The sequence below is a fragment of the Pseudorhizobium tarimense genome, assembly GCF_022968135.1.
Classification (GTDB): Bacteria; Pseudomonadota; Alphaproteobacteria; order Rhizobiales; family Rhizobiaceae; genus Neorhizobium; species Neorhizobium tarimense.
Genome location: NZ_JALJRA010000004.1, coordinates 183,001 through 288,426, shown reverse-complemented (window position 1 = coordinate 288,426; position 105,426 = coordinate 183,001). Strand labels below are relative to the sequence as shown.

97 protein-coding genes and 2 pseudogenes (1 of these 99 only partly in view) are annotated in these 105,426 nt (G+C 61.3%); 61 read left to right on the top strand and 38 right to left on the bottom strand.

All coding sequences use genetic code 11. The annotated features are described in order from the left end of the window. The first annotated feature begins 331 nt into the window (after window positions 1-331). From MUU54_RS06800 to arsH, 5 genes are read left to right on the top strand one after another with little or no spacing between them, the layout of a single operon-like run. Window positions 332-691 carry an ArsR/SmtB family transcription factor gene (locus MUU54_RS06800; RefSeq protein ID WP_247243264.1) on the top strand — a complete coding sequence of 120 codons (360 nt, stop codon included), beginning with the start codon at window positions 332-334 and terminating at the stop codon, window positions 689-691. 10 nt (window positions 692-701) lie between these two features. Beyond that, entirely contained in the window at window positions 702-1,223 is a 522-nt protein-coding gene (locus MUU54_RS06795; protein WP_247243263.1) for an arsenate reductase ArsC, read from the top strand. Window positions 1,224-1,226: 3 nt separating this feature from the next. Next, complete coding sequence (gene arsB, locus MUU54_RS06790) at window positions 1,227-2,285, top strand: ACR3 family arsenite efflux transporter (protein ID WP_247243262.1); 1,059 nt, start codon at window positions 1,227-1,229, stop codon at window positions 2,283-2,285. Between the two features lie 3 nt (window positions 2,286-2,288). Then, window positions 2,289-2,714, top strand: a complete 426-nt coding sequence (arsC, locus tag MUU54_RS06785; RefSeq protein ID WP_247243261.1) for an arsenate reductase (glutaredoxin) — start codon at window positions 2,289-2,291, stop codon at window positions 2,712-2,714. Further along, window positions 2,689-3,426 (top strand): arsenical resistance protein ArsH, encoded by a 738-nt coding sequence (gene arsH / locus MUU54_RS06780; RefSeq protein ID WP_247243260.1) that lies wholly within the window; start codon window positions 2,689-2,691, stop codon window positions 3,424-3,426. The genes arsC and arsH overlap by 26 nt, the downstream gene beginning before the upstream one ends. Before the next feature lie 4 nt (window positions 3,427-3,430). Here the strand turns inward: arsH and arsK are convergent, their stop codons facing one another. After that, window positions 3,431-4,648 (bottom strand): arsenite efflux MFS transporter ArsK, encoded by a 1,218-nt coding sequence (gene arsK, locus MUU54_RS06775; protein ID WP_281433236.1) that lies wholly within the window; start codon window positions 4,646-4,648, stop codon window positions 3,431-3,433. Between the two features lie 11 nt (window positions 4,649-4,659). Then, window positions 4,660-4,998: an ArsR/SmtB family transcription factor gene (locus MUU54_RS06770; protein WP_247243258.1), complete on the bottom strand. Its 339-nt coding sequence runs from the start codon at window positions 4,996-4,998 to the stop codon at window positions 4,660-4,662. Between the two features lie 42 nt (window positions 4,999-5,040). On the opposite strand from MUU54_RS06770, the gene MUU54_RS06765 reads away from it, so the two are divergent. Together MUU54_RS06765 and tnpC are read left to right on the top strand one after the other, a co-directional pair. Beyond that, entirely contained in the window at window positions 5,041-5,556 is a 516-nt protein-coding gene (locus MUU54_RS06765; protein ID WP_247243257.1) for a DUF6428 family protein, read from the top strand. A gap of 439 nt (window positions 5,557-5,995) precedes the next feature. Continuing rightward, window positions 5,996-6,870 (top strand): annotated as a pseudogene (tnpC, locus tag MUU54_RS06760) (IS66 family transposase); the annotation flags it as partial. On the opposite strand, the gene MUU54_RS06755 reads toward tnpC, so the two are convergent. Beyond that, entirely contained in the window at window positions 6,851-7,084 is a 234-nt protein-coding gene (locus MUU54_RS06755) for a DUF6429 family protein (protein WP_247243256.1), read from the bottom strand. The pseudogene tnpC and the gene MUU54_RS06755 overlap by 20 nt on opposite strands. A gap of 223 nt (window positions 7,085-7,307) precedes the next feature. On the opposite strand from MUU54_RS06755, the gene MUU54_RS06750 reads away from it, so the two are divergent. Beyond that, on the top strand, window positions 7,308-7,457 hold the full coding sequence (locus tag MUU54_RS06750; RefSeq protein WP_247243283.1) for a hypothetical protein: 150 nt from the start codon (window positions 7,308-7,310) through the stop codon (window positions 7,455-7,457). 217 nt (window positions 7,458-7,674) lie between these two features. Here MUU54_RS06750 and MUU54_RS06745 read toward each other — a convergent pair whose 3' ends face one another. The 4 genes from MUU54_RS06745 to MUU54_RS06730 all read right to left on the bottom strand — a co-directional run bounded on the left by MUU54_RS06745 (window position 7,675) and on the right by MUU54_RS06730 (window position 9,728). After that, window positions 7,675-8,178, bottom strand: coding sequence for a DUF6692 family protein (locus MUU54_RS06745; RefSeq protein ID WP_247243255.1), 504 nt, complete (start codon window positions 8,176-8,178; stop codon window positions 7,675-7,677). Continuing rightward, a complete protein-coding gene (locus MUU54_RS06740; protein WP_247243281.1) occupies window positions 8,178-8,627 on the bottom strand; it encodes a DUF305 domain-containing protein in 450 nt (149 codons plus the stop codon). The genes MUU54_RS06745 and MUU54_RS06740 overlap by 1 nt, the downstream gene beginning before the upstream one ends. Before the next feature lie 23 nt (window positions 8,628-8,650). Continuing rightward, on the bottom strand, window positions 8,651-9,190 hold the full coding sequence (locus MUU54_RS06735) for a c-type cytochrome (RefSeq protein ID WP_247243254.1): 540 nt from the start codon (window positions 9,188-9,190) through the stop codon (window positions 8,651-8,653). A gap of 205 nt (window positions 9,191-9,395) precedes the next feature. Then, a complete protein-coding gene (locus MUU54_RS06730) occupies window positions 9,396-9,728 on the bottom strand; it encodes a four-helix bundle copper-binding protein (protein ID WP_247243253.1) in 333 nt (110 codons plus the stop codon). Here MUU54_RS06730 and MUU54_RS25185 point away from each other — a divergent pair. From MUU54_RS25185 to MUU54_RS06685, 8 genes are all read left to right on the top strand, one after another. Further along, entirely contained in the window at window positions 9,727-10,014 is a 288-nt protein-coding gene (locus tag MUU54_RS25185; RefSeq protein ID WP_435532477.1) for a hypothetical protein, read from the top strand. The two genes, MUU54_RS06730 and MUU54_RS25185, sit on opposite strands and share 2 nt — an antisense overlap. Before the next feature lie 751 nt (window positions 10,015-10,765). Continuing rightward, a complete protein-coding gene (locus MUU54_RS06715) occupies window positions 10,766-11,152 on the top strand; it encodes a hypothetical protein (RefSeq protein ID WP_247243250.1) in 387 nt (128 codons plus the stop codon). An 87-nt stretch (window positions 11,153-11,239) separates the two neighbouring features. After that, the gene (locus MUU54_RS06710) at window positions 11,240-11,461 is read left to right on the top strand and encodes a hypothetical protein (protein ID WP_247243249.1); all 222 of its coding nucleotides are present in this window, start codon (window positions 11,240-11,242) and stop codon (window positions 11,459-11,461) included. Continuing rightward, window positions 11,461-12,921, top strand: a complete 1,461-nt coding sequence (locus tag MUU54_RS06705) for a TolC family protein (RefSeq protein ID WP_247243280.1) — start codon at window positions 11,461-11,463, stop codon at window positions 12,919-12,921. The genes MUU54_RS06710 and MUU54_RS06705 overlap by 1 nt, the downstream gene beginning before the upstream one ends. A gap of 12 nt (window positions 12,922-12,933) precedes the next feature. Then, window positions 12,934-14,292 carry a multicopper oxidase family protein gene (locus MUU54_RS06700; RefSeq protein ID WP_247243248.1) on the top strand — a complete coding sequence of 453 codons (1,359 nt, stop codon included), beginning with the start codon at window positions 12,934-12,936 and terminating at the stop codon, window positions 14,290-14,292. A gap of 29 nt (window positions 14,293-14,321) precedes the next feature. After that, on the top strand, window positions 14,322-14,798 hold the full coding sequence (locus tag MUU54_RS06695; RefSeq protein WP_247243247.1) for a cupredoxin domain-containing protein: 477 nt from the start codon (window positions 14,322-14,324) through the stop codon (window positions 14,796-14,798). Between the two features lie 20 nt (window positions 14,799-14,818). After that, complete coding sequence (locus MUU54_RS06690; protein WP_247243246.1) at window positions 14,819-15,103, top strand: copper-binding protein; 285 nt, start codon at window positions 14,819-14,821, stop codon at window positions 15,101-15,103. Between the two features lie 50 nt (window positions 15,104-15,153). Further along, entirely contained in the window at window positions 15,154-15,603 is a 450-nt protein-coding gene (locus tag MUU54_RS06685; RefSeq protein WP_247243245.1) for a DUF411 domain-containing protein, read from the top strand. Between the two features lie 59 nt (window positions 15,604-15,662). On the opposite strand, the gene MUU54_RS06680 is transcribed toward MUU54_RS06685, so the two are convergent. Continuing rightward, window positions 15,663-16,046, bottom strand: coding sequence for a MerR family transcriptional regulator (locus tag MUU54_RS06680; protein ID WP_247243244.1), 384 nt, complete (start codon window positions 16,044-16,046; stop codon window positions 15,663-15,665). 73 nt (window positions 16,047-16,119) lie between these two features. Here MUU54_RS06680 and MUU54_RS06675 point away from each other — a divergent pair, with 73 nt between their 5' ends. The 4 genes and pseudogenes from MUU54_RS06675 to MUU54_RS06660 form a co-directional block, all read left to right on the top strand. Next, window positions 16,120-16,908, top strand: a complete 789-nt coding sequence (locus tag MUU54_RS06675; RefSeq protein ID WP_247243243.1) for a glutaredoxin family protein — start codon at window positions 16,120-16,122, stop codon at window positions 16,906-16,908. Window positions 16,909-17,467: 559 nt separating this feature from the next. Next, window positions 17,468-17,779: a hypothetical protein gene (locus tag MUU54_RS06670; RefSeq protein WP_247243242.1), complete on the top strand. Its 312-nt coding sequence runs from the start codon at window positions 17,468-17,470 to the stop codon at window positions 17,777-17,779. Next, window positions 17,776-18,084 (top strand): hypothetical protein, encoded by a 309-nt coding sequence (locus tag MUU54_RS06665; protein WP_247243241.1) that lies wholly within the window; start codon window positions 17,776-17,778, stop codon window positions 18,082-18,084. The genes MUU54_RS06670 and MUU54_RS06665 overlap by 4 nt, the downstream gene beginning before the upstream one ends. A 485-nt stretch (window positions 18,085-18,569) precedes the next feature. Further along, window positions 18,570-18,908 (top strand): annotated as a pseudogene (locus tag MUU54_RS06660) (hypothetical protein); the annotation flags it as partial. Between the two features lie 36 nt (window positions 18,909-18,944). On the opposite strand, the gene MUU54_RS06655 reads toward MUU54_RS06660, so the two are convergent. The 6 genes from MUU54_RS06655 to MUU54_RS06630 all read right to left on the bottom strand — a co-directional run bounded on the left by MUU54_RS06655 (window position 18,945) and on the right by MUU54_RS06630 (window position 25,768). After that, window positions 18,945-19,619: an FCD domain-containing protein gene (locus tag MUU54_RS06655; protein ID WP_247243279.1), complete on the bottom strand. Its 675-nt coding sequence runs from the start codon at window positions 19,617-19,619 to the stop codon at window positions 18,945-18,947. 282 nt (window positions 19,620-19,901) lie between these two features. Continuing rightward, window positions 19,902-20,996, bottom strand: coding sequence for an isocitrate/isopropylmalate dehydrogenase family protein (locus tag MUU54_RS06650; protein ID WP_247243240.1), 1,095 nt, complete (start codon window positions 20,994-20,996; stop codon window positions 19,902-19,904). 5 nt (window positions 20,997-21,001) lie between these two features. Then, on the bottom strand, window positions 21,002-22,402 hold the full coding sequence (locus MUU54_RS06645; RefSeq protein WP_247243239.1) for an MmgE/PrpD family protein: 1,401 nt from the start codon (window positions 22,400-22,402) through the stop codon (window positions 21,002-21,004). A 17-nt stretch (window positions 22,403-22,419) separates the two neighbouring features. Further along, window positions 22,420-23,211, bottom strand: coding sequence for an SDR family NAD(P)-dependent oxidoreductase (locus MUU54_RS06640; RefSeq protein WP_247243238.1), 792 nt, complete (start codon window positions 23,209-23,211; stop codon window positions 22,420-22,422). Then, a complete protein-coding gene (locus MUU54_RS06635) occupies window positions 23,195-24,319 on the bottom strand; it encodes an AbrB family protein (protein WP_247243237.1) in 1,125 nt (374 codons plus the stop codon). The genes MUU54_RS06640 and MUU54_RS06635 overlap by 17 nt, the downstream gene beginning before the upstream one ends. A 24-nt stretch (window positions 24,320-24,343) precedes the next feature. Further along, window positions 24,344-25,768, bottom strand: a complete 1,425-nt coding sequence (locus MUU54_RS06630; protein WP_247243236.1) for an MmgE/PrpD family protein — start codon at window positions 25,766-25,768, stop codon at window positions 24,344-24,346. Window positions 25,769-26,137: 369 nt separating this feature from the next. Here MUU54_RS06630 and MUU54_RS06625 point away from each other — a divergent pair, with 369 nt between their 5' ends. From MUU54_RS06625 to MUU54_RS06615, 3 genes are all read left to right on the top strand, one after another. Beyond that, on the top strand, window positions 26,138-27,139 hold the full coding sequence (locus tag MUU54_RS06625; protein WP_247243235.1) for a Bug family tripartite tricarboxylate transporter substrate binding protein: 1,002 nt from the start codon (window positions 26,138-26,140) through the stop codon (window positions 27,137-27,139). 68 nt (window positions 27,140-27,207) lie between these two features. Further along, the gene (locus MUU54_RS06620; protein ID WP_247243234.1) at window positions 27,208-27,675 is read left to right on the top strand and encodes a tripartite tricarboxylate transporter TctB family protein; all 468 of its coding nucleotides are present in this window, start codon (window positions 27,208-27,210) and stop codon (window positions 27,673-27,675) included. Between the two features lie 10 nt (window positions 27,676-27,685). Continuing rightward, window positions 27,686-29,203, top strand: coding sequence for a tripartite tricarboxylate transporter permease (locus tag MUU54_RS06615; protein WP_247243233.1), 1,518 nt, complete (start codon window positions 27,686-27,688; stop codon window positions 29,201-29,203). Between the two features lie 86 nt (window positions 29,204-29,289). Here the strand turns inward: MUU54_RS06615 and MUU54_RS06610 are convergent, their stop codons facing one another. Both MUU54_RS06610 and MUU54_RS06605 read right to left on the bottom strand, forming a co-directional pair. Continuing rightward, window positions 29,290-30,876: a rhodanese-like domain-containing protein gene (locus tag MUU54_RS06610; RefSeq protein WP_247243232.1), complete on the bottom strand. Its 1,587-nt coding sequence runs from the start codon at window positions 30,874-30,876 to the stop codon at window positions 29,290-29,292. After that, complete coding sequence (locus tag MUU54_RS06605; protein WP_247243231.1) at window positions 30,873-31,817, bottom strand: alpha/beta fold hydrolase; 945 nt, start codon at window positions 31,815-31,817, stop codon at window positions 30,873-30,875. Before MUU54_RS06605 ends, MUU54_RS06610 begins: the two co-directional genes overlap by 4 nt. Window positions 31,818-31,904: 87 nt before the next feature. On the opposite strand from MUU54_RS06605, the gene MUU54_RS06600 reads away from it, so the two are divergent. From MUU54_RS06600 to MUU54_RS06545, 12 genes are all read left to right on the top strand, one after another. Continuing rightward, window positions 31,905-33,020 carry a mandelate racemase/muconate lactonizing enzyme family protein gene (locus MUU54_RS06600; protein WP_247243230.1) on the top strand — a complete coding sequence of 372 codons (1,116 nt, stop codon included), beginning with the start codon at window positions 31,905-31,907 and terminating at the stop codon, window positions 33,018-33,020. A 152-nt stretch (window positions 33,021-33,172) separates the two neighbouring features. Then, a complete protein-coding gene (locus MUU54_RS06595; protein ID WP_247243229.1) occupies window positions 33,173-34,126 on the top strand; it encodes a tripartite tricarboxylate transporter substrate binding protein in 954 nt (317 codons plus the stop codon). Window positions 34,127-34,224: 98 nt separating this feature from the next. Continuing rightward, entirely contained in the window at window positions 34,225-34,716 is a 492-nt protein-coding gene (locus tag MUU54_RS06590; protein ID WP_247243228.1) for a tripartite tricarboxylate transporter TctB family protein, read from the top strand. A gap of 20 nt (window positions 34,717-34,736) precedes the next feature. After that, window positions 34,737-36,251 carry a tripartite tricarboxylate transporter permease gene (locus MUU54_RS06585; protein ID WP_247243227.1) on the top strand — a complete coding sequence of 505 codons (1,515 nt, stop codon included), beginning with the start codon at window positions 34,737-34,739 and terminating at the stop codon, window positions 36,249-36,251. Window positions 36,252-36,253: 2 nt separating this feature from the next. Next, window positions 36,254-37,627 carry an MmgE/PrpD family protein gene (locus tag MUU54_RS06580; RefSeq protein ID WP_247243226.1) on the top strand — a complete coding sequence of 458 codons (1,374 nt, stop codon included), beginning with the start codon at window positions 36,254-36,256 and terminating at the stop codon, window positions 37,625-37,627. Beyond that, entirely contained in the window at window positions 37,624-38,379 is a 756-nt protein-coding gene (locus MUU54_RS06575) for an SDR family oxidoreductase (RefSeq protein WP_247243225.1), read from the top strand. Before MUU54_RS06580 ends, MUU54_RS06575 begins: the two co-directional genes overlap by 4 nt. Further along, on the top strand, window positions 38,376-39,431 hold the full coding sequence (locus tag MUU54_RS06570) for an AbrB family protein (protein WP_247243224.1): 1,056 nt from the start codon (window positions 38,376-38,378) through the stop codon (window positions 39,429-39,431). The genes MUU54_RS06575 and MUU54_RS06570 overlap by 4 nt, the downstream gene beginning before the upstream one ends. Before the next feature lie 23 nt (window positions 39,432-39,454). Beyond that, window positions 39,455-40,633, top strand: coding sequence for an acyl-CoA dehydrogenase family protein (locus MUU54_RS06565; RefSeq protein WP_247243223.1), 1,179 nt, complete (start codon window positions 39,455-39,457; stop codon window positions 40,631-40,633). Between the two features lie 12 nt (window positions 40,634-40,645). Continuing rightward, window positions 40,646-41,767, top strand: a complete 1,122-nt coding sequence (locus MUU54_RS06560) for a CaiB/BaiF CoA transferase family protein (protein WP_247243222.1) — start codon at window positions 40,646-40,648, stop codon at window positions 41,765-41,767. Window positions 41,768-41,809: 42 nt separating this feature from the next. Beyond that, entirely contained in the window at window positions 41,810-43,279 is a 1,470-nt protein-coding gene (locus MUU54_RS06555) for an MmgE/PrpD family protein (protein ID WP_247243221.1), read from the top strand. Between the two features lie 25 nt (window positions 43,280-43,304). Then, the gene (locus MUU54_RS06550; RefSeq protein ID WP_247243220.1) at window positions 43,305-44,162 is read left to right on the top strand and encodes an HTD2 family dehydratase; all 858 of its coding nucleotides are present in this window, start codon (window positions 43,305-43,307) and stop codon (window positions 44,160-44,162) included. Next, window positions 44,155-45,009, top strand: coding sequence for an HpcH/HpaI aldolase/citrate lyase family protein (locus MUU54_RS06545; RefSeq protein WP_247243219.1), 855 nt, complete (start codon window positions 44,155-44,157; stop codon window positions 45,007-45,009). Before MUU54_RS06550 ends, MUU54_RS06545 begins: the two co-directional genes overlap by 8 nt. A 23-nt stretch (window positions 45,010-45,032) precedes the next feature. Here MUU54_RS06545 and MUU54_RS06540 read toward each other — a convergent pair whose 3' ends face one another. Then, entirely contained in the window at window positions 45,033-46,196 is a 1,164-nt protein-coding gene (locus MUU54_RS06540) for a mandelate racemase/muconate lactonizing enzyme family protein (protein WP_247243218.1), read from the bottom strand. 207 nt (window positions 46,197-46,403) lie between these two features. Here MUU54_RS06540 and MUU54_RS06535 point away from each other — a divergent pair, with 207 nt between their 5' ends. Further along, window positions 46,404-47,348 carry a LysR substrate-binding domain-containing protein gene (locus tag MUU54_RS06535; protein ID WP_247243217.1) on the top strand — a complete coding sequence of 315 codons (945 nt, stop codon included), beginning with the start codon at window positions 46,404-46,406 and terminating at the stop codon, window positions 47,346-47,348. On the opposite strand, the gene MUU54_RS06530 is transcribed toward MUU54_RS06535, so the two are convergent. Continuing rightward, window positions 47,314-48,213 carry a LysR family transcriptional regulator gene (locus MUU54_RS06530; RefSeq protein ID WP_247243216.1) on the bottom strand — a complete coding sequence of 300 codons (900 nt, stop codon included), beginning with the start codon at window positions 48,211-48,213 and terminating at the stop codon, window positions 47,314-47,316. The genes MUU54_RS06535 and MUU54_RS06530 overlap by 35 nt on opposite strands. A gap of 247 nt (window positions 48,214-48,460) precedes the next feature. Here MUU54_RS06530 and MUU54_RS06525 point away from each other — a divergent pair, with 247 nt between their 5' ends. The 4 genes from MUU54_RS06525 (at window position 48,461) to MUU54_RS06510 (ending at window position 53,722) form a co-directional block, all read left to right on the top strand. Next, window positions 48,461-49,423, top strand: a complete 963-nt coding sequence (locus tag MUU54_RS06525) for a Bug family tripartite tricarboxylate transporter substrate binding protein (protein ID WP_247243215.1) — start codon at window positions 48,461-48,463, stop codon at window positions 49,421-49,423. Window positions 49,424-49,436: 13 nt separating this feature from the next. Beyond that, window positions 49,437-51,458, top strand: a complete 2,022-nt coding sequence (locus tag MUU54_RS06520; RefSeq protein ID WP_247243214.1) for a tripartite tricarboxylate transporter permease — start codon at window positions 49,437-49,439, stop codon at window positions 51,456-51,458. Between the two features lie 61 nt (window positions 51,459-51,519). Continuing rightward, window positions 51,520-52,590, top strand: a complete 1,071-nt coding sequence (locus tag MUU54_RS06515; RefSeq protein ID WP_247243213.1) for a tartrate dehydrogenase — start codon at window positions 51,520-51,522, stop codon at window positions 52,588-52,590. Window positions 52,591-52,648: 58 nt separating this feature from the next. Next, window positions 52,649-53,722 (top strand): tartrate dehydrogenase, encoded by a 1,074-nt coding sequence (locus MUU54_RS06510; RefSeq protein WP_247243212.1) that lies wholly within the window; start codon window positions 52,649-52,651, stop codon window positions 53,720-53,722. A 149-nt stretch (window positions 53,723-53,871) separates the two neighbouring features. On the opposite strand, the gene MUU54_RS06505 is transcribed toward MUU54_RS06510, so the two are convergent. From MUU54_RS06505 to MUU54_RS06495, 3 genes are all read right to left on the bottom strand, one after another. Next, window positions 53,872-54,270 (bottom strand): helix-turn-helix domain-containing protein, encoded by a 399-nt coding sequence (locus MUU54_RS06505; RefSeq protein WP_247243211.1) that lies wholly within the window; start codon window positions 54,268-54,270, stop codon window positions 53,872-53,874. 270 nt (window positions 54,271-54,540) lie between these two features. Further along, window positions 54,541-55,158, bottom strand: a complete 618-nt coding sequence (locus tag MUU54_RS06500; RefSeq protein ID WP_247243210.1) for a BA14K family protein — start codon at window positions 55,156-55,158, stop codon at window positions 54,541-54,543. A gap of 108 nt (window positions 55,159-55,266) precedes the next feature. Next, complete coding sequence (locus tag MUU54_RS06495) at window positions 55,267-55,485, bottom strand: CrpP-related protein (protein WP_312038803.1); 219 nt, start codon at window positions 55,483-55,485, stop codon at window positions 55,267-55,269. 162 nt (window positions 55,486-55,647) lie between these two features. Here MUU54_RS06495 and MUU54_RS06490 point away from each other — a divergent pair, with 162 nt between their 5' ends. Next, window positions 55,648-56,154, top strand: coding sequence for a metallophosphoesterase family protein (locus MUU54_RS06490; protein ID WP_247243208.1), 507 nt, complete (start codon window positions 55,648-55,650; stop codon window positions 56,152-56,154). Here the strand turns inward: MUU54_RS06490 and MUU54_RS06485 are convergent. The 5 genes from MUU54_RS06485 to ytfQ form a co-directional block, all read right to left on the bottom strand. Then, a complete protein-coding gene (locus MUU54_RS06485; protein ID WP_247243207.1) occupies window positions 56,151-56,909 on the bottom strand; it encodes a FadR/GntR family transcriptional regulator in 759 nt (252 codons plus the stop codon). The genes MUU54_RS06490 and MUU54_RS06485 overlap by 4 nt on opposite strands. After that, window positions 56,910-57,893, bottom strand: a complete 984-nt coding sequence (yjfF, locus tag MUU54_RS06480) for a galactofuranose ABC transporter, permease protein YjfF (protein WP_247243278.1) — start codon at window positions 57,891-57,893, stop codon at window positions 56,910-56,912. It abuts the gene before it with no gap. Continuing rightward, a complete protein-coding gene (locus tag MUU54_RS06475; protein ID WP_247243206.1) occupies window positions 57,893-58,927 on the bottom strand; it encodes an ABC transporter permease in 1,035 nt (344 codons plus the stop codon). Before MUU54_RS06475 ends, yjfF begins: the two co-directional genes overlap by 1 nt. Then, entirely contained in the window at window positions 58,924-60,447 is a 1,524-nt protein-coding gene (locus MUU54_RS06470) for a sugar ABC transporter ATP-binding protein (RefSeq protein WP_247243205.1), read from the bottom strand. The genes MUU54_RS06475 and MUU54_RS06470 overlap by 4 nt, the downstream gene beginning before the upstream one ends. Before the next feature lie 100 nt (window positions 60,448-60,547). Continuing rightward, window positions 60,548-61,507 carry a galactofuranose ABC transporter, galactofuranose-binding protein YtfQ gene (gene ytfQ / locus MUU54_RS06465; protein WP_247243204.1) on the bottom strand — a complete coding sequence of 320 codons (960 nt, stop codon included), beginning with the start codon at window positions 61,505-61,507 and terminating at the stop codon, window positions 60,548-60,550. A gap of 314 nt (window positions 61,508-61,821) precedes the next feature. Here ytfQ and araD1 point away from each other — a divergent pair, with 314 nt between their 5' ends. From araD1 to MUU54_RS06415, 10 genes are all read left to right on the top strand, one after another. Continuing rightward, window positions 61,822-62,811 (top strand): AraD1 family protein, encoded by a 990-nt coding sequence (araD1, locus tag MUU54_RS06460; protein WP_247243203.1) that lies wholly within the window; start codon window positions 61,822-61,824, stop codon window positions 62,809-62,811. A gap of 7 nt (window positions 62,812-62,818) precedes the next feature. Then, window positions 62,819-63,742, top strand: coding sequence for a Gfo/Idh/MocA family protein (locus MUU54_RS06455; RefSeq protein WP_247243202.1), 924 nt, complete (start codon window positions 62,819-62,821; stop codon window positions 63,740-63,742). Window positions 63,743-63,800: 58 nt separating this feature from the next. After that, window positions 63,801-65,627, top strand: a complete 1,827-nt coding sequence (locus MUU54_RS06450; protein WP_247243277.1) for an IlvD/Edd family dehydratase — start codon at window positions 63,801-63,803, stop codon at window positions 65,625-65,627. An 82-nt stretch (window positions 65,628-65,709) separates the two neighbouring features. Beyond that, entirely contained in the window at window positions 65,710-66,774 is a 1,065-nt protein-coding gene (gene chvE, locus MUU54_RS06445) for a multiple monosaccharide ABC transporter substrate-binding protein (RefSeq protein ID WP_247243201.1), read from the top strand. A 57-nt stretch (window positions 66,775-66,831) separates the two neighbouring features. Then, the gene (gene mmsA / locus MUU54_RS06440) at window positions 66,832-68,394 is read left to right on the top strand and encodes a multiple monosaccharide ABC transporter ATP-binding protein (protein ID WP_247243200.1); all 1,563 of its coding nucleotides are present in this window, start codon (window positions 66,832-66,834) and stop codon (window positions 68,392-68,394) included. After that, on the top strand, window positions 68,391-69,581 hold the full coding sequence (gene mmsB / locus MUU54_RS06435; protein ID WP_247243199.1) for a multiple monosaccharide ABC transporter permease: 1,191 nt from the start codon (window positions 68,391-68,393) through the stop codon (window positions 69,579-69,581). Before mmsA ends, mmsB begins: the two co-directional genes overlap by 4 nt. Before the next feature lie 130 nt (window positions 69,582-69,711). Next, window positions 69,712-70,533 (top strand): DUF1206 domain-containing protein, encoded by an 822-nt coding sequence (locus MUU54_RS06430; protein WP_247243198.1) that lies wholly within the window; start codon window positions 69,712-69,714, stop codon window positions 70,531-70,533. A 26-nt stretch (window positions 70,534-70,559) separates the two neighbouring features. Next, a complete protein-coding gene (locus MUU54_RS06425; protein ID WP_247243197.1) occupies window positions 70,560-71,267 on the top strand; it encodes a phosphatase PAP2 family protein in 708 nt (235 codons plus the stop codon). Window positions 71,268-71,377: 110 nt separating this feature from the next. Continuing rightward, a complete protein-coding gene (locus MUU54_RS06420; protein WP_247243196.1) occupies window positions 71,378-71,959 on the top strand; it encodes a J domain-containing protein in 582 nt (193 codons plus the stop codon). Between the two features lie 65 nt (window positions 71,960-72,024). Next, complete coding sequence (locus MUU54_RS06415; RefSeq protein WP_247243195.1) at window positions 72,025-72,519, top strand: cupin domain-containing protein; 495 nt, start codon at window positions 72,025-72,027, stop codon at window positions 72,517-72,519. A 6-nt stretch (window positions 72,520-72,525) separates the two neighbouring features. Here the strand turns inward: MUU54_RS06415 and glgB are convergent, their stop codons facing one another. The 4 genes from glgB to MUU54_RS06395 all read right to left on the bottom strand — a co-directional run bounded on the left by glgB (window position 72,526) and on the right by MUU54_RS06395 (window position 81,581). Further along, the gene (gene glgB, locus MUU54_RS06410) at window positions 72,526-74,733 is read right to left on the bottom strand and encodes a 1,4-alpha-glucan branching protein GlgB (RefSeq protein ID WP_247243194.1); all 2,208 of its coding nucleotides are present in this window, start codon (window positions 74,731-74,733) and stop codon (window positions 72,526-72,528) included. After that, window positions 74,730-78,023 carry a maltose alpha-D-glucosyltransferase gene (gene treS, locus MUU54_RS06405; RefSeq protein WP_247243193.1) on the bottom strand — a complete coding sequence of 1,098 codons (3,294 nt, stop codon included), beginning with the start codon at window positions 78,021-78,023 and terminating at the stop codon, window positions 74,730-74,732. The genes glgB and treS overlap by 4 nt, the downstream gene beginning before the upstream one ends. Before the next feature lie 10 nt (window positions 78,024-78,033). Next, window positions 78,034-81,276, bottom strand: coding sequence for a maltotransferase domain-containing protein (locus MUU54_RS06400; RefSeq protein WP_247243192.1), 3,243 nt, complete (start codon window positions 81,274-81,276; stop codon window positions 78,034-78,036). Between the two features lie 83 nt (window positions 81,277-81,359). Then, window positions 81,360-81,581, bottom strand: a complete 222-nt coding sequence (locus MUU54_RS06395; RefSeq protein WP_247243191.1) for a DUF982 domain-containing protein — start codon at window positions 81,579-81,581, stop codon at window positions 81,360-81,362. 294 nt (window positions 81,582-81,875) lie between these two features. Between MUU54_RS06395 and MUU54_RS06390 the strand changes: the two genes are divergently transcribed. After that, the gene (locus tag MUU54_RS06390) at window positions 81,876-84,773 is read left to right on the top strand and encodes a hybrid sensor histidine kinase/response regulator (RefSeq protein ID WP_247243190.1); all 2,898 of its coding nucleotides are present in this window, start codon (window positions 81,876-81,878) and stop codon (window positions 84,771-84,773) included. Here the strand turns inward: MUU54_RS06390 and MUU54_RS06385 are convergent. After that, window positions 84,770-85,261: an MgtC/SapB family protein gene (locus MUU54_RS06385; RefSeq protein WP_247243189.1), complete on the bottom strand. Its 492-nt coding sequence runs from the start codon at window positions 85,259-85,261 to the stop codon at window positions 84,770-84,772. The two genes, MUU54_RS06390 and MUU54_RS06385, sit on opposite strands and share 4 nt — an antisense overlap. A gap of 102 nt (window positions 85,262-85,363) precedes the next feature. After that, window positions 85,364-86,620: an AGE family epimerase/isomerase gene (locus MUU54_RS06380; protein WP_247243188.1), complete on the bottom strand. Its 1,257-nt coding sequence runs from the start codon at window positions 86,618-86,620 to the stop codon at window positions 85,364-85,366. Window positions 86,621-86,772: 152 nt separating this feature from the next. Between MUU54_RS06380 and metH the strand changes: the two genes are divergently transcribed. Further along, window positions 86,773-90,546: a methionine synthase gene (metH, locus tag MUU54_RS06375; RefSeq protein WP_247243276.1), complete on the top strand. Its 3,774-nt coding sequence runs from the start codon at window positions 86,773-86,775 to the stop codon at window positions 90,544-90,546. Window positions 90,547-90,558: 12 nt separating this feature from the next. Here the strand turns inward: metH and MUU54_RS06370 are convergent, their stop codons facing one another. The 5 genes from MUU54_RS06370 to MUU54_RS06350 form a co-directional block, all read right to left on the bottom strand. Further along, window positions 90,559-91,614 (bottom strand): ABC transporter ATP-binding protein, encoded by a 1,056-nt coding sequence (locus tag MUU54_RS06370; protein WP_247243187.1) that lies wholly within the window; start codon window positions 91,612-91,614, stop codon window positions 90,559-90,561. A gap of 11 nt (window positions 91,615-91,625) precedes the next feature. Beyond that, the gene (locus MUU54_RS06365; RefSeq protein ID WP_247243186.1) at window positions 91,626-92,417 is read right to left on the bottom strand and encodes an ABC transporter permease; all 792 of its coding nucleotides are present in this window, start codon (window positions 92,415-92,417) and stop codon (window positions 91,626-91,628) included. Then, window positions 92,414-93,289: an ABC transporter permease gene (locus MUU54_RS06360; protein WP_247243185.1), complete on the bottom strand. Its 876-nt coding sequence runs from the start codon at window positions 93,287-93,289 to the stop codon at window positions 92,414-92,416. The genes MUU54_RS06365 and MUU54_RS06360 overlap by 4 nt, the downstream gene beginning before the upstream one ends. 112 nt (window positions 93,290-93,401) lie before the next feature. Continuing rightward, window positions 93,402-94,508 (bottom strand): ABC transporter substrate-binding protein, encoded by a 1,107-nt coding sequence (locus MUU54_RS06355; protein WP_247243184.1) that lies wholly within the window; start codon window positions 94,506-94,508, stop codon window positions 93,402-93,404. A gap of 129 nt (window positions 94,509-94,637) precedes the next feature. Further along, on the bottom strand, window positions 94,638-95,525 hold the full coding sequence (locus tag MUU54_RS06350; RefSeq protein ID WP_247243183.1) for a MurR/RpiR family transcriptional regulator: 888 nt from the start codon (window positions 95,523-95,525) through the stop codon (window positions 94,638-94,640). Between the two features lie 164 nt (window positions 95,526-95,689). Here MUU54_RS06350 and MUU54_RS06345 point away from each other — a divergent pair, with 164 nt between their 5' ends. From MUU54_RS06345 to MUU54_RS06310, 8 genes are all read left to right on the top strand, one after another. Beyond that, window positions 95,690-96,484, top strand: coding sequence for an N-formylglutamate amidohydrolase (locus tag MUU54_RS06345; protein ID WP_376742063.1), 795 nt, complete (start codon window positions 95,690-95,692; stop codon window positions 96,482-96,484). Window positions 96,485-96,551: 67 nt separating this feature from the next. Further along, window positions 96,552-97,061 (top strand): TRAP transporter small permease subunit, encoded by a 510-nt coding sequence (locus MUU54_RS06340; RefSeq protein WP_247243182.1) that lies wholly within the window; start codon window positions 96,552-96,554, stop codon window positions 97,059-97,061. Further along, window positions 97,058-98,383 carry a TRAP transporter large permease gene (locus tag MUU54_RS06335; RefSeq protein WP_247243181.1) on the top strand — a complete coding sequence of 442 codons (1,326 nt, stop codon included), beginning with the start codon at window positions 97,058-97,060 and terminating at the stop codon, window positions 98,381-98,383. The genes MUU54_RS06340 and MUU54_RS06335 overlap by 4 nt, the downstream gene beginning before the upstream one ends. 102 nt (window positions 98,384-98,485) lie before the next feature. Beyond that, on the top strand, window positions 98,486-99,532 hold the full coding sequence (locus tag MUU54_RS06330) for a TRAP transporter substrate-binding protein (protein ID WP_247243180.1): 1,047 nt from the start codon (window positions 98,486-98,488) through the stop codon (window positions 99,530-99,532). Between the two features lie 68 nt (window positions 99,533-99,600). Next, window positions 99,601-100,971: a glutamine synthetase family protein gene (locus MUU54_RS06325; RefSeq protein ID WP_247243179.1), complete on the top strand. Its 1,371-nt coding sequence runs from the start codon at window positions 99,601-99,603 to the stop codon at window positions 100,969-100,971. Window positions 100,972-101,011: 40 nt separating this feature from the next. After that, a complete protein-coding gene (locus tag MUU54_RS06320; protein ID WP_247243178.1) occupies window positions 101,012-102,397 on the top strand; it encodes an aldehyde dehydrogenase family protein in 1,386 nt (461 codons plus the stop codon). Beyond that, entirely contained in the window at window positions 102,394-103,539 is a 1,146-nt protein-coding gene (locus MUU54_RS06315; protein WP_247243177.1) for an iron-containing alcohol dehydrogenase, read from the top strand. The genes MUU54_RS06320 and MUU54_RS06315 overlap by 4 nt, the downstream gene beginning before the upstream one ends. A 198-nt stretch (window positions 103,540-103,737) precedes the next feature. Beyond that, window positions 103,738-104,454, top strand: a complete 717-nt coding sequence (locus MUU54_RS06310) for an AAA family ATPase (protein ID WP_247243176.1) — start codon at window positions 103,738-103,740, stop codon at window positions 104,452-104,454. Window positions 104,455-104,655: 201 nt separating this feature from the next. On the opposite strand, the gene MUU54_RS06305 is transcribed toward MUU54_RS06310, so the two are convergent. Continuing rightward, on the bottom strand, window positions 104,656-105,426 hold the 3' portion of the coding sequence (locus MUU54_RS06305) for a L,D-transpeptidase family protein (RefSeq protein ID WP_376742062.1). It continues 600 nt past the right edge of the window; only the last 771 of its 1,371 coding nucleotides appear in the window; the start codon falls outside the window, past its right edge — the gene reads right to left on this strand; the stop codon is at window positions 104,656-104,658.

Sequence of the window (105,426 nt, the reverse complement as noted above, 5' to 3'; positions counted from 1 at the left end):
GTCGCCCGAGCGATAGCCGCAACACCCGATTACGTGCAGTCACGGCATCGCCGAAAGAAGGTTGAGATGCTCTTTGCCCATCTCAAGCGCATTCTTCGGATGGCGCTGCTGAACGAGCTCGGCTCGGGACTTAGGTAGGTTGTTCGGTCAAATGGTCGCGGTGCCTGGGCGGTCGGAGCCGCAATGGTTCTTTCGGCGGCGAAGCTTGCTGCCATCGCACGGTCTCCGACGGCCCGGAGTTACGCACCTCGCCGGCTAAGGTCGATACTGACGCGATGGCGGTGGCGGAGAAGGCTGTTGACCAACTCAAAAAATCCACTATTCTGGATATATGGATGATAAATCAACTATCGCGGCGCTTGCCGCCCTGGCCCAACCAACGCGCCTGCAGACCTTTCGCCTGCTAGTGGCGCATGAACCCGATGGTATTCCCGCCGGCGAACTGGCGCGCCTGATCGGGGTGCCGCAGAACACCATGTCGGCGCATCTCTCAACGCTCTCGCAGGCTGGCCTGGTGACCGGCGAGCGCCATAGCCGCTCGATCATCTACCGCGCAGATCTCGATCGCTTCCGCGCGGTCGCGCTTTACCTGCTCAAGGATTGCTGCGGCGGCAATGCCAGCCTCTGCCAGCCGCTGATCGACGATCTCGCCTGCTGCAGTCCAACACTCCAAACGACCCGCCCCAACTGAGAGACCGGCCATGTCCGACAAGATCTACAACGTCCTCTTCCTCTGCACCGGCAATTCCGCCCGCTCGATCATTGCCGAAGCGATCCTCAACCGGCTCGGCCAAGGAAAGTTCAAGGCCTATTCGGCAGGGTCCCAGCCGAAGGGCGAAGTTCACCCCTACACGCTGCAACTCTTGAAGGGCATGAACTACGACACCAGCTTCGCCCGCTCGAAGAACTGGGACGAGTTCGCTGTACCCGGCGCACCGCAGCTCGATTTCGTCTTCACCGTCTGTGATAACGCCGCCGCCGAAGCCTGTCCGGTCTGGCCCGGCCAGCCGATGACCGCCCATTGGGGCATTCCGGATCCAGCCGCTGTCGAAGGCACGGATTCCGAGAAGCACTTCGCCTTCGCCGATGCCTATCGCATGCTCAATCACCGCATTTCGATCTTCGTCAGTCTGCCGATGACGAGCCTCGACAAACTCTCGCTGCAGAAGCGTCTGCAGGAGATCGGCGCGACCAACGACGCTGCCAATCCCGAGGTTGCCTGACCGATGTCGACATTCGAACGTTACCTGACCCTCTGGGTCGCGCTGGCCATTGCCGCCGGCATAACCCTCGGCTCAGCCTTGCCCGGCCTCTTCCAGGTGATCGGCTCGGCCGAGATCGCCAAGGTCAACCTGCCGGTCGCCGTCTTGATCTGGCTGATGATCATTCCGATGCTGATGAAGATCGATTTCGCCGCCATCCGCGAGGTTGGAACCCATTGGCGGGGCATGAGCGTCACCCTCTTCGCCAACTGGGCCGTGAAGCCTTTCTCCATGGCTGTCCTCGGCTGGATTTTCATCGGCTGGCTGTTTGCGCCCCTGCTGCCGGCTGATCAGATCGACAGCTATATCGCCGGCCTCATCCTGTTGGGTGCTGCGCCCTGCACGGCGATGGTGTTTGTCTGGTCCAACCTCACGCGGGGCGATGCGCCCTTCACCCTCACCCAAGTGGCGCTCAATGACGCCGTCATGGTGTTGGCTTTCGCGCCGATCGTCGCCATCCTGCTCGGCGTTTCCTCGATCATCGTGCCCTGGGATACGCTGCTGATCTCCGTTGCACTCTTCATAGTCGTACCGGTCATCGTCGCCCAGATCCTGCGCCGGGTGCTTGGCAATGGGGACGGTCGCGCGCTTCAGCGCTTCCAGGACAATATTCAGCCGCTCTCGATCGGCGCGCTGCTCTTGACCGTCGTCCTACTCTTTGCCTTCCAGGGCAACCAGATCCTCGCCCAGCCGATCGTGATCGCGATCCTCGCCGTGCCGATCTTCCTCCAGACCGTATTCATCTTTGGCTTCGCCTATCTGGCAAACCGTATGACCGGCGAAGCCCATTGCATTGCAGGCCCCTCCGCCCTGATTGGTGCCTCCAACTTCTTCGAGCTGGCCGTCGCGACTGCCATCAGCCTCTTCGGTTTCAACTCGGGTGCAGCACTCGCCACCGTCGTCGGCGTCCTGATCGAGGTACCGGTGATGCTGGTGCTGGTCGCGATCGTCAACCGCAGCAAGGGCTGGTACGAGGCCGGACAGGCCGTAACCGCCAGATGCACAAAGGAAGCGAAGGCCTGAACCATGACCGTCACCATCTACCACAACCCGGCCTGCGGGACCTCGCGCAATACGCTTGAAATCATCCGTCATGCCGGCATCGAGCCCAACGTCATCGAATATCTTAAGACCCCGCCGAGCAAGCCGGAACTGGCAAAGATGATCGCCGATGCCGGCCTCACCGTCCGCCAGGCGATCCGCGAAAAGGGCACACCCTACGAGGAACTCGGCCTAGTAGATCCCGCCCTTTCGGACGACCAGTTGCTCGATGCCATGGTCGCGACCCCCATCCTGATCAACCGTCCTCTCGTCGTCACCGAATTGGGCACCCGCCTCTGCCGTCCATCCGAAGTGGTCCTCGACATCCTGCCTGCTGACGCCTTCACTTACGCTTTCGTCAAGGAAGACGGCGAAGCCGTGCTCGATGCGGAGGGCAAGCGCATTGTCTGATCACACGAACGATTTGCCCGCCGCTGATCTCGATCACCTGCGCTTGCCGGACCTGGAGGCGCTGCGGCGCCCCTTCTCCACCCACAAGCCGCGGATCCTGATCCTTTATGGCTCGGTCCGGCAGGTCTCTTACAGCCGCCTGCTCGCGCTGGAAGCTAAGCGCCTGCTCGAGCATTTCGGCGCCGAGGTGAAGGTCTTTGATCCCTCCGGCCTGCCGCTGCCCGACGATGCGCCGGTCAGCCATCCGAGGGTTCAGGAACTGCGGGAACTTTCGGCTTGGTCCGAAGGCCAGGTCTGGGTGAGCCCGGAGCGTCACGGCACGCTAACCGGCATCATGAAGGCACAGATCGACTGGATCCCCTTGTCTGTCGGTGCTGTCCGACCGACCCAGGGCAAGACACTCGCCGTCATGCAGGTCTCCGGCGGCTCGCAATCGTTCAACGCGGTCAACGCCATGCGCCTGCTCGGCCGCTGGATGCGGATGATCACCATCCCCAACCAGTCGTCGGTGGCCAAGGCCTATCAGGAATTCGATTCCGACGGCCGCATGAAGCCTTCGTCCTATTACGAGCGCGTCGTCGATGTCTGCGAGGAACTGGTCAAGTTCACGTGGCTCACGCGCGACATCTCGGACTACCTCACCGATCGCTATAGCGAGCGAAGAGAAGCAGCCGCCAAGTTGGAAAAACGGGTTTCGCTCAAGTCGATCTGATGGATCATGCCGTTACAGTGGCGGGTTGCCGGCATGAAACCGCCACTGCGACGAATCCCGCGATGCTGATGGCGCCAAGAACAGCATTTGCGGCGAGCGACATGCTGAGGCCAATGTTCTCCATGGCCGCCGCAAATACGAAGGGCGCACCCGCGCCCACGGCCAAACGAGCGGCTGCCATCTTTCCGGTAATCGCACCATAGCCATCAGATCCGAACAAATAGAGCGGCAGGCTGCCCTGTGCGATGCTGTTGATGCCGGAACCCAATCCCAGACAAATCGCGAATGCGACAGCCCCCGGCGGCCAATCACCCGTGATCAGCAGGATCAGGATGCCGACGACGATCAGGATTGCTGATAAGACGGCAAGCGCCGGCGGCGACAGGCTCTTCCCGAAGACCATGTTGATCAGACGGCTCAGTACCTGTGCGGGACCGAAGAGGGCGCCGATTACAACGGCGGCCGTACCCAACCCGATCGATCCCAGCATGGGCACCATATGTGCAAGAATAGCAGCAAGCGTAAACCCGAGAAGCGCGAACGCGCATGATACGATCACCATGGCCCTGCGTCGAGTATGAGGTAGGATCGCTCCGATGACCGTCTCGCGCGTCCCCAAAGTGTGGTCGGCGGCCTTCTTTCCGACGCTCCGTATCCAGAAGTGCAGCGGCATGCAGAGAATGAGATGCAAAGCCGCAAAGACGAGAAAGATTTCGCGCCACGAGAGGACGTCGAGCAGTGTGGTCGAGATTGGCCAGAAAATCGTCGAAGCGAAGCCGCCGATCAGCGTCAGATAGGTGATGCTCTGTGAAGCGGATTTTGGATCATGTTCCACTAGGGCTGCAAAGGCGGCCTGGTACTGAACCATTCCGGACGACACTTCGAGCAAAATGATAGCAATGGCAAAGATCGCAACCGAGGGCGACCAGGCGCAGAGAGCAAGAGTCAGCGCCGCAAGTGCCGAGCCGACCGACATGATAGTCGCCGCCCCGATCCGGTCCATCTGCTGGCCGATATAGGTGGCCGACAGCCCTCCAATGAAGAGTGACAAGGAGAACACCCCGAATACCTGTGCGAGTGACAGGCCAAGGTCTCCGGCAATACTGGGTGCGAGGATGCTGAAGGAGTAGTAGAGCGTGCCGTAGCCGATGATCTGGGTCAGCCCGAGCGCGGAAACGATTCCCGCGGAGACTCTGCGATTATGCACCGATCGTTTCCTCATAGGCGGCGGCATCAACCGGGGCACAGCAACCCTCCACGCTCCTCCACATTTTTACGGATGATTGGATGACCGGCACAGCAGTCCTCCATCAGGAATTTCACGAGATCGGCCAAGGCCTCATAGCTGGCGCTGTAAATAATCGATCGGGATTCGCGCCGCTGGGAGATCAGGCGTGAGCGCTCTAGTTCCTTGAGATGGAACGAGACGTTCGTCGCCGACACCCCCATCCGTTCTGCGATCACGCCAGCGGCCAAACCTTCCGGGCCCGCGACAACCAGTGCTCGGACGATAGCAAGCCGCCTTTCCTGGGAAAGCGCGGCAAATGAAGAAAGGGCTTGACGTTCATCCATGTTTCAACAATCCTTGAATAATTGAATTGAGGGATATAACACATGGACGCTAACGACAAGAGCACTTCTTCAGACATCAGCCTTGGGCATCTTCTCGATGCACTCGCGGTCAATCCAGACGCACCCCTTATCTTCACTTATGACGGAAATGCCGTTCGGTCCGGCTACCACGTCACCGAAGTCAAAGCGGGACAGTTTTCGGCGCTCGACTGCGGCGCCAATTCCGAGGCCTGGTCGGAGATCTTCGTGCAACTATGGGACATCGACGAGGACGACAAGACCCATATGCCGGCAGGCAAGTTCTCCGCGATCATCCGTAAGGTTTCCGATCACGTCCGGCTCGAGCCGTCGGCCAAGCTCACCTTTGAGGTCAGCGATGGCGCAAGGCCAATGGCGCATTATTGCGCGTCCGCGCCTCGGTTCACCTCCGGCATGTTCGAAGTCGAACTCGCCGCTCGACCGGCAAGCTGCAAGCCGCGTGACCGCTGGCTTGCTGACGAGCAGGCAAAATCATCTTGCTGCGGTCCTTCAGCCACTGGCGTGAAGTGCTGCGCGTAGGCGAGCGGGGGGTTATGCTAAGCTTGCGACGCGGTTTTCCGGAAATACTCGGCTTCAGGGAACCGTTCGGGATAGTCTCCTCCTCGGAACATCGATGATCCAGTCGCGGGCTTTGAACCACCATCATCTGATGTAAGGTGGGGAGCCTGTTTGCCAATAGCCGACGGGACCAATGCTGGCTCCGGCATGGTCGCGGTGACCAAGGTCCGCAGCGCCGTCTCCGTTCCCGATCGGCGCGAGCTGCCGCCGGAAGGCTACCCACGCTTACGCCGAACTCGCCATTATCGCATCTATTCGGTTTGCGGATGATGTAAGGCCGACTCGAATAACCAAATGGAGAGCGCAAACCTGCGCCATCGCATTCGGCCGCAAATGACCGGTTTTGGCCGGCTTCCCGCGAGCTGGGCAGGAACGTCCAAATCAGAATCACCAATGGGGGCGGCTTTTTGGCGACGACACCACCATTCCCATCCAGGCCAAAGACAAATGCGCGACCGGGCGAATATGGACCTACGTGCGCGATGACCGGTCCTACGGCGAAGCAGCAGCGCCGGCGGCCATATACTATGCGTCGAGCGACCACCGCGGCGAGCATCCGCAGAAGCACTTGGCCAGATACGGCGGCATTCTGCAGAGTGATTGCTACAATGGCTTCGAGCCGCTCAGTGTCGCCGAAAAGAAAGCGGTACCGATCACCTTCGCCGTTTGCCATGCGCATGCGCGGCGCAAATTCTTTGAACTGGCCGATATCCAGAAAAATGTCCGCGACCGCAAACGCAAGGGCAAGCCAATCTCGCCGATCGCCCTGGAGGCCGTCCAGCGCTACGACGCGCTGTTTGAGATCGAGCGCGAGATCAATGGATTGAGCGCCAAAGAACGACGGGCCGCGCGGCAGGAAAAGAGCAAGCCGCTGTTCGCTGACATGCACGAGTGGCTGAAACGGGAGCGCGCAACGCTCAGCAAATCGTCCGAGGTGACCGAGCCGATCGATTACATGATGAAGCGATGGGATGGTTTTGCCCGTTTCCTTGAAGATGGCCGGATTTGTCTAACGAACAATGCGGCCGAACGCGCTCTGAGAGGAACTGCACTCGGGCGTCGAAACTGGACCTTCGCCGGCTCCCAGCGTGGGGCCGATCGTGCCGCCATCATGCTCTCCGTCATCACGACTTGCCGCCTCAACGACGTCGACCCAAAGGCGTGGCTCGCCGATGTGTTCGCCCGCATCGCCGATCTTCCCGTCTCCCGCCTGCACGAGCTACTGCCTTGGCAATGGAAGGCCACAAAGGGACGGCTATTGCGGCGGCCGCGTAAACAGCTCCCGAAACAATGCTTCCGAACGCGCCAAGCCTTCATCGGTCAGGATCAATGACTTCGACTTGTTGACCGGGTCGCCGATCAAGCCCTTCTTGTGAAGCCGATCCGTCGTTGCCCAGTCGAAACTCTTCCAGGCCCAACGCTCGTTATGCAGCGTCAACCATAGCAGCGCCAAAACGGCATCGTCGATCTTGTCCTCATCGATCTCCATGAACCGACGTTACCACGCGCGGCGCTCAAAATCCCGCGGCCCTACTCGGATGGGTACGAAAAAAGTGGGACAGCGGCTTTGCTAAGCCATTGATATCTATAGCTTGGGCTATTCGTCCCACTCGGGGTTAAGTTACTGAACCCTCTTCGGATTCGGCAGGCCCTCCAGGCCCACCAAAGATTTAAGTTATTGTTTTCAATGAGTTGATTAGGCCACCTTGGTGATGTGCACGCTAAATGACACCTCCGAAGAAATGGTTGCCGCAAATGCGGCTGGTGTCCCTGTCGCGGCGGGTGTCCTCTACCCCGTGTTCGGCCTGCTGCTCTCGCCGATCATCGCAGCGGCGGCAATGGCACTGCCTCGGTCAGGGTGATCGCCAACTGCCTGAGGTTGAGGAGCGTCAAGATAAGACAGCACGCTTCCATCGAGGGCTGCCTCCCGGACCGTGATCCTGGTGTTCTTAAGTCGTCGAGACGCTGCATCAGCATGGTGTGCGACATGAAAGCGAGGGCGGGAACAAGAGGAAACCTCTGCTCCGGCCTTCAGCCGTCGATGGGCAACTTCCTGGCCTTAATCGGCCCTGCGTCGAGTTAGCCTGCGCATTGGAAGTAACCTTTGTACCCAACGCGGAGGGTGTCGTCGACTGTGAACGACATTGCGGCGTCCACTTTCCCTTCGGGGTCCCCACCAGGGACGGAGAGACTAACGACGACGGGGCCGGACCCGAAGACGAGGTTGCCGTCCCCACCCGATGGCCGCAGTTCCACGAGATGTCCATTCACCTTCACAACAGCCGTTGTCGCTGAATTATCCGGTGTCCCATTGAGGGCGAAGACAGGCTTCCCGGCGCTCGTGTACCTGAACGTGCACTTGGTAGGCTGGCCGAGCACCTTTGCCATCTCTGCGTCCACCATGGTCGCCGGATCGAGCGTCGGAATATCAGCGCCAGCTATGGCCTCCTCTCCCGGTACGACCCGCGCAACTTCTTCGGCGCGTGGGGGATCGATGATGTCGTCGGCTGCTTCCTGTTCGCCACATCCCGAAAGGAGACTGGCCGAGGTAAGGAGCAGCAGTGAAAGGAGGGAGTTCTTCATCAGTCGCGCTCCTCCAGGTCCTCGATCAGATACTTCATCTCTGCGATCTCCCGCTCCTGGGCCTCGATGATCTCGTCGGCCAGCTTTCGAACGCGAGGATCGGAAATCTGAGCGCGTTCGCTTGTCATGATGGCGATAGAGTGATGAGGTATCATCGCGCTCATGTATTCGCTGTCGTCGACGGTTGCCTGGCTACGGACGAGCCACAGCGACAAGGCGAAGACCGCGACGGACCCGCCAAAGATGGCCATGTTGAGCATCTTCTTCTTGTACATGCCGAGCATGAAGGCGAGCATGATGACCGCCATTGTCGATCCCATGACCAGGGCCATCCAGGCACGCGTCTCGCTCCAGAAGACGTGTTCCAGTGCATAGGTGTTCAGATACATCACGCCGTACATCACGACGGTCGACGTCGCGATCATGGCAGCGAAGCGCCAGTAAGACATTCCCATCACGCCTCCTCCTGCAGTTACCGTTGGACGGCAGGCGCGTTCGCGCTGGTCCCGGTCCCTGACGTCGATTGCTCATACTCCTGCGGCGTCATCGCTGGCAGCCGCTTTACGAAGGCGACGATGTTCCAGATGTCTTCGTCGCTATGGCTGGGGCCGAAGGCTGGCATGCCGGTCATCTTCGCTCCGTGCTTGACCAGCCAGAACACCTCCGACGGCTGCCACTCTGCGGCGGCCTCCGTTAGATGGGGTGGCAGCGGCCGCATGCCTTCAGCCCAGGACGCACGCTCCCAGCCAGGGGCCGAATGGCAGTGCTGGCACATTTCCTTGTAGGGAGCTGCACCCGCAGCAGCCATCTCTGGAGTTAGTTCTTCAGGTGCGGAAACACTTGCGCCGCCGCCTTCTACAGACTGATGGAAGGTGGTATCGAAGACCCATCTCGTAAACGAGCCATGTTCCTCGGTGGCTGCGATATTGTAGCCACCGAGATAGACGTAGGCGACGGTGCCAAGGAACAGCGCCACGAGTGTCGCTCCTATTCCGCCGAGGAATGCCAACATTCCTGTTTTCTTGTTCTTTTGCATGTCTTCCACCCTTTGGTCCGCGTTGAGCCAAGACCTCTCTGGAGAAAAGATTGCCGAACCGGTGCGCCGGAGATGAGGACAGCCAATGCTGTGACGGAGCCTTGGGCCTCCACATCTTCAGCAAGTCCAGCGAGAGTGTACGGAACGAGGGCGCTCCTTCCGCACACGTGGTCCAAAGGCGCTACCGCGCCATACGCTCGCAACTATCGGCACACTTGCGGCAGGCGTCGACGCAAGGCTGCATGTCGCCGATGCGCTCGCAGTCATCGGCACATTGGCGGCATATCTCCGCACATTCGCGGCAGATGTGTTTGTGGTGTTCGGTGCCGATCAGCATGAAATGTGCCGAGGTGCGGCAAACTTCGGCGCAGGCCATCATCAGCCTGAAGTACTTCGGCTCCGTGTGCTCGCCACCCATTTCCAGGCAGTGGCTCATGGCCATCGACAGGCATTCGCTGTAGCAGCCGAGACAGTCGTCGATGCACTGCTTCATGTCGGGAGAGATATGGTGCATGATGTTACTCCTTCACTTCCTTGTCGACCCACTCAGTCAGTCGCTCGACTTCTTTCGTCTGATCGTCGATGACCTTCTGCGCGGTGGTCTTGGCCTCTTCATTTTCGCCGTGCTCCAACTCGACCTTCGCCATGTCGATTGCACCGAGATGATGCGCGATCAGGCCGCAGATGAAGGAGACGTCGGCATGTCCTTCATCATTCCCTGCATCATCTGCTGGTTCATCGACATCATGGCCTCCATAGAGGCTCTCTGGCAGTCGGTGACGTCAGCCATAGGGCCCTGACCTGTGGCTGCACCTTGTCCGCCCGTCGGCATCTTCCCGCCCATAGGCATGCCTGACATGGAGATGTCGCCTGTGCATTTCTGAGGGAATGTCTGTGCAGCGGCGGTGTTAACGAACGCTAGCATGGCGGCAGAGGCCGCGAGCGCGGCTGCTGCGCCTTTGACGTACGTGTACATGTTGAACTCCTGTTGCGATGAGATTTGGAACTCAAACAACAGAAGGTCTTGGAGGAGGATCAATGCTAGCCAGAAGCAGAAGGGGCCGCTCGGCGCTGACTGGCACGTGCAGCACGCCGACTGACACCGCAGGCGGGGCGGAGACTAGCGCCTCAGGAAGGATCGGACAGCAGTGCATCTGGGCACAACACGTTCTGGCACCTTGCGCATCCAGACCATCACGCTGGCTGTCCAATGCCTGGTGATTCGCCTGTACCTCCGGGCAATGGTGGCTCGGTGCAGCGAAGGCAGGAGCCGTAGCGAGTAGGCCGATGATAAGCAGCCCCGCTGCCATCACCGATAATCCTGCCTTCAAAAAGTCCGATAGGGACATCCTTCGGTCTCCGCGCTCGTTGGCTGGAAACACCGGAGCAAAAGAGAAGTTCCAGCCGCAATAGCCTACGCGGTCGTCCCTGCGGCAAACCTTCCCATGAGCTAGATGTTCTAGTGCCACACAAAGGACGAGATGTCCGTGCTGTAGAGGCTGGTCGATTGACAACCGTTAAGCCGACGGCGATTCTTCGGGCATGAGTGGGATGTTGAGAATCACATCGGTGGTAATGATGCTGATCTTCAGGCTGGCGGTCGTGCTGTCGCTGGCTGGCTACAGCATGTCGGCTGCCAATGCAGCTATGCATCCCGCTATGCCTGACTCCGCTTCCTTCGTTGAAAATAGTCATTCGGCTCATGGCGCTCATGCCCACTCCAAAATGACCGTCGAAGCGCATCATTCCGATCATGCCACTGCAACCGATGTCGACACTGGGAACAACGGCTGCTGCCAAGACTACTGCGGCGTGTTCGCAATCGATGCTCCCATGCCGAAACTCGTCCACCCGGTGGCCGCGTCCATCAAGGGCTTCATGAACGATCTCCGAGCGTTCGGCGAGTCTCCGGCTCTTCACCGTCCACCTAACATCTGAGAACCGACACCCGTCTCGCGGGTCTTGTTGTGCCTGAGCGTCGGCGAGCGCCTGGCACTATCGTGACTGTATTCTCGGATATTCCCTATGAAACTGATGTTTCTGTTGGTGGGGATTACGCTCATTGTGAGCGGATGCACCTCCACCCTGCCTGAAGTTGTGGCCTCCAATGGCCATCCTGACTCTGTGCTCGACGTCCGGCCGGTTCGCTATCAGAGCCCGATAGGAGCATACACGCATCGCACTCCCGTCGATCCGAAACCCTGGCGTGGTCTCAACGACGCGCAAGCCCCAAAAGGGGGAGCATGATGCTCGGCAGGAAGATCAAAGTTCTCTCTGTGCTGGCATTGCCGCTCATAGCGGCGGGCTGCGTCTCTACGGACTATGCCGCCAAGGATGCCGGATTCCTGAACGTTTCCCTTAGGGCTGGAACGGCGACAGGCAAACAGACGGTATGGGTGCAGAACCAGCAGCACGCCCAGGTGGTCCGTGACCGCGTCAAGACGCTGATGGCGAGGAATACGGTTGACGCCGAGACTGCTGTGCAAGTGGCACTGCTGAACAACAAGGGCCTTCAGGCGGCCTATGCCGATCTCGGTGACAGTGCAGCAGATGCCTGGCAGACGCAGCTTTCGGTTCTGCCGAAGTTTTCGGTTGGCGTCTCCGGTATCGGCACATCCGGGCTTGAAGCCTACAGGGTGCTGGAAGGTGCCATCGCGGCGAACATCCTGTCGGTGGTGACCTATGACAGGAACATGAAGATCGCCACGACACGGTTCCGGCAGGCACAGCTCAATGCGGCGCTCGCAACCATCTCGCTTGCCGCCGATACCCGCCGGGCCTGGATCAACGCGGTCGCGGCATGGGAGAATGTCGCCTACCTCAACCGTGCGCGCGCTGCGGCGGAGGCTGCATCCGATCTAACCCAGAAACTGGGTGAAGCGGGGTCGATGCCCAAGGGAGAGCAGGCCCGCGAACATGTGTTCTATGCCGAACTGACCGGGGAAACCGCGAAGGCAAGATTGGCTGCTCGGCTGGCGAAGGAAGAGCTGATCCGGCTGATGGGGCTTTCGGGCTCGGATATCGAGTTCCAGATACCGAACCAGCTCCCGTCATTGCCTGGGGCCCTGATCAAACGCGACAACATCGAGGCCGAAGCGATCCACAAGCGCATCGATCTCCAGATCGCCCGGCTGGAGCTTCAGGCGACGGCGCAGTCCTACAAGCTGGAGGACGCAACCCGGATCGTCACCGACATCGAACTGGTGAGCATGGTGGAGAAGGAGCGCGAACGGGAAGATCATGGCATCGTCTCCGAAGTGTCGCGGACGGCTTCGCTTGAGTTCACAATCCCGATCTTCGACTCCGGTCAGGCACGCCTTCGAAAAGGTGAGCTTGCCTATATGCGGGCGGCGAACCTTCTGGCCGAAAAAGCGGTCATCGTCCGCTCGGAGGCGAGGTCCGCCTACCAGGCGTACCGTTCGAACTACGACATCGCGCGCCATTACCGGAACAACGTTCTGCCCTTGCGCAAGGCGGTCGAGGAGCAGTCGCTGCTCACCTACAACGGCATGCTCACAAGCACATTCGAGCTGATCTCGGACAGCCGGGACAGCATCAATTCAGCCCTCCTCGCAGTCAACGCAAAGAGAGACTTCTGGCTTGCCGAAGCGAACCTCGCCCCAGCCATCTACGGCGGCAGCGCACGTGCGGCTACCGGCGAGGCCGAAGTCGCCTCAGCGGAAGCGGCCGAGAGCGGCGGGCACTAAAAGGATACGATCATGTTCAGCAGAAGACAGTTGCTGGGAGCAGGTGCGGCAGGTGCCGCATTGGTTTCCTCGCAGGCATGGGGCCAGACTTCTAACACGGGCCTGCCGGAGGCGGCGCTGATGGATACGGCCGCCACCCAGACGCCGCTCAAGCCCACCACCGGTCCCGACTACAATCCGGTGGTCACCCTGAACGGATGGACCCTGCCGTTCCGGATGAACAATGGCGTCAAGGAGTTCCACCTGGTGGCCGAACCGGTGGAACGGGAGATGGCGGAAGGCATGACGGCCTATCTCTGGGGGTACAACGGACAATCGCCGGGGCCGACGATTGAAGCTGTCGAGGGTGACCGGGTGCGCATCTTTGTGACAAACAAGCTTGCGGAGCACACGACGATCCATTGGCATGGGATGATCCTGCCCTCGGGCATGGACGGTGTCGGCGGTCTTTCGCAGCCTCACATCCCCGTCGGCAAGACCTTCGTCTACGAGTTCGACCTCGTAAAGTCCGGCACCTTCATGTACCACCCGCATTCGGACGAAATGGTCCAGATGGCGATGGGCATGATGGGCTTCTTCGTCGTCCATCCCAAGGACCCGACCTTCATGCCGGTCGACCGCGACTTCGTCTTCCTCCTGAACGCGTTCGACATCGAGCCGGGCTCCTATGTCCCCCGCATCATGGAAATGACGGACTTCAACCTCTGGGCCTGGAACAGCCGGGTGTTTCCGGGCATCGATCCGCTGGTGGTCTCGAAGAACGACAGGGTTCGGGTCCGGGTCGGCAATCTGACGATGACCAACCATCCCGTCCACATGCACGGCTACGACTTCGAGGTCACCTGCACCGATGGAGGCTGGGTACGTCCGGAAGCGCGCTGGCCGGAGGTCAGCATCGACATCCCGGTGGGCGCGATGCGCGCCTACGAGTTCGACGCCAAGTACGTCGGTGACTGGGCGATCCATTGCCACAAGTCACACCACACCATGAATGCCATGGGACATGACATCCCGACCTTTATTGGCGTCGACAAGAAGCAGGTGGCCAGCAAAATCCGCCGCTTCCAGCCGGAATACATGCCCATGGGGACCGCCGGGATGGCGGACATGGGGGAGATGTCCATGGAGATACCCGAAAATACGGTGCCCATGATGACCGGGTGGGGCCCGCATGGCCCCATCGAGATGGGCGGCATGTTCTCGGTCGTAAAGGTCCGGGAGGGAATCTCCGCTGGCGATTACAGCGATCCCGGCTGGTACGAAAACCCGCCCGGCACCCAGGCATGGGAATGGACTGGAAGCCTACCGGATGCACCCAAGGCTGCCGACGCGAAGACAACGATCACCCCGAGCCATTCGGAACACCACTGATCGAAACTCACCTAAGGAAGGATAAGCCTATGAAAACTGCATTGACCGGCCTGCTTCTGGCAACGCTCGTAACTCCCGCCATCGCCGCCGGAAACCACGCCGGAGGTCATGGCGAGATGGCGGTGGGCGAGCCGGGCCAGAAGTCCAAGGTCACCCAGACAATCCGTGTCAGTATGAAGGAGACCGATGACGGCGGGATGATCTTCACGCCCGATAACTTCAAGGTCCGCAAGGGCCAGACGATCCGGTTCGCCGTGAAGAACGATGGCGAAGTAGACCACGAGTTCGTTCTCGACCAGGAGGACAAGGTCATGGAGCACAAGGCTCTCATGGAGAAGTTCCCAGAGATGGAACATGACGACCCGAATGCTATCCGGCTCGCACCCGGCGAATCCGGCGAGATCGTCTGGAAGTTCACGAATGACGGCATCTTCAAGGTCGCCTGCCTCGTGCCCGGCCACTACGACGCCGGAATGCACGGCGACGTCACCGTCGCCAAGAAGTAAGCAACGAAAGGAGCACCACCATGAAAGCCATACTTAACGTCGCGCTTGCCGCCACCTTGACCTTGGGTGCTGCCATCGGGGCCTTCGCCCAGGAGTTCACCAAGGGCACGGTCAAGAAGGTGGACGCCAAGGCGAAGAAGGTGACCCTGATCCACGAAGAGCTGAAGAACCTCGACATGCCCGCGATGACCATGGTCTTCTACGTTCAGGACGAGGCAATGCTGGAGAAGATGAAGCAGGGTTCGAGCGTCGAATTCGTTGCCGACCGCGTCAACGGCAAGCTGACTGTCACGCAGGTGAAGTGAACTCATGGCCGCCCCGGTGAGGGGCGGCCATGATCCCAAAGGAGTTCGACATGAAACGCAGAACATTCATATGCCTGGTCGTATCGGCAGCAGCCGCTCCGGGCATGGTCCTAGCGGCAGCACCAAAGATGACGGTTCACAAGGACCCCAACTGCGGGTGCTGCGCAGCATGGGCTTCGGCCTTCACCAAGGCCGGATACGAGGTTAGTACCTTGAATGAAGCCGACATGGACGCCGTGAAGAAAGGTCTCGAAGTCCCTTCTGATCTGTGGGGCTGCCATACGGCAGAGATCGAAGGCTACTACCTTGAAGGACATGTCCCGCTGGAAGCTGCGGAGAAGCTTCTTCGCGAGCGTCCGCCCCTTGCGGGTCTAGCCGTCGCTGGCATGCCATCTGGCTCACTCGGCATGGGGGATGACCCAGGGGCTACATATGATGTGATGGCGGTGCCACGCGATGGCGCGAAGCCGTATGTCTACCTCGCGGTCAGGCCCAGCTAGCGCTTTAGGTTCTGTGAGGGCACAGCTCGATCCTGAACTGAACGATGGCTGGTGTCAAACTACAGCCCGAATGACGCCAGGATCGGGCAAGGCCCCTTCTTGCCCGAGGCGCATTCGCCGATCAGCCGTTCCAGCGCTGCACGCGCCCTGTTCAGCTCAGCAATCCGTTCATCCAGGGAGGCGAGACGTCTCTTGGCAGCCGCGCGTGCACGCTCCCTGTCATCCCCCGCATCCAGATCGAGAAGCTCCTTGATCTCCTCCAGCGCGAACCCCGCCGACTGCGCCTGCTTGATGAACAGGAGCCGCCGGACATCTTCGCTTCCATAGCGTCTTCCGCCTTCCAGGCGCTTCGGCGTCTTCAGAAGGCCCTTGCGCTGGTAAAACCGGATGGTTTCTACCCCGACGTTCCCTGCGGCCGCGAATTTTCCGATTGTCATATCCATGGGCTTGACTCCGTACCATGGTACGGAACCTATGGTCTTGCCAACGGTTTCACAAGACAAAGGAGATGTGAAAATGTTGGAGAGAACCGACCCATCGCTGCTGGAGAAGAAGGCCATCCTGTACCGGATGGTCATGGCCCAACATACCTGTCCTTATGGACTGAAGGCCAAGGACCTGCTCCGCCGCTCTGGTTATGAGGTCGAGGACCACCACCTGACCACCCGCGAGGAAACGGATGCCTTCAAGGCGGAACATGGCGTCTCGACCACGCCCCAGGTGTTTGTCGGCGGCAACCGGATTGGGGGCTACGATGACCTACGCAGGTTCCTCGGCAAGCCTGTATCTGATCCCAAGGCGACCACCTATCGGCCTGTCATCGTTCTGTTTACCCTGACGGCCCTGATGGCTGTGGCCGCGAGCTACTCGGTCGTGGGCGACCCCTTCACGCTGCGTGCAGCGGAATGGTTCATCGCCTTCTCCATGGTCGTCCTGGCAATGCTGAAGCTCCAGAACGTCGAGAGCTTCGCCACCATGTTCCTGAACTACGACCTCCTGGCGAAGCGCTGGGTACCCTACAGCTACATCTATCCCTACGCGGAAGGGCTGGCGGGAGTCCTGATGGTGGCGGGGGTGGCGACCTGGCTGTCGGTCCCAATTGCGCTCTTCATCGGCACCATTGGAGCCGTCTCGGTCTTCAAGGCTGTCTACATCGACCGACGGGAGCTCAAATGCGCCTGCGTCGGCGGATCGAGCAACGTACCCCTGGGCTTCATCTCACTGACCGAAAACCTGATGATGATCGCCATGGCGATCTGGATGGCGCTCGCTTCTACGGGGCTCGCGCCTGGTCATGCGATGTAACGGCGGCGCAAGAGCCTTTCAATAGGGTGTCTGATGCTGAAAAGCCTCAGACGCCTTGGCTTATGGCCATGCTGGCCGGCCCTAAGCCTCAAGAGCGTCCAAGAATCTCAAGATGGCCAGCATTGCTGCAGAAAATGCGGCTGGTTCCTGCCCAGTAGCCGTGCAGCGCCGGATTGCGTCGAACCTACCGATAGGTACCCCTGTTCCATAAAGCAGGAGTCGGGAAATGAGATTCAGCTCGAACCATGACCACGAACACGCCCATGGTCATCCTCATTCCCTTGGCAGCACACCCTCTCATTTTGGGGGCAAGATACCGTCAGGTGCCCGTCGGGCAAGTATAGTTTCGGGAAGGTCGGCGACGTTTCTTGCAGTGATTGTATGATCTGCATCATGCACTTGCCTTAAAGCCGAGGGCACCGAATTGATGAGTAGAGCCTATGTATTCTTCTCTGCGGTTGCGGGTTCGAGTCCTTCAGCAGTCAACTTCCTGTTGACGACCTCAGAACAGGCGTCACCAACCTAGAACATATTCCTAGATTGGTGAGGGGCTCTTTGGATGGCTGCTTTTAAGGGCGTGATCTATGTCATCGGTAGTTTTGAAGATTTGAAGTACGTGAAGATTGAATTGTCCCGCCAGATTACCAACAAGGGCAGGTTGAACCAGCTACAGACTGGCAATCATTCAATCTGCATGCATGGGCCGAGTATCATGGGACCCGTGGCTGTATCAGGAGTGCGAGAGAAACATTCACAAAGCGCTGTCCGAGTTCAAGTTCCGCGAAGAATGCACAGCCTTCATCCTGAGCAAGCGATGAGCTTAGTCGCTGGTTTGGTTGATGAATATGACTCGATAAGGATTGCAGCTTGATCGCCGACAGCGCGCCTTGGAAAGATGAACTGCTGAAGGACGCGGATCTGATCGAGCGGTGGGCTGCGAAGGCGCGTCCAAGCGAACGCGGCTCCATCCTTATCGAGAGAAAGGTGTTCGTCTCGGCTTTCGCGATGCGGAAACTCATCGAGTGCGAGAAGGTCTCAAGTGATGTTGAGGGGCGCAGTCTACACCGAAAGGTTCGACTTGCTGCTCGGTCAGAAGCTGGACTGGTGGAAGCGCCACACGTTCTGAGAAGCGCTCGAAGTGGAGGCTCCCTCGACCTGCTCATTAAACGTCGGTGATCTGCTCGACATTATTGTCCACAGTAAGGTCTTCTCTGAGAGCGTCTACGCTGAGGGCGACCTTCGGGTCAGCGGCTTCTTTGTCACGTCAGATCGCAAGGACAAACACCTGTGGCTTGTTCCGCTGACCGCCTACACTGACTTGATGCGGCGCATCGGCAACGACTAACCCCGAGTTCAGGATCGTCTTTGACGGTGAGGGCAAGCACTTCTCCTGGCGAGGGTATGGGAGCCGCCTGTTCATATCGCCAAAAAGATGAGAATCAACTCCGCGCCGAAGGAGGGCGCTGAATTAGAATAAGATTCATTCAAAGCGGGGGTATCCTAGCGGGTATCCGAGTTGACCAGGGGTAGAAATATCAACGATTTCAATGGTTTCCCCTGGAGCCACCAAAGATTTAGATCATTGATTTTCAACAGTTTGATTGGGCCGTCATGGCGACGTGCACGCTGAACAACTCTTCCGGAGAAGCCGTCAGGCACTTTACTCAGATCGGCTATCCGAAGCGGGCAAGAGCCATCTGTCGGAAGGATGGGTGACAGCTAAGACAACGCACTCGCAGAAACGATCAGCTGCCTCTACGAAGCCGAGGTCAGCCATCCAATTAGCCGTAGCGTACGCCGAAGCGGTTGAGTTCGCTACTCTGGAATGGGCTGACTGGTTCAATAACCGACGAATTCTGCAGCCCATCGGCAACATACTGCCAGCCGAAGCCGAGCAGCAGTATTACGCCATGCTGGACGCGTCAGCCAGGCAGCAAAACTTAAACGAGGTGACCTCGCGGTCGGCTTACCCCGCCTCATGCTTCGTTACCGCTGGGTAGGTTGTGTCACGTTGGCGGGGAAGCAAGCGGTAGCGCCTACGATCGTGGCTCCGCCGCTCCGAGCGTGGAGCGGAATCGAATTTTCGAGCGCTCGACGTGACGGAAAAATGCCTCCTGCGCGCGTTCGCGGTTACCCGAGGCGAGCGCATCAACCATCTCGCGGTGCTCGCGGTTCGAAACAGAGAGACCCCCCGCCTGGACGAGGCCGCGTGCACGCGCCAGGTGCAACTTGTTGACGAACCCCTTATATTCCTTGACTAACGTTTTGTTGCCGGTCGAGGTGACGAGATAGTCGTGGAACGCCAGGTTGACGGGATAGTAGTCGTCGAAGTTCTTGTTCGCTGCGATCTCGTCCATCTGGTCGAGGAAAGCATTGAGCTTGGCCAGCATCTGATCGTTGACAAGATCTGCAAGCAGGCGTCCGGCAAGGCCGAAGATCGCCGCGCGGACGTCGTAGATTTCCAGCGCCTCCGTTGGCGAAACCGAGCGTACGAAGACGCCGCGGTTGCGGATGCTTTCGACGAGGCCCTTGGCCTGGAGGCTCCGCGTTGCCTCCCGCAACGGCCCGCGACTGGTGCCGAAGCGGGTCGAAAGCTGGATTTCGTTCAGCCGTTCTCCCGGCTTCAACTCGCCCGTCAGGATCAGATGCTCTAACTCGCGCTCGATTACGCCCGTCAGCGACGAGGTTCTCAGCACCGTCAGATCGTTCATTTCCACTTTCGGTTCCCGAGGATACATGTCGCGTTCCATTGCACCGGTTGCCATTGTAGGCAATAAACAATCACGAGGTAAGCCGCAACTGCTTTCGGCGTCCGCGGTTGTGGCATCGAGAAGGGTGCGTCTCGGCCTGCGCCGCCTCGCCGGCGTATGTCGCTCCGGGTGGGGGGGGCGTGAAAGCGAGAGCCAGTCCTTCCTGCTGGCTTCGCCCGAGACAATGGAAGGACGGGCTCGATCGCCTCATGCCCGAGCCCATTGCTGTCAGTTGCCGCTATCTTATGCCGGCATGTGGGCAGCCTCCATGCCGCGCAGTATTCCGTTCACCATGTCGGCCTGCGTGCCCGTGCCGCGAATGTCGGGCGTGCGCGTGGCCGGGTCGGCGAGTGCCGCGTCGATACCGGCCTTCATCAGGCGCGACATTCCTAGCGCTGCATCAATCTTGTGGTGGTGTCCCATCCAGTCGAACAGCATGCGGGTCGACTCGATCATTGCGAACGGATTGGCGATGCCCTTGCCGGCGATGTCGGGCGCGGAGCCATGCGTCGCTTGCGCCATTGCAATGGAACCCCGTCCGATGCAGAGGCCGGGTGCCATGCCGAGGCCGCCGACGAGACCAGCCGCCTCGTCCGTCAGGATGTCGCCGAACATGTTGGTGGTGACGATGGTGTCGAAGCTCTGCGGGTCGCGCACCAGCCGCATCGCCATCGTGTCGACGATCACCTCGTTCACCTCGACATCGGGAAAGTCCTTGGCTACTTCATAGCAACTGTCGACGAACATGCCGCAGCCGAGCTTGTAGACGGTGTTCTTGTGCACCAGCGTCAGCTTCTTGCGCCGGGAGCGGGCGATCTCGAAGGCGGCCCGCGCTACCTTGGAGGATCCCTCGACGGTTATGACCCGCACCGAGATCGTCACGTCATGCGTCGGGCGGAATTCGCCGGAGCCCATGACCACGTTTCGGTCGGGCTGGAAGCCCTCGTTGTTCTCGCGCACGATCACCATGTCGACGTCGTCGTGCAGGCAGCCGATGCCGGGAAAAGAGCGCGTCGGGCGCACATTGGCGAACAGGTCGAAGCGCTTGCGCAGAATCGGATGCGGGTTGATCGCCTCCGGCACCTTCGGATATTCGCGATGGCCGATGGGGCCCAGGATGAAACCGTCCAGCGCCCCGAGCGTCTCCAGCGTCCCTTCCGGCATGGTGTGGCCGAGCGTGTCCAGCGCCCGCCGACCGATCGGCACATCGACCCATTCGATGGACATGCCGGTGGCGGCCGCCGCGGCCTTGGCGATGCGGACGGAAGCCGGGACAACTTCGTGGCCGATGTCGTCGCCTTCGAGGATGCCGATCCGCAGTGAGGTCTTCTTCGTCATCTGGTTCATTCCGCTGCTGCCGTCGTGGAGGTGGATCCGGGAACACTGGCGCGCGCGATCTCCGCGGCGTCTTTCAGTTCTTCGAGCTTCCACGATGTTTCGAGGAGCGCCTTTGTCACCGCGTCGCCGACGACGAGCGCAGACTGGACCATGAACTTGTGGTCGATCTGCGCGTCGGTGAGCGGCACCTCCTTCGAGCCCAGCGCACGTTCAACATGCTTCGAGACGGTGGAGCCGTCCTCAAAGGTGACAAGGATGTCCACCGAGGCTTCGTGGCAATTTCTGTCAGCGGTTGCCTTCGTGCGGTCACGAAGAGCAATGATCTCCGGATCGTTGACCAGTTCGTCGGTGAAGGCCGTTGGAGCGCCGTCGCCTCTCAGCAGGGCAGCGGCCGCGGCGTGATAGACCGAAAACTTGCCTTCCAGCCCTGTCTTGGGGGTCGTCTTGCCGGTCAATTCCAGCACCAGTGGATGGGTAGTCAGTTCGACGGAACGAATCTGCCGGATCTTCGTCTTACCGAGCTCCTCGCGCAGCTGAATGCAGCCATCGATGGTTGGGTGGATGACGATGCCGCAGGCGAATGGCTTGTAGCTGTTTAGCGCCGATTCCCAGCGACTGCCGAGATTATCGAGGATCTCGCTGTAGTCCTGCTTGTCTGACATGACGTTGGCGAAGCCGCGCGGCGCCTCGATAGCCCGTTCCGAGCTGTCATAATTCGCTTCGGCGAGCAGGGCGGCCAACATGCCGTTCTGCGCGGCGCGACCGGGGTGGAAGCTCTTGGTCATGGTGCCGAACATTTCGCGCAGGCCGGAGGACTGCGTGGCGGCCAGGCCGAATGCCCACCGCATCTGCTGCGCGTTGAGGCCGATCACCTTGCCGACGGCGGCAGCGGCACCAAAGACGCCCGTCGTGCCCGTAATGTGCCAGCCGCGGTCGTAATGGTGCGGATAGACGGCGTTGCCGATGCGGCACTCGACCTCAATCCCGACGATCAGCGCCGTCAGCAGGTCGTAGCCGGAAATCTGGCGCATTTCAGCCAGCGCCAGCAGGGCGGACGCGACAGGACCGGCCGGGTGGATGATCGTCTTGAGATGGGTGTCGTCGTAGTCGAGAACATGCGAGGTGATGCCGTTGAGGAGTGCCGCATGTAGGGCGTCGAGCTTTTCGCTGCGGCCAAGGACGGTGGAGGTCGGCTTGCCGGAGAAGGGTGTGACCGCGGCGAGCGCCCGATCGACCGTCTCGTGGCTCGCGCCACCGACGGCGCAGCCGACCCAGTTGACGAACGTCCTGAGACCTTCGCGGCGAACGTCAGGCGCGACGTCGCTACCCTTGATGGTGACCACCCACTCGGCAAGGATTTCTGTCACCTTGGGTGTGCCAGGGGCGGTTGGCTGGTGCTGACTCATTTCTTTCTCCTTGTAACTTATAGAAGACCGCGGGCTATGCCGCCGTCCACGTTGACTGTCTGTCCGGTGATGTAGCTGGCGCGGGGGCTCGCGAGCCACACCACCATCGTCGCCACCTCTTCGGCGCTCGCGAAGCGGTTGAGCGGAATGTCTTTCGAAAAGTCGCCGAGGATGTCGTCGCGTGTCCGGCCCTGTTCGCCAGCCATCTTGTCGGCGCGTTTGGTCCAGAGCGGCGTCAGCGTACGACCTGGCGCGACGCAGTTGACGCGGATCCCGCGATCGGCGAGTTCGGCGGCGAGCGTCTTGGTCAGGCCGAGTAGCCCGGCCTTGTGCACATTCGAAACGATCTGGTGCTGGTAGGGCATCTTCGAGGCGGCGGCGCCGAGGGTCACGATCGCTGGGTTCTCGCCCTTTGCCAACGCCGGCAGCAGGGCGCGAATGGCGCGCACCGTCGACAGGATGTTGAACGTATAGTTGTTGAGCCAGTCCTCGTCGGTCAGGTCCTCGAAGGAGGAGCGGATGCTGCCGCCGACGGCGGTCACCAGCAGGTCCAGAACACCCCAACGTTCCAGTGCCGCCGCGGCGAGCGTGTCGCCGGCGTCGGGCTGTGTCACGTCGCAGACGAGGGTCGCCGGGCGGGTGGCGCCGGTTGCCGAGATGTCGTCTGCAGCTTCCCCAAGGTTGTCCGCGCTGCGCGAGGCGATCAGCACGTCGGCGCCCTCGGCGCCCATAAGGGCGGCCGTCGCTTTTCCGATGCCGTAGCTGCCGCCGACGATCAGTGCGCGGCGTCCCTCATACCCGAGATCCAATGGAGCCTCCCCTCAATCGAAGATAGAATTTGAAGACGATCAGAACCGTCGATGAGACGACGGCGATCCGCATGACATGAAAGGCCGTCACCACCTCGGCCTCCAGGTGCATCACCTGGGCCGTCACCACCATCTCCGTGACCGCAGCTGGGGCGAGCGACAGGAAGCTCGTCGGGTAAGGAAGGCCGGTCGCCAGCGTCAGCGCGACGGCACCGAGTGCCGCACAGCCGATCATGAATAGCGAGATGACTAGGGCCGAGAAGGTGACACGTGGCAGGGCGGCCAGTAGGTCGCGCTTGAACTGACAGCCGAGCCAGGTGCCGAGCATGATCTGCGCAATACTGATCAGTGGCGACGGGATCTTGACGGAGTAGAGCCCGAGGACGCCGATGATGATTCCCATGAAGATCGGCCCGACGAGCCAGGGGTTGGGCAGTGGCGTCGGCTTCAGAAGCCGCGCCATGAGGTATCCCAGCGCCAGAGACACGATGACGAGGAGCCAGTCTGATCCGATGGCAGCTGCCTCCGGCGCGTTGCCCGGCTGGCCGAAGAGGACGACCAGAAAGGGTACGATCGCCACCACTCCGGAAACGCGCATGGCATGTACCACCGCGACCGATCCTGGTGCGCCGCCATAGTCCTTCGCAACGGTTGCCATGTCGGCGACGCCACCGGCGGCGGTCGCGAAGAAGGCTGTAACATCGTCTACCTTCGCCAGCGGCTTGAACAGAAATGCCGCCACCATCGTGAAGACGACGACGTAGAGCGTGCCGAGCGCCATGGCCGGCAAAAGACCGGTCATGGCGGCGAGCACCGCCGGTGTGAAACGCATGCCGACTGCGACTCCGATTGCGACCTGGCCAAGCTCGCGGCCCATCGGCACGAGAGCCGACCGGAAGCCGAAGATCGATAGCGCCGCCATGGCGAAGAATGGGCCCAGCATGAATGGCAACGGCATGCTGGCAGCCTTCGCCGCGAGGCCCGCCACGGCCGCGATTGCATAAGTGAGAGCGAGCGTCAGCCACCAGTGCGGCTGGCGAAAGCGCCGTACCGCATCCGATGGTTTGCTCAACTTCGCGGGCGGTGCTGATCGAGGCTTGTCATCCATCGCGGTGATCTCGAACGCGTGGTCTCAGTTGCTAACCAGCGCCATCAGCTTGCTGATGTCCGGAAGCTGCTCAAACTGTGCCACCATGCCGACGACATCGCGGGCCTTGCCCAAGTCCCATCTCGCGAATTCGGCGCATTCGAGGAACTTCGCCGCGACCTCATCATAGCTCATCGGATCGGCAGGGCTGCCCTTGCCGAAATCCGCCATGCCGGAAATCGTCCGGCCGTCCTTCAGCCGGATGTCGATATAGGTGGTCATCAGGTGATATCCGGCAGCCTCGGCGCGCTCGTCGACAGCGAAGTCCACCTTCGAAACCATTGCCTTGACGTCGTCACGAAGTACCACCTCGTCGGTGAACTCGTTAAGGCCGGCGCGGCCTTCCAGCAGCAGGATCGCCATGCAGAACTCCATGGAGAACTTTGCCTGCAGCTCGTTTTGCGGCCGGTGATGGATAAGCGCGTTCGGCATGTTGTGGTTCGTTCCCACGCGCACATGCTCGACGTCTGCAGCCTTGATGTTGTTGTCGCGGATGAGGCGCAGCATCTCGGTCATGCCAGGGTGGGTGAGCGAACCCGACGGATGCGGCTTGATTGAAATGCCGGGGCTGTCGAATGTCCAGGGGTTGCCGAGCTTGCCGCTGATGGCGTTCTCGTCGTAGCCGCCTCCTGCGGCCGAGAAGAAGCCGCGCGGAGCTTCCAGGATCGTCGGCGCAGCCGTCCAGCCATAGGAGGCGAATTGCGCCGCGACCACGCCGCTTTCCGACGAGCGCCCAGCATGGAAGGGTTTGGTCATGGTGCCGAAGTTTTCCCGCAGGCCGGCAGACTGGCTGCCGGCAATGGAAAGCGCGCGCAACAACTGCTCGACATTGAGGCCCATCAGGCGGCCGGCCGCAGCGGCGGAAGCGTATGTGCCGCAGGTTGCGGTTGCATGGAAGCCGGTCTGGTAATGCCGCGGATTGATCGCTTCGGCAATCTTGCATTCGACTTCGACGCCGATGTGATAGGCCAGCATGACGTCTGCGCCGCTCGAGCCGAGTGTCTCTCCCATGGCCAACGCTGAGGGCAGGGCGGGTGCCGTCGGGTGGGTCAGGAGGCCGTAGACGCGGTCCTTGGCAACGGCGAGCTGCGTGTCATCATAGTCGTCGGCATGGATCCCGACACCGTTAGCGAAGGCGGCGAAACGTGGCGCGACCTTGCGGTTGGTGCCGATAACGCTCGCCGTGCCATTGGCAGTACCGATGTCGTCCAGGTGACGACGAACATATTCACCTGAAGTCGCGACCGATCCGGACAGGGCGAGGCCAAGACCATCGAGGATCGATTTCTTGCCGTTCTCCACGACGACCGCCGGCAGATCGGTGCTTTTTGCAGCATGAACGAAGCTGGCAACCTCAAAGGTCAAGCCGTTAGCTTCGGATGCGGTGACGGTTCTTGTCGCGATGGTCATTTCCAATTCTCCCAATTTTTCACTTCGGGGACGAAGGCTCTCACCATCAGAAGTGCTTTCACGCCGCATTCTGCGCTCCCTCGCCATCGGGCCAACAAACTCTAACATCTGTTGATTGTCAACAACTTTGGGTCGATGCGTCACTTTGCGACAAGCTTCCGGTCAATCGGCTGCGTCACAGAAGAAAAAACAGTTTGTGCGCCTGACAGAATCCTCCTGCGCGCACCTCTAAACGCTGCACGTTGCATTAATTGTTGACAGTCCACGAAATCGTTCTTAGCCTTGCTATCATGCCTTGGGAGAGGCAGTCGTCCCCCGGAATGGGATGACAGAGGGAGAGCGAGCCGCAAAAGGCCACGGAGGAACCACATGACATCCACATTTTCGCGTCGAACCATTCTCAAGGCGAGTGCGGGGGGCGTTGCCTTTGCTGCGCTCGCATCGCCTTCGATCCTGCGCGCCCAAAACGCCTATCCGGATCGTCCGATCAACGTCGTCGTTCCATTCGACACCGGGGGCTATAACGACCGGTTGGCACGGGCATTTGCTCCGTTCCTTCAACAGCAGCTCGGCCAGCCGTTGACGATCATCAACCGTGGCGGCGCTGGCGCACTGCTCGGTCATACATTCTTCCTGCAGCAGCCGGACGACGGCTACACCATCCTGTGCACCTCCGCGGCGCCCTATTTGCCGCTCAACATCTTGACGCAGGATGCTTCCTTCAAGTTGGAAGACTTCTACATGGTCAATCTGCCGTCACAGGACTACACGCTGATGGCGACGAGCGCGGGTTCCGACATCAAGTCGGTGCAAGACTTCATCTCGCGGCTCAAGGCTGACCCGAGCAGTCTTTCGGTGGGCCTCCAGCCGGCTTCGGCAGACCTCGTAAACTTCCACATCCTGTGCTCGGCCAATGAGATCGAGGTCGATGCCGTTCGTGTCGTCACCTATGATGGTGGCGGTCCTGCGCGCAACGCTGTCGCCGGTGGTGTCGTTGATGTCGGTTTCGTCGGTGGGGAAGGCTTCCTACCGCTGGCCGAGCAGATACGCCCCTTGTTGACCTTCGACACCCGCAAGCGCGACAATTGGGACGGCGCGATCGTCACTGACGTTCTCGGCGCCGATGCCGACTTCGTGGTCGGCTCCCAGCGAGGTTGGGGCCTGCACGGTTCGATGCAGACGTCCAATCCCGAGGTCTTCAAGACGCTCGTGGGCGCGATCGAAGCGGCCTCGAAAGATCCGGCGGCAATTGAGGCGCTGAAGAACCAGCAACTTGCTACCGACTGGTATGGTCCAGAAGAATCGAACCAGATGCTTGCCCGCACCGCCAAGGTGATGGAACAGTATCTCGATCTTCTGAAGGGCAACTAATAGCCTGGCAACGCATGCGGGAGTGTCCGTGAACGCGGACGCTCCCGCAACGACGGAGATTTCTATCCATGAGCACCAAATCAGGACGGAAGGTCGTGTGGGGTCACCTCATCCTTCTGGCCGCCATTGTTGGGGTCGTCGTTGCCTATCTTCTGGATGCGCGTAGCGTGTCGTTGCGCACCAACAACCTCCTGCTCGTACAGCCGGCTGCATTCCTCGCAATTGTCCTTGCGGCCTTCGTGCTTCCGGGGATATTCCCGCGCGCCGATGCAGCCGAGGAGGTTGAAGCGACCGGAGAAACTTGGGGTGACCTGATCCGGGTCTTCATCCTCATCGTGGCGCTTGCGGGACTGGCCTTTTCGCTGGAAGTCATCGGCTTCGACATCGCCACCTTCGCCTTCATGGTTGTGGCGCTGGCGGTCTGCGGCGAGAAACGATGGTGGGTCAATCTTTTGTTCAGTGCGCTCTTCACCGTCTTCCTGATCTACGGATACGGAACGATAACGCCTTTCCCTTTCCCTTTGACAATCCTTTAAGCGAGGCGCCGTGGTCGAACTGACGTCTGTTTCGGGAGCCTTCACGTTACTGTCGTCCGACATGAACGCCTGGCTCTATCTGCTGCCCGGCCTGGCTATCGGCCTGATCTTTGGCGCAATGCCGGGAATATCGATCACGATGGCCATGGCATTTGCCCTGCCGGCGACTCTCTACATGGACTTCCTGCCGGCCATCGTTTTCCTAACGGCAATATACACCGGCGCCGGTTTTGGTGGATCGGTTCCGGCGGTTCTGATGGGAATTCCCGGCACATCCTCGGCGGTGGCAACCACCTTCGACGGCTATCCGATGGCGCGCAAGGGCCAACACAGCGAGGCGCTGGGCGTTGCACTTGCATCTTCCGTTATCGGCTGCCTTGCAAGCTACGTCATACTTTTCGTGCTGATCGTCCCGATCTCCGGGGTGGTTCTGAAGCTGGGACCGCTTGAGATGTTCGCAGTGGCTGTCTGGGGAATGCTGCTGCTCGGCTCGCTTGCCGGCACCCATATGAGCCGTGGCCTTCTGGCCGGCACCTTCGGCGTGTTGCTCGGGACAGTGGGCATGAATACGGCCGGTTTCGTCCGGGGAACGATGGGCATCCCGTGGCTTCTCGACGGCGTTCCGCAGATCCCCGCGATGATGGGCTTGCTGGCGGCCAGCCAACTGATCGGGCTCATCAATACGACCTACTTGATCGCAGACGAAGCCTCCCGAAAAATCAGTTTTAAGAAGATCCTCGGCGGAGTCCAGCACACCTTCCGCTACCCGACGATCATCTTCCGGGGATCGTTGATCGGCGTCATCGTCGGGGCGATTCCGGGCGTCGGGTCGTCGATCTCCAATCTGCTCTCCTATTCGGAAACCAAACGGAACGCCTCCGATGGTGACACATTCGGCCAAGGTAACCCGAAGGGGGTGATCGCGGCCGAGGCGGCGAACTCCTCCTCGGAGGGGGGCGCGATGGCGACGATGCTCGCGCTTGGAATACCTGGCGGGGGTGCCACGGCGATTCTTCTTGCAGCATTTGCCATGCACAACATCGTCGGCGGACCGAGCTTCATCGCCAACAACAAGGACATCGTCTACGCGGTCATCTTCTCCAACTTCGCGCAGGCGATGCTGCTCTTCGTCGTCGGACTGGGCTTCGTCTATGTTGCCGGCTATGTGGTCAGGGTTCCGTTGCGCTTCCTGATCCCCAGCGTTCTCGTCGTTTCGACCTTCGGTGCCTATGCCATCGAGGGGAGCTCCGCAGGCCCGATAACGCTCTGGGTTTTCTCGGTGCTTGGCTGGGCTATGGTGCGCTACGGCTATCCCGTGGCTGCGACAGTCGTCGGCCTGCTGCTTGGCAGCCTGCTGGAGGGCAATCTGCTACGGACGAACCAGATCAGCGGCGGCGACTTCATCGGCTATGGACTCGAACGCCCCTGGGCTCTACTGATCTTTGCTCTGATGCTCGGATCCATTCTGCTGCAGGCGATCTCCAAGCGCCGCAGAGCGAAAGTTGCAGCCTTGTCGGCGGCGCAGTAGGGCTAGTCCTATCAAGCAAGGCGAACAAAAAAAGCGGCTGGCGCAGCACCGGGAGATGGTGTCGCGCCGGCTATCTGGCTTTGCGGTCAGGGGCGTTCCAGTCGGTATTCCATCCGCTCGACGTCATCCAACTGATCGACCAGGCCCGTTTCCCAGGCGAGGTAGCGCCGGGAGGATTCGAGGTTGCCATCATGGCGGTCGTGGACGAAGAAGAGGTGGTCGATGGCCTCCGCGTCGGACGGCGTGTCCGGTGTAGAAACAGTCCGCGCGCCGGCATTGACCAGGGCTTGGTGACCGCCCTCAACCAACCTCAGTTCCTGGATTCCCGCTTCACGGAGCTCCTTGGCCGCCAGTTCGGCAACAAGCCGGTCATCGGTGATCAGCAGGGCTGCCCGGCCGCCGACGGTGCCAGCCACGGATCTGGCCTTGGGCCGCACGAGCCAGATCGCCCCATCGACGTGGCTTTCACGATAGGCAAGCGAGCCGCGCAGATCGATGAAGATCGCTCTGTCCTCGGCGCGAAGCCGCAGCGCGTCTTCGGCCATGATCGACGGCAGGTTGAACGGGTGGTCAGGTCTTGCTGCATCGTTTCTTGACGCTCGCCGGCGGATTCCGTTGTCGATGATCGCGACGTAAGGCCGATAACCCAGTTGCCGCAGCCAAAACGCGGCAAGCCCTGCACGCAGGCCGAGGCTGTCGAGGAGAATGAGCCGCGCGTGCCGCACCGCGACCCACTGGTCTGTCGCCTGCACGAGTTGGCCGGACGGCGCGTGCGCTGCACCGGGGATCGGATCGGTGGCGGCTTCGGCCACCGATCGCACATCGAGCAGATAGGTGGTTGTTTCGTGGTCTGACAGGAAGCTGTCGATCTCGGCAGTGTCAATTGTGTCGATGCAAAAGCGGCTGATCAGCGATTGCGCCGCGGCGCGCGTGCGTTCGGCCTCGGCGGACGAAAGCGCCGGAAAGGCCGCTGCCGTGTTGCCGCGCTCCAGCATTTCTCCGGCCAGTGCCCATCCCTGAGTGCCGTTTTCGAGGGCTAGAACGGGCCCCTGGTGCCCCGCCAGCCTCGCACTGATTGCGCCGATGATACCGCGCGTACGCCCGGCGCAGGTGATGACGATGGTTTCGTCAGGCTCGACCACCGCTGGGAGGCGATGTGCCAGCTCACCGTTCGGCAGACATACCGCACCGGGAACGCGCATCTTGCCGTATTCGTCGGCCGGGCGGGCATCGAAGAAGCGGAAATCTCGACCGTCCGCCTTCCAGGCGGCCAGTCGTTCCGGGGTGAGCATGGACGGATGCCAGATCTGCTCTACCAACTCCCCGAGTGTCTTGGACGGAACATTGACGCCCTTGTAGACGGGGAAGCCTGCTGCCGCCCAGGCCGGCATGCCACCGGCAATGATGCTGATCTCGGTATAGCCGAGCTCAGCTAGCCTTGGAGCAGCCTGTTCCGCCACACCGTCGCCGGCATCGAGGAGCAGCACCGGCACTGTCAGCCGCGGCACGAGGCGGGGTGCGAGGATCTCCAACCGGGAGAAGGGGGATGGAGTGGCGAACAGCGGATGCGCCTCGCCAAATTGGCCAGCCTCCCTGACGTCCAGCAGCGCGATCTCGCGCCCATCGTGCAGGCGCCGCCGCGCTTCGACGACCGGGATGATGCGCGCCGTCATGACGCTTCATTCCAACTCGGCTCGCGCCCTGTGAAGAAGTCCCAGAACAGGGGGTAGACGATGTCCGGGCGATGCTCGGTCGGATAGTGGCCCGTGGGGATACCAAAACCGCGGAGGTCGTCAGCCCATTCGCTCCAGGCCTCGACAGGCTTGAAATGGCGGCCGCAATGGCTGTTGGTGCCCCAGATGACCATGACCGGGCACGCGATCCGGCGCTTGCCGTAGGCGGCCTTGTCCATGGCGAGATCGAGCGTCACCGTTGCGCGGTAGTCCTCGCACACCGCGTGGATCTGCTCGGGGGTCGTGCAGCGGACATACTCGGCCATGGCGTCCGGCGTGAAGATCTCAAGACCGACGTCCTTCTTGTTCAGCTTGTAGCGGATGTAATATTCGAGGTCGGCGCAGATCAGCCTCTCCGGGAAGGGTGCTTTCTGCGCCATGAAGAACCAGTGGTAGCTTTCCAGCCCCCAGCCGAGCGTGACGTTGGTAAGCACGTGATGCGTCGGTACGATATCAAGGGCGGCCAGCCGCTCGACGCGCTCCGGCCGATCCAGCGCCATTCTAAACCCCACCCGCGCGCCGCGGTCATGACCGGCGATCTGGAAGCGGTCGAAGCCAAAATAGTTCATGACTTCAAAATTGTCTTCCCCCATGGCGCGGAACGTGTAGGCGGCATGTTCCTCGCCTCCGGCTGGCTTGGAGCTGTCGCCGTAGCCGCGCAGGTCAGGTGCAATCACTGTAAATGTCTTCGCGAGTGCGGGGGCGATCTTGTGCCAGCTTACATGGGTGAGTGGGTTGCCGTGGATCAGTAGGAGGGGCGGCCCGTTGCCGGCGACGGCGACCCTGATTTCGGCGCCGGATGTCTTGACCATCTCGTGCCTGAACCCGTCCATCAGTCTGGCGCTCTGCGTGAGCGCCGGCATTTCAGCGGCAGTCATCATCGAATCCCTCCGTTTGTTTATTGTCTACAATACTGAAATGGGCTAGACAATGCCTGCATTGCTTCACGGGGAGGGGAGGCGTTTCTCATGATCATTCAGGACATCAGGGCCAGTCTTCACGGTTTCTCGATTGAGATCCCGCTCCTGGAGGGGCGTGTGCAAGGCTATGGCCGCGAGGAGCAGACGCATTTCGTCTTCTGCCAGGTTGAGACGGATGAGGGTATCGTCGGCTACGGGCTCACCGGCCACTTCCTGTCCCGCGCGGTCATTGTGGCCCTGGAACAGCACGTGCTTCCCTGCGTCAAGGGCATGGATGTGCGCGATCTCGAGAAGATCCACCAGCGGGTCTGGCAGAAGCTCAACCCGCGCGCGATGAGCGGTACCATCTCGATGGCGCTCTCCTGTCTCGATATCGCGCTCTGGGACATCATTGGCAAGGCGGAAGGCCGCTCGATCGCCGCAATGCTCGGGGGCGCGCGCGACAAGCTACCCTGCTATGTCACCTTCGGCTTTCCACAATATGACGTGGATCTTCTCGGCGAAGCCGCCAAACTTCATGTTTCCAATGGTTTCCGAGCGCTGAAATCAGTCGTGGCGGTCGACAAGGGCGGCTGGCGGGAGGATGTCCGGCGGGTGAGGGCGATCCGCGAAGCAGTAGGCCATGACATCGACCTCATGATTGATGCGAACTATCTCTTCAACCCCGTCGATGCAAAGTACCTTTGCCGGGAGATCGAAGATTGTCGGATAACCTGGTTCGAGGAGCCCCTGACGCAGAACGATGCAAGGGCCTTGGCTGACCTCCGCCGCTCGACCAAAATACCGTTGGCAGCCGGCCAGATGGAAGGGCACCGATGGCGCATGCGCGAGTTCGTCGAGCATCAGGCGCTCGATATCCTGCAGCCGAACGTCACCTATTGTGGCGGCTATACCGAAGCCCGCAAGATTGCCCATCTCGCCCAGATTTACAATATGCCGATAGCTAACGGCGGCGGATGGCCGCTCTTCAACATGCATCTTCTGGCCGGGATGATGAACGGTTGGATCGTCGAATGGCACCTTGGCATGGTCGCCGTCGGCGAGACGCTTTTCACGGATGCGCCGAAGCCGAAGGACGGCTTCATTGAGATACCGAACCGTTCGGGCCTCGGGCTAACGCTCGACCAGGATGCGTTCCGCGAGACGCGCGTGCCCCTCGATTAGCGAAGGATGGTCAGCTCATTCTTTCTCAGAAATATTGTTGACACTTTACAATGAGGGGGAATAGCTTGGTTGCGACTGGACTACCGGAAGTGCAGCGCGAAATAAAAACGGTCGGACGGGAGGTTCGGCCAGAAACCGGGAGGATTTCACCAATGAACAAACTGCATCTCGTCTCCGCAGTAGCCGCTGTCGTTTGGGCAGGCGGTCTGAACTCGGCTCAGGCTCAGGAATATCCTGTAGACACTGTGACGCTCATCACCCACTCCAGCCCCGGCGGTGGCAGTGACGTCTTTCTCCGAGAACTGTCCCGCTACCTGGCGCCCTATCTCGGCGCGAACGTAATCGTGGAAAATGTCAGTGGCGGCTCAGGCGCAAAGGCGATGGCGCAGCTTGCGCAGGCGCCTGCGGACGGCTCCATGTTCTATGCGACGACGCCGACCTTCATCTACACCTCGCTGCTCTCCGATCCGGAGTACAAATATACCGACCTGGAGCCGCTGGTGAACTTCTTCATTGACCCCGAAGTCATCTACACGTCGGCCAAGAGCGAGTTCAAGACGCTCGAGGACGTCATCCAATATGCCCGCGACGGCCGCGGCCAGTGGGGCGCCGCAAATCCCGCATCGTTGGAGCGCCAAGCACTGGAGCAGTTGAAGGCGGCGTCGGGCGTCAATGCCGCCGTGGTCACGCATGAAGGCGGCGGCGACATGATGATCAACGTCCTGAACGGCACGCTGCAGATTGGCGTAGGCGAGGTGCAGGAAATTCAGTCGCAAATCGAAGCCGGCGAGCTCCGGTTACTGGCCACCTTCAGCGACAAGCGCCTCGATGCGTTCCCGGAAGTACCGACCGTCAAGGAAACGGGCTACGACGTGGTGGTGCGCAAGTTCCGCGGTCTGGCGGGGCCGAAGGGACTGCCGGACGATGTGGTAGCCGCCTGGGAAGCCGCCACTCAGAAGGTGCTGGCGGACCCGAAATACAAGGAAGCCTACGAAGGCGCCAATCTGCGAGCCGAGTTCATTCCGCATGCCGACTATGTCAAGTTCATCGAGACGTTTGGCGCCGAGACGGAAGGCTTCCTGAAAGAGACCGGCGTCATTGAATAGGCCATCGTGATTTCGGATGCGGCGTGGGTCCTTGGAGCGTGCCGCCTCCACTACTCGCCTAGTCCATAATTGCGCCCTGTCTTCCATGTGAGGCTTTCATGCTAACCCGGGACTTCGTCGGCGGTGTCGCGTCAATCGCTATCGGTGCCGTTTATCTGTTCTTTGCCTATCAGTTGCGCAGCAGCGCGCTGGACGACAGCATGGGGCCCGGAGGCCTGCCGCGTCTCTACGGCTGGCTCCTCGTTGGACTCGGTGCGGTGCTAACGATCCAGGCGCTGCTTGCGTCGCGCCTGGCGACAGCCGACGTTTCTTCGGAAGAAAAAGGTGAATGGGACGGGCAGGGGCGTAAAGTTGCCTTCGCTGCCGGCCTGCTCGCGATCGGCCTCGGCTACATCTTCGTGATCGAGACGCTGGGATACCTGCTGTCCGTTGCCGTCCTGCTTCTGGTGACCGCGCTTTATCTGGGCGCCGGCAACAAGGGGCGTGTCGTCGCGGTTGCGGTGTTCGGCGCCATCTTCCTCTGGGTGATGTTCGTCATCGTTCTGGGCGTGCGCATGCCGTCCGGTCTTCTTGCCAGCCTCGGCCTCTGACCGTCCCGGAGTTCTAACCTATGGAAACGCTCACTCATACCGCCGCCTTCCTGCTCGAATGGAACGTAATCCTTGCGGCCCTGATCGGCGTCACCTGGGGCATCATGGGCGGCTCTCTGCCCGGCATCTCGCCATCGATCACGATGGCGCTGCTTCTGCCCTTCACCTATACGCTGGACCCGACGAGCGCGATCGTGCTGCTCGCCTCCACCTATATCGGTGCCGAATACGGTGGTTCCGTCCCGGCGATCCTTATCCGCACTCCCGGCACCAATGCGGCGGCGGCAACCGTCATTGACGGTTACGAGATGAACCGCCAAGGCAAGGCGGGGCTGGCGCTTGGCATTTCGCTTTATTCCGGCGTGATCGGCAGCCTCTTCGGGCTCGCCATGCTGATGACGCTCTCCGGCCCGCTGGCGCAGGTGGCACTCGCCTTCACGCCCATGGCCTATTTCGCGCTTGGCATTCTCGGACTCTCGGTCATCGCAACGCTGTCCGGGGAAAATCTCGTCAAGGGCCTGATCGCCGCAATGCTTGGCCTCATCATCGCCACCATCGGCAGTGATCCCGTGACCGGAGGCACCCGCTTCACCTTTGGATCGGCTGAACTGCTCGGCGGCATCGAGCCCGTGATGATCATGGTAGGCCTTTTTGCGATGAGCGAGCTTCTGGTGCAGGCTTCCCGGCGCGGCAAGGACGACCGCGTGACGTCTCGGCCGCGTATTCAGTTTCCTGACTGGCCGCTCGCCAAGCGGCTCATCCCGGCGCAACTGATCGGCAACGGCATCGGCACCTTCGAAGGGGTCATGCCGGGCGCCGGCGGTACGATCGCCTCCTTCATGTCCTACAATGAGGCTCGTCGCTGGTCGCGCCATCCGGAGGAGTTTGGCAAGGGTTCCCCGGAAGGCATCGCCGCACCCGAGACCGCGAACAACACGGTCGCCGAAACCGCGCTTGTGCCGCTGCTTTCCTTTGGCATTCCGGGCTCAAACTCCACGGCCATCCTGCTCGGCGGGTTCCTGATTCATGGCATCGTGCCCGGGCCGATGCTGTTCCAGAAATCTGGTGAGGTGGTCTACGGTCTCTACGCCGGCCTCTTTACGGCAGCGATCGGCCAGCTTGTCATCGGCATGGCGATGCTTCCCGTCTGCATCTGGCTCGTCAACCGGCCGCGGCCTTATCTCAATGCCTTCATCTTCGCCCTGATCCTCTCCGGCATCTACTCGATCCACAACGAGGCCTTCGATCTCGGCATCATGATTGCAGCCGGGGTGGCCGGGTTCTTCATGCGCATGCTGCGCTTCCCCTTCTTGCCGACCGTGCTCGGCCTAGTGCTCGGTTATCTGGTGGAAAGCAACTTCCGTCGTTCGCTGGTGCTGTCGGGTGACGACTTGATGATCTTCGTCGATGACCGGATCTCGCTCGCCCTGCTGGTCCTCGCCTTCCTCTTCATCGGCGGCTCGATCGCCAAGCGCGGCTACGAGTTGCTGCGCCACCGCCCCTCCTCTACCTTTTCCGAAAATGCCGAAAGCTGATCATGAGCAATGACAACACCAATGCCTCCGTGTCGCAGCGCCTAGCCGCCTGGGGCGCGACGCTCCGGGCGGACGACCTACCGCCGGCGACCCTTTCCAAGAGCCGCGACATCCTGGTCGACATCATCGGCCTCTGCGTTGCCGCGCGGGAGACAGACTATGTTGCGGCCGCCAAAGCAGCCGCAGAACCGGGCGAGCACATCATTGTCGGCCACGCGGACAGGATATCGGCTTCGAGTGCGGCGCTGGTCAATGGTACGGCGGCGCATGGTGAGGATTTTGACGATACGTTCGAGGGGGGACCGGTGCATTCCGGCGTCGTCATCGTTCCGGCGCTGCTTGCCGCCGCTCAGAAGTATCATCTCACCAACGACCGGGTCATGCTCGGCATCGCCGCCGGGACCGAGATACTCTGCCGACTGGCACTGACGCTGCCCAAGGCGGTGCACAAGGCGGGCTTCCACCCGACCGCGGTGCTCGGTACGTTTGCCGCCACGTTCGGCATCGCGGTAGCACGCGGCGCCTCGGAAAAGGTCATCGTCGATGCTCTAGGCATCGCCGGCTCCATGGCTTCCGGCATCATCGAATATCTCGGCGACGGAAGCTGGACGAAGCGCATGCATCCTGGCTGGTCAGCGCAGTCTGCCCTCCGTGCAGTCGCCATGGCGGAGGCGGGTTTCTCCGGCCCACGCCTCGTTTTCGAGGGCACGCACGGTGCCTTCAAGACGTTTGCCCCGTCGATCGAACCAAAGACCGACAGGCTGTTCGATGGCCTCGGAAGAACCTTCGTGATGGATGGCATCACCTTCAAGCCCTATCCATGCGGGACAATGGTGCAGCCGTATATCGACGTAGCCATGAAGCTGCGTGCGAGAGGCGTTCCGCTTGACGGCATCCGGCGCATCGTGTGCAAGACGGCGGAGGGGATCGTGCATCGCCTCTGGGAGCCCATCGAGCTGAAGCGTCGTCCGCCGACGGCCTATGCCGCAAAGTTCTCGACACCCTTCGGCGTGGCGCTCGGCCTCGTCCGCGGTCATGCAAATCTCGGCGATTTCACCGAGGAGGCCATTCGTGACCCGGATTTGCTACGCCTCTGCGAGCTCGTCGATTTCGAGATAGACCCAGGCAATCCGTATCCCGCTGCCTTCACCGGTCATATCCGCATCGAATACGAAGACGGGCGTATCGAGGAGGCAGAACAAGGTCATATGCGCGGCGGAGTGGAGGAGCCACTGACGCGGGCCGAAATCGACGCAAAATTCCGGGCGAACGTCAGGTTCGGCGGTCACGGCGATCCGGAGACGCTGTTGGCGGTCTGCGACGGGATAGCCTCAATGCAGTACGGGCACGAGATGATTGCGGAGCTTGCGAAATGACGACGAGCGATCTTCAGGGCCGCGTCGCCCTTGTCACCGGCGCCTCGCGCAATATCGGCCGGGCCATTGCCGTTGCGCTTGCGGGGCGTGGAGCGGACATCGTCGTGCACGTGGCGAACGACACGACTGCCGGCCGCGAGACGGTTGCGGCCGTCGAGGCGCTCGGACGACGTGCGGTTCTGGTGAGCGGCGACCTGTCTAACCCGGAGGTAGCGGTCAGGGTTGTGCGGGAGGCGGCAGATGCCTTCGGCAGGCTCGATGTCGTCGTCAATAATGCCGCGATCCGGCCCGAAGCCGCCTTCGCGGATATCACCTATGCTGACTGGCGCAAGGTGATGGGGGTTGCGCTCGATGCTGTCTTCCTCGTTTCACAGGCAGCTCTTCAGTACCTGGAGAAAAGCGACCAGGCGGCGATCATCAATCTCGGCGGATTGACCGGCCATACCGGGGCGGCGCACCGGGCGCATGTCATCACCGCAAAGGCCGGCGTGGTGGGGCTGACGAAGGCCATGGCGCACGAGCTCTCGTCGAAGGGCATGACCGTCAATTGCGTCGCACCGGGCCTTATCGAGACGGTGCGCATCAGCAATGACGGAGCGGCGCCGAGGCACCACGGCAGCCGCAAGAACCTCGTCGGCCGACATGGAAAGCCGGAGGAGGTCGCCGAGGCGGTCGCCTACCTTGCTGGTGCGGCCGGGCGCTACGTCACCGGCGAGACGCTGCATGTCAACGGCGGTGCCTACCTGTCATGATCCTTGGGACCAACCTCACGCTTGCCGGCGGCATCGCCACCTCGGCCGTGGTGGGTTGGCTCCTGTCCCTGACCGGAATTCCGCTCGCCTGGATCCTCGGCGCCATGGTCGGCAGCGCCGTCTATGCCAACACCGTCGGGCTCGGCGGTAAGACAAAATATGCAAGGCGTCTCGGCCAACTCCTGATCGGCGGCGCGACGGCGGCAATCCTGACCCCCGGCATTCTCGGTGAACTCTGGTCCTTCCTCCCGGCGATGATCGTCGCCGCCTTCGTCGCCAATGCGCTCGGCGTGGCTCTCGCCTTTCCCCTTCAGAAGATCGCCGGCGTCGACCGCAAGACTGCGCTGCTTTCGACCCTGCCCGCCGGGATGTCGGAAATGGCCTCGCTGGCACGCGAGACCGGCGCGCAGGCGGATGTGGTCATGGTTGTGCACACGCTGCGCGTCGTGATGATCGTCGTCCTGGTTCCCTTTCTCTTCGGCATCGACCGCAGTGCCGTCGCCGCTGAAGTCGATCCACATGCCAGTCTTGCGGCGCTCGCCGCATGCGTCCTCGGCGGACTGTTACTCTCGATCGTTACCGCGAAGCTCGGCGTGCTGAACCCGTGGGTCATCATGCCGATGGCGGTCGGTATCGCGCTGGTGTCGATGAATGTCTCCATCGCCACCATGCCGGGGTGGTTGATCGTTGGCGCGCAGGTTCTCATCGGCTTTTCGCTCGGTGCGCGGCTGAAGAAGGAGGATTTTGCGCGGGTACCGCGGGCTGCAATCGCCGCCATAATCTGCAGCGGCGGGCTCATCCTCATTATGGTGTTCGGGTTCGTGCCGATCCTGCGCCTCTTCATCGATGTCGCGCCCGTGTCGCTGGCACTCGGTGTCGCTCCCGGTGGCCTTGGCGAGATGATCGCCTCCGCCAAGGCGCTCGGTGCCGCCGCCGCCATTGTCGCGGGCTTCCAGTTCACCCGTTCCTTCCTCACCAACATCATCGCGCCGCCGCTGCTCGTCCGCTTCGCGGTCCGTGCCGAAGGCACCGACGAGGCGGCGAACACTTGAGCGGTGGCGCGAGAAACGCAGCAATGAACGAGGAGCAGGCAGCGATGGTTGATGCCGATACGATCCGCGAAATTCGCCAGTCGGTAGCGTCACTCTGCGCCGGCTTTCCCGGCGAATACTGGCGCGAACTGGATCGCGAAAAGGCTTATCCTACCGCCTTCGTGAAGGCGATGACGGATGGCGGCTTTCTGGGCGTGCTGGTGCCGGAGGAGTATGGCGGCAGCGGGCAGGGCATCACGGTCGCCACCAACATTTTGGAAGAGGTTCATTCGCAGGGCTGCAATGCGGCCGCACTGCACGCGCAGATGTACACGATGGGGACGTTGCTGCGCCACGGCAGCGAAGCGCAGAAGATGCTCTGGCTGCCGAAGATTGCGACCGGCGAGACGCGGCTCCAGGCTTTCGGCGTGACGGAGCCGACGGCTGGAACCGATACTACGTCGATCCGCACCTTCGCCGAAAAGCGAGGCGATCGCTACGTCATCAACGGCCAGAAGGTCTGGACCTCGCGCGCCGAGCATTCCGACCTGATGATCCTGCTCGCCCGAACAACGGCGAAGGACAAGGTGGCGCGCAAGCGCGACGGGCTCTCAGTCTTCCTCGTCGACATGAAGGCGGCCCTCGGCCACGGGCTCTCCATCAAGCCGATCCGCGCCATGCTGAACCATGCAACCACGGAGGTCTTCTTCGACAATGTGGAAATTCCGGCCGATAGCCTGATTGGCGAGGAGGGCAACGGTTTCAGCTACATCCTCGACGGCATGAATGCCGAGCGCATCCTGATCGCTGCCGAATGCATCGGCGACGCCACCTGGTTCACCAGGACCTCTACGCGCTATGCCAACGAGCGCGTCGTCTTCGGCCGACCGATTGGCCAGAACCAGGGCGTCCAGTTCCCAATCGCACGAGCTTATGCGGCGGCAGAGGCGGCGAAGCTGATGGTCTACCGGGCGGCGGAGCGCTTCGATCGGGGCGAGGCCTGCGGCCCTGAAGCGAACATGGCGAAGCTTTTGGCTTCCGAAGCTTCTTGGCAGGCGGCCGATACCTGCATGCAGACCCATGGCGGGTTCGGTTTCGCGGAGGAATACGACGTCGAGCGCAAGTTCCGCGAGACGCGGCTCTACCAGGTGGCGCCAATCTCGACGAACCTCATCCTCGCCTATCTGTCCGAGCATGTGCTTGGCATGCCCCGGTCCTATTGAGGAGCCTGGAGGATGGTCGGACCCCTCGATGGATTGCTCGTCGTCTCGCTGGAACAGGCGGTTGCAGCTCCGTTCTGCACCTCGCGATTGGCGGATGCCGGTGCGCGGGTGATCAAGGTCGAGCGCCCAGAAGGCGATTTCGCGCGGAATTATGACAGGCTGGCTAAGGGGCACTCGTCCTATTTCGTCTGGCTCAATCGCGGCAAGCAGTCGATTGCGCTCGATTTGAAGCAGGCGGAGGACCTGGCGGTGCTGAAGGCGATGCTCGTCAAGGCGGACGTCTTCGTCGAAAACCTCGCACCCGGCGCCGTAGGCCGCCTCGGGCTCGGCGTGGACGTGCTGGAGGGGCTCAACCCGACGCTGGTCCAGTGCCACATTTCCGGCTACGGCGACCACGGGCCGCATCGCGATCGCAAGGCCTACGATCTCCTGATCCAGGCGGAAAGCGGGCTGGCATCGGTGACCGGTACTCCTGAGGAGGCCGCGCGTGTTGGTATTTCGGTCTGCGATATCGGCACCGGCATGTATGCGCATGCGGCGATCCTCGAGGCGCTGATCGAACGAGGATTATCCAGCCGTGGAGCCGTGATCGACGTTGCCATGTTCGACGCCATGGCCGACTGGATGGCGGTGCCGCTGCTCCAGGCGGAGGGCGCAGGCACGAACCCGCCGCGCATGGGGCTGCGCCACCCTTCGATTGCACCCTACGGCGTCTTCACCTGCGCTGACGGGCGAGGTGTCCTGATATCTATCCAGAACGAGCGCGAATGGCATTCCTTCTGCGGCATCGTCATGGGCGACGCCTCGCTCCGGACAGATCCGCGCTTCAGCGACGCCTTCCGCCGGATTGAGAACCGTACGGTGGTGGACGACCTGATCGAGACAGCGTTCGCCGCGGAGTCGCACGAGACGATGATCGAACGCCTTGACGCGGCAGGCATCGCCTACGCCATGGTCAACACACCGCTCGACCTGGCCGAGCACCCGCATCTGAGACGGATCGACGTCGAAATGGATGGCGGCACGGTTTCCGTGCCTGCCCCGCCGGCACGCCGGCGGGGCAGGGCTCCTGCATTCGGACCGGTTCCGTCCATCGATACCGACGGTGCAGCGATCCGCCGGGAGTTCGGCTGAACCAAAGAGACATGCGCAGATACGTACCCTGGGAGGAAGACCGTGAACCAGCATCCGATGACGTCCGCCGCGAGCGATGATCCGCACGTCCATCTTGCCGGTCTTACAAAAGCCGCCGCCAGCTTCGTCGCCGACCTCGACTATGACGATCTCGACAACGAGACGCTCTGGCTCGCCCGGCGCTGCGTGCTCGACGGTCTCGCCGTGGCACTCGCCGGATCGGAACAGCCGGGCATGAAACCACTCGGTGCCTATGTCGAGAGCCTTGGCGGCACACCCCAGGCCCGTTTGATAGGCAGGGCGGCAAGCTGGGTGCCCGCCCATCTCGCCGCTCTCTGGGGCGGGACGGCCGGTCATGCGATGGATTGGGACGACACACAACTCGCGGAGGGTCCCGGCCGCCCCTATGGATTGCTGATGCATCCGACGATGCCGCCGCTGATCGCGGCGCTTACAATTTCGGATCTTGTCGCCAAGGAGACAGGACATCCCGTCGACGGCAAGCGCTTCCTGACGGCCTTCCTGGCCGGGTTCGAGGTGGGCTGCAAGGTCGCCGAGGCGATCAATCCGGACCACTACATGCGTGGATTCCACACATCCGGAACCATCGGCACCTTTGCGGCGGCCGCTGCGGCGGCGAAGATGCTTGGCCTCGATGCTGCCGGCGTGGCGCAGGCGCTAGGCCTTGCCGCCTCGATGGCATCCGGCATCCGCGCCGGGTTTGGGACGATGACGAAGCCGATGCACGTCGGCCGGGCAGCCGAAAACGGCGTGACGGCGGCGCTGCTTTCTCGTCACGGCCTGTCCGCCAATCCGGAGGCACTCGATGGTCGTTGGGGGTATCTGGCGATTGCCGGACCAGGGGGCGAGCCGGCGCTGGTGCGCGATCGCTTCGGCAAGCCGCACACGATCGTGAGCCCCGGCATCTCGATCAAACCGTATCCGTCGGGCGTGCTTACTCATCCCAGTATGGATGCGATGCTCTTCCTGATGCGCGAGAATGGCCTTGCGGCAGAAGACATCGTGTCGGTGAGGCTGAAGGCCGGCAGCAACGTGCTTGGCCCCATCCGCTTCCGTATCGCGACAACGGAACTCGAGGGAAAATTCTCGTTCGCGTTCCTGCTGACTGCCATAATACTCGCAGGTCGCGCCGGCAAGGCGGAATTTACCGACGAATTCGTCTCCTCGAAGGCGTCCCAGGACATGCAGCGGCGGATCGAAACCGCCTTCGACCAGTCCATTGAGGACATGGGCTGGGATCGCATCCGATCGAAGATCGAGGTAACGACGAAAGACGGCCGGCATATCGAGCGCTGGGCGAATGAAGACTATCGCGGCAGCCCGCACAATCCACTCTCCGATGCAGAGCTGGAAGGCAAGTTTAGGGACTGCGCTGATGGTCTGATAGACGCGGATCGCATGCAGCAGGTCGTCGATTTCGTGTGGTCGCTGGACGAGGCTTCCGATGTCGGACTGATTTTTGACCTGCTGGACTGGCTAAGCCTGGCATAGCTCGCGCGAGAAGGAAGGAGGAGCGATGCCTTCGGACATTATCCCGGACGGCAGGGAAGCTATCGGCCGGACAGAGTGTCGGCGCGCGGTCATCTCGCCGGCTCGCGCTGCGGCGTTGGCAGCGGCGCTTGACCTCGACAGTGTGCCGGGAGGTGGCGCATCCCTCCCGCCTGCCTGGCACTGGATGTTCTTCAATCCGGTGGCGCGGCGTAGCGAACTGGGGCCGGACGGGCATCCGAGGCGCGGCCTGTTCGTGCCGGAGATCGGCCTGCCGCGCCGCATGTGGGCCGGCGGCCGACTTGTCTATCACGCGCCGCTGTTGGTCGGGGCGGAGGCGATCCGTGAGAGCGAAATCATCGATGTCTCCATGAAGACTGGCCGGTCGGGCCGTCTCGGCGTCGTGACGATCCGCCACCGGATTTCACACGCGAGCACGCTCTGCATTGAGGAGGAGCAGGACCTCGTCTTTCGCGAAGCGGCCCTGGCGGGTGGTCCAGGCGCCTCTCCCGATTCAGCACCGGACGACGCGCGGTGGTCGGAAGTTTTGGTACCGGACCCCGTGCTGCTTTTCCATTACTCCGCACTGACTGACAACGGCCATCGCATCCATTACGACCAGTCCTATGCCCGGCTGGTGGAGGGCTATCGCGATCTTGTCGTGCACGGGCCCCTGGTCGCTACGCTGCTGCACGGACTCGCTACCCGTTGCAGGGACGGTGCTCCGATCTGTTGTTTCGCCTTCCGGGCGATGGCGCCGCTCTTCGTTGATCGCCCGTTCCATCTGGAGGCCGTCACCTCCGAAAATCATGGCGGCTTGTCACTCTGGGCGCGGGGCCCCGAAGGGGAACTCGCCATGCAGGCAACGGCGAGTTTCGATGACTGACGCTCAAGAGTCGCGAACTGCAGATCGGAGGCAGCCGGCGAGCTATCTCTTCGTTCCGGGTAACCGTCCCGACCGTTTCGCCAAGGCCACCGCCTCTGGTGCCGACACCATCATCATCGATCTGGAGGATGCAGTTGTACCGGACGAAAAGGAAACGGCGCGGTCCGCCGCCATGGCTTGGTTCGCTCAGGGCGGGGCGGGCGTTCTTCGCATCAACGGCGCCGATACGCCCTGGTTTGCCTCCGACATCGAGGCGCTCGCCGGTTTCGGCGAAGCGCTCATCATGGTCCCGAAGGCGAATGTCGCTGCATTGAGCCACGTGTCCCGCCACTTGCCCGGCCGTCGCTTGATCCCCCTTATCGAAAGTGTCGAAGGCTACATAGAGGTCCAGGAGATTGCGACCCTGTCATGTGTCTGCCGCATTGCCTTCGGCAATCTCGACTTCGGGCTCGATGCGCGCATTCCGGACACTGGTGCGAGCCTAGATCCGGTGCGGTTGCAGATCACTATCGCGTCGCGTCACGCAGGCTTGCCGCCGCCGATTGATGGGGTCACCGTCGATCTCGAGGACGCGGCGATGCTGGCTGTCGACATTGCACGCGCCCGCGCTCTCGGCTTCACTGCAAAGCTATGTCTGCACCCGCGGCAGGTGGCGGCTGTTAATGAGGGCTTTGCGCCGACGAAGGCCGAGGTCGACCAGGCGCGTCGGATCGTTGCTGCCGCCAGCTTGGCGAAAGGCGGCGTCGTGCAGCTCGATGGCAAGATGATCGACCGGCCGGTCGTTGAACGTGCACAGGCGCTTCTTGATCAGACGGACACAGACCTGTCGGCTGAGACTCTTGAGTAGCCGGCGGGAGGTATGCTCCTGGGTCAGGTCGCCAGGTCTCGCATCACCTTGATCAGATCCGACTTCCCTTCGAACCCTAATCCCGGAAGCTCCGGCATGGTGATGAATCCGTCGACGACCCGGACACCATCCGGAAATCCGCCATAGGGTTGGAATAGATCGGGATAGCTCTCATTGCCTCCAAGTCCCAAACCGGCAGCGATGTTGAGAGACATTTGGTGGCCGCCATGGGGGATGCAGCGGGAAGGGGACCAGCCGAACTGGTGCAGGACGTCCAAGGTCTTCAGATATTCCACCAGCCCATAGGACAGGGCGCAATCGAACTGCAGATAATCCCGGTCCGGCCGCATCCCTCCATACCTCAGGAGGTTGCGCGCATCCTGGTGCGAAAACAGGTTCTCTCCTGTTGCCATGGGGGCTTCGTAGAACTCGGACATTGCCGCCTGCAGCGCGTAGTCCAGCGGGTCGCCGATCTCTTCGTACCAGAAGAGCGGGTACTGGCGCAGCATCTTGGCGTAGGTAATCGCCGTCTCCAGATCAAAACGCCCGTTGGCGTCCACCGCGAGCTGTGCATCTGCGCCGATTTCATCCAGCACGGCCTCGATCCGACGCCGATCGTCATCAATGGAAGCGCCGCCGATCTTCATCTTGACCACAGTATAGCCACGATCGAGGTAGCCGCGCATTTCGCGGCGCAGGGCGCTATCGTCCTTGCCGGGATAATAATAGCCACCTGCGGCATAGACAAACACCTTCGGGTTTGCCTCAACGCCCTTCATGTCGGCGAGTAACCGGAAGAGGGGTTTGTCTGCAATCTTCGCAACCGCATCCCACACGGCCATGTCTATGGTTCCGACCGCGACCGAGCGTTCGCCATGACCGCCCGGCTTTTCGTTAGCCATCATTGCGGACCAGATCTTGTGCGGGTCGAGGTTGTCCCGGGCCTCGTTCAGGAGGCTCTCCGGAGCGGCCTCCAGAATGCGATCCCTGAACCGCTCTCGTATCAGACCGCCTTGCCCATATCGGCCATTGGAGTTGAAGCCATAGCCGATCACCCTGCGTCCATCGCGAACGACATCGGTAACAACCGCCACCAGGCTCGCGGTCATCTTGCTGAAATCGATATAGGCGTTGCGAATGGGAGAAGCGATTGGCTTGGTGACCTCACAGATGTCGATAATTCGCATGGGATGCTGTTCCTTCGCGTCGGTCGTGCCGGTTCTTTCGGGCAGACCCTGATGGTACGTGCGGCACCGACAGAAGGCCAATGCTGATCCTCAACAGTTCGGTGCCAATTCGGCATTGCGAGTAGTTCACGGGGAGCTTTTGATTATATGCCGTACTGGCGCGCGCCATGCTATACGTGATGCCGATCATGCACTGGCGGAGGGGACATGGACACGGCGTGGTTATTGGACCTTCAGGTCTTGGCGAAGACGCTCAACTTCTCCCGCGCGGCCGAGATCAGGAATATTACCCAACCAGCCTTCGGTAGACGGATCAAGTCGCTGGAGGCATGGTGCGGCTCGACCTTGATCGACCGCAGCAGTCATCGACTGGCGCTGACCGAGGCTGGGAAGGTCATGGTTGAAGCCGCCGATGATGTCATCCGTCGGCTGGAAAGGTCGAAGCACGAGCTGCAGCAATTGCGAAGCTCAACGGCAACGTTGACCGTCGCCTCCACCCACGCGCTCTCCTATACGTTCTTTCCGGGATGGGTGCAGGGGCTTGGATCCCTGGCGTCGACAATGCCGATCAGGCTCCTCTCCGACAACATGAACGAGTGCGAACGGCTCATGCTCGCGGGTGAGGCCCATTTCCTGCTGTGCCACCACCATCCCGGCACCGCGACGCGCCTGTCAGAAAGGGAGTTCCCGATGTTGACTCTCTCGCATGAACGGCTCGTCCCTGTCAGCCGTCGCGATAACGAAGGACAAGCGATCTACAGGTTGCCGGGCTCGCCCGCACGGCCGGTTCCTTGGTTGATGTTCGAGGGGACATCCGGCATGGGCCGGATCCTCGTGTCCGCACTCTCTCAGCGAACTGAGGAACTGCATCTGCACAACGTCTTCAGCTCTCACCTTGCGATGGTGCTCATGGCACTCGCACTTGAAGGCAAAGGTGTTGCATGGATCCCGGAGAGCCTCGCTGCCGACGAGCTTTCCCCCGGTGGTGGCCTCGCCATTGCCGGCCCTATGGATTGGGCGGTACCTGTCCAGGTGGCTCTATTCCGTACTGTGCGGCCGCTGCCCGATATGGCGGAGCGGTTCTGGCAGTTGGCGCGCAATCAGTCGCTGGGGCAGGTCAGTTCAGTTGCAGGTCCGGTGTCCGCTCCTTGATGCGCTCGCGCAGCAGCTCGACGAACAATCTCACCTTGGCTGATAGATTAAGCCGCTCCGGATAGACGGCCATGACGTCAGCTCTCATGTAGTAGCGCGGAAGAACGACAACCAGTCGACCGGCGCGGACGTGGGAAGCCACGTCCCATTCAGATCGGAGCATTATGCCATGGCCGTTCAAGACCCAGGAGACAGCTATTTCACCGTCGTTGGTGGACAATCCGCCGGCAACCCGGACACTGTCTTCGGTGCCGAACCGCCAGACGTCGTACGCAGCATGTTCCTGCCTGAGGACAATGCATGAGTGCTGCGTGAGCTCCGATAGCCGCTTCGGCGTTCCGTGCCGACGCAGATATTCGGGAGAAGCCACCAGAACCCGGCGGTTGCGCAAGAGGAGTCCCATCACCTGGCGCGTAGCCGTAGGCTCCCCGAAGCGGATCTGAAGATGGAAACCTTCTTCCATGATGTTGAGTGGCGCGTCCGTAAGAACGAGCTGAGCTTCCACTCCCGGATGTCTGTGAACGAATGCAGACACAGCCGGTGCCACATGCTCGCGCCCGAACTGGAAGGTCGCGTTGATCCGCAACAGGCCTTGGGGTTCTCCGCGAGCAGAGACGATTGCCTCCTCGGCAGCTGCAATGCGGTTGATGATGTCCATTGAGGCTGCGAGATAGGCCTCCCCTTCGCTTGTGAGGCTGACTCGTCGTGTGGTTCGATTGACCAGACGAACGCCGAGACGATCTTCCATCCTGGCAAGACGCCGACTGACTGCCGAAGCGGTAAGCCCAAGCTCAAGCGCCGCCTCCGACAGACTGCTGCGCTGCGCAATGACGGTGAAGAAGCGCATGTCAGTTTCACCGTTCATTGTCGGCTCACTCACTTATTCCCAAAAATCAATAATGAAATGAATTTGCGGAAATTCCCAGCGTTTCCTGCGGCCTCTATGGTACCGATGTCTTTGCTCGCACAGCAAGGCTGCTGAGTGGCCGTGGGAGAGGTTGCTCAGGCTGGAGGAGCTTGTGCATCCGGCGTTCGGTCGAACGTCGCGCTGTTTCTTCAACAGGTGCGTGTCGAGCCCCGCTCGGGCAGAAGTTCATCAGGGAGGAACCAAGATGAAGATCAAGACCATTTTCGCGGCCACAGTTGGCCTGTCGCTCCTGGCGGTAATGCCGGCCGTCGCCCAGTCGGCGTCAGATTTCCCCACTAAGCCGATGACCTACATCATTCCCTTCGACGCTGGCGGCGAATCCGACATCTCGGCGCGCTTTCAGCAGGCTGAATGGAAGGAGCATGCAGGTCAGGATGTCGTCATCCAATACCAGGCCGGTGCCGGTGGCGCCCAGGCATGGTCAAAGCTCAACGACATTGCCGGCGATGGCTACACCATCATGGGTATCAACCTGCCGCACACCATTCTGCAGCCACTGGAGGGAGATGTCGGCTACAAGACCGATGAACTGACACCGGTTCACTATTTCCACTACACGCCGAACGCGGTCTTCGTTCCGGCCGACAGCCAGTTCAGTACGCTGCAGGAGTTGATCGACTACGCGAAGTCGAACCCCGGCATGGTGACCTTCGCTGGTTCGGGTTCGAAGTCAGCCAACAATCTTGGACAACTCCAGTTTGACGAGGCTGCCGGCGTCAAGACGACCTATGTTCCCTTCTCCGGAACTGGACCGTCTGTGACCGCCGTTCTCGGCAACCAGACGCTCGCAGGGTTCAACTATGTGACGTCCGCCATGAACCAGGGTGACGCGCTGCGCATGCTGGCTGTCGCTTCCGAAGAGCGTATGCCGGCCTTCCCGGACGTGCCTACCTTCAAGGAACTGGGCTTTGATATCGTCGGAGGTGCTTACCGCGGTGTTGCCGTGCCCGCATCGACCCCGGAAGATATTCGCAAGAAGATCTCCGACATCGTCGCCGCAATCAATGCGGATCCTGACTTCGTGAAAAAGATGGAGGATGGCGGATTTGTCCTGACCGACATCACCTATGACAAGATGCCCGACTTCGTTTCGAAGATGAAGACGGAATACTCTGAGGGTGCCAAGGCACTGGGCATCGGTCAGTAAGGGGAGCAGGTGAATGGAACTGCTCGGCTACTTTCTGCACGCTCTGACACCGCTCAACTTGTCACTTGCGCTGGTAGGAGTCGTGCTCGGGACAATCATCGGCGCCTTGCCGGGCTTGTCAGCCACCATGGCAGTGGCAGTTCTCGTTCCATTCACCTTCACCATGGACCCCGCCTCAGGCATGATCGCGCTCGGCGCGATCTATACCGGCGCAATCTATGGCGGCGCGTTCGCAGCAATCCTCGTGAATACGCCGGGAACGCCTTCGTCCATCGCCACCACGTTCGACGGCTATCCTATGGCGCGGCGTGGTGATGGCGGCCTCGCCGTGACATTGGCAACACTGGCATCGGTGGTGGGGGGCTTGGTGGGAGCGCTCGCTCTCCTGTTCCTTGCGCCGCCACTCGCACGGGTGGCGCTGGCCTTTGGACCCGCGGAATATTTTTGGCTCGCAATCTTCGGTCTCACACTGATTGCAGCACTTTCGGTAGGAAATACGCTAAAGGGTTTGATTGGCGCGTGCCTGGGCCTTCTCCTGTCTATGGTGGGTGTCGCGGTCGTCGGCGGCGACGTTCGGCTGACAGCCGGCATGCCCGTTTTTCTTGGCGGCATCGATGTGGTTTCCGCACTGATCGGTCTCTACTGCGTCCCAGTCATCCTTGACCTTGTTGCAACGAACAGAGGTCATCTGGGCTTCGCCTCCGACGACAAGGGCTACCGCCTGCTCGAGGCGATGCGGATTGCCTGGGCGTCGAAGTTCAACGTCATTCGTTCATCGGTCATCGGTACCGTCATCGGCATTCTGCCAGGGGCCGGTGGTTCGATCGCCGGTCTCGTCAGTTATACCGAGGCACGGAGGGCTTCTCCAAACGCCGCGAATTTCGGCAAGGGCGAGCCGGATGGTGTCATCGCCACCGAGGCGGCGAATAACGCCACAGTGGGTGGCGGCTTCATACCGACACTTGTTCTGGGGATCCCAGGTACGCCGCCCGATGCAATCATTCTCGGCGCCTTGTTGGTGCAGGGTATGAAGATCGGCCCCCAGCTTTTCAATTCTGAGGCCGACATTGTCTACACCTTCATTTACGGGCTTTTACTAGCAACGCTGCTGATGTTGCCGGCTGGCCTTTTGATCGGCCGTTATGCTTATCGCTCGATCATCACCTTCCCGAAGTCATTGCTCGTCCCAACCATCGCCTTCCTAACGGTGGTGGGGTCCTTTGCGATCCACTCGAATGTCCAGGATGCCCAGATGATGTTTGTCCTCGGCGTCATCGCCTGGATTCTGGATCGTTTTGGATTCCAGCCGTCTCCGATCGTTCTCGGGCTGGTTCTTGGGCAAATCGCAGAGCAGGGTTTCGTCCAGACATGGCTGATCGGCAATGCTACTGGAAACCTGCTTGGCATGTACTTCGGGCGTCCTATCAGCATCGCTATCATCGCCGCCGCAGTCATCGCGCTTTATTACCCATTCTATGCCGAGTGGCGCGCCAAGCGGAGACGTTCGGAGCCTCTTACCGAGATTGCCTTGGATGCCGAGGCACATCCTGAAGATATCCCTGCAGACCCGGTACCGGCGGCCAGAGTCCGTGATATCGGCGGAATGACCCTCGCCGTGATCTTCATTGTCGTTGGCGGCTTGGCTCTATTCGACACGAGCCGGATGAGCATGATGGGCTCCGTTTTCCCAAGAGCAATTTCGATCCTGCTGATCGGCCTGTCCCTGACCTTGCTTGCCCGTTCCTTCCTCGGTCGTGGTGTCCGGCCACCCAAGCCGGAGACCGACGCGGCCTCCCGCAGGCGCATCGTACTGGCGGTCATCTTCGGACTGTGGGTTTTCGCGATCCCGTTGCTGGGGTTTGCGACCAGTTCGCTGATCGCATTCGTCGCGATGATGTTCCTTGCGGAATACGAACGCCAGACGGCGGCCGTCTGGCTTCGCCGGACTGCTGCCGCCGTCGCGACGGTGATCGTCTTCTGGCTGCTGATGTCCCAGGTGCTGCTGCTGCGAGTGCCTTCAGGCTTCCTGTTCTGATCGGTGACCGCCCTTTGAGATTGAACCCGCCCTTCAGGTTGCAAAGAGACAAGAGAGACAGATGACCAGTAATCACATGAAGATCGCCGTCATTCCCGGCGATGGAATAGGCAAAGAGGTCGTGCCTGAGGGGCTGCGCGTACTGCAGGCAGCAGCCAGCAGATACGGCTTGAACTTTGCCTTCGACGAGTTTGATTTCGCCTCCTGCGATTACTACGCCAGGCACGAGAAGATGATGCCTGACGACTGGAAGGCTCAGGTGGGCGGACATGATGCGATCTTTTTTGGTGCGGTCGGCTGGCCGGCATCAGTGCCGGATCACATCTCCCTTTGGGGGTCGCTCATCCAGTTCCGTCGTGAGTTCGACCAGTATGTCAGCCTTCGCCCGGCGCGACTGATGGCTGGGGTCCAGTCGCCACTCGCCGGCCGCAACACGGGTGACATCGACATGATGATCGTCCGGGAGAATACGGAAGGCGAATACTCTTCCGTGGGCGGGATCATGTTCCCCGGCACGGATCGCGAGGTCGTCCTGCAAGAGACGGTAATGACGCGGACAGGCGTCGATCGAATCTTGCGATATGCTTTCGAACTTGCTCGCAAACGTGGCGGAAAACTGACCTCCGCCACCAAGTCGAACGGTATTTCGATCTCAATGCCGTATTGGGATGAGCGCGTGGCGGAGATGTCGAAGAACTACCCCGACATCAGCGTGGACAAGTATCACATTGATATCCTGACGGCGCTTTTTGTCCTGCACCCGGATCGCTTCGACGTCGTCGTTGCCTCAAACCTGTTCGGCGACATTCTTTCTGACCTTGGCCCGGCCTGCACCGGCACGATCGGAATCGCTCCCTCGGCCAACATCAACCCGGAGCGCCGCTTCCCTTCGCTCTTCGAACCTGTCCACGGATCTGCGCCCGATATCGCGGGCAAAGGGGTCGCCAATCCCGTCGGCCAGATCTGGGCGGGAGCAATGATGCTGGACCATCTAGGGCATCCGGAGGCCGCAGCCGGGATCGTCGAGGCGATCGAAAGGGTTCTGGCCGAGCCGCGCCTGCGCACCCGCGATCTCGGCGGACGGGCGGACACGGTCGCCTGTGGCAAAGCAATTGCCGACGCTCTCGGATAAGGCTGCAGGTTCGGGGCGCGGAAAGAATGAATGCCGCCTTCATGCAACGGAGAAGCACATGAGACGACACAAGATCGCAGCGATACCCGCTGACGGCATCGGCCCGGAGGTTATCGCTGCCGGCCTTCAAGCGCTGGAGGAGCTGTCCCGCCGCGACGGCGGTTTTGAGCTATCCGTCACGATGTTCGACTGGAGCTCCGAACGGTACAAGAGGACCGGGTCTCTGATGCCAGATAACGGCCTGGAGCAGCTTCTGGAATTCGACGCGATCTTCTTCGGTGCAGTCGGTGCGCCGGACGTCCCCGACCATCTCACGCTGTGGGGGCTGCGCCTGCCGATCTGCCAGGGGTTCGATCAATATGCAAATGTCCGTCCCACGAAGATCTTGCCGGGTGTCAGTTCTCCGCTCGCGGGCGTGGGGCCAGGCGATCTCGATTGGGTGATTGTGCGGGAAAACTCGGAAGGAGAATATTCCGGTCACGGCGGCAGAGCCCATAAAGGTTTGCCCGAGGAAGTCGGCACAGAAGTGGCCATCTTCACCCGCGTAGGTGTGACGCGCATCATGCGATACGCCTTCAGCCTTGCCCAGGCCCGGCCACGCAAGCTTCTGACAGTGGTGACGAAGTCCAACGCCCAGCGTCACGGCATGGTCATGTGGGATGAGATCGCGGCAGAGGTTGCCAAAGAATTTCCCGATGTCGCCTGGGACAAGATGCTCGTCGATGCCATGACGGTCAGGATGGTCAAGAATCCAAAGAGCCTCGACACCATCGTCGCCACCAACTTGCATGCGGACATCCTGTCCGATCTCGCAGGGGCGCTGGCCGGAAGCCTGGGAGTCGCCCCCACCGGCAACATCGACCCGGAGCGCCGCTATCCCTCGATGTTCGAGCCGATCCATGGTTCGGCTTTCGACATAACGGGGAAGGGTATCGCAAATCCCGTTGCCACATTCTGGACTGCGGCGCAGATGCTGGAACACCTGGGCGAGAAGTCGGCAGCTGACCGTCTCATGCGCGCTGTCGAGAAGGTGTGTGGCGATGGCATCCTAACGCCGGACGTAGGCGGGATTGCATCGACGCAGGAGGTTACTGACGCGATCTGCGAGGCAATCCGCGGCTCTAACATCTGAGATGTCCATGCGCGAAACGGACCAAGGACCTACTGATTCGAATTGCTTCATGCAGCGATTGCTGCGGCCGACCCCGGCGTAATGCTCCACCGGCATCTGCCACAAAAAACCGGCCGGCCGTCGGCGAGGCGTCCTCGCCCGGGTTAGGTTTACATATTTTTCTCTCTCTGGGTTTGGTGGACATATCTGTCTACCTTCACCGGACATATCTGACCGCCTTGCCGGACGATTTTGACTGCCTTGGGTGGGGTAAAGGGTGACAACTTAATCCGTCTTTTCGCGGGCGTCCGATGCCCGTAGAATCGACGCCGCTGAGGGACGATACTCCCTGTTGTGCCCGACGCAATTTCCGCGAACCATCCGTTGACTTCAAGTTCACGGATGGCGCGCTGAATGGTCTTGACGCTCTTGCCGGTCGCGTCCGCAAGCGTCTGATAGGACGGCCACGCCTCTTCGGTGTGGCCGTTCAAATGCGTGGTGATGATATAGAGGGCGACGGATCGCGCGTTGTCGCTCGAATCCTTGTCGCAGCTCAGCTGCTGAAGCATTGCAGCTTCACATCCCGAAACGGCCGCGCCCCGCTCATGTGCGCCTCCCAAAGCGGGATACGACCGCAGCAGAAGGACCGGAAGCGTTCGGAAAAAAAGTGGGACAGCAGTTTTGCTAAGCCATTGATATCTACAAGGTCGGCTATTCGCCCCACCCGGGTTGAGTTGCTGATTTCCCTTGGATTGCGCAGGGCCTCCGGCCCCACCATTTCCCTTGAAGCCTTATTTGCCCGTTTTTGCTCCTCAGAGCCAGTTGCCGCCTATCTTCACTCACCCAAACGGCGATTCGCAAGCGCGCCTTGGGCCGTTATAGGGCTGGTAGGTATTGTCGCTGGGGCGGTAGGAGCGGTAGCGGTCGAGGCACCAGGAGACATGGGTGCTGTCGGCCTCGACTTGGGGGCTGTCGATCTCGGAGCTGTAGGCCACCGTCTCCTGCTGGATGAGGTATGGTGAGTCGCACTGGCGGCGCGGTCCGTCATAAGGTTGATAGGTGTTGTCCTCGACGCGATAGGAGCGATAACGGTCGGCGCACCATTCTGCGTGCGGGGAGCCGGCGAGGTTCATGATCGCATCGCTCCCGACAGCGCCGGTGGTTGTCAAATCAAGACCAGGCTCTCCGATATCGGCCGCCGCCGTTCGAACCCGCGGGCGCTCCTCGTCGGGAACATCGACGGCCATGGCTTGGAAAACCGGCGGGACGGGGGCTGCTGCAATACGTTCAAACGGCTGCTCCTCCGGATCGATCACAATGGGTCGGCTGGTCCAGAGCGGACGTTCGTCAAGGTGGGCAAACTGGTGCGGCGCTGGCTCCTGCAGAACCCAGGATGCAGCGGCCACGCCGCCTGCGAACAGCACCACCGCCATCGCCACACCTAGGATCAAAGACATCAGGGACTTCATCATTCTGCTCCGCATTCCGCTATTGCGGCTAGAATGCGGCATGTCGGGGAGGAGTTCCCTTGTTTTCGGGCAGGATGTCAGGAGGTGCGGGTTGGGCTACCGTGCGTCTGCCGGTGAGGCGTCGGATACCCAGGCATTCTCAAGCAGCCAGCCGAACAGCCAGGCTTCCGCCTTCTCCCGCCACTCCGCAACCGGCTCACCTGTTTCCTGCGGCATGCGCTCACGAGCGAGAAACGGGTTGGCGTCGTGGCCGAGGCCACGGGATCTGGCGTTCATGCCTTGGTCCTGATATGTCAGTAGTGTTTCCAGGGACACGGCCTAACTTGCTGGTCTCAAATTCTTATTAGTTGATTCTAAGGTCTTCGTGACCATGGCAGAGCCGCTGATTCACCACAAGAGTCCTATGTCACTAAAGTCTAGTTTGGCTGTGCTCCTTCTCCCCACGGCGGGTGACGATGCGGGCGATATCGAGAGGCCATGATCTACTTCACCAGCGACACCCATTTCGGCGACAGCAGAGTGTTGCGGATCGATCGCCGGCCGTTTTCCAACATCTTCGAGCATGACGAGGCAATGATCGAGACATGGAACGAGATCGTTGCCCCGGAAGACGAGGTTTGGCATCTCGGCGATGTAATGAAGGCGCGCGAGGCGGAGGAAGCCGATGCGCTGCTCGATCGACTGAACGGGCGCAAGCACCTCATCATCGGCAACAACGACCCAGCTTCGGTGACGGCGGCGGCGGGGTGGGCGAGCGTCCAGCATTATGCGGAGATCAGGCTTGCCGACCAGCTTCTTGTGCTGTGCCACTATGCCTTCCGCACCTGGAACCAGATGAGCAAGAAATCGATCAACCTGCACGGACATTCCCATGGTCGGCTGAAGCCGATGCCGCGGCAGTTCGATGTGGGAGTCGATGCGCGGAGTCTCCGGCCGGTGACATTCGAGGAACTTGTTGGCCGACAGGCGACGGCGGCGCCTTAGCCAGTCTCGCTGGATGCCGCAGGTGTGGCGGCAATCGAGGCGCGGATGCGTGTCTTGCCGACCTCGATCACGTGCCGCATCGCCTGGATTGCCTTCTCGGGATTGCGCGAGGCGATGGCATGGGCGATCCGCAGGTGATTGGTCGCCACCTCGTCGATCTTTTCGGGTGAGGCGGCCGGAGAGGAGAGCTGGAAGGAAATTGCAAGCGCCGCCTCTACGATGGCGGACGCGGAGCGCATGAACGGGTTGCCCGACATGCGGGCGATCGCAAGATGGAATTCAAGGTCCACCTTGGCAATAGTTTCGGGCGTATGGTCCAGGTCGTCGAAACGGGCGGCGACTGCGTAGAGCTGTACGATGTCGTCATTGGTCGCACGCCGCGCTGCTGCCGCCGCGGCAGCAGGCTCCAGCGCCATGCGCATTTCCGCTAGGTGCTCGATGAACTCGAAGTCGAGCCCGGATTCGCAGCGCCAGCCGAGCACGTCGGCATCGAAGAAATTCCACTTGGAGCGGTCGACCACACGGGTGCCGACCTTTGCCTTGGGCTCGACGAGCCGCTTGGCGGCAAGCGTCTTCATTGCCTCGCGCAAGACGGTGCGCGACACACCAAACCGCGCAGAAAGATCGGTATCGCCGGGCAGCAGCGATCCTTCCGGAATGCGGCCGGCGACGATTGCACTGCCAAGCTCCGCGACCACATGCGCATGGCTGTTTCGGCCCTTGCGTCCGGTGATCGCCGATTCAAGCAGTCCCAATCATGCCTCCTTCAGCCGTCCCTCGGCCAGTCTGCGGTCCGAATACCATACGATGCCCCGCTGCAGAACTATGAAGGTGAACAGCAGGAGGCCGATCACGATCTTCGTCCACCAGGAGGACAGCGTGCCGTCGAAGACGATATAGGTCTGGATCAGGCCCTGTATCAGAACGCCGACGAAAGTTCCTGCGACGAGGCCTGCCCCGCCGGTTAGCAACGTCCCCCCGATCACCACGGCAGCAATGGCGTCCAGCTCGACACCGACCGTTGCCAGCGAGTAGCCGGAGGAGGTGTAGAGGGTATAGGCGATGCCCGACAGCCCGGACAGGAACCCGGAAAGGGCATAGATTCCGACAGTCGTGCGACCAACGGGGACGCCCATCAGTTCCGCCGACTGCGGATTGCCACCCACCGCATAGACATTGGCGCCGAAGCGGGTACGGCCGGCAACGGATGCGCCAACGACGAACACGAGCAGCATCAGCATGGCCATTGCGGTAAGTCTGCCGCCGCCCGGAAAGCGGAAGTAGAAGCCCTGTATCGCGTCAATCACCGGGTGGGAGATCGGCACGGACTGGGTCGAGATCAGATAGGCGGCGCCTCGGGCGAGGAACATGCCGGCGAGCGTCACGACGAAGGGCGGGATGCCGAGGAAGCGGATCATCAGGCCCATGACAGCGCCGAAGGACGTCGAAATTGCCAGAACCGCGGCGAAGGCAATCAGCGGGTTGACGCCCGCAGAACCGACCATCACCGCCACGAAGACGCTGGTAAAGGCGATTACCGAGCCGATGGAGAGGTCGATGCCACCCGACAGGATGACGAAGGTCATGCCGACGGCTGCGATACCAAGGAAGGCGTTGTCGGTCAGGAGATTGCCGAGCACGCGGGTCGAGAGCATGTTAGGGAACTGCAGAACGCAGGCGGCATAGGCGAGCAGGAAGATCGCCAGAGCCGCCAGGTAAGGAAGGTTGCGTGTGCTGATCACTGTGCCGTCCTTTCTGTCTTCACAGGCTGTGCGGGGCTGTTACGGCCCGGCTTGAGCAAAGCAAAGGCGCTGGCGACCGCAGGAGACTGCAGCGTCAGCACCAGAATGATGATGCCTGCCTTGATCACCAGATTGAACTCCGGCGGAAAGCCGGACACGAGGATGCCCGTGTTGATCGTCTGGATGATCATGGCGCCGAGCAGCGAGGCAAGAATCGAGAACCGCCCGCCATTCAGCGAAGTGCCGCCGATGACGACGGCGAGGATCGCGTCGAGCTCCAGCCATAGCCCGGCATTGTTGGCGTCTGCCCCGCGGATATCGGCGGTGACGATCAGACCCGCGATTGCAGCCATCAGTCCGGAAACGGCATAGACGAAGAACAGCAGGAAGCGGGCACGGATGCCGGCCAGCATCGCGGCACGCCGGTTGATGCCGGTCGCCTCGATGAGGAAGCCGAGGGCGGTGCGGCGCACGAGTAGTCCGACCGCCAGGGCGGCAGCGATCCAGAGCAGGATGGGGATCGGCACTCCGACGAGTGAACCGGACCCTAACGCTGCGAAGCTCTCGTTGTTGAAGGTCAGGATCACGCCCTCGGTGATCAGCTGCGCAATGCCGCGGCCGGCAACCATGAGGATCAGCGTCGCAATGATCGGCTGGATGTCGAGAACGGCGACGAGCAGACCGTTCCATAGCCCGCAGAGGAGGCCGATCGCCAGCGAGGCGATGATGACCACCGGCAGAGGATAGCCGCTGGTGATCAAGCTGGCCGCAACCGCACCGCAGATGGCAATCACGGCGCCTATCGAAAGGTCGATGCCGCGTGTGGCGATCACAAGTGTCATGCCGATTGCAAGCAGCGCGACAGGCGCGCCTCGGACGAGCACGTCGATCAGGCTGCCGTACAGGCGGCCGTTTTGATAGGTGATGTTGAGAAAGCCCGGCGAGATGAGGCTGACTAGGGCGATGATGATGGCAAGGGCTGCCACCTGAGGTGCAATCCGGCGAAGACGGCGGGCGAGGGAACTGGTCATGCTGCCTCCGTGCGGCCTGGATCAGCGATCGCTGCCATGATGTTGTCTGCGGTGATCTGCGAGCCTTTCAGTTCGGCCACGTGACGCCGGTCCGCGAGAACGATAACGCGATGCGCCACGGCCGTGAGTTCTTCCAGTTCCGACGAGATGACGATCAGCGACATGCCGTCGGCGCAGAGTTGTTCGATCATGCGCAGGATTTCCGTATGGGCGCCGATGTCGATTCCGCGGGTGGGTTCATCCAGGATCAGAAGGCGCGGCTCCGTTGCCAGCCAGCGGGCGAGAATCGCCTTCTGCTGGTTGCCCCCGGACAGGAACTTGATCGGCCTGTCCGGATCCGGCGGGCGGATGTCGAGCGAGCGGATGAAGCGGTCGGCAAGCTCCGCCTTCTGGCGCGTCGAGAGTGGCTTTGCCCAGCCTTGGCGTGCCTGAAGGGCAAGCGCAATGTTTTCGCTGACGGAGAAGTCGCCGATGATCCCATCCGTCTTGCGTTCCTCGGGGCAGAAGCCGAAGCCGTGGTCAATGGCCGTCTCCGGCGAAGAGATGCGCACCTCCTTGCCATCGATGCTGGCGGTGCCGTGGTCGGCGCGGTCGATGCCGAAAAGAAGGAAGGCGGTTTCCGTACGACCGGAACCCAGCAGTCCTGCAACGCCAACGACCTCTCCGGGGCGGATTTCCAGATCGAAGGGGGCGACGCTGCCGCGCTTGCCGTAATCGTTGAAGCGGATCGGCGCCGTGCCGTTCTCGACCGTTTCGTCGAGCGCATCGTGATCACGTGTCACATGCTGCAGTTCGCGTCCGAGCATCATCGAAATGAGCTCCATGCGCGGCAGCGAGGCAAGCTCGCGCGTCCCGACCATTGCGCCGTTCCGCAACACCGTCACCCTGTCGGCGACGTCGTAGACCTGATTGAGGAAGTGGGTGATGATGATGATGCCGAGGCCTCTGTCCCGCAATTTCCGCAGGACAGCGAACACCATCTCCACCTCGTGGCTGTCGAGACTGGCGGTCGGTTCATCAAGAACCAGAACCCTGCCCGAAAGATCGACGGCCCGTGCAATCGCGATGATCTGTCGGATCGCGATGGAATAGGAGGAGAGGAGCGAATCGACATCGATGGTGAGGCCGTAATTGCGCAGCAGGGCCTCCGCGCGCCGACGCATCTCCCCTCGATCGACGAGGCCAAAGCGGCGCGGCTGTCGGCCAAGAAAGAGGTTCTCGGCGACCGTCAGGTTCTCAAGAAGGTTTACCTCCTGATAGACCGTGCCGATGCCGAGTTCCTGCGCTTCGCCGACATTGCCGGGCGCAACGTCGCGGCCATCGAGCTTCATCGTTCCGGTGTCGCGTGTGTAGACGCCGGTCAGTATCTTGATCAGGGTGGATTTGCCCGCACCGTTTTCGCCAAGTAGCGCATGGATCTCGCCGCTGCGCAGGGTGAAGTCGACATTGTCGAGCGCGGTAATGCCCAGGAAGCTCTTGCCGATGCCGCGGGCTTCCAGGAAAGGATGGATATCGTTCATTGGGACGTCCTGCGACCGAAGACCGAAGCCGCGGTTACGGCTCCGGTCGATGCTTCAGGATGAGAGGTGGAGCCAAAACCGCCACCTCCGAGAGCAGGGCTTAGTAGCCGAGGTCCTTTTTGGACTCGTAGACCTTCATCGGGTCGTCAGCCGCCGTGTAGAGCTTGGATTCTGTCTGGATCCACTTCGGCGGCTCCTTCTTGTCGTTCAGATAGGCTTCAAGCGCATCAAAGGCAGGGCCCGCCATGTTCGGCGTCAGCTCGACCGTGGCATTGGCTTCACCGTCTGCCATAGCCTTGAAGATGTCCGGAACGGCGTCGATCGACACGATCTTGATCTCGGAGCCAGGCTTCAGGCCGGCTTCCTTGATGGCCTGGATGGCGCCGACGGCCATGTCGTCGTTGTGAGCGTAAACGGCGCAGATGTCTTGCTCACCGCCTTCGGCCTTGATGAAGCTCTCCATGACTTCTTTGCCCTTGGTGCGGGTGAAGTCACCGGTCTGCGAGCGGGTGATCTTTATGTTGTCGTGTCCGGCGATGGCTTCCTCGAAGCCCTTCTTGCGGTTGATGGCTGGCGAGGAGCCGGTGGTACCCTGCAGCTCGACGACGTTGCACTCCTTGTCGCCGACGTCCTTGACCAGCCACTCGCCGGCAACCTTGCCTTCATGCACCTGATCGGAGGTGACGGCGGTGAGATAGAGATCTTCGGGCGCTTCGATCTGGCGGTCGAGCAGAATGACCGGGATTTCTTCTTCCTTGGCTTCCTTAAGCACGGCTTCCCAGCCGGTTGCGACGACGGGAGCAACGAGGATCGCGTCGACGCCCTGTGCGATGAAGCCGCGGATCGCCTTGATCTGGTTTTCCTGCTTCTGCTGTGCATCGGCGAACTTGAGGTCAATGCCGCGCTTTTCGGCTTCCTGCTTTGTCACCGTGGTTTCGGCTGCACGCCAGCCCGACTCCGAGCCGATCTGCGAGAAGCCCACGGTCAGGGACTGTGCGGAAACGCCTGAAGCCAGACATGCGGAAAATGCGACGGTGAGCGCCGCGAGTGCCTTATTCATCTTAAATCCTCCCAGAAGATGATGGCGAATGGACATCCAAGGTTTTGCATATTGTCATACTTTTGCAAGCGCTTTTTAGCTTGGCTACTGAGAGAAATGGTCTTCAGTGAAGAGGCGTCTCCCTCTAACCGATTGAATTGCAAGGTACTTTATAACTGTCTTGTCCAGACGTGGGTGCCGTTGATGAGGTGGGTGCTCGCTTGACAAGAGGAGGCTTGCTTGAATAGTCGTATTATATTCCGCGCGGATCAAGCCGTGCTGGGAGGAGGGCGCCAACCCGTTGTTGCCGCCGAGAGTGCATAGGTAGAGGATCAATGCTGCGAGTTCTTCAAGTGCGTGACGGCGACAGCCTGAAGGTTGTCGCCTGGGACGGTGTCGGTGCTGCGCGTGTGGTTTCCGGCGCAAGCTCCACATATCAACTTGCCGCGGATGCCATCGCGGCCGGGCAGTCGCTCGAAGAGCGGATCAAATCGCTTGGATACGCAGAAGAGGTCGATCTTCATCGCGCACAAAAGGAGGGCCGTCTGGCGCTTCCGATCTCCCATCCGGATCCGGCGCATTTCTTCGTTGCTGGGACCGGCCTGACGCATCTCGGTTCCGCCGACGGTCGCGACAAGATGCACAAGGCCGCGCAGTCGACGGACAAGCCAACTGATTCCATGCGGATGTTCCAGATGGGCGTCGAGGGCGGCAAGCCGGCCGCGGGGCAGGAAGGCGTGCAGCCGGAGTGGTTCTACAAGGGCGACGGGTCGCAGCTGCGCGCGACGGGCGAAGATCTCGTATCGCCGGCCTTCGCGCTTGATGGCGGCGAAGAGCCGGAACTTGCCGGTATCTATCTCATCGGTGAGAATGGTGTGCCGTATCGCGTCGGCTTCTGTCTTGCCAACGAATTCTCCGACCATGTGACGGAGAAGGGTAACTATCTGTGGCTTGCCCATTCCAAGCTTCGTCAGGCGGCCCTCGGCGCCGAGCTCATCGTCGGTGATCTGCCGGCGCATGTGGAGGGCGCGTCACGCGTGCGCCGCGGCGACGAGGTTATTTTTGAGAAGCCATTCCTCTCCGGCGAAGGGAACATGTCGCACTCGATCGCCAATCTCGAGCACCACAATTTCAAGTACGAAATCTTCCGTCGGCCCGGTGACTTGCATGTCCACTTCTTCGGCACCGCGACGCTTTCCTTCTCAGATGGCGTTAAGACAGAGCCGGGCGATACGTTCGAGATCTCGGCAGAGCCCTTCAAGCTGCCGCTCGTCAACAAGCTGACGGTGGCGGCTGCGACTTCAGTTTTCGTTCGCAAGCTCTGAGGCGCTCATGACCATCCGTCTTGGCATCGTTGGACTGGGCAAGATTGCAAGGGATCAGCATCTCGGCGCGATCCAGGCAACGGACGGCGTCGAGTTCGTTGCCGTCGCGAGCCGCAATGCCGCGCTCGATGGTGTTGCGTCGTTCAACGACATCGAGGAGCTCTTGTCCTCCGATGTGCCGGTGGATGCGGTTTCGCTCTGCACGCCGCCGCAGGGACGCTTCACACAGGCAAAGGCTGCGCTCGATGCCGGCAAGCATGTGATGCTGGAAAAGCCGCCGGGCGCGAGTATTTCGGAAGTGCATGCCCTGGAGGCCCTGGCGAAAAAAAAGGGCCTAACCGTTTTCTCCACCTGGCATTCGCGTGAAGCGGCGGCCGTAGAGCCTACGCGCGCGCTTCTCGCAGATCGCAAGATCCGCAGCGTGTCGGTGGAGTGGAAGGAAGATGTCCGCCATTGGCATCCGGGCCAGGCTTGGATCTGGGAGCCGGGCGGGTTGGGCGTTTTCGATCCGGGCATCAATGCGCTGTCGATCGTGACCCGGATCATGCCGGAGCCGTTCCACCTGGTGCAATCCGACCTGTTCTTTCCGGAGAATCGCGCTGCTCCGATCGCTGCGAACCTGTCCTTCAAAACGTCCAGCGGCGTTCCGGTCGCGGCAGAGTTCGATTGGCGCCAGACCGGGCCGCAGACCTGGGACATCCGCATCGACACCGAAGAGGGGCCGGTCGTCGTCAGCCATGGCGGCAGCCGTCTGTCCGTCGATGGCGAACAGCGGGTGGTGGAAGAGGACCGGGAGTACCGCAACCTTTACAAGAAATTCGTCCGGCTGGTCGGGGAGGGGCGCAGCGACGCCGACTTCTCTCCGCTGGTGCATGTCGCGGATGCCTTCATGCTGGGGCGCCGCCATGCTGTGGAATCTTTCGAGGACTGAGGCTCAGGCCTTGGGTCCCTCCTTACGCGTGAGAACTAACATGACAAACTCTGAGAACATGCCCTCCACCGAGATCGCCGAAACCGATCACAGCCGGGGCGAAGTGCGCAAGCTGCGCTCGCGCGCCTGGTTCGACAATCCGGCCAATGCCGACATGACCGCGCTCTATCTGGAGCGCTACATGAACTTCGGACTGAGCCAGGCTGAACTGCAGTCGGATCGACCGATCATCGGCATTGCACAGACGGGCTCCGACCTGTCGCCGTGCAACCGGCATCACCTGGAATTGGCGAAACGCCTGCGCGAAGGCATCCGCGAAGCGGGCGGCATCGCCATCGAGTTCCCGGTTCATCCGATTCAGGAAACGGGCAAGCGTCCGACGGCTGGCCTCGACCGAAACCTTGCTTATCTCGGTCTCGTCGAGGTTCTCTATGGCTATCCCCTCGACGGCGTCGTGCTGACGATCGGCTGCGACAAGACCACGCCGGCCTGTCTCATGGCCGCCGCCACCGTCAACATCCCGTCGATCGCACTGTCGGTCGGCCCGATGCTGAACGGCTGGTTCCGCGGCGAGCGCACCGGTTCCGGCACCATCGTCTGGAAGGCGCGCGAACTGCTCGCGAAGGGCGAGATCGACTATGCCGGCTTCGTCAAGCTGGTTGCCTCCTCCGCGCCTTCGACCGGCTATTGCAACACGATGGGCACTGCTACGACGATGAACTCGCTTGCCGAAGCACTTGGCATGCAGCTGCCCGGTTCCGCCGCCATTCCGGCACCTTATCGTGACCGCCAAGAGGTCGCCTACCTCACGGGCCTGCGTGTCGTCGAAATGGTCAAGGAAGACCTGAAGCCTTCCGACATCATGACGCGCGAAGCGTTCATCAATGCCATCCGCGTCAACTCGGCAATCGGCGGCTCGACGAACGCGCCGATCCACCTGAACGGTCTTGCACGCCACATGGGTGTGGAGCTCTCGGTCGACGACTGGCAGACCTACGGGGAGGACGTGCCGCTGCTCGTCAACCTGCAGCCGGCCGGCGAATATCTCGGCGAGGACTACTACCACGCAGGCGGCGTTCCGGCGGTGGTCAACCAGCTGATGAAGCAGGGCCTGATCAACGAAGACGCCATGACCGTCAACGGCAAGACCATCGGCGACAACTGCCGTGGCGCCATCATCGAGGACGAGAAGGTCATCCGTCCCTACGAGCAGCCGCTCAAGGAACGTGCGGGCTTCCGCGTCCTGCGCGGCAATCTGTTCTCATCGGCCATCATGAAGACGAGCGTGATCTCTTCAGAATTCCGCGACCGTTACCTTTCCAACCCGAACGATCCTGATGCCTTCGAAGGTCGTGCAGTGGTGTTTGACGGACCGGAAGACTACCACAAGCGGATCGACGACCCGTCGCTCGAGATCGATGCCAACACCGTGCTCTTCATGCGCGGCGCCGGCCCGATCGGTTATCCGGGTGCTGCCGAAGTCGTCAACATGCGCGCACCCGACTATCTCCTGAAGAAGGGCATCACCTCGCTGCCTTGCATCGGCGACGGTCGCCAGTCCGGCACGTCCGGCAGCCCCTCGATCCTCAACGCTTCGCCTGAAGCTGCCGCCGGCGGCGGTCTGGCGGTGCTCAAGACCGGCGACCGTGTCCGGATCGATGTCGGCCGCGGCAAGGCCGATATCCTGATCTCTGACGAAGAGCTGGCGGCGCGCCGACGCGACCTGGATGCGCAAGGCGGCTATCATTATCCCAAGCACCAGACGCCGTGGCAGGAAATACAGCGCGGCATCGTGGGGCAGATGGAGTCTGGCGCCGTTCTAGAGCCGGCCGTGAAATACCAGCGGATTGCGCAGACGGAAGGTATCCCACGCGACAACCACTGAGTTGCAGAGGCCATCGGCAGGGGGCCGGTGGCCAACTTTCCCAGCGGGCGAGAAACAACCCGCGTTACAGGAGGAGAAATTCATGAAGTTCCTGAAATATCTGTCGACCGCCGCCATGCTTGCGTCGATCGCCTTCGCGGCTCCCGCAACCGCCCAAGACAAGGGTCTGGTTGGCGTCGCCATGCCGACCAAGTCTTCCGCCCGCTGGATCGCTGATGGCGACAACATGGTGAAGGTTCTGCAGGAGCGCGGCTATGAAACGGATCTGCAGTATGCAGAAGACGACGTGCCGAACCAGCTGTCGCAGATCGAAAACATGATCGTGAAGGGCGCAAAGGTGCTGGTCATCGCTTCGATCGATGGCACCACGCTGTCGGACGTTCTGCAGCAGGCGGCCGACCAGGACATCAAGGTCATCGCCTATGACCGTCTGATCCGTGATAGCGCTAACGTCGACTATTACGCGACGTTCGACAACTTCCAGGTCGGCGTTCTGCAGGCACAGTCGCTCGTCGACGGCCTCAAGGCGTCGGGCAAGGAAGGTCCGTACAACATCGAGCTCTTCGGCGGTTCGCCGGACGACAACAACGCCTACTTCTTCTATGATGGCGCAATGAGCGTTCTGCAGCCGATGATCGACAGCGGCGACATCGTCGTCGGCAGCGGCCAGACCGGCATGGATCAGGTTGCGACCCTGCGTTGGGACGGTGCGACCGCACAGGCCCGCATGGACGCGCTTCTGAGCTCGACCTATGCCGACAAGCGTCTCGACGGGGTGCTTTCGCCGTATGACGGCATCTCCATCGGCATCCTCTCCTCGCTGAAGGGGGTGGGCTACGGTTCGGGCGACATGCCGATGCCGATCGTTACCGGTCAGGACGCTGAAGTTCCGTCGGTCAAGTCCATCCTTGCCGGCGAGCAGTACTCGACGATCTTCAAGGATACCCGCGAGCTTGCCAAGGTGACGGTCGACATGGTCGACGCCGTCATGAGCGGCAAGGAGCCGGAAGTGAACGACACCAAGACTTACGACAACGGCGTGAAGGTCGTTCCGTCCTACCTGCTGAAGCCGGTCGTCGTGAACAAGGACAACTGGAATGACGTTCTAGTCGGCAGCGGTTACTACACCGAAGACCAGATCAAGTAGCCATCTGAGGGTGCCCGCCACGAGGCGGGCACCCTTTTTGCTATGCGGAGTTTCCGGATGCTTGCACCCGCGGTTTCGGCCGAACAACTACCTATTCTCGAGATGCGCGGCATCTCCAAATCCTTTGGCGCCGTCAAGGCGCTTTCCGACGTCAGCTTCACCGTGCGCGAGGGGGAGATCCACGCGCTGGTCGGTGAGAATGGCGCGGGAAAATCAACGCTCATGAAGGTGTTGTCGGGCGTCTACCCGCACGGAAGCTATGAAGGCTCCATCATCTTCGACGGCCACGAGCGGCGCTTCCACGACATCAACGATTCCGAAGATCTTGGCATCATCATCATCCACCAGGAACTGGCCCTCATTCCGCTGATGTCGATCGCGGAGAACATCTTCCTGTCCAATCCGCCGTCGCGCTTCGGCGTCATCGACCGCTCGGCGGTGCACGAGCGCACCAAGGCCCTGCTTTCAAAGGTCGGGCTGGACGAGGCACCGGACACGCTGATCACCAATATCGGGGTCGGCAAGCAGCAGCTCGTGGAGATCGCCAAGGCGCTGTCGAAGGATGTGCGGCTGCTGATTCTCGACGAGCCGACGGCGAGCCTGAACGAGCGCGACAGTGCGGCGCTTCTCGAGCTCCTGAAGGAGTTCCGCGCCCAAGGCATCACGTCGATCCTCATCTCGCACAAGCTCAACGAAATTTCCGCCGTCGCCGACCGGATCACTGTCCTGCGCGATGGGCAGACGGTCGGCACGCTGGACTGCCATGAAGGCGTCGTCGAGGAAGACGAGATCATCCGGCGCATGGTCGATCGCGACATGGAAAGCCGCTACCCGAAGCGCACGCCGAAAATCGGCGACGTGATCTTCGAGGTTGAGAACTGGTCGGTCTATCACCCGCAGCACTCCGAGCGGCAGGTGGTCAAGAACGTTTCGATGCAGGTAAAGGCCGGCGAAGTCGTCGGGATTTCGGGGCTCATGGGTGCGGGGCGTACCGAATTCGCCATGAGCGTCTTCGGCCGGTCATGGGGCCGAAATATCTCCGGAACGGTGCGTGTCCACGGAAAGGAAGTGGATCTTTCCGACGTCCACCGCGCCATCAAGGCGGGACTGGCCTATGTCACCGAAGACCGCAAGCATCTGGGACTGATCCTGCCGGAAGACATCCGCAAGAACGTATCGCTGGCCCATCTCGGCGGCGTATCCACGCGAGGGGTGATCGACGACATACAAGAGATGAAGGTGGCCCAGGAGTTCCGCAACCGCATGCGCATCAGGAGTCACAACGTCTACCAGGAAACGGGCAAGCTCTCGGGCGGCAACCAGCAGAAGGTGGTGCTGTCGAAGTGGCTGTTCACCAATCCTGACGTGCTGATCCTCGACGAGCCGACCCGTGGCATCGATGTCGGCGCCAAGTATGAAATCTACTCGATCATCACCGAACTAGCCGATGCCGGAAAAGCCGTCATCGTGATCTCCTCGGAAATGCCGGAGCTGATCGGCATCTGCGACCGGATCATGGTGATGCACGAAGGCGAATTCGTTGGCGAGGTGGCCGGGAAAGAGGCTACCCAAGAAAACATCATGCGTGCGATCATGCGCCGCAAAGCGAGGGAAGAATGAGCACTCCGTCCAACACGATCGCTGCGCCTCAGCGCAGCGCCGGCTTATGGAAGGACAACCTTCGCGAATACGGGATGATGATGTCGCTTCTCGCGATCGTCCTCTTCTTCTATTTCGCGACAGACGGCGTTGTCCTTAAGCCGTTGAACGTCACCAACATCATCCTGCAGAACAGCTACATCGTCATCATGGCTCTCGGTATGCTGATGGTGATCGTTACCGGACATATCGACCTCTCGGTCGGATCTGTGGCGGGCTTTATCGGTGCCGTAGCGGCCATGCTGATGGTCCAGTACGACATGAACTTTGTCGTCGCCGCCATCCTCTGCCTGGCCCTCGGGGGGCTGATAGGCGCGATGCAGGGCTTCTGGGTCGCCTATTTCAAGATCCCCTCGTTCATCGTCACGCTTGCGGGCATGCTGGTCTTCAGGGGTCTGATGATTGCGGTGCTGAGCGGGCGTTCCATCGGTCCCTTCGACCCGACATTCCAGAAGCTTTCCTCCGGCTATATTCCGGAGCTCTTCCCGTCGGAAAGCGGCTTCTACCTCACCTCGCTCATCCTGGGACTGGCTCTGGGCGGATTGCTCGTGTGGCAGAACTTCAAGGTTCGAGCGCGCCGCGTCTCGCATGACGTGGAGACAGAGCCTTTCGGTTTCTTCGTTGGCAAGAACCTCCTGATGTTCGCGATCGTCGGTTACATCGCCTACCTGATCGCGGCCCATCGTGGCATGCCGAACGTGTTGATCATCATGGCGCTGCTGATCGCAGCCTATGCCTTCTTCACCAACCGGACGATCTTCGGCCGGCAAATCTACGCAGTGGGCGGCAACGAGAAGGCGGCAGCGCTCTCGGGCATCAAGACGGCGCGGCTGACCTTCTTCACCTTTGTCAACATGGGTGTGCTGGCAGCCCTTGCCGGCCTCGTCTTCGCCGCGCGTCTCAACACCGCAACACCGAAGGCCGGCCTTGGCTTCGAGCTCGACGTCATCGCCGCCTGCTTCATCGGCGGTGCATCGGCCTATGGCGGCGTCGGCAAGGTCACTGGTGCGGTTATCGGCGCCTTCATCATGGGCGTGATGAACAACGGCATGTCGATCCTCGGCATCGGCATCGACTACCAGCAGGTGATCAAGGGTCTTGTGCTTCTGGGCGCCGTCTGCGTTGACGTCTACAACCAGCGCCGCTGACCGATCGAGATTTCGATTTCTGGATGGCCTGCCTCCGAACGAGGTGGGCCATTCTCTTTTCTGGGCGGGAACATCCTGCGGAACCGCTGCAGCCTCCGTGACGTTCGAGGTTCTTTAGGTGGAGGTTTGCATGCCGGATCAGGTGCACTTCGAATGGTTGGCACGGATAGGCTACAGCGCCCGAGGTATCGTCTACATCCTCGTTGGCGCCATGGCGCTGCTGCTTTCGAGCTTCGGAGGGCGGCAGACCGATCAGGAGTCGGCGCTGCAGATTGTTTTGAACCAGCCCTTTGGCTGGATCTGGCTGGCTTTGATAGGTCTTGGCTTGATTGGCTTCATCGTCTGGCGCCTGGCGCAGGGTATTCTCAACGCCGATGATCACCCCCACAATGCGAAAGGCTACCTGATCCGTATCGCCATGCTCATCAGTGCGGCCACGTACACCGGACTTGCATCCTTCGCCTTACGGCACGCCCTGCAGCTTTCGATCAGTGGCGGATCGGGCAACAGCAGGGAAAGCTGGACGGGCTGGCTGATGCAGCAGCCGTTCGGCCCCTATCTCGTCGCCGTCGTGGGGCTTGCGATCATCGGCGGCGGCGTGGCGCAGATCGTGAAGGGGGTGAAACGTCGATACCTCAAGTATGTAAACATCTCGCCAGAACGAAACCGGGTGCTCGACCCCGTCTGTGTTTATGGCCTTGCCGCACGGGGAGTGATCTTCCTCATAATCGGCGGCTTCTTCCTGTATGCAGCCTGGGCCGTTGATCCAAGCCAGGCGGGAAGCACGGCGGAGGCGATGGACTGGGTTCGGCAGCTTCCGTTCGGCAGCATCCTCTATGGTCTCATTGCTCTCGGCCTCTTTGCCTTCGGTGCCTATGGTTTGATCGAAGCAAGGTATCGCATCGTTCGTACACCTGAGTTATCTGATGCCAAGCGCCCGCTGAAGGCGTGAGGGTCGGATAGAGAAGGCAGAGAGTGATGACGGATTATTATCGCTTCGGGCGCAGAGTGATCGACAGGGTCATGACCTTCGAGCCGATCACGCTTGTTTTGTTCGCCGTGGCCGCGGGTGGCCTTTTCCTCTTCTTTCAGCTGACAGGAGAAGTGCTGGAAGGGGAAACGCGAGCGTTTGACGAGAGCGTGCTCTTGTTCTTCCGCAGTCCGGATGATCCCGGCCAGGCGGTGGGGCCGTTCTGGCTTCCGCTGGCGATGGACGACATCACGGCCTTGGGCGGCACAACAGTTCTTACCCTGATGACGGTGCTGATCACGGGCTATCTGTTACTCGCGCGACGCCGGGCAATTGCAATCTTCACCTTAGCTTCCGTTGTCGGCGGCTGGCTGCTGAGTGCTGCCTTGAAGCTTGGCGTCGCTCGACCGCGGCCGGACATCGTGCCGCATTTCGTCGAGGTTCATGATCTCAGCTTCCCGAGTGGGCACGCGATGCTTTCGGCGGTCACCTACCTCACGCTTGGCGTGCTGCTATCGCGTGCGGAGCCTAGCCGCATCACCCGGATCTACACGATCGGGGTCGCCGTGTTTCTCACGCTGATCATCGGTTTGAGCCGGGTTTATCTCGGTGTACATTACCCAACGGATGTTCTCGGGGGATGGTGCGCCGGTGCGACGTGGGCGCTTGTCTGCTGGCTGATCGCCCGCCGCTATATTGCCCCAACCCCGGGTTAGGCAAGCCTATGTGAGGATGGGGAAAACCGGTTTGCGCTTGAGCGAAGCGCCTCCAACCTCTAGACCTTGAGCGGCTGGGCACCGGCCGACCAGAATTCAGGTGGGATACGTTGATCGATCCATACAATATCCTCGGCGTTGCACGCGACGCCGATGCCGCACAGATCAAGACCGCATATCGGCGGCGAGCCAGGAACGCTCACCCGGACACGGGCGGCGACGTCGACACCTTTGCCAAACTCACCATGTCTTATGAGCTCCTGTGCGACCCGGTTCGTCGGAAAGTATTCGACGAGACCGGCTATGACCCCACACTCGCGGACACCAAGGATCTCGAAGGGCTGCTTGTCCTTGAGGGGCTGATCAACGATTTCATTCTCGATGAGCGGGAGCCGGGGAGCTTCGATCCCGTCGCCGCCATGCGGCGCAAGCTGACGGACAAGATCGTCAACGTGCGCTTCCACATTCTGGAACTTGAGCGTCACCGCGCCCGCATCCGCAATCACCTGGACCGCATCGGGCGCCGTCCTGAGACGGACTTCCTGGGCAGCATGATGCGCGCACGCAGCGAATCCATTACCGATGCCATCCGGAAGGCGGAGGCGCAGATCGAAACGATCGAGCAGGCCTATCAGATGCTCGAGGGCTATTCCTACGAGATCGAAATCGAAGCCAAAAGCGCGGCGGAATAACTGCGGCTCTGGTCTCCGCCTCTGCCGGTCCTATGTGCCTAACCTCCAACAAGAGGATCAGGCTTATGAACATCGACCATTTCCTGCTGGATGAAAACGATTGGGTGCCGAACAATCCGCGGCTGCCGGTCATCCTGTATAGCGGCGTCGCGGCAGAGGGTGGGACGCTTGCTGAGACATTCGAGAGCCGGTTCGCCGAAGCCGGCTGGCAGGGCATCTGGCGCAACGGCATTTTCGGCTACCATCATTACCACACGACCGCCCATGAGGTTCTCGGCATTGCGGAAGGCGAGGCGAGGGTGGTGCTCGGCGGGCCTGGCGGAAGACAGCTTGAAGTGAAGCGGGGAGACTGCCTCGTACTGCCGGCCGGGACCGGACACTGCCGGATCAGCGCCAGCAACGACTTCCTCGTGATCGGGGCCTATCCCGAAGGGCAGGACCCTGATCTGAGGAAGAACGACGCCGGCGAAAGCGGGAGGCGCATCATCAGCTCGCTTCCCCTGCCGAAGACGGATCCCCTTGGAACAGAGGGCGTGACATCGCTCTGGCGCAACGGCTAGGCTTCCTCAGCCGCGCCAGCGCAGGTAGATCGTGGACAAGGGGGGCAGCGTCACGGAGATTGATTGCTGCTTTCCGTGCGAGGGATGCTCATCGGTCCAGACTTCGGAATTGCCGAGGTTGGAACCGCCGTAAATCCCGGCGTCGGTGTTGAGGATTTCCGCCCAACGCCCTGCGTTGTAGACGCCGACGCGGTAGCCCTGGCGAGGAACCGGCGTCATGTTGGACAGCGCCAGTACGCAGGAGGAACGGTCTTCGGAGAAGCGGAACATACCGAAGATCGAATTCTCCGCATCATCGCCCACTGCCCATTCGAAGCCTTGCGGGTGGAGGTCGCTGAACTGCAGCGCAGGTTCGTTGACGTAAATGTGGTTCAGATCGCGGATCAGGCGCTGGACGCCGGCGTGCTGAGGGTTGTCCAACAGATCCCAGACCACCGACGCGTCGTGGTTCCACTCCGTGGTCTGCCCGATCTCCGAGCCCATGAAGAGGAGCTTCTTTCCCGGATGCGCCCACATGAAGCCGTAGTAAGCGCGCAGGTTGGCGTGCTTCTGCCAGTTGTCGCCGGGCATCTTGCCGAAGATGGAGCCCTTTCCGTGTACCACCTCGTCGTGGGAGAGCGGCAGCATGAAGCGTTCCGAATAGGCATAGACCATGCTGAAGGTCATCATGCCGTGATGATACTTCCGGTAGACCGGGTCCTCCTGCATGTAGTGCAGGCTGTCGTGCATCCAGCCCATGTTCCACTTGAAGTCGAAGCCGAGTCCGCCTTCCTCCGGCGGCTTTGTGACACCAGGCCATGCCGTCGATTCTTCCGCGACGGTGAAGGCATGCGGGCAGCGGTTGTGCACGATGCTGTTCAGGTGCTTGAAGAACTCGACGGACTCGAGATTTTCTCGGCCGCCGTACTTGTTCGGGATCCATTCGTCGGCATTGCGGCTGTAATCCCGATAAAGCATGGAGGCCACCGCATCCACGCGCAGTGCGTCGACGTGATAGTGCTCCAGCCACTCCAGGGCGCTTGCGATGAGAAATCCCTTCACCTCGTTGCGTCCAAGGTTGTAGATCAGCGTGTTCCAATCCTTGTGAAAGCCTTCGCGCGGATCCTCGTGTTCATATAGTGCGGTGCCGTCGAAACGGGCCAGCCCCCAGACATCCGTCGGAAAGTGGGCGGGCACCCAGTCTAAGATGACGCCGATCCCGGCTGCGTGGCAGCGGTCGATGAAATAGGCGAAGTCTTCCGGCGTGCCGTAGCGTCCGGTCGGGGCAAAGAGGCCAAGCGGCTGATAGCCCCAGGACCCACCGAACGGGTGCTCCATGATCGGCAGCAACTCGATGTGGGTGAAGCCCAGATCTGCGACGTATGGGACCAGCCGCTGGCTGAGCTCGATCCAGTTGAGGTTGCGATTGCCTTCCTCCGGGATACGCAGCCAGGATTCGAGATGGACCTCGTAGACGGAGATTGCGCCCTTGCCCTCGCGGGCGCTCTGATGCGAGCGCATCCAGTCATCGTCCGTCCATCGGAAGGGATTGTTGGACGCGACGATCGAGGCTGTCGACGGGGCGGCTTCGCTTGCCCGCGCAACCGGGTCAGCCTTCTGCGGCAAAGTGTGGCCGTCACGGTCGACGATCTCGTACTTGTAGCGCTCTCCCGGACCCAGACGGGGGAGAAAGATCTCCCAGATGCCGGAAGAGCCGCGCAGGCGCATCGGGTGGCGGCGGCCGTCCCATGAGTTGAAATCGCCGACCACCGACACACGGCGCGCATTCGGCGCCCAGACGGCGAAGCGGACACCCGCTACGCCATCGATGTCGATCGATTGGGCTCCCAGCGTGCGGCCGAGATCGTAATGGGTGCCCTGCGAAATCAGGTGCAGGTCGAGCTCTCCGAGCAATGGGCCGAACGAGTAGGGATCCTCCGTTTCCTGCACTGCATCGGGCCAATGGATGCGCAGGCGATAGCTACGGCGTCCGCCGATGTCGGCGGCATAGAGCCCGCCGCCGAAGACCTTTTCCATGTCGGCGATGACGCTGTCATCCTGCGCGTCGATCACCTCCACGCCAGAGGCGCCTGGTACGAACGCCCGTACGACATTCGTCTGCCCGACGGGATGGCGCCCGAGGATCGAGAACGGGTCCCCATGGCGCCCATCAACGATGGCCTGAAGGGCTCCGTTGTCGATGTGTGCGAGCAGGTCAGCGCGCTCGAGGTTCATCGTGCATTCTCCGTGAGCCTTTTTGCGATTTCCGAAAAGCCGCCCAAGGGGATCGGGAGCCATTTCGGGCGGTTGCGTGCCTCATAGCCAATCTCGTAGGCCGCCTTTTCCAACAGGAAGAGGTCGAGCACGGCGCGATAGGTTTCTTCCGGCATGGCGAGCGCTCCGCTTTCGCTGATGGCTTCGCGGTAGCGCTCCAGGAACGCCTGCTCCGCCTTCTCGCCGAAGTGGTGGACGATGGAGTGACGGTGCGACTGGTCGCCATCCACCACCGCGTCCTGCTCGAGATCGGCAGTTGCTGAAAGGTAGCTGAGCGAGCGCAGGAAGCCTGCAACGTCTCTCAATGGGCTCGATTTCGCGCGCCTCTCGGCAAGATCGCGTGCCGGCTCGCCCTCGAAGTCGATGAGGTAGGCGTCGCTTTCGGCGACCAGGATCTGGCCAAGATGGAAGTCGCCATGATGGCGGGTCATCAGCGTCCCGACACCTGCGTCGGCGAGCTTGCCGACGGATGCCAGGAGTTCGTCGCGACGGTCGAGAAGCGGCTGCACCAACTGCGCGGTTTTCGGCTCCAGCCTATCTTTCTCATCACGCAGGATGTCGAGACCGGTGTTGATCTGGTCGATGACCGACTGCCGCCATGCATCGACGTCGCTGCGGCCGGCTTCGATCGGACGGAAGTCCGGATCGTCGGTCGACTGCGACAGCGCGACATGCAGTTCACCCAGACGCTGACCGACGGTTCCGGCGAAGTCGATCAGCGGCCGGAACTGATCGGCAATCGCTTCATCTTCTTCGGCCGTCACCATGACCTCGTCGATGCCGCGGCGCAGATTGCCGAGCATCCAGGTCCAGGCATCGCCCTGGTTGCGGATTGCACCCTGGACGATGATCAGCGTGTAGCGCGTGCCATCTGGAGCGGTGCGCGCGACTTCGCCGAGCAGCGGGGCCGTGTTCTTGTAGCCCACCTTCGTCAGATACCGCGTCATCTCCACTTCCGGATGAACACCCGGGAAGATCTTGCGGATCAGCTTCACCATGGCCCGCTCGCCGACGATCAGCGAGCTATTGGATTGCTCGGCAGACAGCCAGTGGACGTTCATGTCCTCGGTGATCTCCATGCAGTCGAGTTCGTCGGTACCGATGAACTCTAGCGTTCCCGCACGGCCGGATACGTTGGACCGTTCGCAAAGCGCGCGGACGACTGCTCGTGCCATGGTTTCAAGAGCGAATCCGTCGGTGAGGAAACCGACGCGGCGGCCTTGGCGGATGCGGGCGAGTGCCAGCTGCTGCGCCAGAATTGGCGGCTGCGTCTCGTCCCAGGCCGGCGCGAGGGGCAGGAGGTAGGTTTCCCTTCGCCCCTCAAGCTCAGCCTCTAGTTCGCCGAGCAGCATGTTGCCGCCGAAGGGTAGGGGTGTGGCCGCCACCAGGTTTGCGCTCTTCAGCGTCTGACCCTTGGAGCCGAACCACCGGCGTTTCGACAGATAGGCCGGCAGGATCTCGCGCGACATCGTACCCGACAGACGCGGCTCGTCGACGAGCTCGTAAAGGTCGCGGCGGATGACCATCGTCACCATATCCGCCATCTGCTCCGGCGGTTCGGTACGCCAGGCCGGACCATCCGCCTCCGCAACCAGCTGGAACCAGAAGAAGCCGTAGGGCGGCATCGTCATCAGGTAGCTCAGCTGGCCGATGGGCGGGAAGGGCGACATGCCCGTCAACTCAATCGGAACGCGTCCCTGGAACTCGTGGAGGTCCAGCTCTACCGCCTGAGGGAGGCGCGAAAGGTTTGCGACGCAAAGGATCGTCTCGCCGTTGTATTCACGGAGATAGGCGAGCACCTTGCGGTTGCCCGGCGCCAGGAAGCGCAGGCTCCCGCGGCCGAAGGCGCTGTGCTTGCCGCGCAGCGACAGCATTCGCCTTGTCCAATTGAGAAGCGAATGCGCGTCAGCGGACTGCGCCTCGACGTTCAGAGCTTCGTAGCCGTAAAGCGGATCCATCACCGGCGGCAGAACGAGGCGTGCCGGGTCAGCCTTGGAGAAGCCGCCGTTGCGGTCGGGCGACCACTGCATCGGCGTGCGTACACCGTCGCGGTCACCAAGATAAATGTTGTCGCCCATACCGATCTCATCGCCGTAGTACAGGACTGGCGTGCCCGGCATGGACAGGAGAAGCGCATTCATCAGTTCGATGCGGCGTCGGTCGCGCTCCATCAGCGGCGCGAGGCGGCGGCGAATGCCGAGGTTGATGCGCGCGCGGCGGTCGGCCGCGTAGGTGTTCCAGAGGTAGTCGCGCTCCTCATCCGTCACCATTTCGAGCGTCAACTCGTCGTGGTTTCGCAGGAAGATCGCCCATTGGCAGTTTTCGGGGATTTCCGGCGTCTGGCGCATAATATCGGTGATCGGGAAGCGATCTTCTTTGGCGATTGCCATGTACATGCGCGGCATCAGCGGGAAGTGAAATGCCATATTGCACTCGTCGCCGTCGCCGAAATACTCGCTCGTATCTTCAGGCCACTGGTTGGCTTCTGCCAACAACATCTTGCCCGGATGCGTCGAATCGAGCGCTGCACGGATCTTCTTCAGGATCTCGTGCGTCTCGGGTAGGTTCTCGTTGATCGTGCCTTCGCGTTCGATCAGGTATGGGATTGCGTCAAGCCGGAACCCGTCGATTCCGGTCTCCAGCCAGAACCGCATCACCTCCAGCAATTCCTCCAGCACCGCCGGATTGTCGAAGTTTAGGTCCGGCTGGTGGGAGTAGAAGCGGTGCCAGTAGTATGCGCCGGCAACAGGATCCCAGGTCCAGTTCGACTTCTCGGTGTCGAGGAAGATGATGCGCGTTTCGGGAAACTTCTGGTCAGTGTCGGACCAGACGTAGAAATCGCGCTCCGGCGATCCGGCAGGCGCATGGCGCGCGCGCTGGAACCACGGGTGCTGGTCGGAGGTGTGGTTGATCACCAGCTCGATGATGACCCTGATCCCGCGCTCGTGGGCTGCGTCGACGAACGCCTTGAACTCTTCGACCGTGCCATAGTCGGGGCTGACATCTCCGTAGTCGGCGATGTCGTAGCCGTCGTCCCTGCGTGGCGAGGGGAAGAAGGGCAGCAACCAGATGGCTGTCGCGCCAAGGGAGGCGACGTGGTCGAGCTTCTCGTGAAGTCCCTTGAAATCGCCAATGCCGTCGCCGTTGGCGTCGAAGAACGACTTGACGTGCAGCTGGTAGATGATTGCGTCCTTGTACCACAGCGGGTCCGTGCCCGTCGGGTTCTGCGCCTGCGCCTGCAGGGTATCCATGCATATCTCCCTATCTCACGCGCCAGATGGCGAACGGCATGCCGGGCTCCAGCCGCAGCCGCTGCCACTTTCCGGTCCACTTAAACCTGTGACCGGAGATGAGGTCCTCCATGGAAAGCGATGCATGGTCCGGGAGGTTCCATGACCATAACGGGACTTCGAGATCCGCTTCCTGGACGTTGTACGGATCCAGGCTGATCGCGATCAGCAAGACGTTCTCCCGACCCGGGCTCGCCTTCTCGAAGAACATGATGTTGTCGTTCCAAGCGGTCAGCAGCGTCAGGCCCAGATGGGAATGCAGTGCCGCGTTCTCCTTGCGGATGCGGTTGAGCAGGCCGATCTCGTGCTTGATGTTGCCCGGCCGGTCCCAATCCCAGGCGCGGATCTCGTATTTTTCGCTATCGGCATATTCCTTGCGCTTGGCATCCGGGCGCCCTTCGCAGAGTTCGAAGCCGTTATATACGCCCCACAGTCCGGAAAGCGTTGCCGCCAGCGCCGCACGGATCACGTAGGCCGGGCGCGGAGCGTTCTGCAGAAAGTCCGGGTTGATGTCGTGCGTGTTGACGAAGAAGTGCGGTCGGAAGAAATCCTTCGGCTCCTCCGTGGTGATCTCGCGCATGTATTGCTCGAGCTCCCACTTGGCATTGCGCCACGTGAAGTAGGTGTAGGACTGCGAGAAGCCGATCTTCGCCAGGCGGTACATGACCTTCGGCTTTGTGAAGGCCTCCGATAGGAAGATCACCTCGGGCTGGCGCGAGCGGATGTCCGCAATCAGCCACTCCCAGAAGGGGAAGGGCTTGGTGTGCGGGTTGTCGACCCGAAAGAGCTTGACGCCTTGGTCGACCCACATCTGCACGATGTCGCGCAGTTCCTTCCATAGTGACGGGACGGCATCTTTAGCGTAGAAGTCGACGTTGACGATGTCCTCGTACTTCTTCGGCGGGTTCTCCGCGTAGCGGATAGAGCCGTCCGGCCGCCAGTCGAACCAGCCGGGATGCTGTTTAAGCCATGGGTGATCGGGCGAAGCCTGGATAGCCAGGTCGAGCGCGATCTCCATACCGTGTTCTTGCGCTGCTTCCACAAGCCTCTTGAAGTCTTCGAAATTGCCGAGTTCCGGATGAATGGCATCATGCCCGCCATCCTCGGAGCCGATGGCATAGGGGCTGCCCGGATCGCCGGGTGCCGCCTTCAGGCTGTTGTTGCGGCCCTTGCGGTTGGTGCTGCCGATCGGGTGGATCGGCGGGAAATAAACGACGTCGAAGCCCATGTCGCGGATAGCGGGGAGCCGCCGGATGACGTCGTCGAATGTGCCGTGGCGGTTGGGGTCGCCACTTTGCGAGCGCGGGAAGAGCTCATACCAGCTAGCAAAGCTTGCGCCGATGCGCTCCGCCTCAAGCGGCATGACCTGCGAGCGGATGCGGAACGGACGGCGGTCTGCCTTCGCCATCAGCTCGGACGTGTGATGGTCGAGCAGAAGCTCTGTGCGCCGGGCCTCCGTTGCCTGGTTGAGATCCTCCAGCAGATCCTTCAAGGCGCGACGGAGGTCTCCTTCGGCACTGTCGAGAGCCGCCGCAACGAGATTGATGCCCTCCTGGATCTCCAGCTTGAGGTCGAGACGGGCGTCGTGCTTCTTGACGAACTCGTAGCGGAAGATTGCAAACGGGTTGCGCCATGCTTCCACGGCGTACTCATGCCGGCCCATGCGCCGCGGCGTGAACTCGGCCTGCCAGCGATCGTTCTCGAAAAGCTGCATGCGCACTTCCTGCCACTCTTCTTCGTCCGCTGCGCGCCACAGCAGCACGGCAGCGAGAGGATCATGGCCGTCGCCGAAGATGTCGGCCTCAACCCTGATGGTGTCACCGACGACGCGCTTGACCGAGAACCGGCCCTCGTCGACGGAAGGCGTGATCTTGTCGATCGCCAGGCGCGGCGCTTCGGCTGCCGCTGCGAGATCGGGAAGGGGCGATTGCGATTGAACCGGCGAGGAGCTCCGTCCTTCGAGAATGCGGACTTCCCCGGGTTTCAAACGTGCGCCGGTCGATCCTTCGATCTCCTTCAACGGCAGGAAGGACGAGGCAACCTGCTGGATCGCGTTGAGCGGCGGCGAAGCGCTTTGGCGCAGGTCGCGATTGACGACGATGGCGCGCACGATTTCCGAGGTTCGCAGGTCTTCCCGATCCGATTGGAGGATTGCCACGGCGGGCGTGCTGCTGCCGGAGATAAGGGTCAGCGGCCGGCGGTGGAAGTCGTCCTTATCCTGCCGCAGCTTTTCGTTGGTGCTGCGGATCTCGCCAGAGATGTCAAAGCCTGACTGATCCCGGAAGCCGGCAAGCCCGAGGCCGTCGCCTCCCATCTGATCGAGTGGCATCGATGCGCCGTATTCAAAGCCCATCGGGATCATCAGGCCGCCGCCGAGATGGGCCGCAAGCTTCAGCTGGCGCAAGGCGCGCCGCTCCAACACCTCGCAGCTTTCCGTGCCGTGCGCCAAACGCTTGGCGAAGGGAGCCTCCGGGAAAGCGATCTGATAGCCGAGGCTCCTTTGAAGCAGATGCTCTTCCGGCAGCCAGCTGTCTTCGAGGTTCCACCAGGCGAGCGAAGAACAGCATCCATCGAAGCCCGCGCCATCCAGAGCGCGACGTCGGCCGAAATCGGTGCCCGGCGTCCAGGCGATGAACTGGAGATCACGCCCATCCGAACGGGCATGGCGGATCAATGATGCCCAGGCCTCTTCCGGCACACGGTTTATGCCGAGGCACCGGAACCCGGCGATTCCAGCCTCGGCCATTCGTGCGATCCGTTGGCGCCACTCTTCCAGATGCTGGAAGGTCTGGTCGCTGGGGGAGAGATCAATCAGTTCGCCGCAGCTGTCGTCTGGCCCGATCCGCGGGTCAGACACGATGTGGGTGCTGCCTTCATCCCTTCGCGCCACTCGATCAATGACAAGATCCAGCATCAGGCTGAGGTCTTCCTTCCCGGCAGCGTCGGCGAGGGCCTGCAACACCTCGTCGACATCCTCACCCAGCCCAAGCTGAGGATCGATACGGTCGAAGTTCTTGGAGGTGAAGACGCTGGTGTGCTTGCCGCGCTCGAACACAGGAGCGCTCAAAATGGTGTCGAAGCCTAGGCTGGAAGCGTGTCGGAAGGTCTCTTGCCACGCCGCGAGACCGTTCAACTGCAGCGGATGAACGTAATAGATTCTCGGCGGCTGCCTGACGTGTGAAACCGGCGCATCGATCCTGGGGAGCGAATTCATAGCGGGGCCCTACGTTAGCGTTCGCAGCTTAACGGTCAGACTCGCTGGTTGTTCCAGATGCCGAACGGGCTTCCGCGGCCTTACTAGTTCAGTTGGGCTTCGGCGACCGCATCCTCGAACCTTGCGCGGGCGACATCTGCAGATTCTCGGCCGTCCAGTGCGGCGAGGCAGGCGTAACGGGCCTTCACGAACCGCGGCCCTTTGATGTTGGGCCAATGATGATCAAGGAAATCGAGTGCCTCGAAGGTGCTCGCGACGGCTTCGGACCGCGTTCTCACCGGCGGATGCCATACCACGTCTTGCATGTCTTCCTCCCATGGTGTCTCAGATGTTAGCCAGAGGCCGAGACGCTCAATCGAACGCTCAGGGATTGCAGCGGTTGCGCCATGAGCCGTAGTTTATCACGAGTTTCCGGAGCGCCTAATGTTATCTGCCTCACGCATTAGGAGAGGGCATAAGTCGCCGTTGCCGTCTTTCTCCCCGCACAGCCGCCGATTTTCAGGCTGTACTAACGATACCGGCGCACCACCGGCGATCGCGATTGTCATCGCGTCAGGAAGGGATATAACCGCCTATCGGCTTTGATATGGGAATCTTGTATGTTTCGGCGGGCAGGGCTAACCGACATCGACTTGAATCTGCTGTTCAATCTTGCCCCCAATCCCTACGTTCTCCTCGACCGGGAGCTGCGCATGGTGGGGATGAACGCGGCGTATCTGAACGTCACAATGCGGACCGAGGCGGAATTGCTCGGGCGCAAGATGTTCGACGAGTTTCCCAGCGATCCCGATTCCGTGCATGGCAAGATGCTGCGTCAGTCGCTCGCTCGCGTCCTGGAGACCGGCGAGGTGGATCAGCTCTCGCTGATCCCGTACCCGATCGCTGGGCCGGGCGGCGTCATGGAGAACCGCTACTGGAGCGCGACCCATACGCCGATCAAGGGCGGCGACGGTGCGGTGGATTTCATCCTGCAGCACACGGTCGACGTGACCGAGCTGCATCGCCTGCGGCAGGCAGCCGATGTCGGTGACTGGAAGATGCAGTCGGACGTGCTGCAGCGGGCAACCGCCGTGCAGGGCCAGAACCGTATCCTCGGCGAAGAGCGGGAGTATCTGCGAAACCTGTTCGAGCAGGCCCCGGGATTCATGGCGGTGCTTCGCGAGCCAGAGCACGTCTTCACCATTGCCAACAAGGCCTATCGCGAACTCGTGGGCCGCAGCGACCTGATCGGCAAGCCGATCCGCTCAGCCCTACCGGACATCGCCGGGCAAGGCTTTTTCGAACTCCTCGATCAGGTCTACAAGACCGGCGTACCCTACGCCGCAAGTGCAGCGCGCGTTTCCCTGCTCCGCTCATCGGATGAGGCGCCGGAAGAGCGCTTTCTCGACTTCGTTTATCAGCCCATTCGCGATGCTTCCGGTGCTGTTACAGGGATTTTCGTGCAGGGGCACGACGTCACCAGCCTGCGTGAGGCGCAGGAAACGGCAAAGGAGAACGAGAACCGTTTTCGCACTCTTGCCCAGTCCCTGCCAAACCAGGTCTGGACGGCGCTGCCGAATGGACAGATCGAATGGTGCAACGACCAGATCTACCGCTACAGCGGCCTGGACAGCCTCTACTTTGATGCAACCTCACGTTCCGTGATGATCCATGTGGAGGAGCGCGACGAGGTGACCCGGCGTTGGCAGCAATCGCTGAGAAGCGGCCAGCCGTTCGAGATGGAACTGCGCCTGCGTCGGTACGACGGCGAGTTTCGCTGGTTCATCAGTCGAGCGGCCCCGATCATGAACAGCGACGGTGACATCATTCTGTGGGTCGCTACCAACACGGACATCGAGGAGCAGAAGAAGACGGAGTCCCAGCTCGAATACCTGGCTGAATCACTGGGGCAGACGGTGGAAGCTCGAACTCTCGAACTGGAGCGGACTCAGGAGGTCCTGCGCCAGAGCCAGAAAATGGAGGCGATCGGCAACCTCGCTGGCGGGATTGCGCACGACTTCAACAACCTGCTGCAGGTCATTACCGGAAACCTGCAGCTTCTGAACCGTGATGTGTCCGGCAATGAAGCGGCCGAACGACGCGTTGCAGGTGCATTGGCTGGCGCCGCAAGAGGCGCGCGACTGGCATCCCAGCTGCTCTCATTCGGCCGGCGTCAGCCGCTGGAGCCGAAGGTCATCAATCTAAGCCGCCTGATCCGGGAGATGGATCACCTCCTTCGCCGCAGCCTCGGCGAGTCAATCGAGATCGACACGATCGTCGGCGGCGGGCTCTGGAACACGCATGTGGATCCGAGCAATGTCGAGAACGCCCTGCTCAACCTCGCCATCAACGCGCGGGATGCGATGGCGGGGCAGGGGAAGCTGACGATCGAGCTTGGCAACGCTTTCCTCGACGACGAATATGCGCGCAAGGCCGTGGACGTGAAGCCTGGCCAGTACGTCATGCTCGCGGTCACCGATACCGGTACCGGCATGACGCCCGACATCCTGGAGAAGGTGTTCGATCCGTTCTTCACGACCAAGCCGGACGGCAAGGGCACCGGGCTTGGCCTTTCCATGGTTTACGGCTTCGTGAAGCAGTCCGGCGGCCACATCAAGATCTACAGCGAGCCAGGCAGCGGGACCACCGTGCGGATCTACCTGCCGCGCTCGATGGAGGCGGAAGACGTCGTGACCGACAGTCTGACCGGCTCGGTGACCGGAGGGTCGGAAACGGTCCTCGTCGTCGAGGACGACGAAGCCGTGCGCGAGGTCACAGTCAGCCTTCTCAGCGAACTCGGCTATAAGGTGCTGAAAGCCAGGGACGCCGACAGCGCGTTGGCGATCGTCGAGAGCGGAGTGCCGATCGATCTTCTGTTTACCGACGTCGTGATGCCTGGTCGGCTGAGAAGCCGCGATCTAGCGCGCAAGGCGAAGGAGCGGCTGCCGATGCTGGGGTTGCTGTTTACCTCCGGCTATACCGAAAACTCCATTGTTCACGGCGGGCGGCTTGATCCCGGCGTCAACCTGCTGAGCAAGCCTTACACCCGCGAAGCGCTGGCCCGGAAGATCCGGCAGGTGCTGGAGCAGATCCGTGACCGCTCTGGGCTGCCGCCGAGCAGCCTGACCCCAGCCGGGGAGGCCACAGCGGCGCAGGATCTGCCGATCACGGTTCTGCTCTGCGAGGACGAGGCGCTGATCCGCATCTCCACGGCAGATTTCCTGCAAGACGCTGGGATGAATGTGGTGGAGGCGGGAACGAGTGGCGAGGCTATTGCCGCGGCGCAGAGCCATCCGATCGATATCCTCGTTACGGACGTTCACCTGCCGGACATGAGTGGGCTCGACCTCATTTTGAAGCTGCGCGAGACATTACCGCAACTGCCGGTGATCTTCGCCACTGGAGACCGGGCTGTGCCCGGATCGGAAGTTCTGGAAAGGACGGCGTTGATCACCAAGCCATACGACTACGATCTGCTGGCAACGCGGATCAAGTCGCTGGTCACGCCGCGCAGCTAGGGATCGCCATCGCCCTTGATCCCTGCTGCATGTTCTGCCTTGCGCAGCAGCCACAGCACCAGAATACCGGTGACTGTTGCGATGATTGCAACCGACCACATGCCGATGCCGACCGTCAGTCCTATCGCAGCCGAAACCCACATGCTGGCGCCGGTGGTGAGGCCCCGCACGTCGCCGCGCGCATAGACGATGACGCCGGCCGCGAGGAAGGCCACGCCGGATGTGACGGCTTCCACAAGGCGCACCGGGTCCATGCGGGTGGTATCTGCGTCGCCGAAGGTCTTGAGCATCTGAAGTGTCACCAGCGCAAAGACGCTGGCGGCAAGGCCGATGAGCATGTTGGTGCGAATGCCGGCGGTATTCTTGCGGATCTCGCGCTCAAGGCCGATGATCCCGCAGAGGATGAGCGCTCCGAAGATCCGCAGGAAGAGGACTCCCATGCTAACCGGCGACATGTTGGAGAACTCGGAGGAGAGGGTTTCCATCATTGTGCAGACGCTGTCACAGGATTGTCAGCTCACAACTGCGGCGGCAACCGGAAGTTCCCGCTCGCGGACGGTATCGACCTCCCGTGTTCGCCGCGCCGGCGGTCAGAGCTTGCCGTCCGCCTCCTGCACAACGCGCGTGAGGCTGCCGGTCGCCGGGAAGAGGGGGATGAGGCACGCCTGCAGCGCGTGGTAGATGTCGCCCTTACCCGGGAACAGGGTGTGCGCCGGCACCATGTCTTCCGTCAGCTCCTCGTGCCAGCCGCCATTCCGGTGGTCGATGAAGCGATTGGCGATGGTGCTCCAGACTAGGCGGTAGCTGTCTTCAAAGAAATCGTCCGCCGGCAGGTGCTCGTTGAGGAAATGTGCGGCACCCGCTGCCTCGCACATCGGCCACCACAGCTTATTTCGCTTGGCCGGCTTGTCGTCCCAGTCAAGCGTGTAGAAGAAGCCGCCGGCATCCTTGTCCCATCCCAGTGACATGGCTTGGACGAAGAGTGCCCTGGCCGCGTCCGGCATCCACGCATGCTGCTTCCCGCCCAGCGACCACAGCTGCAGAAGGAGGCGCGACCATTCCAGCCAATGGCCGGGGGTGGTGCCTGCAGGACGGAACATCTCGTTGGAGTGGTAGTAGTCAAGGTCGACCTTCCAATCGGCATCGAAATGCTCGGCGACGCGGAAGCCGACGCTTCCCGCGCAGCGGCGGATGACAAGATCGGCGATGCTTTCCGCCTTCTCCAGATAATGCCGCTCGCCGGTGACTTCGAAGGCAGCCATTAGCGCCTCGGTCAGATGCATGTTGGAGTTCTGGCCGCGATAGGTGCCGCCCTCGATCGGCGACCAGTCGCGATCGAACTCCTCCGCGATGGCGCCATGCCGCTCTTCCCAGAAGCGGTCCTGCAGCACTTCAGTGATGTCTGCCAGCATGCGGTCCGCCAGCGGGTGGCCGACGACTTTGGCGGAAGAGGCGGCGAGCAGCACGAAAGCATGGCCATAACCCTGCTTCGTTACGTCGACAGCGCCGTCGTCATTCAGGGACCAGACATAGCCGCCGTTCTGATCGTCGCGGTGCTGGTTCCAGAGGTACTGCATCCCATGATCGATGACCTCTCCGGCCCCGGGGTGGCCGAGCAAATAGGCGATCGAAAAGCAGTGGACCATGCGGGCGGAGGCGTGGATGCCGCGCACCGGATTGTCGCTGACAAGCGGTGAGCCTTCGTCGTTCAGATCGAAGAAGCCGCCCTTCGGATTGAGCGCACGGTACTGGAAGAAGTCCATCAGGCCGTCGGCCTGGCGAAGCAGCCAATGCCGGTGGTAGTCCCGCTTGGTCCACGTCCGTGGCATAGTACCCTGCTCGCTCATGAAACTCCTCCGGAAGTCAACGATTAGCCTTGGGCCTATAGCGTGGCAGCGAGAACCTGTCATGGCGTTTGTTGGCACCGCACCGTCCGCTTATTGTTTGACATAAAGATATGTTTATGCGCTTATGGCGCAAACCGGAAAGGGAGATGTCTATGTTCGACGAGCTGTTTGGCCCGGTGGCTGCGCCACGTGACGGAACCGAAGTGCTCGCCGCGCTGCAGAACGCTGCCCGCGAGCGGATCCTGATCATCGACGGCGCCATGGGCACGCAGATCCAGGGGCTCGGCTTCAACGAAGACCATTTCCGCGGCGATCGCTTTGCCGGCTGTGCCTGCCATCAGCAAGGGAACAACGACCTGCTCATCCTGACCCAGCCGCAGGCGATCGAGGACATCCATTACCGCTACGCAATGGCGGGCGCGGACATTCTTGAGACCAACACCTTCTCCTCGACCCGGATTGCGCAGGCCGATTACCAGATGGAGAACGCCGTCTACGACCTGAACCGCGATGGCGCCCGGCTTGCGCGCCGCGCGGCTTTGAGGGCGCAGAAGGAGGACGGCAAGCGCCGCTTCGTCGCCGGGGCGCTTGGCCCGACCAACCGAACAGCCTCCATCTCGCCCGACGTCAACAATCCCGGTTACCGGGCGGTGACATTCAACGACCTGCGGCTGGCCTATGCCGAACAGATCGACGGCCTGATCGACGGCGGTGCCGACATTATCCTCATCGAGACCATCTTTGATACGCTGAACGCAAAGGCGGCGATTTTTGCCTGCGAGGAGCGTTTTGCAGAGAAGGGGATCCATCTGCCGGTGATGATCTCCGGCACGATCACCGATCTGTCGGGGCGTACCCTGTCCGGCCAGACGCCCTCCGCCTTCTGGTATTCGGTGCGCCACGCAAACCCCTTCACTATTGGGCTTAATTGCGCACTCGGCGCCGACGCGATGCTGCCGCACCTGCAGGAGCTTTCCGGCGTCGCCGACACCTTCATCTGCGCTTATCCGAACGCCGGCCTTCCCAACGAGTTCGGCCAGTATGACGAAAGCCCCGGCGATATGGCGCGGCAGGTTGCGGAGTTTGCCCACGAAGGCTTGATCAACGTGATTGGTGGCTGCTGCGGCTCCACGCCCGAGCATATTCGCGCCATCGCGGAAGCCGTTGCCGAGCACGCACCCCGGCAGGTGCCGGAGCACAAACCACTGATGTCGCTTGCGGGGCTCGAGCCTTTCGTGCTGACGAAGGACATCCCCTTCGTCAACGTCGGCGAGAGGACCAATGTCACCGGTTCGGCCAAGTTTCGCAAGCTAATCACCGCCGGTGACTATGCCGCCGCACTCGTGGTCGCGCGCGACCAAGTCGAAAACGGCGCACAGATCATCGACATCAACATGGACGAGGGCCTGATCGATTCCGGCCGCGCCATGGTCGAGTTCCTGAACCTCGTGGCGGCCGAGCCGGACATCGCCAAGGTGCCGGTAATGATCGACTCCTCCAAGTTCGAGATCATCGAGGCGGGGCTCAAATGCGTGCAGGGCAAGGCGGTGGTGAACTCCATCTCGCTAAAGGAGGGCGAGGAGAAGTTCCTGGAGCAGGCGCGTCTCTTGCGCAATTACGGTGCCGCCGTCGTCATCATGGCCTTCGACGAGCAGGGGCAGGCGGACAGCTACGAGCGCAAGGTCGAAATCTGCGAGCGCGCCTACAAGCTCCTGACGAAGAAGGTGAATTTCCCGCCGGAAGACATCATCTTCGACCCGAACATCTTTGCGGTGGCGACCGGGATTGAGGAGCACGACAACTACGGCGTCGATTTCATAGAGGCGACGCGCACCATCCGCGAGCGCATGCCGCTCGTGCACATCTCGGGCGGCGTTTCCAACCTGTCCTTCTCCTTCCGCGGCAACGAGCCGGTGCGAGAGGCGATGCATGCGGTCTTCCTCTACCACGCCATCCAGGCGGGGATGGACATGGGCATCGTCAATGCCGGCCAGCTGGCGGTCTATGAAACGATCGATCCCGAACTTCGCGAAGCGTGCGAGGACGTCGTCCTAAACCGCCGCACGGATTCGACTGAGCGCCTGCTGGAGATAGCCGAGCGCTTCCGTGGCACAGGCGCGAAGGAGGGCAGGGCGCAGGATCTCTCGTGGCGCGAATGGTCGGTCGAGAAGCGGCTGGAGCATGCACTGGTCAACGGCATCACCGAATTTATCGACGCCGACACTGAAGAAGCTCGCCTGCAGGCGGAGCGCCCGCTGCACGTCATCGAGGGACCGCTGATGGCCGGCATGAATGTCGTCGGCGACCTTTTCGGCTCGGGCAAGATGTTCCTGCCGCAGGTCGTGAAATCAGCCCGCGTGATGAAGCAGGCGGTGGCGGTTCTCTTGCCCTACATGGAAGAGGAGAAGCGTCTGAACGGCGGTGATCAGCGGCAGTCGGCCGGTAAGATCCTGATGGCGACGGTGAAAGGCGACGTGCACGACATCGGCAAGAACATCGTCGGCGTCGTGCTTGCCTGCAACAACTACGAGATCATCGACCTCGGCGTCATGGTGCCGGCGACGAGGATCCTCGAGGTGGCCAAGGAAGAGAAGGTCGACATCATCGGCCTTTCTGGTCTCATCACGCCGTCGCTCGACGAGATGGTGCATGTTGCCTCGGAACTGGAGCGGCAGGGTTTCGACGTGCCACTGCTGATCGGCGGCGCCACGACGAGCCGCGTCCATACGGCGGTGAAGATCCATCCGCGTTACAAGCAAGGCCAGGCGGTGTATGTCACCGATGCCAGCCGCGCCGTCGGCGTCGTCTCCTCGCTTCTTTCGAACGAGGCGAAGGCACGATATGTGGAAACGGTGCGGGGCGAATACGCCAAGGTCGCCGCAGCGCATGCCCGTAGCGAGGCGGAAAAGAAGCGCCTGCCGCTCGCCCGCGCCCGCGACAATGCCCACAAGATCGACTGGGCGGACTATAATCCGGTCGCCCCGAGCTTCACGGGCACGAAGGTCTTCGACGACTACGATCTCGAGGAGTTGGCCGCCTACATCGACTGGACACCCTTCTTCCAGACCTGGGAACTGAAGGGGCGCTTTCCCGCGATCCTGGAGGACGAGGCTCAAGGAGAGGCGGCGCGGCAGCTTTATGCAGACGCCGAGGCGATGGTCGAGAAGATCATCAAGGAGAAGTGGTTCCGGCCGCGCGCGGTGATCGGCTTCTGGCCGGCGAATGCGGTGGGCGACGACATCCGCCTGTTCACGGACGATGCTCGTGCCGAAGAGCTGGCAACCTTCTTCACCCTTCGCCAGCAGCTCTCCAAGCGCGATGGGCGCCCGAACGTCGCACTGTCGGATTTCGTCGCCCCCGTGGAGAGCGGCAAGCGGGACTATGTCGGTGGCTTCGTCGTCACGGCAGGGATCGAGGAGGTGGCGATCGCCGAACGCTTCGAGCGGGCGAACGACGACTACTCCTCCATTCTCGTCAAGGCACTTGCCGACCGCTTCGCCGAAGCCTTCGCCGAGCGGATGCACCAGCGCGTCCGCAAGGAATTCTGGGGTTATGCATCAAACGAAACGCTCGCCAACGACCAGCTCATCGGCGAGGAATATGCAGGCATCCGCCCGGCACCCGGCTATCCCGCCCAGCCGGACCATACGGAAAAGGATACTCTGTTCCGCCTCCTCGACGCGGAAGCCGCCACGGGCGTGAAGCTGACCGAGAGCTTCGCGATGTGGCCCGGCTCCTCCGTCGCCGGCCTCTATATTGGCCACCCCGAAGCCTACTATTTCGGCGTCGCCAAGGTGGAGCGGGACCAGGTGCAGGACTATGCCGCGCGCAAGCACATGCCGGTTGAGGAGATCGAGCGCTGGCTCGGTCCGGTGCTGAACTACGTGCCGGTCAATCCGGGCAGCGCGGAGGACGAGGCGGCCTAGCGGCTCATCCGTCTAGTCCCTGACGACCAGCAGGTCTCCGGAAGAGAAGCGGAGGTCAACCGTCTGGCCCGGCTTCGGCATGGCGAGATCCGGCGCGTTGAAGGTGTCGAATGACACCGGGCTGCCGGCAACCGAGATCTTGGTTCGAACGACCGAACCGAGGAAGCTTGAGGACAGCACGTCGCCCTTGAGCGTCGAATCGCCGGGGCCGCCGAGTGAGCCCGCCTCCGGGCGAAGCGCCAGGACGATCGGGTCGCCCGCAGATTTGCCGTCGAGCCTTTCCTTCAGCGTGATCACCTGGCCGCCTACTTGCACCGTCTGCTGGGCCGGATCCACCACCGTGGCGTCCAGCATGTTCAGTGTGCCGACAAAGGAGGCGACAAAGCGGGTGGCGGGGCGGTTGTAGATCTGCGATGGCGTGCCGATCTGGTCGGCGCGGCCCGCGTTCATCACGACGATGCGGTCGGAGATCGAGAGAGCCTCCTCCTGATCATGCGTCACGAAAACGGTGGTGATGCCGAGCTGGCGCTGGATCTGGCGGATTTCTTCGCGCAACGAGACGCGGATCTTAGCGTCCAGTGCGGAAAGCGGTTCGTCGAGCAGCAAGAGCTGGGGCTTTGGAGCTAGCGCCCGTGCCAGTGCCACGCGCTGCTGCTGCCCGCCGGACATCTGGTAGGGGTAACGGTCAGCAAGATGCTCCAGTCGGATGAGCGCCAGCATCTCCTTGACGCGTGCCTCGATCTGCGCCCGAGGTGTACCCGCGACTTTCAGGCCAAACGCGACATTGTCGAAGACGTTCATGTTCGGAAAGAGCGCATAGGCCTGGAAGACCATGCCGATATTGCGCTGGTTGGTCTTCAGGCGGCTCTGGTCCCGTCCGTCGATGCTGATCGTGCCGCCGCTCGGTGCCTCGAAGCCCGCGATCATCCTGAGAACCGTGGTCTTGCCGCAGCCGGAGGGGCCAAGAAAGGAGACAAACTCGCCCTTCTCGATCGACATGTTGAAGTTTTTCACCACCTGAACGGGGCCGAAGCTTTTCTGGAGGTTATCGAGAACCAGGAACGACATGAACGGAAATCCTAGTGGCGCGCCGGCGCGGCCTTGCTGAAACGGGAAACGAATTGGATGAGGGCGAGACAGGCCCAGGTGATGGCAAAGGCGATGACGGACAGTGCGAAGGGCTCATAGGCCTTGTTGGCGCCGATCCGTTGGAGATACGGGCCGAAAGCGGGACGATCGAGGAGGGCCGCCAGCGTGAACTCGCCGATCACGATTGCGAAGGTGAGGAAGGCGCCTGAAAGAACGGCGGGGACGACGTTCGGTAAAATGACGCGGCGGAGGATCGTGAACCAGCCGGCGCCGAGGATCTGCGCGGCTTCCGTGAGCGTCGCGACGTCAATGGTTCTGAGCCCGGTATCTACAGCGCGATACATATAGGGCAGCGCCAGGATCGTGTATCCGAAGGCGAGAAGGGCGTTGGTGCCGAAGATAGAGCCGGTCAACGGCAACCAGCTTGCCGTGTTGTACAGGCGGATATAGCCGAACACGACGACGATTGCGGGGATGACCAGCGGCAGAAGCGTGACGAATTCGACATATGGCCGAGCCCAGGGCATCTTCAGCCGCACCCAGAAGGCGGTCGGGACGACGATCAGGATGCCGATCACGATCGTCACCAGCGCCATCACCACCGAATAGCTGAAGGTTGCCTGGAATTGCGGGTCGGCGAAGACCTCGCGGTAGGCATCGAAGGAGTAGACGCCGCGGCGCGCCTTCAGCGAAAACTCAAAAAGACCGCCGAGCGGCACGAAGAAATAGAGCAGGCCGAAGATCAGGACGGCCCAGCCGACGATGCGGGTCCAGACGCTCATTTCAGCCACCTCTCGGCGCGGATGCGCAGCCAGATGTAGACGACGTTGGCGATGGCGGTCACCACGATCATGCCGAAGGCCATGGCATAACCCAGGTTAGGGTTACCGAGGACATCCCCGCGGATCTGCGCAAAGAGCTGGATCGGCACGATGTTGAGGCTCGATCCGGTGAGCGCGATCGCCGTCGCGACGGCGCCGAAGGAATTGGCGAAGAGTAGGGCGAAAGTGCCGAGCAGCGAGGGAAAGAGGATCGGCAGGGCGACCATACGCCAATACTGCAGCCCCGTTGCCCCGAGTACCTCGGCCGCTTCCCGCCACTCGCGGCGCAGCCCTTCGAGGGCAGGGGTGATGATGAGGATCATCAGGGGGATCTGGAAAAACAGATAAGTGATGGTCAGCCCCCAGAAGCTCAGGATGTTGAACCCGAGGTCGCGCTGCAGAACAATGCCGAAGTTCTGGCGCAGCATGACCGTAACGAGGCCGACAGGTCCGAAGGTCGCCAGGAAAGCGAACGCTAGCGGCACGCCAGCAAAGTTCGAAGCGACTCCGGAAAAGGTCATCAACGGCGACCTGATCCAGCGAGGGACGGCGCCGAATGTCACGGCTGCCGCCATGCCGAAGCCGATCAGGCAGCCGAGCGCTGCCGAGGCAACGGACACTTTGACCGAGATCCAGTAGCTCGACGGGATCGTGCCGCTGTTCAGATCGATGAGGTTCTGGAGGGTGAAACTACCGTCGCGGGTGTGGAAGGCACCGATGACGATATGCATCGTCGGCAGCACCAGGAACAGCCCAACGAAGATGACGAAGGGCATCAGCCCCAGCCAGGTGAAGTTGAGACGCAGCCAGGGGGCAGGTCGCGCTTGATTCATGGCGGCAGCTTCCCCTCGTCGGCGCGTTTCGGTCTGTGGCAAAAATAAGGCTGGGTCGTCGAACATGGCAAGCCCCGGCCAGGTAGGTCCTGTCCGGGGCTGTGTCGGGTTCTTACTGAACGTTCGCGCCGACGACGCTGTCCCAGCCTCCGGTGACGGCAGCCTTGTTGGCATTCTGCTCTTCCACAGTCGGGAAGACGGCCGCTTCATAGCTTTCTGCCGGCGGCAGGGCGTCCATCAGTTCCTGCGGGATCTTGCCGGCCTTGGCCATGGCGTTGAAGCGCGCCGGGTGGCAATAGCCCTTCAGCCACAGGTTCTGGCCTTCGTCGGAGTAAAGGTATTCCATCCAGAGCTTCGCGGCATTTGGGTGCGGCGCGTAGGCGGAGATGCCCTGAACGTAGACGCCAGCGAGAACGCCGGTCTTCGGCACGACGACTTCGACCGGCGGGTTGCCGTTCAGCTCGTCACGCCACGCCAGTGCGTTGTAGTCCCATGCAATGGAGATCGGCGTTGCGCCTTGAGCGATGGTGCCTGCCTTGGCGATGACCGGAACGAAGTTGCCAGCCTTGTTGAGCTCAGCGAAATATTCGAGCCCAGCCTCGCCGGCTTCTTCGCCGGACTTTGCGCCCTTCGAGAGGCCAGCTGCGAGAACAGCGAGGATCGCCTGGTTGGAAGCGCGCGGATCACCGGCGAGTGCGACCTGACCGGCATAGTCCGGCTTCAGCAGATCGGCCCAGTCCTGCGGCACCGTTTCAACCATGTCCTTGTTCACGATGAAGGACAGAACGCCGTAGTAGTCGCCGTACCAGTAGCCTTCGGCGTCCTTCACGTCGTCGGGGATCTCATCCCAGGTGGAAACCTTGTAGGGCTGCAGCAGGCCCTCTTCCTTCATCTGCGGACCGAAGGCCAGGCCGACGTCGACCACGTCGGGGGCCTGTGGGCCCTTGTTGTCCTTGTTGGCCTTGATCGCCTCGACTTCGTCGGCAGAGCCGGCGTCCGGGTTCAGCTCGTTGACCTGGATCTCCGGATACTTGGCCTTGAAGCCGGCGATGACGTCGCCATAGCCGCACCAGCTGTGGGGCAGGGCGATGGTCGTCAGCATGCCTTCCTTCTTGGCAGCTTCGACGAGTTCCGCGCTCGGTTCGGCAGCGGCAAAGCTTGCCGATGCGATGACGAGCGCGGTCGTCAGGGAGAGCAGGCGGTGGGTCTTGTTGAGCACGATATCCTCCTGATGTTGGTCGTGTTGGCGAAGCTCGTAGAACCAGTTCATGTACGGTATGTGACAAGGGTTGAAGGTGAGGTAGCGCTCATTTAGCAGCGGGGAAAATCCGCCGTTCTGTGGGCGCCGTTACTCCAGCTTCTGGTGGTTGTGGCGCCTGAAGAGCCGCGAGCGCTCGAACAGTTCCTCAAGCGAATTCATGCGTTGGCGCGTCTTGTCCCAGGCGCAACTCTGAACCGCCTCGATCAACGCTTCCACCACGAAGAGGGTAACCACCGAGGAGTCCCAGGCGCTCGGCGCCTCGATGCGGACGCGGAAGATATGGCGGGCATGCTGGGCAACCGGCGAGCCCCAGACATCGGTCATGAGGATGATGACGATTCCGCTTGACTTGGCGACCTCCGCCAGCGTCGCCATCTCCTGCTCGTAGCGGCGGATGTCGAAGATCACCAGCACGTCGCCCCGGTTCATGTTCAGCACGTGCTGCGGCCAGGAGCTGGAATTGGTCGAGATCAGCGTCGTCTTCGGGCGGATCACCTGCATGTGGGTGAAGAAGTATTCCGCCAGTGCGCAAGTGATGCGCCCGCCGACGAAATAGATGCTGCGGTCGCGGTCACCGAGAAGGGCGGCGGCATCCTCGAAAGTCTTGGTATCGAGATCGGACAGCGTCTCGCGCAGATTGGCGGTAATCGCGTCGGCAAACCGGTTGAGGATGTGGGTGCCCGGCGCATTCAGCGCCCAGCGGTCGTGCTTGGCGATCGGATTGGAGATCGTTTCTTCCAGCTCGTGGTGAAGACGCGACTGAAACTCCGGGTAGCCCTTGAAGCCGAGCTTCTGCACCATGCGGGCCACCGTCGGCGTCGAAACACCGGCATTCTCCGCAATGGCCGTGATGCTCCCGAGGCCGGACACCGGATAGTTCTCCAAAATCCTGTCGGCCAACTGGCGTTCCGCACGCGTCAAATCGTCGTAACGTGTGCGGATGGCATCCGAGACGGTGCGTGCGGTCGTTGGCACTGAAGCTGTTCCCTCCGGTCTTCGCCGGTTGAAGAAGATTTAAAGGTTCTTTCCCCTCCGGAGTCAATGCGCAGAATGAAGAGAAATTTTCAGAACTGCATTGACGTGCCGCCATAGATGAAGAATTCTCTTCCGTGAAACGAGGGGGTGAGGCGACTTTGGTGGTGCTGGCGCAGACCGAGATGTTGAGCAAGGCGGATGGCGAAGCCGTCGCCGTCGACAATCCGGATGCAGCCGGAGACGTTCTACTCGTGTGCGAGCACGCGTCCCGCCGCTTGCCGCAGCGCTATGGCACGCTCGGTCTCTCCGAAGAGGCCCTGTCGTCCCACATCGCTTGGGACCCCGGAGCGCTTGCAGTGGCGCAACTGATGGCGCGGCAGCTGGATGCCACGCTGATCTATCAGCGCTTCTCCCGCCTCATCTACGACTGCAACCGACCGCCGGAATCGCCGGCTGCGATCCGTGACGTCAGCGAGATCTTCCGCGTTCCCGGCAATGAGAACCTGAACAATGCCGAGCGGTCTCTGCGCACGTCGTCGCTCTACCTCCCGTTCCAGGGGCGCATTCGCGAAGAGATCGCGGTGCGGCGAGCGCATAGCCGCGAGACGGTGCTGGTGACCATACATTCCTTCACGCCGGTCTATTTCGGTCGCAAGAGAGAGGTCGAAATCGGGATACTGCACGACCGCGACAGTCGCCTGGCCGATGCCATGCTGGCTGCGGCAAGCAGGCATCTTTACCGTGTGGAACGCAACGAGCCATACGGCCCGGCCGATGGGGTCACCCACACACTTGAGCTGCATGCCTTGCCGGCGGGACTTTTGAACGTGATGATCGAGATCCGCAACGACCTCATCGCCGACGAGGCAGGGCAGGTCGTTGCGGCGGACTTCCTCAGCCAGCTTCTGAGGGAAAGCATCAGTGCGCTGACCAAACAGAACAACAATGGCTGCGCGTAAAGAGGTGGAACGGACTGGGAGAATGAGAGGATGTCTTCGCATGTGAGTGGCGTGTCGGGCCCTGCCGATGCCTGAGACGCTGAAAACCTATGTCCGCATCGTCGACCGCTTCAACCGCGGCGTCGGCCGGGTGACCATGTACCTCATCTTCGTGATGATGGGCATCCTGCTGTGGTCGTCGATCTCCAAGACCTTCTTCCTCCCGTCGCTCTGGACGCTGGAGATGGCACAGTTCGTCATGTCGGCCTACTTCCTGCTCGGCGGGGCCTATTCGCTGCAGCTGGATTCGCATGTCCGGATGGACCTGGCCTATGGCCGCTGGTCGCCCCGGACGAAGGCAATCGTCGACGTCGTCACCATCTTCATGCTGTTCGTTTACCTGTTCTTCCTGCTTTATGGCGGCATCTCCAGTACCTCTTACGCCCTCCAGTACAACGAGACGAGCTACTCGTCCTGGTCGCCCTATATGGCGCCGATCAAGATCATCATGGTGATCGGCATCTTCCTGACCCTGCTGCAGGCAACCTCCATCTTGATCAAGGATCTTGCGGTGGCACTCGGAAGGCCGCTTGCATGAGCGCCGAGATGGTCATTCTCTTCATGTTCTCGTCCATGCTGCTCAGCATGCTGACGGGGCAGCGGGTCTTTGCCGTGATCGGCTTCGTCGGCGTGGTCGCGGCAGCGGTACTGTGGGGCAACGGCGGCTTCGAACTCGGCTTCTCGGCGGCGATGAAGCTGATGAAGTGGTATCCGCTGCTGACGCTGCCGCTCTTTATCTTCATGGGTTACCTTCTGTCGGAATCCGGCATCGCCGAAGACCTCTACAAGGCTTTCCACGTCTGGATGGGAGGGCTGCGCGGCGGTCTTGCCCTCGGCACGATCGGGCTGATGGTGATCATCTCGGCGATGAACGGCCTATCTGTCGCCGGCATGGCGATCGGCGCCACTATCGCGCTCCCGGAACTGCTCAAGCGCGGTTACGACAAGACCATGGTGACCGGCGTCATCCAGGCGGGCAGTTCGCTCGGCATCCTCGTGCCGCCAAGCGTCGTACTGGTGCTCTACGGCATGATCGCGCGGCAGCCCGTGGGGCAGTTGTGGCTGGCGGGAGCCTTCCCGGGCCTGCTGCTGGCCGCTCTCTTCGTCATCTACATCGTTATCCGCTGCCACTTCAATCCGTCACTTGGGCCGGTGCTCCCAAAGGAGGAGCGCAACATCCCGCTGGCGGATAAGCTGAAGCTCCTGCGCGCCGGCATTCTACCGCTCCTGATCTTCTTCCTGATGATGGGGCTTTTCCTGATGGGCTATACCAGCCTGGTGGAAAGCTCTGCGGTCGGCGCCCTCTCGGCGCTTGTGGTGGCCGCTTTCAAGCGCCGTCTCGGCAACGGCGTCCTGACCCGCACGATTGAGCAGACGCTCGGCATCACCTGCATGTTCATGTGGATCATTCTGGCCGCCCTCTGCTTCGGTGCAGTCTTCGACGGGCTGGGCGCCGTGCGGGCGATCGAGGGGCTTCTGATCAACGAGTGGGAGCTGTCGCCGTGGACGATCCTGATCATGATGCAGGTGTCCTTCATCTTGATGGGCATGTTCCTCGACGATACGGCCATGCTCGTCATCGTGGCGCCGCTCTATATCCCGCTCGTGGGCAAGCTCGGTTTCGATCTCGTCTGGTACGGCGTGCTTTACACGATCACCTGCCAGATCTCGTACATGACGCCGCCCTTCGGCTACAATCTCTTCCTGATGCGGGCGATGGCGCCGCCGCAGATATCGCTTGGCGACATCTACAGATCGGTCTGGCCCTTCGTGATCATCATGATGATCGGCCTTGCGATCATCATGGCCTTCCCGCAGATCGCACTCTGGCTGCCGGAGCACGTCAATGTGCGCGGCTGAACTCAAGACACCAAGAACAAGAGCCCGAATGAATGGGCCATATCTCGCACCGGGTGAGCCGGTGCGGCGTGACTGTATCAATCAGCAACAGAGGGAACAGACATGACGAACAGACGCGACTTCCTGAAAAAGGCGGGCTTGACCGCCGCCGCCGCCGGGCCGGCCATGCTGGCCGCCCCTTACGTGAAGGCCCAGGCACCGATCCGCTGGCGGCTGCAGACCTATGCGGGTCCGGCGCTTGCCGAACACGTCATCAAGCCGGCAATCGATTCCTTCAACAAGATCGCCGACGGACAGATGGAGATCGAGCTCTATACCGCCGACCAGCTTGTGCCGACCGGCGAACTCTTCCGCGCCATGCAGGCAGGCACGATCGATGCGGTGCAATCGGACGATGATTCAATGAACTCTCCCGTCGACATCAAGGTGTTCGGCGGCTACTTCCCCTTCGCCTCGCGCTATAGCCTTGATGTGCCGACGCTGTTTCACCAGTACGGCCTGAACGAAATCTGGGAAGAGGCCTACAACGAGGTCGGCGTGAAGTGGTTGTCCGCTGGTTCCTGGGATCCCTGCAACTTCGCCACCAACAAGCCGCTGAAGAGCCTGGAAGACCTGAAAGGTCTTCGCATTTTCACCTTCCCGACTGCTGGGCAGTTCCTGGCGCGCTTCGGCGTCGTTCCGGTCACGCTGCCCTGGGAAGACGTGCAGGTGGCAATGCAGACGGGGGAGATTGACGGCATTGCCTGGTCCGGCATCACCGAAGACTATACGGTCGGCTGGGCGGACGTGACGAAGTACTTCCTCACCAACAACATCTCCGGTGCTTGGTGCGGCTCGTTCTTCGCCAATGCCGACCGCTGGAACGAGGTGCCGGACAACCTGAAGGAGTTGTTCAAGCTGACGATGGATTCGTCGCACTACTACCGGCAGCACTGGTACTGGGGCGGGGAAGCGAAGCTGCGCGTCGAAGGCACAAAGCTCGAACTGACCACCATTCCGGAAGAAGAGTGGAAGACGGTGGAGGCGGAAGCCATGAAGTTCTGGGACGAGGTTGCTCAGACGAGCCCGCGCACGGCTAAGGTCGTGGAGATCCTGAAGAAGTATCGCGAGACGATGGAGAAGGCGGGACCGCCTTATCGCTACAGCTGAGTCATGAGGGGCGGCGGGCAGAGAGCCCACCGCCCCTCGCATCCATTTTGCCCTGACGGACATTCTCTATGAGCGCCAACTACACCTTCGAAGACCTCAAATCCGATGTGGCTGACGGCAGCATCGATACCGTTCTCGCCTGCCTTGTCGACATGCAGGGCCGGCTCATGGGCAAACGCTTCCAAGCCCAGTTCTTCGTCGAGAGCGCCTACGAGGAGACCCATAGCTGCAATTACCTGCTTGCCACCGACATGGAGATGGAAACTGTTTCCGGCTTCAAGGCAACGAGCTGGGAGAAGGGGTACGGCGACTACACCATGAAGCCGGATCTTTCGACGCTCCGGCGCGTGCCCTGGCTGCAAGGCACCGCACTCGTTCTCTGCGACGTGCTGGATCACCACACGCATGAGGAGGTGCCCCATTCTCCGCGTGCGATTCTGAAGAAGCAGGTCGGGCGACTGGAAGCGATGGGCATGAAGGCCTTCATAGCAACGGAGCTCGAATTCTTCCTGTTCGACCAGACGTATGAACAGGCGCAGGCCTCCGGCTACAGGAGCCTCAAGCTCGCCAGCACCTATAACGAGGACTACCACATCTTCCAGACCACCAAGGAAGAGGATGTGATGAGGGCGATCCGCAACGGCCTGCAGGGTGCGGGCATTCCGGTGGAGAATTCCAAGGGCGAGGCTTCGGCGGGGCAGGAGGAGATCAACGTCCGCTACGCGGATGCGCTGACCATGGCTGACCGGCACGTCGTCATCAAGAATGCCTGCAAGGAGATCGCCTGGTCGAAAGGCAAGGCCATCACGTTCCTGGCCAAGTGGAACTACAATGCGGCCGGCTCGTCGTCGCACATTCACCAGTCGCTTTGGAGCGCGGACGGCAAGACGCCGCTCTTCTTCGACAAAGACGATGAATACGGCATGTCGGAGACGATGAAGCACTACGTGGCCGGCCTACTCGCGCATGCCGATGAGATCACCTACTTCCTCGCCCCCTATATCAACTCCTACAAGCGCTACATGGCCGGCACGTTCGCGCCGACCAAGGCCGTGTGGTCGAAGGACAACCGCACTGCCGGCTACCGACTCTGCGGCGAAGAAACGAAGGGCATTCGCATCGAATGCCGCGTTGGCGGCTCCGATCTCAATCCCTATCTCGCCATGGCGGCGCTTTTGGCGGCTGGCATTGACGGCATGGAGAAGAAGATGGAGCTCGAGCCGGCCTTCGAAGGCGACGCCTATGGCGGCAAGGACATCCGGGAGATCCCGCATACGCTACGTGATGCGACGTCCTTGATGTCCGGCTCCACGATGCTGCGCGCCGCCTTCGGCGATGACGTCATCGACCACTACACCCGGGCAGCGCAATGGGAGCAGGAAGAGTACGATCGTCGCATCACCGATTGGGAAGTGGCGCGCGGTTTCGAAAGGGCCTAGTGCTCGACCCACAATATCATAAACGACAGGAACTGTGATCATGACCATGATCCAATGCATCTCGCCGGTCGACGGCTCGGTCTATGCCGAGCGGGAGGCCATGAGGTTCGAAGAGGCATCTGCCGCCGTGGGCCGCGCCCGCAAAGCTCAGAAGGCCTGGGCAAGGCGGCCGCTGGAGGAGCGGGTGCAACTGGTGCTCAAGGGGGTCACACGCCTCAATGAGATGGCCGACGAAATTGTGCCGGAACTTGCCTGGATGATGGGGCGCCCGGTCCGCTATGGCGGCGAGTTCAAGGGCTTCAACGAACGCTCCAATTATGTCGCCTCGATCGCGGCCGACGCCCTGGCGCCGATGGTCATGGAGGAGAGCGCCAGCTTCGAGCGCCGCATCGAGCGCGAGCCACACGGCGTCGTCTTCGTGATCGCGCCGTGGAACTACCCTTACATGACGGCAATTAACACGGTGGCGCCGGCGCTGATGGCTGGCAATACCGTCGTCATCAAGCATGCCTCCCAAACACTGCTCGTCGGCGAGCGGCTGGTGCGCGCCTTTGTGGAGGCGGGCGTGCCGGAGGACGTCTTCGTCAACCTCTTTCTCGACCATGAAACCACCTCGGCGCTGATCGCGGCAAGCAAGTTCAACTTCGTCAACTTCACCGGCTCGGTGGAGGGCGGTCGCTCGATTGAACGGGCAGCGGCGGGCACCTTCACCGGCCTCGGCCTGGAACTCGGCGGCAAGGATCCGGGCTATGTGATGGAAGACGCCGATCTCGACGCGGCCGTCGATACGCTGATGGATGGCGCCACCTACAATTCGGGCCAGTGCTGCTGCGGCATCGAGCGTATCTACGTGCACGAGTCGCTGTATGAACAGTTCGTCGAAAAGTCGGTCGCCTGGGTTTCCAACTACAAGCTCGGCAATCCGCTGGAGCAGGAGACGACGCTTGGTCCAATGGCGAACAAACGCTTCGCCAAGGTGGTCCGAGAGCAGGTGGCTGATGCTGTTTCCCGCGGTGCGAAGGCGCTGGTGGATCCTAAGCTTTTCCCGGCGGATGACGGCGGCGCCTATCTCGCCCCGCAGGTGCTCGTGAACGTCGACCACTCAATGGCCTTTATGACCGAGGAGACCTTCGGTCCTGCAGTCGGCATCATGAAGGTGAAGAGCGACGAGGAAGCACTCTCGCTGATGAACGACAGCAAGTACGGGCTCACCGCGTCCCTCTGGACGAAAGACGCGGAGCGGGCAGGGCGGATCGGCCGCGAGATCGAGACCGGCACCGTCTTCATGAACCGCGCGGATTACCTCGATCCGGCTCTCTGCTGGACAGGAGTCAAGGAAACCGGTCGCGGCGGCTCGCTTTCCGTCCTCGGCTTCCACAACCTCACCAGACCGAAGTCTTACCACCTGAAGAAGGTCACGCAATGAACATCGTCGCGAACTGGAGCTATCCCACCGCCATCAAGATGGGCCGCGGCCGGATCAAGGAACTCGGAGATGCGTGCAAGTCGCTCGGCATGAAGAAGCCGCTGCTGGTCACCGACCGTGGACTGGCGTCGATGGCGATCACCGCCCATGCGCTGGACGTCCTCGACGAGGCAAACCTTGGCCGCGCCATCTTCTCCGACGTCGACCCGAACCCCAACGAGAAGAACCTCGAGGCCGGTGTGAAGGCGTTCCGCGACGGCGGGCATGATGGCGTGGTCGCCTTCGGCGGCGGATCGGGCCTCGATCTCGGCAAGGCTGTCGCCTTCATGGTGGACCAGACGCGGCCTGTCTGGGATTTCGAGGATATCGGCGACTGGTGGACCCGCGCCAGCACCGACGGCATTGCCCCGATCGTCGCCGTGCCGACCACCGCTGGCACCGGGTCCGAAGTCGGCCGCGCCTCGGTCATCACCAACTCGCAGACGCATGTGAAGAAGATCATCTTCCATCCGAAGTTCCTGCCCGGCGCGGTTATCGCCGATCCGGAGCTGACGGTCGGCATGCCGAAGACCATCACCGCCGGCACCGGCATGGATGCCTTCGCTCACTGCCTAGAAGCCTATTGCTCGCCCTTCTACCACCCGATGAGCCAGGGAATCGCGCTGGAAGGCATGCGGCTCGTGAAGGAATTCCTGCCGCGCGCCTACAAGGACGGGACTGACATCGAGGCCCGCACCAACATGATGGCAGCCGCTGCCATGGGTGCGGTGGCCTTCCAGAAGGGTCTAGGGGCCATTCACTCGCTCTCACATCCGATCGGCGCGGTCTACAACACGCACCACGGCATGACGAACGCAGTGGTGATGCCGCCGGTGCTGCGCTTCAACCGGCCGGCGATCGAAGAGAAGATCGAGCGTGCGGCGGCCTACCTCGGCATCAGCGGTGGTTTCGACGGGTTCTACGGCTACGTCCTGTCCCTGCGTTCGGAGCTTGGCGTCCCCGAAAACCTCTCCGCAATGGGGGTCAAGCAGGATCGGGTCGCCGACCTTGCCGCAATGGCGATCGAGGACCCGAGCTGCGGCGGGAACCCCGTTCCGATGACGCTGGAGAATACAAAACAGCTCTTCATCGATTCCTTCTGAAGTTCCCAAGCAGCATGATCAAGGCCTCGCAGCAGACGCTCCGGGGCCTTTTCTCTGCCTCGATGACAATCGCCGGTCACATCATGGATCGCTAAATTTACCCTTTGTTAACCATGGTTAAGGAGGATGCAGGCAATGCACCATGCTTCGGCGGTGCCGCTTGGAGCGATGCCGCTCATACCCTCCTGAGGACCGAGAATGCCCGTAATTTCCTTTGCCAATGCCAAGGGTGGAGCCGGAAAGACCACCGCTGCCCTTCTGCTTGCGACAGAACTTGCCCACCAGGGTTACCGCGTCGCCATCATCGACTGCGACCCGCAGCACTGGATCACCCAGTGGGCGGAGATTTCCGGTCCGGTCCGCAATCTTCAGGTCATCTCGGAAGTTTCGGTGGCATCACTGCATTGTCATCTGCGCGAAATGGCGACTCAGGTCGACTTCTTCATCATTGATCTGGCCGGCGCCAAGGATGCGCTCGTGACGACGGCAATCGGCCTCTCCGATCATGTTATGATTCCAGTCCAAGGCTCGGCCATGGACGCCAAGGGTGCCGCCCAAATTCTCGACCTTCTGGCGCTGATGAAAGATAAGGCGAATCTCGACATCCCGCATTCGGTTGTACTTACCCGCGTCACCTCGATGGTGACCACCAAGGCGCTGATCACGATCAAGGGCCTGCTTGCTGCACGTGGGGTGAATGTCCTCAACACGCCGATCGGCGAACGGAACGCCTTCAAGGAACTTTTTGAGGTCGGGGGCACGCTTCACTCGCTCGATGCTGCAAAGGTCAGTAATCTGGACAAAGCGAAGGAGAATGCCGGCGCCTTCGCGCAGGAGGTAATGCGCCTGATGCCGACGCATATCATCCGTTCGCCGCGCCTGCGCGTTTTCCCCTTCGGCCGCAACGCGGCCTGACGATCTTCGATGTAGGTCCAATCAAAAAAAGGCGCCCGGAGGCGCCTTCAGACTGCTGACAAAGTCCTCTTTGCCTTTGCTGGCGCTACTTCGACTCCGATCCGTTCTCTTTTCGATTCAGAGACGTTCCGTGAATCATGGTCCTTGAGAAGGTGGGGCGGGGGGTTGTTATCAAGCTGAAGGCGCCCGGAGGCGCCTTTTTTATTCGGAGAACTCCACCACCGTTCCCGGCTTAACCATCTTCGCGAGTTCGGTTGCGTCCCAGTTGGTCAGGCGGATGCAGCCGTGGCTGTTGGTCTTGCCGATCTTGGACGGCTCCGGTGTTCCGTGGATGCCGTAGGTCGGCTTCGAAAGGGCGATCCAGACGGTGCCGACGGGGCCGTTCGGACCAGGCGGGATCTCAAGGATCTTGTCGTTGTTGCCCTGCTTGAAGTTGACCTTCGGGTTATAGGTATAGCCCGGGTTCAGGGCTATCCGCTGCACGGTGTGTGTGCCGGTAGGCGAGGGCGTGTCGCTCGAGCCGATCGTTGCCGGGTAGGCGGCAATCAGGTTGCCGTCTTCGCCATAGGCAAAGACCTGTTCCCTGCTCTTGTCGGCGACGATCCGGGTTACGGCGCCGGTCTTCGGGTTGCCGGGGCTGATCACCTTGATCGTCGTACCGGGGATCGAGAAGTCCACGCCGGGATTGAGCGCCTTCAGGTAGTTCTCGTCCATATGGAACTGCTCGGCGAGCTTCTCGCTGGTCGAGGTATAAGCCATGGCCGGCAGCTGCGCCTTGTGCGCATAGTCGTCGGGGATCGAGGCGACATAGGGGCCGGCTGCGTCGGCTGCCGTGATGGTGTAATCGACGATCGGCAGGCCGCCCGAGTAGCTCAGGCGCTGCAAGATCTCTTCGGAGTTGTTCGGGTCCAGCGTCTCGCCGGTCATCTGTTGCCAGGCGGCAATGGCCTTGTTGACGTTCTCGCCGAGATG

Excerpts from the sequence above, each read along its gene's own strand:
- MUU54_RS06475 (WP_247243206.1), bottom strand. The coding sequence starts at position 58,927 with ATGACCAGTTCCCTCGCCCGCCGTCTTCGCCGGATTGCACCTCAGGTG.
- araD1 (WP_247243203.1), top strand. The coding sequence starts at position 61,822 with ATGCTGCGAGTTCTTCAAGTGCGTGACGGCGACAGCCTGAAGGTTGTC.
- MUU54_RS06455 (WP_247243202.1), top strand. The coding sequence starts at position 62,819 with ATGACCATCCGTCTTGGCATCGTTGGACTGGGCAAGATTGCAAGGGAT.
- MUU54_RS06650 (WP_247243240.1), bottom strand. The coding sequence starts at position 20,996 with ATGACGAAGAAGACCTCACTGCGGATCGGCATCCTCGAAGGCGACGAC.
- MUU54_RS06605 (WP_247243231.1), bottom strand. The coding sequence starts at position 31,817 with ATGATGACTGCCGCTGAAATGCCGGCGCTCACGCAGAGCGCCAGACTG.
- MUU54_RS06620 (WP_247243234.1), top strand. The coding sequence starts at position 27,208 with ATGAGCACCAAATCAGGACGGAAGGTCGTGTGGGGTCACCTCATCCTT.
- arsK (WP_281433236.1), bottom strand. The coding sequence starts at position 4,648 with ATGAGGAAACGATCGGTGCATAATCGCAGAGTCTCCGCGGGAATCGTT.
- MUU54_RS06750 (WP_247243283.1), top strand. The coding sequence starts at position 7,308 with ATGTGCACGCTAAATGACACCTCCGAAGAAATGGTTGCCGCAAATGCG.
- MUU54_RS06715 (WP_247243250.1), top strand. The coding sequence starts at position 10,766 with ATGTTGAGAATCACATCGGTGGTAATGATGCTGATCTTCAGGCTGGCG.
- MUU54_RS06635 (WP_247243237.1), bottom strand. The coding sequence starts at position 24,319 with ATGGATGACAAGCCTCGATCAGCACCGCCCGCGAAGTTGAGCAAACCA.
- MUU54_RS06325 (WP_247243179.1), top strand. The coding sequence starts at position 99,601 with ATGAGCGCCAACTACACCTTCGAAGACCTCAAATCCGATGTGGCTGAC.
- MUU54_RS06490 (WP_247243208.1), top strand. The coding sequence starts at position 55,648 with ATGATCTACTTCACCAGCGACACCCATTTCGGCGACAGCAGAGTGTTG.
- MUU54_RS06425 (WP_247243197.1), top strand. The coding sequence starts at position 70,560 with ATGACGGATTATTATCGCTTCGGGCGCAGAGTGATCGACAGGGTCATG.
- MUU54_RS06625 (WP_247243235.1), top strand. The coding sequence starts at position 26,138 with ATGACATCCACATTTTCGCGTCGAACCATTCTCAAGGCGAGTGCGGGG.
- MUU54_RS06590 (WP_247243228.1), top strand. The coding sequence starts at position 34,225 with ATGCTAACCCGGGACTTCGTCGGCGGTGTCGCGTCAATCGCTATCGGT.
- MUU54_RS06500 (WP_247243210.1), bottom strand. The coding sequence starts at position 55,158 with ATGTCTTTGATCCTAGGTGTGGCGATGGCGGTGGTGCTGTTCGCAGGC.
- MUU54_RS06380 (WP_247243188.1), bottom strand. The coding sequence starts at position 86,620 with ATGAGCGAGCAGGGTACTATGCCACGGACGTGGACCAAGCGGGACTAC.
- MUU54_RS06685 (WP_247243245.1), top strand. The coding sequence starts at position 15,154 with ATGAAACGCAGAACATTCATATGCCTGGTCGTATCGGCAGCAGCCGCT.
- MUU54_RS06680 (WP_247243244.1), bottom strand. The coding sequence starts at position 16,046 with ATGGATATGACAATCGGAAAATTCGCGGCCGCAGGGAACGTCGGGGTA.
- MUU54_RS06560 (WP_247243222.1), top strand. The coding sequence starts at position 40,646 with ATGGTCGGACCCCTCGATGGATTGCTCGTCGTCTCGCTGGAACAGGCG.
- chvE (WP_247243201.1), top strand. The coding sequence starts at position 65,710 with ATGAAGTTCCTGAAATATCTGTCGACCGCCGCCATGCTTGCGTCGATC.
- MUU54_RS06710 (WP_247243249.1), top strand. The coding sequence starts at position 11,240 with ATGAAACTGATGTTTCTGTTGGTGGGGATTACGCTCATTGTGAGCGGA.
- MUU54_RS06770 (WP_247243258.1), bottom strand. The coding sequence starts at position 4,998 with ATGGATGAACGTCAAGCCCTTTCTTCATTTGCCGCGCTTTCCCAGGAA.
- MUU54_RS06565 (WP_247243223.1), top strand. The coding sequence starts at position 39,455 with ATGAACGAGGAGCAGGCAGCGATGGTTGATGCCGATACGATCCGCGAA.
- MUU54_RS06400 (WP_247243192.1), bottom strand. The coding sequence starts at position 81,276 with ATGAATTCGCTCCCCAGGATCGATGCGCCGGTTTCACACGTCAGGCAG.
- MUU54_RS06340 (WP_247243182.1), top strand. The coding sequence starts at position 96,552 with ATGCCTGAGACGCTGAAAACCTATGTCCGCATCGTCGACCGCTTCAAC.
- MUU54_RS06370 (WP_247243187.1), bottom strand. The coding sequence starts at position 91,614 with ATGTCGTTCCTGGTTCTCGATAACCTCCAGAAAAGCTTCGGCCCCGTT.
- MUU54_RS06395 (WP_247243191.1), bottom strand. The coding sequence starts at position 81,581 with ATGCAAGACGTGGTATGGCATCCGCCGGTGAGAACGCGGTCCGAAGCC.
- MUU54_RS06335 (WP_247243181.1), top strand. The coding sequence starts at position 97,058 with ATGAGCGCCGAGATGGTCATTCTCTTCATGTTCTCGTCCATGCTGCTC.
- arsC (WP_247243261.1), top strand. The coding sequence starts at position 2,289 with ATGACCGTCACCATCTACCACAACCCGGCCTGCGGGACCTCGCGCAAT.
- ytfQ (WP_247243204.1), bottom strand. The coding sequence starts at position 61,507 with ATGAATAAGGCACTCGCGGCGCTCACCGTCGCATTTTCCGCATGTCTG.
- MUU54_RS06795 (WP_247243263.1), top strand. The coding sequence starts at position 702 with ATGTCCGACAAGATCTACAACGTCCTCTTCCTCTGCACCGGCAATTCC.
- MUU54_RS06610 (WP_247243232.1), bottom strand. The coding sequence starts at position 30,876 with ATGACGGCGCGCATCATCCCGGTCGTCGAAGCGCGGCGGCGCCTGCAC.
- MUU54_RS06515 (WP_247243213.1), top strand. The coding sequence starts at position 51,520 with ATGACCAGTAATCACATGAAGATCGCCGTCATTCCCGGCGATGGAATA.
- MUU54_RS06520 (WP_247243214.1), top strand. The coding sequence starts at position 49,437 with ATGGAACTGCTCGGCTACTTTCTGCACGCTCTGACACCGCTCAACTTG.
- MUU54_RS06570 (WP_247243224.1), top strand. The coding sequence starts at position 38,376 with ATGATCCTTGGGACCAACCTCACGCTTGCCGGCGGCATCGCCACCTCG.
- MUU54_RS06530 (WP_247243216.1), bottom strand. The coding sequence starts at position 48,213 with ATGAACGGTGAAACTGACATGCGCTTCTTCACCGTCATTGCGCAGCGC.
- MUU54_RS06800 (WP_247243264.1), top strand. The coding sequence starts at position 332 with ATGGATGATAAATCAACTATCGCGGCGCTTGCCGCCCTGGCCCAACCA.
- MUU54_RS06580 (WP_247243226.1), top strand. The coding sequence starts at position 36,254 with ATGAGCAATGACAACACCAATGCCTCCGTGTCGCAGCGCCTAGCCGCC.
- MUU54_RS06510 (WP_247243212.1), top strand. The coding sequence starts at position 52,649 with ATGAGACGACACAAGATCGCAGCGATACCCGCTGACGGCATCGGCCCG.
- MUU54_RS06450 (WP_247243277.1), top strand. The coding sequence starts at position 63,801 with ATGCCCTCCACCGAGATCGCCGAAACCGATCACAGCCGGGGCGAAGTG.
- metH (WP_247243276.1), top strand. The coding sequence starts at position 86,773 with ATGTTCGACGAGCTGTTTGGCCCGGTGGCTGCGCCACGTGACGGAACC.
- MUU54_RS06430 (WP_247243198.1), top strand. The coding sequence starts at position 69,712 with ATGCCGGATCAGGTGCACTTCGAATGGTTGGCACGGATAGGCTACAGC.
- MUU54_RS06740 (WP_247243281.1), bottom strand. The coding sequence starts at position 8,627 with ATGTCTTACTGGCGCTTCGCTGCCATGATCGCGACGTCGACCGTCGTG.
- MUU54_RS06585 (WP_247243227.1), top strand. The coding sequence starts at position 34,737 with ATGGAAACGCTCACTCATACCGCCGCCTTCCTGCTCGAATGGAACGTA.
- MUU54_RS06390 (WP_247243190.1), top strand. The coding sequence starts at position 81,876 with ATGTTTCGGCGGGCAGGGCTAACCGACATCGACTTGAATCTGCTGTTC.
- MUU54_RS06470 (WP_247243205.1), bottom strand. The coding sequence starts at position 60,447 with ATGAACGATATCCATCCTTTCCTGGAAGCCCGCGGCATCGGCAAGAGC.
- MUU54_RS06310 (WP_247243176.1), top strand. The coding sequence starts at position 103,738 with ATGCCCGTAATTTCCTTTGCCAATGCCAAGGGTGGAGCCGGAAAGACC.
- MUU54_RS06365 (WP_247243186.1), bottom strand. The coding sequence starts at position 92,417 with ATGAGCGTCTGGACCCGCATCGTCGGCTGGGCCGTCCTGATCTTCGGC.
- MUU54_RS06700 (WP_247243248.1), top strand. The coding sequence starts at position 12,934 with ATGTTCAGCAGAAGACAGTTGCTGGGAGCAGGTGCGGCAGGTGCCGCA.
- MUU54_RS06600 (WP_247243230.1), top strand. The coding sequence starts at position 31,905 with ATGATCATTCAGGACATCAGGGCCAGTCTTCACGGTTTCTCGATTGAG.
- MUU54_RS06695 (WP_247243247.1), top strand. The coding sequence starts at position 14,322 with ATGAAAACTGCATTGACCGGCCTGCTTCTGGCAACGCTCGTAACTCCC.
- treS (WP_247243193.1), bottom strand. The coding sequence starts at position 78,023 with ATGGATACCCTGCAGGCGCAGGCGCAGAACCCGACGGGCACGGACCCG.
- MUU54_RS06550 (WP_247243220.1), top strand. The coding sequence starts at position 43,305 with ATGCCTTCGGACATTATCCCGGACGGCAGGGAAGCTATCGGCCGGACA.
- MUU54_RS06540 (WP_247243218.1), bottom strand. The coding sequence starts at position 46,196 with ATGCGAATTATCGACATCTGTGAGGTCACCAAGCCAATCGCTTCTCCC.
- MUU54_RS06535 (WP_247243217.1), top strand. The coding sequence starts at position 46,404 with ATGGACACGGCGTGGTTATTGGACCTTCAGGTCTTGGCGAAGACGCTC.
- mmsB (WP_247243199.1), top strand. The coding sequence starts at position 68,391 with ATGAGCACTCCGTCCAACACGATCGCTGCGCCTCAGCGCAGCGCCGGC.
- MUU54_RS06670 (WP_247243242.1), top strand. The coding sequence starts at position 17,468 with ATGGCTGCTTTTAAGGGCGTGATCTATGTCATCGGTAGTTTTGAAGAT.
- MUU54_RS06505 (WP_247243211.1), bottom strand. The coding sequence starts at position 54,270 with ATGCTTCAGCAGCTGAGCTGCGACAAGGATTCGAGCGACAACGCGCGA.
- arsB (WP_247243262.1), top strand. The coding sequence starts at position 1,227 with ATGTCGACATTCGAACGTTACCTGACCCTCTGGGTCGCGCTGGCCATT.
- arsH (WP_247243260.1), top strand. The coding sequence starts at position 2,689 with ATGCGGAGGGCAAGCGCATTGTCTGATCACACGAACGATTTGCCCGCC.
- MUU54_RS06730 (WP_247243253.1), bottom strand. The coding sequence starts at position 9,728 with ATGCACCATATCTCTCCCGACATGAAGCAGTGCATCGACGACTGTCTC.
- MUU54_RS06655 (WP_247243279.1), bottom strand. The coding sequence starts at position 19,619 with ATGAACGATCTGACGGTGCTGAGAACCTCGTCGCTGACGGGCGTAATC.
- MUU54_RS06705 (WP_247243280.1), top strand. The coding sequence starts at position 11,461 with ATGCTCGGCAGGAAGATCAAAGTTCTCTCTGTGCTGGCATTGCCGCTC.
- MUU54_RS25185 (WP_435532477.1), top strand. The coding sequence starts at position 9,727 with ATGATGTTACTCCTTCACTTCCTTGTCGACCCACTCAGTCAGTCGCTC.
- MUU54_RS06595 (WP_247243229.1), top strand. The coding sequence starts at position 33,173 with ATGAACAAACTGCATCTCGTCTCCGCAGTAGCCGCTGTCGTTTGGGCA.
- MUU54_RS06765 (WP_247243257.1), top strand. The coding sequence starts at position 5,041 with ATGGACGCTAACGACAAGAGCACTTCTTCAGACATCAGCCTTGGGCAT.
- MUU54_RS06315 (WP_247243177.1), top strand. The coding sequence starts at position 102,394 with ATGAACATCGTCGCGAACTGGAGCTATCCCACCGCCATCAAGATGGGC.
- MUU54_RS06360 (WP_247243185.1), bottom strand. The coding sequence starts at position 93,289 with ATGAATCAAGCGCGACCTGCCCCCTGGCTGCGTCTCAACTTCACCTGG.
- MUU54_RS06415 (WP_247243195.1), top strand. The coding sequence starts at position 72,025 with ATGAACATCGACCATTTCCTGCTGGATGAAAACGATTGGGTGCCGAAC.
- MUU54_RS06735 (WP_247243254.1), bottom strand. The coding sequence starts at position 9,190 with ATGTTGGCATTCCTCGGCGGAATAGGAGCGACACTCGTGGCGCTGTTC.
- MUU54_RS06330 (WP_247243180.1), top strand. The coding sequence starts at position 98,486 with ATGACGAACAGACGCGACTTCCTGAAAAAGGCGGGCTTGACCGCCGCC.
- MUU54_RS06545 (WP_247243219.1), top strand. The coding sequence starts at position 44,155 with ATGACTGACGCTCAAGAGTCGCGAACTGCAGATCGGAGGCAGCCGGCG.
- mmsA (WP_247243200.1), top strand. The coding sequence starts at position 66,832 with ATGCTTGCACCCGCGGTTTCGGCCGAACAACTACCTATTCTCGAGATG.
- MUU54_RS06675 (WP_247243243.1), top strand. The coding sequence starts at position 16,120 with ATGTTGGAGAGAACCGACCCATCGCTGCTGGAGAAGAAGGCCATCCTG.
- MUU54_RS06755 (WP_247243256.1), bottom strand. The coding sequence starts at position 7,084 with ATGGAGATCGATGAGGACAAGATCGACGATGCCGTTTTGGCGCTGCTA.
- MUU54_RS06525 (WP_247243215.1), top strand. The coding sequence starts at position 48,461 with ATGAAGATCAAGACCATTTTCGCGGCCACAGTTGGCCTGTCGCTCCTG.
- MUU54_RS06690 (WP_247243246.1), top strand. The coding sequence starts at position 14,819 with ATGAAAGCCATACTTAACGTCGCGCTTGCCGCCACCTTGACCTTGGGT.
- MUU54_RS06320 (WP_247243178.1), top strand. The coding sequence starts at position 101,012 with ATGACCATGATCCAATGCATCTCGCCGGTCGACGGCTCGGTCTATGCC.
- MUU54_RS06385 (WP_247243189.1), bottom strand. The coding sequence starts at position 85,261 with ATGATGGAAACCCTCTCCTCCGAGTTCTCCAACATGTCGCCGGTTAGC.
- glgB (WP_247243194.1), bottom strand. The coding sequence starts at position 74,733 with ATGAACCTCGAGCGCGCTGACCTGCTCGCACACATCGACAACGGAGCC.
- MUU54_RS06630 (WP_247243236.1), bottom strand. The coding sequence starts at position 25,768 with ATGACCATCGCGACAAGAACCGTCACCGCATCCGAAGCTAACGGCTTG.
- MUU54_RS06575 (WP_247243225.1), top strand. The coding sequence starts at position 37,624 with ATGACGACGAGCGATCTTCAGGGCCGCGTCGCCCTTGTCACCGGCGCC.
- MUU54_RS06745 (WP_247243255.1), bottom strand. The coding sequence starts at position 8,178 with ATGAAGAACTCCCTCCTTTCACTGCTGCTCCTTACCTCGGCCAGTCTC.
- MUU54_RS06645 (WP_247243239.1), bottom strand. The coding sequence starts at position 22,402 with ATGAGTCAGCACCAGCCAACCGCCCCTGGCACACCCAAGGTGACAGAA.